The organism is Ruminococcus sp. 8Y-12 (assembly GCF_058119865.1).
The window spans coordinates 2,095,172-2,210,514 of the sequence record NZ_CM176623.1; the positions used below are offsets into that span (position 1 = coordinate 2,095,172).

Annotated in this window: 87 protein-coding genes, 3 pseudogenes and 1 other annotated feature (2 of these 91 running past the window's edge); of the genes and pseudogenes, 74 read left to right on the top strand and 16 right to left on the bottom strand. The window is 47.4% G+C overall.

The window, feature by feature from the left end:
- From ltrA to AC0THY_RS07710, 7 genes are all read left to right on the top strand, one after another.
- Positions 1 to 1,346, top strand: the 3' portion of a protein-coding gene (ltrA, locus tag AC0THY_RS07680) for a group II intron reverse transcriptase/maturase (RefSeq protein WP_489993838.1). 133 nt of this gene lie to the left of the window's left edge; 1,346 of the gene's 1,479 nt are visible here — the last part of the coding sequence; its start codon lies beyond the left edge, outside the window; it ends in the stop codon at positions 1,344 to 1,346.
- Between the two features lie 136 nt (positions 1,347 to 1,482).
- On the top strand, positions 1,483 to 1,713 hold the full coding sequence (locus tag AC0THY_RS07685) for an IS3 family transposase (protein WP_489993839.1): 231 nt from the start codon (positions 1,483 to 1,485) through the stop codon (positions 1,711 to 1,713).
- 409 nt (positions 1,714 to 2,122) lie between these two features.
- On the top strand, positions 2,123 to 2,311 hold the full coding sequence (locus AC0THY_RS07690) for a helix-turn-helix domain-containing protein (RefSeq protein ID WP_489993840.1): 189 nt from the start codon (positions 2,123 to 2,125) through the stop codon (positions 2,309 to 2,311).
- A gap of 45 nt (positions 2,312 to 2,356) precedes the next feature.
- Complete coding sequence (locus tag AC0THY_RS07695) at positions 2,357 to 5,104, top strand: PHP domain-containing protein (RefSeq protein WP_489993841.1); 2,748 nt, start codon at positions 2,357 to 2,359, stop codon at positions 5,102 to 5,104.
- Entirely contained in the window at positions 5,095 to 6,108 is a 1,014-nt protein-coding gene (locus AC0THY_RS07700) for an adenylosuccinate synthetase (protein WP_489993842.1), read from the top strand. The genes AC0THY_RS07695 and AC0THY_RS07700 overlap by 10 nt, the downstream gene beginning before the upstream one ends.
- A 1-nt stretch (position 6,109) precedes the next feature.
- Positions 6,110 to 7,345 carry a hypothetical protein gene (locus tag AC0THY_RS07705; RefSeq protein ID WP_489993843.1) on the top strand — a complete coding sequence of 412 codons (1,236 nt, stop codon included), beginning with the start codon at positions 6,110 to 6,112 and terminating at the stop codon, positions 7,343 to 7,345.
- A 12-nt stretch (positions 7,346 to 7,357) separates the two neighbouring features.
- Complete coding sequence (locus AC0THY_RS07710; RefSeq protein ID WP_489993844.1) at positions 7,358 to 7,927, top strand: deoxynucleoside kinase; 570 nt, start codon at positions 7,358 to 7,360, stop codon at positions 7,925 to 7,927.
- 738 nt (positions 7,928 to 8,665) lie between these two features.
- Here AC0THY_RS07710 and AC0THY_RS07715 read toward each other — a convergent pair.
- A pseudogene (locus AC0THY_RS07715) lies at positions 8,666 to 9,442 on the bottom strand (ATP-binding protein).
- A 6-nt stretch (positions 9,443 to 9,448) separates the two neighbouring features.
- A pseudogene (gene istA / locus AC0THY_RS07720) lies at positions 9,449 to 11,007 on the bottom strand (IS21 family transposase).
- A gap of 871 nt (positions 11,008 to 11,878) precedes the next feature.
- On the opposite strand from istA, the gene AC0THY_RS07725 reads away from it, so the two are divergent.
- Complete coding sequence (locus AC0THY_RS07725) at positions 11,879 to 12,091, top strand: hypothetical protein (protein ID WP_489993845.1); 213 nt, start codon at positions 11,879 to 11,881, stop codon at positions 12,089 to 12,091.
- 52 nt (positions 12,092 to 12,143) lie between these two features.
- Here AC0THY_RS07725 and AC0THY_RS07730 read toward each other — a convergent pair whose 3' ends face one another.
- From AC0THY_RS07730 to AC0THY_RS07740, 3 genes are all read right to left on the bottom strand, one after another.
- Positions 12,144 to 13,136, bottom strand: coding sequence for an N-acetylmuramoyl-L-alanine amidase (locus AC0THY_RS07730; RefSeq protein ID WP_489993846.1), 993 nt, complete (start codon positions 13,134 to 13,136; stop codon positions 12,144 to 12,146).
- 5 nt (positions 13,137 to 13,141) lie between these two features.
- Positions 13,142 to 13,435 (bottom strand): phage holin family protein, encoded by a 294-nt coding sequence (locus AC0THY_RS07735; protein WP_489993847.1) that lies wholly within the window; start codon positions 13,433 to 13,435, stop codon positions 13,142 to 13,144.
- 139 nt (positions 13,436 to 13,574) lie between these two features.
- On the bottom strand, positions 13,575 to 13,805 hold the full coding sequence (locus AC0THY_RS07740) for a hypothetical protein (protein ID WP_489993848.1): 231 nt from the start codon (positions 13,803 to 13,805) through the stop codon (positions 13,575 to 13,577).
- An 83-nt stretch (positions 13,806 to 13,888) separates the two neighbouring features.
- Here AC0THY_RS07740 and truA point away from each other — a divergent pair, with 83 nt between their 5' ends.
- The gene (gene truA, locus AC0THY_RS07745) at positions 13,889 to 14,620 is read left to right on the top strand and encodes a tRNA pseudouridine(38-40) synthase TruA (protein ID WP_489993849.1); all 732 of its coding nucleotides are present in this window, start codon (positions 13,889 to 13,891) and stop codon (positions 14,618 to 14,620) included.
- On the opposite strand, the gene AC0THY_RS07750 is transcribed toward truA, so the two are convergent.
- Positions 14,617 to 15,252, bottom strand: coding sequence for a lactate utilization protein (locus AC0THY_RS07750; protein WP_489993850.1), 636 nt, complete (start codon positions 15,250 to 15,252; stop codon positions 14,617 to 14,619). The genes truA and AC0THY_RS07750 overlap by 4 nt on opposite strands.
- 196 nt (positions 15,253 to 15,448) lie before the next feature.
- Here AC0THY_RS07750 and argS point away from each other — a divergent pair, with 196 nt between their 5' ends.
- From argS to AC0THY_RS07785, 7 genes are all read left to right on the top strand, one after another.
- Complete coding sequence (argS, locus tag AC0THY_RS07755) at positions 15,449 to 17,215, top strand: arginine--tRNA ligase (protein WP_489993851.1); 1,767 nt, start codon at positions 15,449 to 15,451, stop codon at positions 17,213 to 17,215.
- Between the two features lie 203 nt (positions 17,216 to 17,418).
- Complete coding sequence (locus AC0THY_RS07760) at positions 17,419 to 18,045, top strand: hypothetical protein (RefSeq protein WP_489993852.1); 627 nt, start codon at positions 17,419 to 17,421, stop codon at positions 18,043 to 18,045.
- Positions 18,046 to 18,143: 98 nt separating this feature from the next.
- Entirely contained in the window at positions 18,144 to 19,730 is a 1,587-nt protein-coding gene (locus AC0THY_RS07765; protein ID WP_489993853.1) for a serine/threonine protein kinase, read from the top strand.
- Positions 19,727 to 22,531, top strand: coding sequence for an Ig-like domain-containing protein (locus AC0THY_RS07770; protein ID WP_489993854.1), 2,805 nt, complete (start codon positions 19,727 to 19,729; stop codon positions 22,529 to 22,531). Before AC0THY_RS07765 ends, AC0THY_RS07770 begins: the two co-directional genes overlap by 4 nt.
- A gap of 95 nt (positions 22,532 to 22,626) precedes the next feature.
- On the top strand, positions 22,627 to 23,262 hold the full coding sequence (locus AC0THY_RS07775; protein ID WP_489993855.1) for a CPBP family intramembrane glutamic endopeptidase: 636 nt from the start codon (positions 22,627 to 22,629) through the stop codon (positions 23,260 to 23,262).
- Positions 23,263 to 23,466: 204 nt separating this feature from the next.
- Positions 23,467 to 28,020 carry a glutamate synthase large subunit gene (gene gltB / locus AC0THY_RS07780; RefSeq protein ID WP_489993856.1) on the top strand — a complete coding sequence of 1,518 codons (4,554 nt, stop codon included), beginning with the start codon at positions 23,467 to 23,469 and terminating at the stop codon, positions 28,018 to 28,020.
- A gap of 12 nt (positions 28,021 to 28,032) precedes the next feature.
- A complete protein-coding gene (locus AC0THY_RS07785; protein WP_489993857.1) occupies positions 28,033 to 29,517 on the top strand; it encodes a glutamate synthase subunit beta in 1,485 nt (494 codons plus the stop codon).
- 149 nt (positions 29,518 to 29,666) lie between these two features.
- Here the strand turns inward: AC0THY_RS07785 and AC0THY_RS07790 are convergent, their stop codons facing one another.
- Positions 29,667 to 30,029, bottom strand: a complete 363-nt coding sequence (locus AC0THY_RS07790; protein ID WP_489993858.1) for an ArsR/SmtB family transcription factor — start codon at positions 30,027 to 30,029, stop codon at positions 29,667 to 29,669.
- Positions 30,030 to 30,372: 343 nt separating this feature from the next.
- Between AC0THY_RS07790 and AC0THY_RS07795 the strand changes: the two genes are divergently transcribed.
- The 4 genes from AC0THY_RS07795 to AC0THY_RS07810 are packed head-to-tail and all read left to right on the top strand — an operon-like array spanning position 30,373 to position 33,090.
- On the top strand, positions 30,373 to 30,834 hold the full coding sequence (locus AC0THY_RS07795; RefSeq protein ID WP_489993859.1) for a hypothetical protein: 462 nt from the start codon (positions 30,373 to 30,375) through the stop codon (positions 30,832 to 30,834).
- A gap of 50 nt (positions 30,835 to 30,884) precedes the next feature.
- The gene (locus AC0THY_RS07800; RefSeq protein WP_489993860.1) at positions 30,885 to 31,883 is read left to right on the top strand and encodes a dipeptidase; all 999 of its coding nucleotides are present in this window, start codon (positions 30,885 to 30,887) and stop codon (positions 31,881 to 31,883) included.
- A gap of 41 nt (positions 31,884 to 31,924) precedes the next feature.
- Positions 31,925 to 32,764 (top strand): DNA-3-methyladenine glycosylase family protein, encoded by an 840-nt coding sequence (locus tag AC0THY_RS07805; protein ID WP_489993861.1) that lies wholly within the window; start codon positions 31,925 to 31,927, stop codon positions 32,762 to 32,764.
- The gene (locus tag AC0THY_RS07810; RefSeq protein ID WP_489993862.1) at positions 32,764 to 33,090 is read left to right on the top strand and encodes a DUF1622 domain-containing protein; all 327 of its coding nucleotides are present in this window, start codon (positions 32,764 to 32,766) and stop codon (positions 33,088 to 33,090) included. Before AC0THY_RS07805 ends, AC0THY_RS07810 begins: the two co-directional genes overlap by 1 nt.
- A gap of 20 nt (positions 33,091 to 33,110) precedes the next feature.
- On the opposite strand, the gene AC0THY_RS07815 is transcribed toward AC0THY_RS07810, so the two are convergent.
- Positions 33,111 to 35,702 carry a cation-translocating P-type ATPase gene (locus AC0THY_RS07815; RefSeq protein WP_489993863.1) on the bottom strand — a complete coding sequence of 864 codons (2,592 nt, stop codon included), beginning with the start codon at positions 35,700 to 35,702 and terminating at the stop codon, positions 33,111 to 33,113.
- 123 nt (positions 35,703 to 35,825) lie between these two features.
- Here AC0THY_RS07815 and AC0THY_RS07820 point away from each other — a divergent pair, with 123 nt between their 5' ends.
- Positions 35,826 to 36,359: a dihydrofolate reductase family protein gene (locus AC0THY_RS07820; protein WP_489993864.1), complete on the top strand. Its 534-nt coding sequence runs from the start codon at positions 35,826 to 35,828 to the stop codon at positions 36,357 to 36,359.
- 174 nt (positions 36,360 to 36,533) lie between these two features.
- On the opposite strand, the gene AC0THY_RS07825 is transcribed toward AC0THY_RS07820, so the two are convergent.
- The 4 genes from AC0THY_RS07825 to AC0THY_RS07840 all read right to left on the bottom strand — a co-directional run bounded on the left by AC0THY_RS07825 (position 36,534) and on the right by AC0THY_RS07840 (position 39,072).
- Positions 36,534 to 37,499: an aldo/keto reductase gene (locus tag AC0THY_RS07825; protein WP_489993865.1), complete on the bottom strand. Its 966-nt coding sequence runs from the start codon at positions 37,497 to 37,499 to the stop codon at positions 36,534 to 36,536.
- A gap of 149 nt (positions 37,500 to 37,648) precedes the next feature.
- Positions 37,649 to 37,882 carry a helix-turn-helix domain-containing protein gene (locus AC0THY_RS07830; protein WP_489993866.1) on the bottom strand — a complete coding sequence of 78 codons (234 nt, stop codon included), beginning with the start codon at positions 37,880 to 37,882 and terminating at the stop codon, positions 37,649 to 37,651.
- A 135-nt stretch (positions 37,883 to 38,017) separates the two neighbouring features.
- Positions 38,018 to 38,377: a helix-turn-helix domain-containing protein gene (locus AC0THY_RS07835; RefSeq protein ID WP_489993867.1), complete on the bottom strand. Its 360-nt coding sequence runs from the start codon at positions 38,375 to 38,377 to the stop codon at positions 38,018 to 38,020.
- Positions 38,378 to 38,622: 245 nt separating this feature from the next.
- On the bottom strand, positions 38,623 to 39,072 hold the full coding sequence (locus AC0THY_RS07840) for a CYTH domain-containing protein (protein WP_489993868.1): 450 nt from the start codon (positions 39,070 to 39,072) through the stop codon (positions 38,623 to 38,625).
- Positions 39,073 to 39,271: 199 nt separating this feature from the next.
- Between AC0THY_RS07840 and AC0THY_RS07845 the strand changes: the two genes are divergently transcribed.
- The 36 genes and pseudogenes from AC0THY_RS07845 to AC0THY_RS08020 all read left to right on the top strand — a co-directional run bounded on the left by AC0THY_RS07845 (position 39,272) and on the right by AC0THY_RS08020 (position 91,408).
- Positions 39,272 to 39,838 carry a DJ-1 family glyoxalase III gene (locus AC0THY_RS07845; protein ID WP_489993869.1) on the top strand — a complete coding sequence of 189 codons (567 nt, stop codon included), beginning with the start codon at positions 39,272 to 39,274 and terminating at the stop codon, positions 39,836 to 39,838.
- Positions 39,838 to 40,647: a DUF975 family protein gene (locus AC0THY_RS07850; RefSeq protein ID WP_489993870.1), complete on the top strand. Its 810-nt coding sequence runs from the start codon at positions 39,838 to 39,840 to the stop codon at positions 40,645 to 40,647. The genes AC0THY_RS07845 and AC0THY_RS07850 overlap by 1 nt, the downstream gene beginning before the upstream one ends.
- A gap of 126 nt (positions 40,648 to 40,773) precedes the next feature.
- Positions 40,774 to 42,060 carry a trigger factor gene (gene tig / locus AC0THY_RS07855; RefSeq protein ID WP_489993871.1) on the top strand — a complete coding sequence of 429 codons (1,287 nt, stop codon included), beginning with the start codon at positions 40,774 to 40,776 and terminating at the stop codon, positions 42,058 to 42,060.
- A gap of 75 nt (positions 42,061 to 42,135) precedes the next feature.
- Entirely contained in the window at positions 42,136 to 42,717 is a 582-nt protein-coding gene (gene clpP / locus AC0THY_RS07860) for an ATP-dependent Clp endopeptidase proteolytic subunit ClpP (RefSeq protein WP_489993872.1), read from the top strand.
- Between the two features lie 145 nt (positions 42,718 to 42,862).
- A complete protein-coding gene (gene clpX / locus AC0THY_RS07865; RefSeq protein ID WP_489993873.1) occupies positions 42,863 to 44,158 on the top strand; it encodes an ATP-dependent Clp protease ATP-binding subunit ClpX in 1,296 nt (431 codons plus the stop codon).
- A 15-nt stretch (positions 44,159 to 44,173) separates the two neighbouring features.
- Positions 44,174 to 46,501, top strand: a complete 2,328-nt coding sequence (lon, locus tag AC0THY_RS07870) for an endopeptidase La (RefSeq protein WP_489993874.1) — start codon at positions 44,174 to 44,176, stop codon at positions 46,499 to 46,501.
- Positions 46,498 to 47,106: a ribosome biogenesis GTP-binding protein YihA/YsxC gene (yihA, locus tag AC0THY_RS07875; RefSeq protein ID WP_489993875.1), complete on the top strand. Its 609-nt coding sequence runs from the start codon at positions 46,498 to 46,500 to the stop codon at positions 47,104 to 47,106. Before lon ends, yihA begins: the two co-directional genes overlap by 4 nt.
- A gap of 196 nt (positions 47,107 to 47,302) precedes the next feature.
- Positions 47,303 to 51,364, top strand: a complete 4,062-nt coding sequence (locus tag AC0THY_RS07880) for an efflux RND transporter permease subunit (protein WP_489993876.1) — start codon at positions 47,303 to 47,305, stop codon at positions 51,362 to 51,364.
- The gene (locus AC0THY_RS07885; RefSeq protein ID WP_489993877.1) at positions 51,364 to 52,011 is read left to right on the top strand and encodes a TetR/AcrR family transcriptional regulator; all 648 of its coding nucleotides are present in this window, start codon (positions 51,364 to 51,366) and stop codon (positions 52,009 to 52,011) included. The genes AC0THY_RS07880 and AC0THY_RS07885 overlap by 1 nt, the downstream gene beginning before the upstream one ends.
- Positions 52,012 to 52,219: 208 nt before the next feature.
- Positions 52,220 to 52,435: a binding site (T-box leader), on the top strand.
- Positions 52,436 to 52,532: 97 nt separating this feature from the next.
- Complete coding sequence (locus AC0THY_RS07890; protein ID WP_489993878.1) at positions 52,533 to 55,178, top strand: valine--tRNA ligase; 2,646 nt, start codon at positions 52,533 to 52,535, stop codon at positions 55,176 to 55,178.
- Between the two features lie 496 nt (positions 55,179 to 55,674).
- A complete protein-coding gene (locus AC0THY_RS07895; protein WP_489993879.1) occupies positions 55,675 to 57,048 on the top strand; it encodes an FAD-dependent oxidoreductase in 1,374 nt (457 codons plus the stop codon).
- 102 nt (positions 57,049 to 57,150) lie between these two features.
- Positions 57,151 to 58,509 carry a redoxin domain-containing protein gene (locus AC0THY_RS07900; RefSeq protein WP_489993880.1) on the top strand — a complete coding sequence of 453 codons (1,359 nt, stop codon included), beginning with the start codon at positions 57,151 to 57,153 and terminating at the stop codon, positions 58,507 to 58,509.
- A gap of 148 nt (positions 58,510 to 58,657) precedes the next feature.
- Positions 58,658 to 58,969 (top strand): thioredoxin, encoded by a 312-nt coding sequence (trxA, locus tag AC0THY_RS07905; protein WP_489993881.1) that lies wholly within the window; start codon positions 58,658 to 58,660, stop codon positions 58,967 to 58,969.
- A 119-nt stretch (positions 58,970 to 59,088) separates the two neighbouring features.
- On the top strand, positions 59,089 to 62,508 hold the full coding sequence (addB, locus tag AC0THY_RS07910; protein ID WP_489993882.1) for a helicase-exonuclease AddAB subunit AddB: 3,420 nt from the start codon (positions 59,089 to 59,091) through the stop codon (positions 62,506 to 62,508).
- Positions 62,499 to 66,134, top strand: a complete 3,636-nt coding sequence (gene addA, locus AC0THY_RS07915; protein ID WP_489993883.1) for a helicase-exonuclease AddAB subunit AddA — start codon at positions 62,499 to 62,501, stop codon at positions 66,132 to 66,134. Before addB ends, addA begins: the two co-directional genes overlap by 10 nt.
- An 84-nt stretch (positions 66,135 to 66,218) precedes the next feature.
- On the top strand, positions 66,219 to 69,371 hold the full coding sequence (locus AC0THY_RS07920) for a YfhO family protein (protein ID WP_489993884.1): 3,153 nt from the start codon (positions 66,219 to 66,221) through the stop codon (positions 69,369 to 69,371).
- 25 nt (positions 69,372 to 69,396) lie between these two features.
- Positions 69,397 to 70,605: an aminotransferase class I/II-fold pyridoxal phosphate-dependent enzyme gene (locus AC0THY_RS07925; protein WP_489993885.1), complete on the top strand. Its 1,209-nt coding sequence runs from the start codon at positions 69,397 to 69,399 to the stop codon at positions 70,603 to 70,605.
- Positions 70,606 to 70,724: 119 nt separating this feature from the next.
- The gene (gene murB, locus AC0THY_RS07930) at positions 70,725 to 71,636 is read left to right on the top strand and encodes a UDP-N-acetylmuramate dehydrogenase (RefSeq protein ID WP_489993886.1); all 912 of its coding nucleotides are present in this window, start codon (positions 70,725 to 70,727) and stop codon (positions 71,634 to 71,636) included.
- Entirely contained in the window at positions 71,637 to 72,494 is an 858-nt protein-coding gene (gene rapZ, locus AC0THY_RS07935) for an RNase adapter RapZ (protein ID WP_489993887.1), read from the top strand. It abuts the gene before it with no gap.
- Positions 72,495 to 72,503: 9 nt separating this feature from the next.
- Complete coding sequence (whiA, locus tag AC0THY_RS07940; protein WP_489993888.1) at positions 72,504 to 73,472, top strand: DNA-binding protein WhiA; 969 nt, start codon at positions 72,504 to 72,506, stop codon at positions 73,470 to 73,472.
- Positions 73,465 to 73,719 carry an HPr family phosphocarrier protein gene (locus AC0THY_RS07945; protein ID WP_489993889.1) on the top strand — a complete coding sequence of 85 codons (255 nt, stop codon included), beginning with the start codon at positions 73,465 to 73,467 and terminating at the stop codon, positions 73,717 to 73,719. The genes whiA and AC0THY_RS07945 overlap by 8 nt, the downstream gene beginning before the upstream one ends.
- Positions 73,720 to 73,897: 178 nt before the next feature.
- Positions 73,898 to 75,922 (top strand): methyl-accepting chemotaxis protein, encoded by a 2,025-nt coding sequence (locus AC0THY_RS07950; protein WP_489993890.1) that lies wholly within the window; start codon positions 73,898 to 73,900, stop codon positions 75,920 to 75,922.
- Positions 75,923 to 76,328: 406 nt separating this feature from the next.
- Positions 76,329 to 76,541, top strand: coding sequence for a hypothetical protein (locus tag AC0THY_RS07955; RefSeq protein WP_489993891.1), 213 nt, complete (start codon positions 76,329 to 76,331; stop codon positions 76,539 to 76,541).
- 23 nt (positions 76,542 to 76,564) lie between these two features.
- A complete protein-coding gene (locus AC0THY_RS07960; RefSeq protein WP_489993892.1) occupies positions 76,565 to 76,771 on the top strand; it encodes a hypothetical protein in 207 nt (68 codons plus the stop codon).
- A gap of 12 nt (positions 76,772 to 76,783) precedes the next feature.
- Positions 76,784 to 77,148, top strand: a pseudogene (locus AC0THY_RS07965) (PDDEXK nuclease domain-containing protein).
- A 357-nt stretch (positions 77,149 to 77,505) separates the two neighbouring features.
- Positions 77,506 to 79,503, top strand: coding sequence for an excinuclease ABC subunit UvrB (uvrB, locus tag AC0THY_RS07970; protein WP_489993893.1), 1,998 nt, complete (start codon positions 77,506 to 77,508; stop codon positions 79,501 to 79,503).
- On the top strand, positions 79,500 to 82,340 hold the full coding sequence (uvrA, locus tag AC0THY_RS07975) for an excinuclease ABC subunit UvrA (RefSeq protein ID WP_489993894.1): 2,841 nt from the start codon (positions 79,500 to 79,502) through the stop codon (positions 82,338 to 82,340). Before uvrB ends, uvrA begins: the two co-directional genes overlap by 4 nt.
- Before the next feature lie 560 nt (positions 82,341 to 82,900).
- Entirely contained in the window at positions 82,901 to 83,899 is a 999-nt protein-coding gene (locus AC0THY_RS07980) for a rod shape-determining protein (protein ID WP_489993895.1), read from the top strand.
- A 198-nt stretch (positions 83,900 to 84,097) separates the two neighbouring features.
- A complete protein-coding gene (gene recD2 / locus AC0THY_RS07985) occupies positions 84,098 to 86,356 on the top strand; it encodes an SF1B family DNA helicase RecD2 (protein ID WP_489993896.1) in 2,259 nt (752 codons plus the stop codon).
- 159 nt (positions 86,357 to 86,515) lie between these two features.
- The gene (locus AC0THY_RS07990; protein WP_489993897.1) at positions 86,516 to 87,238 is read left to right on the top strand and encodes a ComF family protein; all 723 of its coding nucleotides are present in this window, start codon (positions 86,516 to 86,518) and stop codon (positions 87,236 to 87,238) included.
- Positions 87,239 to 87,357: 119 nt separating this feature from the next.
- Complete coding sequence (locus tag AC0THY_RS07995) at positions 87,358 to 87,822, top strand: hypothetical protein (protein WP_489993898.1); 465 nt, start codon at positions 87,358 to 87,360, stop codon at positions 87,820 to 87,822.
- Positions 87,800 to 88,717 carry a hypothetical protein gene (locus tag AC0THY_RS08000; RefSeq protein WP_489993899.1) on the top strand — a complete coding sequence of 306 codons (918 nt, stop codon included), beginning with the start codon at positions 87,800 to 87,802 and terminating at the stop codon, positions 88,715 to 88,717. Before AC0THY_RS07995 ends, AC0THY_RS08000 begins: the two co-directional genes overlap by 23 nt.
- Positions 88,704 to 89,576 carry a diadenylate cyclase CdaA gene (gene cdaA, locus AC0THY_RS08005; protein WP_489993900.1) on the top strand — a complete coding sequence of 291 codons (873 nt, stop codon included), beginning with the start codon at positions 88,704 to 88,706 and terminating at the stop codon, positions 89,574 to 89,576. The genes AC0THY_RS08000 and cdaA overlap by 14 nt, the downstream gene beginning before the upstream one ends.
- Before the next feature lie 8 nt (positions 89,577 to 89,584).
- Positions 89,585 to 90,931 (top strand): CdaR family protein, encoded by a 1,347-nt coding sequence (locus AC0THY_RS08010; RefSeq protein WP_489993901.1) that lies wholly within the window; start codon positions 89,585 to 89,587, stop codon positions 90,929 to 90,931.
- Positions 90,931 to 91,203 (top strand): HPr family phosphocarrier protein, encoded by a 273-nt coding sequence (locus AC0THY_RS08015; protein WP_489993902.1) that lies wholly within the window; start codon positions 90,931 to 90,933, stop codon positions 91,201 to 91,203. The genes AC0THY_RS08010 and AC0THY_RS08015 overlap by 1 nt, the downstream gene beginning before the upstream one ends.
- Before the next feature lie 10 nt (positions 91,204 to 91,213).
- Complete coding sequence (locus AC0THY_RS08020) at positions 91,214 to 91,408, top strand: hypothetical protein (RefSeq protein WP_489993903.1); 195 nt, start codon at positions 91,214 to 91,216, stop codon at positions 91,406 to 91,408.
- Positions 91,409 to 91,439: 31 nt separating this feature from the next.
- Here AC0THY_RS08020 and AC0THY_RS08025 read toward each other — a convergent pair whose 3' ends face one another.
- The 3 genes from AC0THY_RS08025 to AC0THY_RS08035 form a co-directional block, all read right to left on the bottom strand.
- A complete protein-coding gene (locus AC0THY_RS08025) occupies positions 91,440 to 92,120 on the bottom strand; it encodes a DUF2461 domain-containing protein (protein WP_489993904.1) in 681 nt (226 codons plus the stop codon).
- Positions 92,117 to 92,974, bottom strand: a complete 858-nt coding sequence (locus tag AC0THY_RS08030; protein ID WP_489993905.1) for an RNA polymerase sigma factor — start codon at positions 92,972 to 92,974, stop codon at positions 92,117 to 92,119. The genes AC0THY_RS08025 and AC0THY_RS08030 overlap by 4 nt, the downstream gene beginning before the upstream one ends.
- Before the next feature lie 148 nt (positions 92,975 to 93,122).
- Complete coding sequence (locus AC0THY_RS08035) at positions 93,123 to 94,805, bottom strand: L,D-transpeptidase family protein (protein ID WP_489993906.1); 1,683 nt, start codon at positions 94,803 to 94,805, stop codon at positions 93,123 to 93,125.
- 251 nt (positions 94,806 to 95,056) lie between these two features.
- Between AC0THY_RS08035 and AC0THY_RS08040 the strand changes: the two genes are divergently transcribed.
- The 7 genes from AC0THY_RS08040 (at position 95,057) to AC0THY_RS08070 (ending at position 103,203) form a co-directional block, all read left to right on the top strand.
- Positions 95,057 to 96,973, top strand: coding sequence for an N-acetylmuramoyl-L-alanine amidase (locus AC0THY_RS08040; RefSeq protein ID WP_489993907.1), 1,917 nt, complete (start codon positions 95,057 to 95,059; stop codon positions 96,971 to 96,973).
- A 12-nt stretch (positions 96,974 to 96,985) separates the two neighbouring features.
- Positions 96,986 to 97,852, top strand: coding sequence for a dTDP-4-dehydrorhamnose reductase (gene rfbD, locus AC0THY_RS08045; RefSeq protein WP_489993908.1), 867 nt, complete (start codon positions 96,986 to 96,988; stop codon positions 97,850 to 97,852).
- Between the two features lie 16 nt (positions 97,853 to 97,868).
- The gene (locus tag AC0THY_RS08050; RefSeq protein ID WP_489993909.1) at positions 97,869 to 98,906 is read left to right on the top strand and encodes a DUF6077 domain-containing protein; all 1,038 of its coding nucleotides are present in this window, start codon (positions 97,869 to 97,871) and stop codon (positions 98,904 to 98,906) included.
- A 13-nt stretch (positions 98,907 to 98,919) separates the two neighbouring features.
- The gene (locus tag AC0THY_RS08055) at positions 98,920 to 99,690 is read left to right on the top strand and encodes a hypothetical protein (protein ID WP_489993910.1); all 771 of its coding nucleotides are present in this window, start codon (positions 98,920 to 98,922) and stop codon (positions 99,688 to 99,690) included.
- Between the two features lie 142 nt (positions 99,691 to 99,832).
- Positions 99,833 to 101,239 carry an exopolysaccharide biosynthesis polyprenyl glycosylphosphotransferase gene (locus AC0THY_RS08060; RefSeq protein WP_489993911.1) on the top strand — a complete coding sequence of 469 codons (1,407 nt, stop codon included), beginning with the start codon at positions 99,833 to 99,835 and terminating at the stop codon, positions 101,237 to 101,239.
- Positions 101,173 to 102,012, top strand: coding sequence for a glycosyltransferase family 2 protein (locus AC0THY_RS08065; RefSeq protein WP_489993912.1), 840 nt, complete (start codon positions 101,173 to 101,175; stop codon positions 102,010 to 102,012). Before AC0THY_RS08060 ends, AC0THY_RS08065 begins: the two co-directional genes overlap by 67 nt.
- Positions 102,013 to 103,203, top strand: a complete 1,191-nt coding sequence (locus tag AC0THY_RS08070) for a glycosyltransferase family 2 protein (protein WP_489993913.1) — start codon at positions 102,013 to 102,015, stop codon at positions 103,201 to 103,203.
- 70 nt (positions 103,204 to 103,273) lie between these two features.
- On the opposite strand, the gene AC0THY_RS08075 is transcribed toward AC0THY_RS08070, so the two are convergent.
- Positions 103,274 to 104,575, bottom strand: coding sequence for a UDP-glucose dehydrogenase family protein (locus tag AC0THY_RS08075; protein WP_489993914.1), 1,302 nt, complete (start codon positions 104,573 to 104,575; stop codon positions 103,274 to 103,276).
- Positions 104,576 to 104,768: 193 nt separating this feature from the next.
- Here AC0THY_RS08075 and AC0THY_RS08080 point away from each other — a divergent pair, with 193 nt between their 5' ends.
- From AC0THY_RS08080 to AC0THY_RS08125, 10 genes are all read left to right on the top strand, one after another.
- Entirely contained in the window at positions 104,769 to 105,914 is a 1,146-nt protein-coding gene (locus AC0THY_RS08080) for a glycosyltransferase family 2 protein (protein WP_489993915.1), read from the top strand.
- The gene (locus AC0THY_RS08085) at positions 105,907 to 107,034 is read left to right on the top strand and encodes a glycosyltransferase (protein ID WP_489993916.1); all 1,128 of its coding nucleotides are present in this window, start codon (positions 105,907 to 105,909) and stop codon (positions 107,032 to 107,034) included. Before AC0THY_RS08080 ends, AC0THY_RS08085 begins: the two co-directional genes overlap by 8 nt.
- A complete protein-coding gene (locus AC0THY_RS08090; protein ID WP_489993917.1) occupies positions 107,031 to 108,038 on the top strand; it encodes a glycosyltransferase family 2 protein in 1,008 nt (335 codons plus the stop codon). The genes AC0THY_RS08085 and AC0THY_RS08090 overlap by 4 nt, the downstream gene beginning before the upstream one ends.
- Positions 108,035 to 108,823 carry an ABC transporter permease gene (locus tag AC0THY_RS08095; protein ID WP_489993918.1) on the top strand — a complete coding sequence of 263 codons (789 nt, stop codon included), beginning with the start codon at positions 108,035 to 108,037 and terminating at the stop codon, positions 108,821 to 108,823. The genes AC0THY_RS08090 and AC0THY_RS08095 overlap by 4 nt, the downstream gene beginning before the upstream one ends.
- Positions 108,824 to 108,836: 13 nt before the next feature.
- Positions 108,837 to 109,598, top strand: coding sequence for an ABC transporter ATP-binding protein (locus AC0THY_RS08100; protein WP_489993919.1), 762 nt, complete (start codon positions 108,837 to 108,839; stop codon positions 109,596 to 109,598).
- 24 nt (positions 109,599 to 109,622) lie between these two features.
- On the top strand, positions 109,623 to 111,434 hold the full coding sequence (locus AC0THY_RS08105; RefSeq protein ID WP_489993920.1) for a glycosyltransferase family protein: 1,812 nt from the start codon (positions 109,623 to 109,625) through the stop codon (positions 111,432 to 111,434).
- A gap of 75 nt (positions 111,435 to 111,509) precedes the next feature.
- A complete protein-coding gene (locus AC0THY_RS08110; protein ID WP_489993921.1) occupies positions 111,510 to 112,682 on the top strand; it encodes a polysaccharide pyruvyl transferase family protein in 1,173 nt (390 codons plus the stop codon).
- Positions 112,683 to 112,710: 28 nt separating this feature from the next.
- Entirely contained in the window at positions 112,711 to 113,811 is a 1,101-nt protein-coding gene (gene glf, locus AC0THY_RS08115; RefSeq protein ID WP_489993922.1) for a UDP-galactopyranose mutase, read from the top strand.
- 61 nt (positions 113,812 to 113,872) lie between these two features.
- On the top strand, positions 113,873 to 115,054 hold the full coding sequence (locus tag AC0THY_RS08120) for a Coenzyme F420 hydrogenase/dehydrogenase, beta subunit C-terminal domain (RefSeq protein ID WP_489993923.1): 1,182 nt from the start codon (positions 113,873 to 113,875) through the stop codon (positions 115,052 to 115,054).
- A gap of 10 nt (positions 115,055 to 115,064) precedes the next feature.
- Positions 115,065 to 115,343, top strand: the 5' end (the start) of a protein-coding gene (locus AC0THY_RS08125; RefSeq protein ID WP_489993924.1) for a polysaccharide pyruvyl transferase family protein. Its footprint extends 912 nt past the window's final position; the window shows 279 of its 1,191 coding nt (coding positions 1-279); it begins with the start codon at positions 115,065 to 115,067; its stop codon lies beyond the right edge, outside the window.

Sequence of the window (115,343 nt, forward strand, 5' to 3'; positions counted from 1 at the left end):
AGGCAACAATAGAAGGCAAAAGAAATAAAGCCAGAAGATTACAGTATTTATTAACCCATTCGTTCTCAGCAAAGGCATATGCAGTAAGGAAAGTTACAACAAATCAAGGAAAGAAAACATCAGGTGTAGACAAAAAACTATGGTCAACGAATGCATCAAAAATGAAAGCGGCACTACAACTCTCCAACAGCGTCTATCGTGCCAAACCGCTCCGAAGAGTCTATATCAAAAAGAAAAACGGTAAGAAAAGACCACTTGGAATACCGACCATGTATGACCGGGCAATGCAAACACTGCATGCCCTTGCACTGGAACCAATCGCAGAGACCACTGCCGATACGGTTTCCTTTGGTTTCCGTAAAGGAAGGAGCGCAAAAGACGCTTGTGAACAAATATTTAATGTTCTTGCAAGGAAATGCTCTCCGAAATGGATTCTAGAAGGTGATATCAAGGGGTGTTTTGACAACATTAACCACGAGTGGCTGATGGCAAACATTCCGATGGATAAACGAATCATGCGGCAGTTCCTCAAATCTGGTTTTATTTATCAAGGAAGTCTGTTTCCAACGGAAACCGGCTCACCCCAGGGAGGTGCCATATCAAGCATCTATGCAAACATGACATTGGACGGTCTGGAAAAACTAATACAAGACCAATATCACAGGAATTCCAGAGGAAATATAGAAAATCACTATCGTGCAAAAACGAAAGTAAATCTGGTACGTTATGCAGATGATTTTATTATCACCGCTGACTCAAAAGAGATTGCAGAAGAATTAAAATATCTCGTGAGTGACTTCTTACAATCACGAGGCCTACAACTATCAGCGGAAAAGACTGCAATCACTTACATCGGCAACGGATTTGATTTCCTCGGCTGGAATTTTCGAAAGTTTAAAGGAAAACTTATTGTAAAGCCTTCGAAAGACTCTGTAAAACGAGTGGTAAGGAAACTATCTGAAATTATATTAAGTGAAAGCAAGGCAAGCACCCAAGCGGATTTGATCCGCCGTTTAAATCTTGTAATACGAGGATGGAGTAATTACCATAAGCACACGGTTGCGAGCAAAACGTTTTCAAATGTGAATAATTCATTATACCTACTGCTACAAAGATGGGCAAAGCACCGCCACCCAAGCAAAAACAGTTGGTGGAGACTTAATAAATACTGGCATAGATGTGGAGACAAACCTTGGCTATTCTCTACCACTGAAAATGCGTTAATAAATCTAAGGACAATTCATATCGCCCGACATCCGAATCTTCAACTTGCAAAAAATCCCTTCTTAGACCAAGGATATTTTAAAGACCGAAGAACAAGGATTCAACGTATTAATGCCGCCTGAAAGGGTGAAAAACTGCTTGAGCCGTATGAGCGGGAAACTCTCATGTACGGTTCTTAGACGAGGGGAAGGGAGTAATCCCTTTTCTTTAGTCGATTATACCAGCAACGACTTTCGGCAGCGAATCATCAAGGCTGGAATGACGCAAAGTATGTCACGTGTGGCACGATGTATAGACAATGGCCCAATGGAAGGATTTTGTGGCCTGATGAAGAGAGAAATGTATTATACGAGAAAATATCAAACCAAGAACGAGCTGGTGAAAGCAATACATAGCTACATGGATTACTATACAAATGGGCGTGTCCAGAGGAAACTGGGCGTAAAAACACCAATGGAATACCATGAGCAAATGTTGCTGGTAGCATAAAAATACCGCCCACAGATGTGGGCGGCAAAGCCGAAAACCTTTTAATATTTCAAATGTCCACTTGACGGGTAGCACACCAAAATCAAGGGTTTGAGCGATTTGTCTTTATTCTTTTTCCATTAATGTTAGCCTGAAAACAGCTTATATAGGAGGGCAGAAAATTATCTTGTCATATTAGTGACAAAAACGAACTTGATCAAGAAAACGTATGACATTGTAGGCGCAGTGCTATCCAAAGCAATAGGATTTAAGCAGAACTTGATGTTTATTTAGGGCTTTAACTTATCCTTGTCTCTGTATGTCCACTGATGGCTTCTATTGATACAAAATTGCCCTTGAACTTCTTCTCATAATATACTATACTACTAAAGTGTGATTGATTAAAATGTAAAGAGAGGATGATATGCGAATGGATGGCGAAATATTCACTGTGGCTCAAACAGCAGAGTACCTACAGTTGTCAATCAAAACAATTCGACGGCTCATTTCCAATAATAAAATTCGTGCTTCTAAATTAAGCAATCGTTCTTGGCGAATAAGAAAGATCGATATTGATGCTTACATGCAAGAAAATTCAAATCTTCCAAACGAAAGATAATGATTGAGCGCAATCAATTGAGAAATAATGGAAGGAGGTTTCTAGATGTACGATTTTGAGATAGCGTTTTATCTTTATAAAATATCGCGAATATTAGAAATATTTAAAGAAAACAAATATAAAGCAAAGGCATATTTCAGGGCTGCTATGGCAGTTGATTCATATAGCACATTTATTACCGAAATTTATAAAACTGATAGTTTGAATAATATTGAGGGCATTGGTAATAGCAGCGGTCGAATAATTAAAGAGGTTATCGAAACCGGAAAATGCACAGAGTTGGAAAAACTGGAATTGGAATACAACATAAAAGATTATTCTCTTATTCTCTCTCATGGGTTAAGTACAAAAATAATAAGAAAGCTCTTTAATAATAGCATAAAAACTGTTGTGCAATTACATGATAGCTTTGGTTTAAATATAGAAACCATAGGTTTTGGAAAATCAGAAAAAGAGAAAATATACCAGTTTTTAAAAAAATCTAAAGAAAATAGCGGATATTATATGTACTCTTACGCTTATTGTTTGCAAAACGAACTTCTTGAATTGCTGAATAAAGACAAAGCGGCTAAAATTGCCGCTGCTAAAGTGAGTGAATGGAAAGAGAAAGTTAATTGTATTTGTATAGTTTGTAAAGTAGATTGTTTCAATTTCGTGAAAGAACAACTTTTAAATTCCAACAGATACAATAACATTTCATTCATCAACAATGAAGAGATTAAGGGTGTAACGGCTTTTGGCATTCCGGTTGTAATAAGTTTTAATGATTCCATTATTGTAGATTCAGATACAAAGCCAATTTTACGTGGCGATTTGCATATGCATACAAAGTGGAGCGATGGCAAACACAGTATAGAAGAAATGGCAGATTATGCAACTAGGCTCGGACGAAATTATATTGGGATTTCAGACCACACATATACATTGAAAGTTGCGCGCGGGATATCCGAGGTTGATGCTTTACAACAAATCGAAGAGATTCACGCACTAAAGCTAAAGGGAATTAAGGTGCTTTCAAGTATTGAAGTTGAAGTATTGAAAGATGGTACACTGGATTTTTCGGATGCAACACTTGCAAAATTTGATTATGTAATTGCTGGCATACACACCTATCTGCAGCAAAACCAAAGTGAAATGCAAGCAAGAATAGAAAAGGCCGTAAGCAATCCGTACGTCAATATTTTGGCTCACCCAACAGGAAAATTGCTGGGTAGGCCGGGTGTGATGTTTTCAGACAGAGAACCTTATTCTTTGCCATTTGAAACCATTCTTCAAATTTGTGTAAAAAACAATGTTGTTTTAGAATTAAACTGTTTTCCTGAACGCTTTGATCTTGGTGTTGAACATTTTGATGAAATAATAAAAAGCGGGGCATTTATATCTGTAGGAACGGATTCGCATTCTGCGGCTCATTTGAACTGTTTGGAATATGCCGAGATAATGCTGGCTAAATATCCCAAATTAAAAAATAAAGTCATTAATACATTTTCATATAATAAACTGATAAAATTTTTTTCTGAGCAACGACAGACTTTCACATCAGAAACCGAACTGTTTCAGCATGTTTCTGAACGTCGCGATTTTAACTATTATTTTGGCAATCATGCAGGAATAATTACTGGCAGTGAGGTTGTCATTGGAATTGACTTAACCGGTAACGAAACAAAGCCAAGCGGATGGGCCGTTTTAAATGGGTGTTGCGCAATTACAAAGCAGATTTGTAGCGACGAAGAACTAATTCAGGAAAGCTTAAAATACAATCCCAAGGTGGTTTCAATTGATTCGCCACTCTCATACCCTGAAGGCAGGGATTGCACAGATCCAGACTGTGAATGCCACAAATATGGTATTACACGTTATTGTGAGAGATTGCTTTCGAGTTTTGGGATAGGTGTATACCCTTGCTTAATTCCATCAATGGAAAAACTAACAAACCGAGGAATTACAATTGCTAAGAAATTCCGAGATTTGGGTGTTGAAGTAATTGAAAGTTATCCTGGGGTAGCTCAGGATATACTAAGTATTCGCCGTAAACAAAATGGTTTGGAACATCTAAAAAATAGCTATAAGAATTTTGGTATCACGGGTGATTATCTCACTGAACAAAAAATATCACACGATGAATTAGATGCTATTTCTTCGGCGCTGGTAGGACTATTCTATTTGAATGATCAATATGTGGCATTAGGAAACGATAAAGAAAATTTTCTCATTGTTCCGAGTGTCGCTTCCATTCCCAAAACTCGGGTTGTTATTGGATTAACTGGGGAGATTGCTACTGGTAAAACTACATTAGCAGAATATCTTTGCTTTAAACATGGGTTTAAATCGTTAAAATATAGCCAGGTGATACGGAGACTGTATTCATGTGATGATAGTAGATTGACACTTCAAAATTTAGGAAGTGACATAGCTAGAAGCGCGGAGAAGCAAAGGCAGTTATCTTTGGAAATAATAAAAGAGATAGAAGCTCATCCCAATACAAATTACGTCGTTGATGGACTAAGGCACAAAATCGATTATGATACGCTTTCAGAACATTTTGGAGAGCGGTTTACCTTACTTCAAATTCAATCAACGTTTACTAATAAGTTCCATAGATATAATAAGAGAAGCTTTGAACCAATTAACAAAGAACAGTTTCAGACTATTCTGTATAATGAAGCCGAACAGGATATTTTGTCGCTAGCCATGCTTTGCTACACCTATAACAACATTATCACTAACAATAAAACATTCAAGGACTTTTTTGAATCTGTTGAATTAAAGCTTAAGGAGATATTATGCCAGTAACTATTATTTTTGGAGGTCAATTTGGTTCTGAAGGAAAAGGGAAAGTTGCGCACTATTTTACAAAAAAAGAGAAAGCAGACTACTGCATAAGGGTAGGTGGCACTAACTCCGGGCATACTGTTTATCGAAACGGAGAAAAAATAATTTTTAGAATTTTACCAACTGGAGTTATTGAAAGTCATGTGATGGCAGTTTTACCCGCGGGTTCTTATATTAACCTAAACATTTTGAAAGAAGAAATGAAAATTGCCGGATTGTCTGATGATAGATTGCTTATTGATGAAAATGCTGTGATTATTTCTGATTACTTTATTGCGGCAGAGAAGCAGTCTAATCTGCGTCAAAGCATCGGTTCTACTGAAAGCGGAACTGGTGCTGCTGTCATTGCAAGGATTGAACGCAACAAAAATATAAAACTATTAGCTAGAGATTTTCCTGAGTTGAAAACGTGTGATACTAAGAAAATCCTGCGTGATGCTTGCAATGCTGGCAAAAAGATTATTGCTGAAGGAACACAGGGATTCGGACTGTCGTTGCTTCATGCAAAAGAATATCCATATGTGACGAGTCGTGACACTTCTGCTGCTGCTATTCTTTCCGAATGCGGTCTAAGCCCGTTTGATGTCGAAAATATAGTAATGGTGATAAGAGCTTTCCCAATAAGGGTTTCTGGAGACTCAGGAGAGTTGCCGAATGAAATTAATTGGGATATCCTGCGCGACGAGTTAGGAACAATAAACAATATGACTGAGTATACTTCGTGTACAAATCGTGTCAGGAGGGTAGCCCGTTTTGATGCTAATGTTGTAATACGAAGTATTATTTGCAATAAACCGAATATTATTGTTTTAAATCATGTGGACTATTTAGATGACTCTTGCAGAAATGGACTTATTTCTGAAAAAGTCAAACTATTCATTGATAAAGTTAGCGCAGAAGTAAGTGTGAAAGTAAATTATGCCGGAATTAACGAGGTTGATCTTGTTTTACTGGAGGATAAATAATATGACTTTTACTGAGGCCGACAAGAATACTCTCCTGAATATCTGCGGTAGTGTTGAAGGATATTCTGAAAAAAAAGATGCCAACTTTCCTATACAAAATCTTATTGATATTTTGAATACAACAAATAACAGCTATTTAAAAGATAAAACTGTTGAAGAAAAATATAATGATTTTAGAGATAAAGATCCTTATCCAAAGATAAGTAGCTCATTGTTAAATTCAGAAGACATTATTAAATATATCCTAACAACTGGTATGATTTTTCCATTTGAGCCGAGGAACATAAAGGGGGCTACATATACTTGCACTTTTTCAGGAACATATCTGAGGCGAAACGATGAAAAAAAAGAACTAGAGTCATACAGTATTTTAAATGATGATGAGTTAATAATTAAGCCTAATTCTATAACATATTTAGAAATTTCAACTGACTTTAGAATTCCATCGTATATGGTATTAAGATTTAATCTTCAAGTTTCAAATGTTTATAAAGGTTTGTTGCTTGGTACAGGTCCAATTGTCGACCCTGATTTCGTTGGAAAAATAAATATACCTCTTCACAATTTTACAACAAATGAGTATGTAATAAAAAAGGGGGCAGAACTTATCAGCATAGAGTTTACTAAACTTAGTATTAATGGAACTTGGAAGCTTCCGACATCATCGAATCTGTACCGAACTGTCAACGCTTTTGATTACACATCGCTACCTACGAATATTCAGAAAAATATTCCTCCTAATAGAAGTCTGTTTGATTATCTTAAGAAGGCTCTGCAAGGAAACGATAAATTTTATAAAAATCAAAAAGAAGAAATTCGTGTCAGCAGTTCTATGCATGAAACAAGAGAAGATGTTCAAAAACTAAAAGATGATTTCGCCAAAAATGAAAAAAATGTTAACAAAACACTTGATGAAGCCAAAAAGAGAGATAGATTTCTTACTCAGCTATCCGTTATAAGCATTATTGCTTTGCTACTAACAACTATTTCATTAGGATGGACTTCTTATAATTACTTTATCAATAACAACAAACTCTCGTCTGCGACACAACAAATTGAAAATATTAACATAGAAGTATTGCGACTTAAAATTGATAAGAATGAATTGCAGATAAAATTACTTACAGCAGACTATAATTCTTATGCGGATAAATCTGTGACAGAAGCAGTTGATACTGCTGAGCAGATAACCAAACTAAATAAAGAAATATTGGAGTTGCAAAAGCAATTGCCTTAGTGGGAGGGTATTATGAATGGTAGAATTGAAATTTGTGGAGCTATAGCTTCAGGAAAAACGACATTGACAAATGCTTTTTCAAAATCCGGTCAGGACACTGAGTTCGAAGATTTTTCAAGGATTTCGATGCTGGATGATTTTTATTCTGATCCGCTTTCTGTGTCGTTTGAAACTGAAGTATCTTTTACTTTACAACATTATTATCAGATAAAAAAGGCGTTACGAAGTGGTTCATACACTGTTTGTGATTTTTCATCAGTTGACGACTATGCTTTTGCATTGGCAATACTAAATGAAAAAGAAATGGAAATATATAATCAGATTTTTGCTTATATACTTGAACAAATAGGCAGACCTCATAAACTAATTCGGCTTTATGCTTCTGTAGATGAATTGATTTTAAGGATTAAGAAGCGCGGTCGAGAGAATGAGCAAAGCATTAATAAGTCTTCATTATTAAAATTTGAAGAAAGTCTTAGCTTCGCAATTGATCGTTTTTATTATGATGTGCCATTAGTAAAGATTAATACCGAACAATATTCACAATCAGACTACTGCAAAAGATTTTTAGAAAACATATAAGCATCAATAGATGGTATAAAATATTATGATGTCTTAATTATTAAAGCGCCAAATATGGCGGTATTTTTATAATGCAAAAATTTGCTAAGAAGCTGTGTCTATAGCTTCTTAAAGCTAATGATATTAACGTAAAATGTCATGGTTGTTTATGAAAAACACAGTATATTGACTCTTGGTGATTTTGCAAAATTCAACATAAAAATGATGTTGAGTTTTGCAAAGATTGTCGAAAAATATCGCACAGGTGTGACGACATAATTCAACGTTAGATATTAAAATATATTAACCGAATAATTAAAATAATGGTATATTAAAACTCATAACTAAAATATTACAATACACGGTAAGAGGATGATACATATGAATAATAACAAGCAAAATCCATTGGGAAAAATGCTATTTTCGCTTCTTTAGCAGAAGTGTTAGGCACAGCAGTGTTAAAATTTCTTCCAAATAATATTCAGCTTATATTTGTGTGGTTTGTCATATGTTTTCCTGTGTTGATTGTTGCACTGTTCTTCTATGTATTATACAAAAAACCAGAGAATTTTTATTCACCTGATTACTATAAAAGTGATAATAATTTTTTATATGCTATTAGAAAAGAATTAAGTGATTTATGTATATTACGGTGAAAATGTACCCCTGTTCCGGAGGAACGGATACCGTAAGTCCGGGACTAAGATACTGCGAGTCCGGAACAGGGATACCTCACTTAAGTGATTGCTACTTGCGAGTTTACTCGCTTAATGCAGGATCTAATCCATATACTTCCCGCATGGATCTGTAATTCGCAGGATCAGTCGGGATGATGTTGATCTTGTATGCATCATGCTTGATGCGGTCCAGGATTGCTTCTGAGAGGGGACTATTATCACCACCAAGCTGATCATACCAGCCATTGGAATCATACTGGGAGCAGAAGATGGTAGATGACTTCCTGCGTCTCCTATGGAGAAGCTCCAGAATGTCATGCTGTTCGGATTCGGTGGGCTTTAACAGAAGCCATTCATCGATGATCAGCAGGACTGGATTGGCATATTTCCCTTGGACTTTCTTATATGTACCGTCATTACGTGCCATCTCCAGTTCAAGGAGCAGATCCGGAAGCCGGACATATTTTGTCTTGTAACGCTGCTTACATGCTTCCATCCCGAACGCACAGGCCAGATAAGTCTTTCCACTTCCGGTAGCCCCGGTGATAAAGAGATTCCTGTGCTCTGTGATATATTCACAGGTTGCAAGCCGCTAAATCAAAGAACGGTTCAGCTTGCGCCCTGAAGTATAATTAATATCTCCAATGTATGCATCCGGCTGGTCGAACCCGGCATTGCGGATCAGGCGTTTCAGACTGTTGCTTTTACGATTGCTGTATTCGATGTCCACCAGCATCCCAAAACGGTCCTCAAAAGGAATCCCCTTCATCTTGGGATCCTCCATCTGGGTGCGGAATGCATCTGACATGGAAGTCAGGCGCATTTCAATGAGTTTATCTATAATGCTTTGTGTACTCATAGTTCCTTACCTCCTGTAGTAATCTGCGCCTCTTGTAAGCGCATGGCTGCTCTTTTCTGATTCTGTATGGCTGCCTGTTGTCGGACCTTGGTCTGGCATCTCCATCTGGTCGCTTCTGGTATCAAGGATGTTCTTGATACTCTTATAGCTGGGAGTGGCCGTAAAGGAGAGTGCTTTCCGGCAGGCAGCTTCCAACCGACGGGCGGAATACTTGTCGGCCAGCTTCAAAAGCCCCATACAGCTGCGGTAAGACTGTTGTTCTACACGTTTGGAGGTAAGGATTGCATCAACTACCTGGTAGGTACTGGAGCCGATCCGCTCCGCCCATTTGCGGAAACGGCCGCCGTTCCATTCCAGGTACTGCTGATGGGAAGCCGGCATGTGCTCTGTAACTGTACTGTATTGTCCCTTACGGCCATAAAGACGGCGGTGGAACGCAATCCGGTTGTGGTTGTAAAAATCTCAATGGTTTTATCTGTAACCCTCACATCAACTTTTCGTTTTATATATTCATAAGGAACTGAGTATAGCATTCCGGCAAAGGATATGTGATAATTGAACTGAACGGTGGCTTGTTTCCATTCCGCCAGTTCATATGGGGTGGCAGGCAAAGGCGCCAGCAATGGCAGTTCTTCGTTGCGGAAGATCTCGTACCGGCTGCCCTCTTTCTTTTGGAAAGGGCGACGACTGAAATCTTCCAGTTTCTGTCGGATTGCCTGGTTTAACTCACTAAGGGAGAAGAACTGCTCATTACGCAGGGCTGCGGTGATCCATGTGGAAATATTACCTACACTGCCCTCGGCATTGGGTTTGTCCTTTGGAGCCCGGACGCGGGCTGGGATAATCGCAGTGCCATAGTGCTCTGCCATCTCCTGATAGACGGCATTGATGCGCTGATCTTTCCATCCCTTATTGTGATCTACAGCAGTACGGCAGTTGTCCGGCACGAGAATCCTGGCGACACCGCCAAAGTACTCGTACATATGAACATGAGCAGTGATCCATGACGGCTGCTTTTCATCCATGAATGCCTCTACATATGGATACTGGCTGTAGGTCATGACTCCTACGAAAATGTAAGCATCCAGGGTTTCGCCGGTGTCCGGATCTATGATGTGTGCCGGATCTCCGGCCCAATCTACTTCAACCTGTTCCGCAGGTTTTCGATGGATATGCATAGTGGCACGGCGCTTCTGCTCATCCTGCTGGATGTAATAGCAGAACTGAGAATACATAAGCGGCTCATCTCCGGAGAGGCGGCATTCCTCAAGGTACTCTGTCCAGAGAAGCTTTTTATTTACTCCATTGCGGAGAAGTTCCTTGCGGATATGCTCGTAATCAGGCATCCGCTTTGATGTGGCAGGTTTTGCTTTCGAATCAGGAAAAAGCAACTTACCAAGGACGGGATCTGTTAGCTTAGGATCCAGCGGCCATGAAAGCTTCTGCTCCCTTGCTGCCTTGAGCACCTTGTTAACTGTTGTTTTGGATGCATTGCAGCTGAGGGCAATGTTAGTTTGACTAAGACCTAATCCGGATAGCCGGATGATCTGGCGATACTTGGTCATAAACGATGACCTCCTTTGTAATGTATTTACGCTTCAAAGCGTATGGATACATTATAAAGAAAATCGGTATCATTTGACCGGAATCACAGTATTCAATGCCCAGAATTGCGGTATCCATCAAAGCGGATTCACGGTACTGTGCTTCCGGAATGACGGTTCAGAATCGCCCGGAATACTCATGATTTAGGAAATGAGGTAGCAAATGATAGTTCAGTTCCTCATGAGATTAGAGAAAAAGTACAGCTAAAAATTGATTTAACAGAAGAACAGCTAAGTGAGCTTGAAAGCGTAGTAAATGAAGATAAGATAAGTATAATAATTGATGGGACCAAGATAGAGGCGAATACAGTCAAATCATTTTATCGAAGCATTTTTAATTACCTTACTGAAAACGATATTGAGTTTAAACAACTACTTCCATTTAAAACAGGAAGTAAACGATATTTAATAAGTAAAGAAGGTAAACATATCAATGGAAAAGCATTTTTTGCTCCTATAATTTTTGACGGATACTATATTGAAACTCATAAAAGTAAAAATGGAGCTAAGTCTGATATAATTAAATTTCTTAAAGAATTAAACTTAAAAGTAGAATCTTGTTGAGCATTTTTTCTCGTGGGTTTGACATAAGGGCGTCGGAGATTGTTATAAAATGTTTTGACTAAAATATGGTCAAGAATTGAGTGACTCATTAAGATAAGTTAAGATTCTTCCGCCTCTATAAGCGTAGAAGAATTATCCCAAATAAGATGAACGGTAGAAGTGGAACAGAGAAAACGGTATTTACCACTGACCTATAAAATTAGTTATGTACAAAGCCTCATATTTCCCAGTTCTCTGCGCATACTAAGAAAAACGAGGAGGTACAGATATGGCTAAGATTACCAGCAGTGTTACAGAACTTCCAAAGTCCTGCAAATCCGTTATGGAGAATATGGAGCGTGAATTGGAGAGAGAGGACAGATCCTGTGAATTTGCAGACATTGACAGGGAGGCAAACCTGAAAATAAAGAATCTGGAAAAAGAACTTTCACGTGAGACCAAGCAGGATGTGGTCCTGGTTGCCTATCAGACAGGAAAGTAAACAAAACCCGCAAAGTGTTTGAGGCTTTGCGGGATATTTTTGAGTAGTGCATTCAGCTGGTCTTCTCTGTATATTCCAGGGCAATCCAGCCTGCTCCGGACAGCAGTTTCCCCCAGAGATGCCCGCCGGAACGTTTCTCTTGCACGATTGTATAAACGCCCTGGTCAGAAATTGTTCCAGTGACCGGCTTACCGGAGCCTGGACCCTGGCGAATGTTTAACGCATCCGGGATAACCTTAACGGAATAGGGGAGATCACCCGGTGTGCTTTCCTTTACATACACCTTGTTTCCTGTCCAGTCATAAACACTGTATCCGGCAGGACAGGCCCGTTCGGCATTTTGTAAGGTTGCATAGGCACCCTTTTGCGAAGCCGCATTTTCCCAGGTTATCCGGATTCGATAGTATTTTTCAGGGGCAGATGTGTCTGCACCGGAGGAAGAATCTTCATCAGGGGTGGAAGGAACTCCATTTTTCATAACTGCAGCAACATCACTGCGGAACTGGTCCATATCTAACCCCAGAGGTTTCCAGATTTGAGTTGGATCAATATGGCCGGAGGATAGGCCGGCCAGATATCCCTCCTGATGAGAGGAAACCAGGTGAAGACCGCTTGCCAGTTTTGTCTTGGGATTCCAACCCCTATCCTGGCAGATTGAGGCGGTCAGTTCAACACATCCCTGGTAGGAGCATTTAATATTTTGCTGAAATTTTGTCTGGTTGGTAACCGTGTAATTGGCACCCCCAGTGTATTTCATATAGTCAGACTCCATCATCTCAATGGATATGAGGTTATTGTTTCCATATCCGGCGTCAGCCCAGGAACGAAAGTTCTCCGGCAGAAACTGAAGTACCTTACCCACTGTGTCAGCATCCACCGCGAAGTGGACGCAGGCATCTATGCCTGGCTGGTTCCAGTACTGCCCAAGGGCCTTAGCTGAACTCTGCGCAGTTCCAATGCTGTGTATCTGGACACCAATGGGGGTTATTCTGCGGCCACTGTTGTAGCAGTCGCTCTTGGTAAGGTAATACTTTATTTTATTCACTCTGCTCACTCCTCCTTACCGGACTGCTTGATCAGCTGATGGACATAATTGCTGAGTCCTGCCACCAGGATACCCTGGGTGACAGCAGTAAAGACAGCCATAGCTGCGCTTCGCTGTGTGTTTAGGGGACAGTTTCCCAGCACATACACCATACAGAGTACAATGCTCACAGCCCCAAGGATGAGGGGAATATATTTATCTTTGATCACAGCTGCCTTTTTCAGGGCCATGCCCAGAAAATAAAGCGCGATTGCAACTACAATCAATTCCGGCTTTACATAAGCCATTATATCTTCCATAAATTGTGAACCTCCTTTATTTGGTTCTATTTTGTATATACCCGGCAGGCATTTCATTTGCTGGACAGATACTTAGTTTATTTATATGCAGATATGGCTTATTTGTCAGGAGAGAGCGGACGTGTTCCGGAGGAACAGGTCAGGTCTTGGATTTTGGTGAGGCAGACGCGGCCCTGTCCTCTTTGGCATCAGGGGCAGTCAGGTTCATTTTAGGCGGTTCGAAGTGATAGACCGCCTCATAGGAGTCCAGCTCCGCTTCACTTTGTGGGGCGGAGGGGATAAGCCCTGTGCAGTCCGTGGAAGAGCAGGCATTGCCCAGGTAATCGTAGTCATTGATGATTTTTTCGTTGTCTTTGGATGGATTGGTCATAGAAAGCCTCCTTATCATTTTGAATATAGTATGTCCGGCCTGTTTGTGTTATACTCATAGAAGAATGTGCGAAGGAGAACGCGATGAATTACCGACTTTTGATTCAATATGATGGAACCAGGTATGATGGATGGCAGAGGCAGAAGACCACAGGCAGCACCATACAGGGAAAAATAGAGGACGTACTTGGACGGATGACGGGGGAGCGGGTGGAAATCAAGGGAGCCAGCAGGACAGACGCAGGCGTTCATGCCAGAGGGCAGGTGGCGAATGTTCAGCTTCCGGACGAGTTTACAGCAGAGGAGATAAGGGATTACCTAAACCGCTACCTGCCGGAGGATATAGGTGTGTTGGAGGTAAAAGAGGTCTCCGACCGGTTTCACAGCAGGCTGAATGCGGGGGAGAAGACATATCTCTACCGGATTTCCACAAATACCATTAAAAATGTTTTTGAGCGAAAGTATATTTATGATTTAGATCATCCCCTGGATGTGGAGCGGATGGAGGAGGCGGCGCAGTATCTGACCGGAGAACATGATTTTCAGAGCTTCTGCGGAAAGAAAATGAAAAAGACTGCTGTGCGCAGGCTGTACGCTGTAGAGTTTAAGCAGCTTAGGGGTGAACTTCAGATTTACTACAGGGGAAGCGGATTCCTCTACAATATGGTGAGGATTCTCACAGGGACCCTGATTGAGGTGGGGCTGTATGAACGGGAACCGGAATCTGTAAAGGAAATTTTGAGGGCAAGAGAGAGGGCACAGGCAGGCCACACAGCCCCTGCAAAAGGGCTGTGCCTGCTGAAAATTCAATTTTAATAACCCAGAACCTCGCCGATCAAAATCACCTTGATACGGCCTGGAGTTCTGCTGAAACGGGTGATCACTGTCTGGCAGCAGATGCAGTCCGGGGAAAGACAGTTTTGACATACCCCCGTAGCCTGGCAGGGAGTTTTTGTGCTTAGGCGCATAGCATTGGGCGGTGCGGCGGCCGTATGTACACGGCTGACTGCTTCCTCGGGGCTGCTTACCACCTTGTTCATACCAACCAGCATGAGGATGTAATCCGGCCCGTAGGCGAGAGCAGCCACACGGTTGCCGTTGCCATCGATATTGACCAGCTGTCCGTCCAGGGTGATGGCATTGCACCCCATCAGATAGTAGTCTGCGCTAAAGGCCTGCCGGTATGCTGCCTTTTTTTCTTCGGGAGTTCTGGCTTTTTCCCTGCTAAAGAGGGTCAGGTCTGAATCACTCAGGGCGTCCATGAGCCCGCACTGAGAGAGGGTCATGGAACCGCCCCAGGATACGGTGGAACCCTTTGGTATAAGGGACATAGCCTTTTGAACGGCTGACTGGCAGTCCGGGCAGTAATAGCCCTCCATATTGCGTTTTTCCAGGTGGCGGATAATGTGTTCTGCCTGCTTTTCATAAAACTCTTTTACTGGTGTCATAGTTACAATCCCTCCTAACATAAAAATCTTTTACCAGTATATCACAATAAGCATTGAAAATCACCAAAACTCCAAGTATAATGTTACGTATCGAAAAAGAGCGTTGCTGTTCACTCAGGTCTGAGCATTTACTGCGCAGACCGTGAGAAAATGATTCAGGGGTGCATAAAATAAACAAGAGAAAGAGGAATGGTTTATGAAAAAAATTCTGGATTTAATTGCCGAAGAGATGACGAAGGCTTTTGAGGAGGCGGGATATGACGCTTCCTACGCTAAAGTAACACTCTCAAATCGGCCCGATCTGTGCGAATATCAGTGCAACGGAGCCATGGCGGGAGCCAAGGTATACAAGAAAGCGCCTATCATGATTGCTGGCGATGTGGTAAAAAAGCTGCAGGGAAGCAGTGTGTTCTCAGAGATGTCAGCAGTGAACCCTGGGTTCATAAACCTGAAGCTGAACAAGGAGTTTTTGGCAGAGTATTTGCGTAATATGCAGGAGGATGAGAATCTTTCCGTGGAAAAGACGGAACATCCCAGAAAGATTATGATTGACTACGGCGGACCCAATGTGGCAAAGCCTTTGCATGTGGGGCATTTGCGTTCCGCGATCATTGGGGAGAGCATTAAGCGCATGGGCCGGCTGTTAGGGCATGAGGTGATTGGAGATGTCCATCTCGGGGACTGGGGCCTTCAGATGGGGCTCATCATTACTGAGCTGAAGAGACGCAAGCCGGAGCTGGTGTATTTTGATGAAGCTTTCGAGGGGGAATACCCTGAAGAGGCTCCCTTTACAATCAGCCAACTGGAGGAGATTTATCCCACAGCCAGTGCGCGCTCCAAAGAGGATGAGCAGTATAAAGAGGAGGCAATGCAGGCAACCTTTATGCTGCAGCATGGACATAAGGGATATCAGGCAATCTTAAGGCACATACTGAATGTGTCTGTGACGGATTTAAAGAAAAACTATGAAAAGCTAAACGTGACCTTTGACCTTTGGAAGGGGGAGTCAGATGCCCAGCCCTATATCCCGGAGATGGTGGAATCTATGAAGCGGGAGGGATATGCCCGTTTGGATGAGGGAGCCTGGGTAGTGGATGTGAAGGAAGATACCGATACAAAGGAGATTCCACCCTGCATTCTCTTAAAGTCCGACGGGGCTTCCCTTTATACTACCACAGATTTGGCTACAATCATTGACCGGATGAAGCATTACCAGCCTGATGAGATAATCTATGTGGTGGACAAGCGTCAGGAGATGCATTTCACCCAGGTGTTCCGCTGTGCCAGGAAGACAAAGCTGGTTAATGAGGATACCCGGCTTCGCTTTTTAGGCTTTGGAACCATGAACGGCAAGGACGGAAAGCCGTTTAAGACCAGAGAGGGTGGTGTCATGCGTCTGGAGAACCTGATCAGTGACATCAATGAGGAGATGTTTAAAAAGATCACGGACAACCATGAGATTGACCCAGGGGAGGCAAGAGAGACGTCCAAGATCGTTGGCCTGTCTGCCATTAAGTACGGAGATCTCTCCAACCAGGCGTCTAAGGACTATGTCTTTGATGTGGACAGGTTTACTTCCTTTGAGGGGAACACCGGGCCTTATATTCTTTACACAATTGTGCGGATCAAGTCCATTCTGAACAAATACCAGGCAGGTGGAGGAAAGATAGGAGCTCATCAAATCCGCAAACCCTCAGGGGACAGCGAGAAAGCATTGATGCTGGAGCTGTCCAGGTATAACGGAGTGATGGAAAATGCGTTTGAAGAGATAGCACCCCACAAGATTTGCTCTTATATATATGATTTGGCAAACGCTTTTAACCGGTTCTACCACGAGACAAAAATACTCTCGGAAGAGTGTGAGGAGCAAAAGGGGAGCTGGATTTCTCTGCTGCTTTTGTCAAAAGATGTCTTGGAAACAAGTATTGATGTTCTGGGATTCGGCGCTCCTGAGAGAATGTAGGAAATACCCGTAAAATTTCAGAGGAATTGTGGAATAATCCGAAATTCCGGTGCATATATTTAAAGAAATGATTTGAATAAAATCATTTCTTTTTTCTTTTTGTTTCATAGAAAAATACGTCCTATGAAACAAAAAACGCTCCGCTAGGAGGATTCTCTTTTTACAGAAAAAGAGCTTTGAAATTGTATTCGGAGGAATGAAGGATGAAAAGACAAAAGGCGCTGAAATTGGCGGGACTTGCAATTGTTTTATTGGTATTGGCTGCAGAGGGGATTTTGGTCTACCATATAAACAGTCATGCCATGCAGAATGTGGTCACTGTGGGAAATGTGAATATCCGTCTGACAGAACCGGAATACGAAAGACAAAGAGATGAGGAAGAAAGCGAGAGTGAAACAGGACAAGCTATTGTAGTGGAAAATGTAAAACCTGGAGAAAAAATCCTCAGAGATCCCACTATTGTGGTGGAAGAGGGATCACAAACAGCGTACTTAAGGACAAGAATTGTGGTGAAAGGACTTACCGAGTATCAAAAAAACGATCTCTTAGAACACATTGAGCTGGCCTCAGGGTGGAACTACAACACCCAGGATGGATATTACTACTTTAAAAATCCTGTGACAGGTGGAGACAGCGTAAACTTTTTTTCAGGGGTAACCATCCCAGGAGCGTGGAAGGGGATGCCGGAGGGACTGAGGTTTCAGATCAGTGTGCTGGCGGAGGCGGTTCAGGCATCTTATCTGACACCCAATATCAATTCAGACTGTCAAATGATTGGATGGATTCCCACAGAGATATTACTACAAACAAAAAGAGATTTAATATTTTGATAAAAATTTGTACATAGTGTCAATGGTAAAAGCTGGAAAAATCGGTTATGCTAATACTACCAGAGAGAGTGGAGGTGGCATAACTGGAGAAAGGGTCTTTGCTGAACGAAACATACCGCCTGGTGCAAAAGCTTGGAAGCGGAGGCGGAGGGAGCGTGTACTTGGCAATCCATGAGCGCACCTGCCGGCTTTGGGCAGTGAAACGCATTGCGGAAAATGAACTGCGCATCGGGGAAGGGGAGGCAGCTTTCTGGATGGGACTTGCCCATCCGGGACTTCCTGAACTGGCGGATCTGTTCAGAGAGGGGGAGTACTGGTATTTAGTTATAGAATATATCCCTGGTAAAACGCTGGAGACGATCCGGCGAGAGGAGGGTGGACAGTCCCCCGCCCGGGTGGCTGACTGGATGCGGCAGTTGTGTGAGACTCTGAACTATCTGCACAGCAGGACTCCCCCGGTGATACACGGGGATATCAAGCCCTCGAACCTGATCTGCGAATCAGGAGGAAGACTTATACTTACGGATCTGGGGTCTTCCAGAAAGACTGGCTCCCTCAACCCCGTGGTCCATGGAACAAGATTTTACGCCGCCCCTGAGCAGTTCCATGGACAGGCGGAGGTCTGTTCTGACATTTACAGCATGGGAAAGACAATGGAATATATGTTGGAGGAAACAGGGGCGGGAGGCAGAGGGCGACAAAAAACAGGAGCCAGAGGGCCCAAAAGATCGGGAAACAAAGGATACGGGAGGAAGCGCGGACGAAAAGACATCAATAGAATTTTAGACAAGTGCACGGAACCGGACCCACAGAAGAGGTACCGTTCTGCGCAGGAGGTGGAGGATGCCCTTTTGAGATCCGGTAAAAAGGCCGGACAAAAGTGGCTGGCTGTGCTGGCAGGGGTTTGCAGCATGGCGGCCGCAGCCGTGACAGCAGTGGAACGAAGTCAGACAAAGATTCAGAGTGAGCAATATCAAATCTACTGTCAAAGCAGTGACATTTCAGAAATTAAATCAGCAATTTTCTTAGATCCCTATCGGGATGAAGCATACCAAAAATTAATTGAACAAATTTTAAAGGATTATAGGATGACAGCGGAGGAGGAGACAGAGCTACGGGAAATCCTGCAGGAAAACGAAAAATATTTGAGACAAGAACCAAAGGCGTATGGGGAGGTTGCATACCAGGTGGGGATTGCCTATTGGTTCTACGATGAGGAGCAGGACAACAAAAAAAGAGGGGCTGCATGGTTTGAAAAAGCAGAAAAAACCAAATGTCTTACTGAGGAACAACAGGAGAAGTGCCAAGCTTTTACAAAGCTAGGGAAGGCATACAGGTTCTTGGACCAGAAAGCAGCGCTGGAGGCCGGAGGGTTTTCCTACCTGGAACTATGGAGCACATGCAGGGAATTGAGCGTTCGGGAGAAAAGAAGAGGGGTCCTGGAGCTACAGATTTGGAGAGAATTACTGGGATTTGTGAACACTTGTATGAGTGGGTTTTACCGGGAGGGAGTGCCAAGGGAGGAGATAGAGGATTTGCTTAGGCGAGCTGAGGCAGAGACAGGCAGCAGGACAGAGAGGGAGGAGAGCTTAAAGGAGACTCAAGAGATTAAAAGGCAGGTTTTTCTGGCCAAGAAGGGGCTGGAGGCTGTTTACAGAGAGACAGGAAAGGAAGAGAACAGATGAAGAGGATTTTCATTCTTCTGCTTTTGGTTTTTCTGCTGTCCGCAGCGGACCGCAGGGAGATGAGCGGATGTGAAGGAAAGGTGAGATTTGAGGACGTGGCGTCAGAAAAGAGAGAAGACAGTGCCGAGCAGCGGGTTAAGCATGTGGCAGGGCATGAACGCAGCACTGAGAGCAAAATAGAAAGTAAGATAAAAAAACAGAGTGAAACAGAGCGTGAGATAGAGAGTAAATCAATGCGAAGGGGAGATAGCAGGGGAGAGAGTGGGACAGAGATTGGGATAAAGAGTAAGAGAGAAAGTGAGATGGAAAGCGGAATGGAAAGCGGGACAGAAAGCGGAATGGAAAGCGGGACAGAAAGTGAGACGGAAAGAGGTACAGAAAGTGAAACGGAGAGTGAGTCCGAAGATGAGTCGGAAACCCAGTCTGAGACCCCGATTCGAAAAGTAATCAAGGTGAAAGACGTATGGGTAGATTATCCCAAGGCTTCCCGTGAGTACGATGATACACAGCGTGTAAAGCTGCAGGTAAAGACAGAGCAGGTCGGAGAGGGGGATGTGTCCGTATATGCGGAGGGCATGGCTGAAAAGAAGAATGTGGGGAAGTGGTGGGTCAAGCCCAGCTATACTCTAAGGGGAGAGGACAGGGAAGAATTTGAGCTGGAGATTTTGGAACCTGATGACCTGTATGTGTCTATTCGTCCAAAAGTATTGGATGTTAAAATCGCAGATGCAAAAAAGGAATACTTTGCCGAGGCAGAGCTCTCAAACCTGGTATTTCAAATATACCCCTTTGTAAATGTTTCGGGATTTGTAAAAAACGGTGAGGCAGTGGAGGAGCCGCCGGAGGGATTTAAGGCCCCTGAGATCGTTTTGAACACTAAGGTGATAACAAAGGAGAGCCCGATGTATGACAAGGATGGGAACAGGATGGCCTATGAGGGGGCGCTGAGAGTAAGGGTTAGGGAAAATGGGAGGACAATCCCAGCGCCGCCGGATAATTACTGCTATGACTTGAGCCGTGGCTCCAAACATTACAGAATGGGGAGTGTCACAGTGGTGAAGAGCAAGGGAGCCGTTGCATTTCAGATGGAAGCAGTTGATGGAGGTTTTTGTAAGCGGGGCGAGATACTTTGGGTGAGCAGGAGGAGCGTACTGGCTTTTCAGCCTGAGAAGGGCAGTGGATTTAACAAGACGGTAGTGTACGGTCCGTTACAGGAAAGCACAACCTGTACTTTTGCATTTCAAAGGGTGGATCAAAACGGTACGGTACGCGCAGAATCTGAGCCGCAGAAATGTAAAGTGCAGGTGGACGGGGAGGGGCCTAAGGGAAATATTTTTATGAGGGGGAAGGAGAACTTTCCTCAATATAGCAGGGAAAAGGAGGTACTGGAAACACAGTTTTCGGACCAGGAGTCCGGAGTAAAGTCTCTGGCCTACTGTTTCTATGCAGCGCCCAAAACTCTGGAACAGATTATCGAAAATGGGGATCATGCGCCATGGATAAAGCTTGACGGTCCGGTTACCATCCAACAGGAGGGGGCATGGCAGATGGCCGTTCGGGCTGAGGACTGGGTGGGAAATGTATCCTATTCTTTAAGTCCCGATTTTGTCCTGGATTTTACAGAACCCCGGATTATGGTCAATGGGACAAAGGATGGAGCAGCCACCCGGCAAAAGGCAGAGCTGGAGATACTGTTTACGGACCAATACTTAAAGGAGGAGAGCTTGAGGGTGGAACTGTCACATGAGGGGACGGGGCGCGTTACACTTATCCCGCAGAAAACAAGAACCAGGGAGGGGGTGAGATGGAGATTCCGGGATATCCCTAGAAAAAAAGAGCGTGACGGGCATTATAAGTTGACCGTATCCGCAGAGGACCTTGCAGGAAACATGGCAAGGAAAGAGATGAATTTTTCGGTCAACAGGTATGGATCCGTTTATTATCCGGACCTGAACACGCAGGAACGCATCCAGGCATACTATCTGGCTGAGGAATTTCCAGTTGTGATCAGAGAAATAAATGTGAACAGACTGGTGCAGACTCAGATTACATGCAGCAGAAACGGCGAGACATCCATTTTAAAAGAGGGGAGGGATTATACGGTCAATGGGAAGGAACAGGGGAACAAAAGCTATGGTTATACGTATGAGATTAAGGCAGAGTGCTTTGCGAAGGAGGGCAGATATTCCGTGATGGTGTCCTCACTGGATCAGGCGGGGAATCGGTCTGATAGTCGGGCTGCGCAGACAATGGCGGAATTTGTCATAGACAAAACCCCACCCAGATGTGTGGTGACGGGAATAGAACCGGGAGCTGTGTACAGGGAGAGAGAACGGGAAGTGCGTATTGATGCAGGGGAGAATTACTGCCTGGATCAGCTGCAGGTATTTCAGAATGGTGAGTTGGTGGCAGAGACGGACCAGGAACAGCTGACTTGGATTTTTTCTGGTAGTAGCCAATGGCAGACCCTGCGGGTGTATGCCAGGGATAAGGCGGGGAATGAGTACAAGGGCGACGAGATAACGGTATGGGTATCAGATAAAGGAATAATGCCGCAAAAGGAAAAGATGCCTACAGCAGAGAAAACAGGTGATGGGACAAAGGAGGACAACACAGAGAGATTTACAGAGAGATCAGAAGCGGAACCGGAACGGAGGGCACATGGCCAGGAGGCAGGCGGCACACATGAAACAACCCGGGGAAGCGGCGCTGGATTTGGCGGTACATGGGGCATTTCTGTGGGGATGGTGATGGGGGCTGCAGCTGGTGTGCTGATTTGGAGAAGACGTACCAAGCGGTGAAAGTGGTTGCAGTTATCATGGAAAAATTATATAATGTGTGTTATGGATAGCCTGTTTTCACAGACGTATCTGTTAGTAAATTCTTGGAGAAAATCATGATATATAAAATTGGAAATGTATTTGTTCCCCTTCTTATCCATTATTTGATTGCTGCATTTGTGCTGCTTTTTGGGGCGAATTTCATGGATGACGCACTTTTAACCTCTCTCACAGCACTGGTTGCGCTTCCTGTGATGTGGTATCTATACAGGCGGGACCGCCGAAATGGAGCTGTAGAGACAACTGCCCTAAGGGGGACAGTGCCCTGGTGGGCGTTTCTGGTTACTATACTCTTGGGAATTGTATCCAATCAGATGATTACGGGGGTTATGAATTATTTCCGTGTCACCCAGCAGTTCTCCAATGAAGTGCAGGAGGGCCTCCTTCGGGGAGATATCTGGGCGCAGGTTCTTGGACTTGGAATTTTGGTACCTGTGATGGAAGAGATTTTGTTTCGGGGGCTGATTTACAACCGTTTGAAAAAATATGTTTCTCTTTGGACAGCAATTCTGGGGGGAGCCGTGATTTTCGCCCTTTATCATGGAAATATGGTGCAGTTTCTGTTTGCGCTTCCTATGGGTCTGCTGATTATTCTGCTCTATGAGAGATGGCATTCTCTGTCAATCCCCATTGTTTTCCATATAGCAGCCAATTTAAGTACTGTGCTATTGAACTGCCTGGTACTGAAGTGATGTGTATTGTGCGTATGTTAACGAGAATGACATGAAAAAAGGCAGAAGAGAAAGATAAAAATGAATATAAGTTAAAATAGACGAATAATCTGACAACTTATGTGAATTTTTTTCTTTACAGATTTTAAAAATAGGTGTATAGTATGCATACGATGACAGAAAACAATAAGATCGTTTAGATCACATAGAGAAAGGGTTGGACGTATGGATACCATGAACAGAACATTCTCTGTTCAATATCCGGGATTGTACAGGCCGGAGTTTGAACACGACAACTGTGGTATTGGTGCTGTTGTCAATATCAAGGGAGTCAAAACCCATGAAACGGTTGAGAACGCACTTAGAATTGTAGAAAATTTAGAACATAGAGCTGGCAAAGATGCCGAAGGAAAAACAGGTGACGGAGTAGGAATCCTATTACAGATTTCTCACAGATTCTTCTCCAAAACCTGCAGATCCCTCGGCATCTTTTTAGGTTCTGAGAGAGAATACGGAATCGGTATGTTTTTCTTTCCACAGGATGAACTAAAAAGAAACCAGGCTAAAAAGATGTTTGAAATCATTGTGGAGAAGGAAGGCTTGGAATTTCTGGGATGGAGAGAAGTGCCAACCGTGCAGGAGGTGCTGGGACACAAAGCGAAGGAGTGTATGCCGTGCATTGCCCAGGGGTTTGTGAAGAAACCCAGGGATGTTGAGAAAGGGCTGGATTTTGACCGGAAGCTCTATGTGGTGCGCAGAGTATTTGAGCAGAGCAGTGATGATACCTATGTGGTATCCCTGTCCAGCAGAACGATTGTGTATAAGGGAATGTTTCTGGTGGGACAGCTTCGCACCTTTTTTAAAGATCTCCAGAGTCCGGATTACGAGTCTGCGATTGCCACGGTGCATTCCAGATTCAGCACGAATACAAACCCCAGCTGGGAGAGGGCGCATCCCAACCGTATTATTGTACACAATGGGGAGATTAACACCATCCGTGGAAATGCGGATAAGATGCTGGCCCGTGAGGAGACTATGTCCTCCGAATATTTTAACAGGGAGCTGCACAAGGTGCTGCCGGTAGTCAACACGGCGGGTTCCGACTCAGCCATGATGGACAATACGCTGGAGTTCCTGGTGATGAGCGGTATAGAACTACCTCTGGCTGTCATGATCATGATACCTGAGCCCTGGTCCAACAATGGGACCATGACGCAGAATAAAAAGGACTTTTACCAGTATTATGCCACAATGATGGAGCCCTGGGACGGTCCTGCGTCCATTGTGTTCAGCGACGGTGATCTGATCGGCGCTGTGCTGGACCGGAATGGACTGAGACCTTCCAGATACTATATCACAGAGGATGGGTACCTGATCCTCTCTTCAGAGGTGGGCGTACTGGACATTGATCCCACCAGAATTGTCCAGAAGGAGAGATTGCATCCTGGAAAGATGCTGTTGGTGGACACTATTTTAGGCAGGGTGATAGACGATGATGAACTGAAAGAAAAATACGCCAGAAAACAGCCTTACGGGGAATGGCTGGACCAGTATCTGGTGAATCTAAAGGATTTGCGGATTCCCAATATCCGTGTGCCCCAATACGACGACGAGGAGCTGGATAAACTGCAGAAGGCCTTTGGATACACTTATGAGGAATACCAGACTTCCATCCGAAATATGGCCTTAAACGGAGCGGAGGGAATCAGCGCCATGGGAGTGGATACCCCTCTGGCTGTGCTGTCAGACCAGTATCAGCCACTGTTTAACTACTTTAAACAGCTGTTTGCCCAGGTTACCAATCCTCCCATTGACGCGATCCGGGAGGAGGTCATTACCTCCACCACCGTCTATGTGGGGAAAGACGGAAATTTATTGAATGAACAGCCAATCAACTGCCAAGTTTTGAAGGTGGATAACCCCATTCTCACAAATACCGATATCCTGAAAATTAAGCACATGAAGGTAGACGGCTTTAAGGTGGAGGAGGTTCCCATCACCTACTATAAAAACACAAATCTGGAGAGGGCCATTGAGCATCTCTTTGTGGAGGTGGACAGAGCTCACCGGGACGGGGCCGATATTCTGATCCTCACGGACCGGGGAGTGGATGAGAACCATGTTCCCATTCCGTCACTCTTAGCTGTGTCCGCAGTGCATCAGCATCTGGTAAAGACAAAGAAAAGGACGTCCCTGGCAATTGTACTGGAGTCCGGAGAGCCCCGGGAGGTACACCACTTTGCCACACTTTTGGGATATGGAGCCTGTGCGATCAATCCATATTTGGCACAGGAGACCATACGTCAGTTGATTGACTGCGGCATGCTGGAAAAGGATTATTACGCGGCAGTGAATGACTACAACCAGGCTGTGCTTCATGGCATTGTAAAGATTGCTTCTAAGATGGGAATTTCCACGATCCAGTCCTATCAGGGATCACAGATTTTTGAGGCTATTGGAATTGACCAGATGGTGATTGACAAGTATTTTACCAATACCGTGAGCAGGATCGGAGGTATTACTCTGGAGGATATCGCGAGGGATGTGGATTCTCTTCACACGGAAGCCTTTGATCCGTTGGGCTTGAAGTCGGATCTGACCCTGAACAGCGTGGGGCGTCACAAGATGAGAAGCGCTGGGGAGGAGCACAGATACAATCCTCAGACCATCCATCTGCTCCAGCAGTCCGCCCAGAGAGGGGACTATAAGCTATTTAAGGAATATACGCAGCTGGTGGATAAAGAGGATTCCGGTTATTTGAGAAGTCTGATGGACTTTAAATACCCGGAAAAGGGAATTCCTTTGAGCGAGGTGGAGAGCGTAGAATCCATTGTCACCAGGTTTAAGACCGGCGCCATGTCCTACGGCTCTATTTCACAGGAAGCCCATGAGACTCTGGCCATTGCCATGAACCGTCTGCACGGCAAGTCCAACAGCGGCGAGGGTGGTGAGAGTCTGGACAGAATGATACCTGGCAGTGACGGTTTGGATCGCTGTTCCGCTATCAAACAGGTGGCATCCGGTCGTTTTGGGGTTACCTCCAGATACTTGGTGAGCGCCCGGGAGATACAGATCAAGATGGCACAGGGCGCAAAACCGGGCGAGGGAGGACACCTTCCGGGCGGAAAGGTATATCCGTGGGTTGCTAAGACAAGGCACTCCACCCCGGGGGTAGGCTTGATCTCACCGCCTCCCCATCACGATATCTATTCTATCGAAGACTTGGCCCAGCTGATCTATGACCTGAAAAATGCGAACAAAAAGGCGCGGATTTCCGTGAAGCTGGTATCCGAGGCAGGGGTGGGAACTGTTGCGGCAGGTGTAGCCAAGGCAGGAGCCCAGGTTATCCTGATCTCCGGATATGACGGAGGGACGGGAGCAGCTCCCAGAAGTTCCATTCACAATGCAGGGCTTCCCTGGGAATTGGGATTGGCTGAAACACACCAGACTTTAATAATGAACGGACTGAGAAACAAAGTGCGTATCGAAACGGATGGAAAACTTATGAGCGGTCGAGATGTTGCCATAGCGGCCATACTGGGAGCTGAGGAGTTTGGATTTGCCACTGCACCTCTGGTGACCATGGGATGTGTGATGATGCGTGTCTGCAATCTGGATACCTGTCCGGTGGGGATCGCAACACAAAATCCCGAGCTGCGCAGACGCTTCCGGGGGAAACCGGAATATGTCATGAATTTTATGCGCTTTATAGCAGAAGAATTGAGAGAATATATGGCAAAGCTGGGCGTACGTACAGTGGATGAACTGGTGGGACGCACGGATCTTTTGTTGAGAAAAGAGCATACGGAGAAAGTCCATGCGGGCAGGGTAGATCTTAGCGCTATTTTACAAAACCCCTATGAAGGATCAGAGCGCAAGGTGACCTTTGATCCAACACAGATTTATGATTTCCATCTGGAAAAGACCGCTGATGAGAGGATATTGCTGAGAAAACTGCGGCCTGCCTTGGAAAAGGGGCAGAAGCGCAGCATAGAGGTGGATGTGACCAATACAGATAGGGCCTTTGGTACCATTTTTGGATCAGAGATAACCAGTATGTATGGTGACACCCTGGAGGAAGATACCTACACAATAAAATGCAACGGAGCCGGGGGACAGAGCTTTGGAGCCTTTATTCCCAAGGGACTTACCCTGGAGCTGGTGGGAGACAGCAATGACTATTTCGGAAAGGGGCTTTCCGGCGGAAAACTCATTGTCTATCCGCCGAAAGGCGTCCTGTTTAAAGAGGATGAGAATATTATTGTGGGAAACGTGGCTCTTTACGGGGCAACCAGTGGAAAAGCCTATATAAACGGTGTTGCAGGAGAACGGTTCTGTGTCAGAAATTCCGGTGCCATTGCTGTGGTGGAAGGAGTGGGTGACCACGGATGCGAGTATATGACAGGTGGCCGTGTGGTGGTGCTTGGAAAGACAGGCAAGAACTTTGCGGCGGGCATGAGCGGGGGGATCGCTTATGTGATAGATGAGGACAGCGATTTATACACCAAGGTAAATAAATCGATGGTCTCGATTGAAAAGCTTTCAAATAAATACGATGTACTGGAGCTGAAAGAGATGATCAAAGATCATGTGGCTTACACCAACTCCACGAAGGGGAAAGAGATCCTGGAGAAGTTCGGAGAATACCTGCCTAAGTTTAAGAAGATTATTCCTCATGACTACAACCGCATGCTGATGGCTATTGTACAGATGGAGGAAAAGGGTTTGAGCAGTGAACAGGCACAGATTGAAGCATTCTATGCGAATAAGAGAGGATAGGAGGGCAGAAGAATGGGAAAACCGACAGGGTTTTTAGAATATGAGAGACAGACAAGTGAAGAGACAGAGCCAAAGGCCAGAATCAAGAATTTTAAAGAATTCCACTCCCCTCTGCCCCGGGAAAAACAGAGAATTCAGGGGGCCAGGTGTATGGCCTGCGGAGTGCCGTTCTGCCAGTACGGCAAAATGATCGGAGGTATGGCTTCCGGCTGTCCGCTCAACAACCTGATTCCGGAGTGGAATGATCTGGTGTACACAGGAAACTGGGAGATGGCCTATAAGCGCCTGATGAAGACCAACTGTTTTCCGGAATTCACGGCAAGGGTATGCCCTGCGCTGTGTGAGGCGGCCTGCACCTGCAATTTAAACGGTGATCCCGTATCTACAAAGGAGAATGAGCGGGCAATCATTGAAAACGCGTTTGACGCAGGCCTGGTGACGCCCGAACCCCCCAAGGTGCGCACCGGCAAAAGAGTGGCTGTGGTGGGCAGCGGTCCTGCGGGTCTTGCGGCCGCTATGCAGCTTAACTCACGAGGACATCACGTTACGGTCTTTGAGCGCAGTGACCGGATCGGAGGCCTGCTGCGGTATGGCATTCCGAATATGAAACTGGAAAAAGAGGTGATCGACCGCCGGATAGCCATTATGGAGGCGGAAGGAGTGGAATTTGTCACCAATGTGAATGTGGGGGAGGATGTAAAGGCGGCAAAGCTGCTAAAGGATTATGACCGGGTTATTCTGGCCTGCGGTGCATCCAACCCCAGGGATATCAAAGTTCCCGGCAGGGATGCAAAGGGAATCCACTTTGCGGTTGATTTTCTGACTGCCACGACCAAGAGCTTGCTGGATAGCAGCTTTGCGGATAACAAGTTTATTCCGGCTAAGGGGAAAAAGGTGATGGTTATCGGGGGTGGAGATACGGGAAATGACTGTGTCGGTACTGCCATCCGTCTGGGCGCAGCTAGCGTGCTCCAACTGGAGATGATGCCCAAGGCGCCGGATACCAGGGCAGACAACAATCCCTGGCCTGAGTGGCCCAGAGTCTGCAAGACCGACTATGGACAGGAGGAGGCCATAGCTGTATTTGGTCATGATCCCAGGGTGTATCAGACCACAGTATCTGAATTTGTCAAAAACAAGAAGGGAGAAGTCTGCCAGGCAAAGCTGGTAAAGCTGAAGAGCAGGAAGGACGAGAAGACCGGACGTATGATGATGGTTCCCGTGGAGGGAAGCGAGTATGTGGTAGATGTGGACCTAGTACTGATTGCCGCTGGCTTTCTGGGGTCACAAAAATATGTGACGGATGCCTTTAAAGTGGAGCTCGACGGGCGGACGAATGTAAAGACAGAGCCTGAACCGTACCAGACCTCCGTGTCAAACGTGTTTGCGGCGGGGGATATGCGAAGAGGACAGTCGCTGGTGGTGTGGGCTATACAAGAGGGAAGAGAGGCAGCCAAAGCGGTAGACCGGTCCCTGATGGGATACACAAATTTATAAAACAACAGCCGGGAACAAAGCTTTAACAGGTTCCCGGCTGTCATACTGTCAAGAATTACCTGGTCATTTCCGAAACTTACCTGGTCATTTCCGGAAATTACCTGGTCATTTCTGAAAAATTACCTGGTCATTTTTGACGTTTCAGGGATTTACTCCGCAAGATGGTCCATTCCTTGACTCAGTATGCTGTATACATGATCATCCTCCAGGGAGTAAAAGATGGTTTTTCCCTCCCTGCGGAACTTGACGAGACGGCTTTGCTTCAGGATTCTCAGCTGGTGGGATATGGCACTCTGAGTCATATTCAGGAGCTGCGCTATATCACACACACACATCTCACTCTCAAGGAGTACATAAAGAATTTTAATCCTGGTAGAATCTCCAAAAATTTTGAAAAGTTCGGCCAAATCATAGAGTCTCTCCTCATCAGGCATCTGCTTCTGAACAGATTCAATAATATCTGGATGGGCATGTATATAATCACATTTTGGTGCATCGTCATTCTGTTGCATAATAAGAACTCCTTTCTTGTGTGCTGTTGTATGTGTGTTTCCCAATTAATCAACAGGCCTGTGCAATACCGCACAGTTCCGTTTCTTAGTATAACACTAATTGACATAAGAAGCAAAGGTCAGTCCAGGGAGTTCTTCCTGGGCAGCAAAGCAACGACTCCCAGCATCAGGATAGGAAAAAGCAGGGCAAAGAGCACAGCCGCCCAGAGCCAGTAGGGGGCTTGAGGACAGGGCAGCGGTCAGGTAGCTGGCCACGCACAGTACACTGCTTATCACAATGAATTTTTTTAGATTTATCCGGGCTCCGTATTTTTCAAAAAAAGTCCGCGACAGGCCCATCAGGATGGCAAAAGCACACGGGCCCAACAGATCCCCTGCGGTCTTGGATACCTGGAGGGCTGATTCTGCGAAAAAAGATGCCCATTGGGAAATGGCCTGTTCCGACGCTCCTGAACAGATCATCAATAGAAGAAACATCCAGAAAAGCTTCATGGAAAAAAGCTGGCTAACGGCAATGGGTTTATGTCCTTCCCCGATGGTGTTAAGGGGTACTTTGGCGAAGAGCAGAGCGTTGCACAGCGGAATGATGGCCCAAAGTGAAGCCAGAATGCGCCAGCCGGAGATTCCAACTGTAACAAAAAAGAGGAGTGGAGCATATATGCGCGCCTACCACACAGATACGGTAGCCGATTTTGTCCAGAGAAATGGCAAACTCTGTCTGGAAGGTCAGAAAAAGCAGCGGAGCCAGATTGTTGATGCACTTGTTTCAAATTGCACTTTTGTAGTACATGTGGTAAGATTATAGCATTCACACGTCAAATTGCATACGGTAAATTGGGGATTGGGGGAAGAAGAATGAAGGTTTTGGATCTGCACTGCGATACCATTTCAAGGCTGCATCGCTCGGAGGGGTGCCAAAGAGGTGACAGTCTAAGAAAAAATGCCATTCACGTTGACTTGGAAAAGATGGCCCGGGGGGACTATCTGCTTCAGAATTTTGCACTGTTTGTGTGCATGGAGGAGGTTGAGAACCCCTTTGAGAGCGCAATGGAGATGACTGACCGGTACTATGAAGAACTGAAAAAGAATCAGGATCTGATTGCACCGGCGTTTCGCTTTCAGGATATTGTGGACCACCAGGCTGAAGGGAGGATGAGCAGTCTTCTGACACTGGAGGAAGGGGGAATCCTGAAGGGAAAGATTGAGTTTCTGCGGATTTTTTACCGGCTTGGGGTGCGCATGATCACCCTGACCTGGAATTATGAGAATGGGATTGGTGCCCCCAATATTGTCTTTGACGAGAACAAGATTCCTCAGTTTTCCAGGAGAAATGAGAAGGGCCTGACCGATTTCGGCATTGATCTGGTGCAAGCAATGGAGGGCCTTGGAATGATTGTGGATGTATCCCACCTCTCAGACGGGGGCTTCTGGGATGTGGTAAAGTACACTGAAAAACCTTTTGTGGCCAGCCACTCTAATGCAGCGGCTGTATGCAATGTGTGCAGGAATCTGACGGATGACATGATCCGAGCTTTGGCTGACAGGGGTGGAGTGATGGGATTGAATTTCTGCGGAAGCTTTCTTGTACCCGGAGCTGAGAAAAATCCCATGGAGAACCGTATAGGTTCCATCGCACATATGGTACGCCATCTAAAGCACATCCGAAATGTGGGCGGTATTGAGGTCTGTGCCCTTGGCACGGACTTTGACGGAATTCCGGGGAACCCTCAGATAGAGAATGCCTCGATGATGCCCCGGTTGGCTGAAGCCCTGGAACAGGAGGGATTCACTGCCGGGGAGATTGAAAAGATTTTCTATAAAAATGCACTCCGGGTTTATCAGGAGCTCTTATAGAATAACCAGAGGATGAATGGCAAGAATAGGAACAGGAGACTATGATAAAAAAGGAAATACCATATTTTGATCTGGAGAAAATAAGCAATTCAGGGCAGTGTTTTCGCCTTGCGAGGCGGGGAGAGGAAAGATTTGCACTGACTGCCATGGGCAGATACCTGGAGATGGAGCAAAGAGGGGCAGAGGTCTGCTTTTACTGTGACAGAAAAGAGTTTGAAGATATATGGGAGACCTATTTTGATTTGAGGGCTGACTATAAGAAAATAGAGAACTGCGTAGACCCGGATGATGCATATTTAAGCCGGGCAGTGCAGTGTGCCAGCGGCGTGAGAATTCTGCGCCAGGAACTGTGGGAAACAGTGGTCAGTTTTATCATTTCACAGCAAAACCATATTCCAAGGATAAGAAAGTGCGTGGAAACCCTCTGCCGCAGTTATGGGGAACCGAGGGTAAACCTTTGGGGAGAGACGTACTTCGCCTTTCCGGGCCCTGAGAGACTGGCCGCAGTGTCTGAGGAGGAGCTTCGCAGGTGTAACCTGGGTTACCGGGCAAAATACATACGCAAAAGTGCAGAGATGGCTGTGACAGGGGTAGTGGACCTTAAGCGGATCGCAGGCTTAGAGTACAGCGCAGCAAAGGCAGAGCTGATGAAACTTTGCGGGGTGGGGATCAAAGTGGCAGAGTGTATCTGCTTGTTTGCACTTCACCATATTGAAGCGTTTCCGGTGGATACCCATATTCAGGATATGTTGCGGGAGAACTATCCGGATGGTTTTCCTTTTGAGCGATACCAGGGAATTGCCGGTGTGATGCAGCAGTACGCTTTTTACTATGAGCTGTGGGGAGAAAAAGAGATCCTACAGGAGAGGAGGACATCGTAGTGGAATTTATAGAGATGGCGCTGGAACAGATTGTCAGCATAGCTATTCTGATATTTGAGTTCATCGGAGTGGGAATCATCATTTATTCCGGACTAGTGGGTGTCTATAAATACGTGAGACGCCATCCGGATACCAAGATTACCCTGGCGAAAGGTCTGGCAATGGGCCTGGAGTTTAAACTGGGCAGTGAAATTCTGCGAACAGTAGTGGTCAGAGAGTGGAAAGAGATCAGCATTGTGGCAGGAATCATTGCCCTGCGTGCAGCGCTCACCTTTCTGATCCATTGGGAGATCAAGGAGGAAGAGAAGGGAATTGAGATGGAATAGTATAAAAGATCTGCCGCTGGTTAGCCAGCGGCAGATTTTGTTTTAGGTTTTGGATGGAGAGAGATACTGCGTCCGAGTATCAGAATCTCATGGGCAATCAATGGCATAGCAGCCAAGAAAATCAATCTTCCCCACTCCATCCAGGAGAGATGGCAGGTGCCGAATGCCTGTATAAAATATGGAACCTCAGTCACCAGAAGCTGAAGCATAAGTCCAATGGCAAAGGCTGCGATCATCAGCTTGTTGGAGAGATGATTCATGCGGAAGAAAGAGGTTTCTACATCCCGCATGCCAATAGCGTGAAATAGCTGGGAGATGCCCAGCACCGTAAATGCATAGGTCTGGGAACGGGCCAGCAGCTCAGGCTGTGTCAAGAGGGTCTTCAGTGCAGTCAGTGAAACAGGCACCTGCTCTGCGTGCAGAATACTCACTGGCAGCATCAGAAAGGCGGAGGTACTTATAAAAGCAATGAGAAATCCATAAAGCAGCGTGCATTCCAATCCACCGCCTGCAAAAAGGCTTTCATTTTTTGGGCGGGGAGGACGGTTCATAAAATGCTGTGAGTTGCAGATATCCACACCCAGAGCCAGAGCCGGAAGAGAGTCGGTAATCAGGTTGATCCACAGGATATGGCTGGGTTTTAAGGGGGAGGAGAGGCCCAGGATGATGGCTGCCAGCATGGTGATAATCTCCCCGAAATTGGAGGAGAGCAGGAAGAGAACAGATTTTTTGATATTCTCATAAATGCTGCGTCCTTCCGCAATGGCCTTTCCTATGGTGGCAAAGTTGTCATCGGTCAGGATAATATCAGCGGCATTCTTTGCTACATCTGTTCCAGTGATTCCCATGGCGATTCCCACGTCCGCCGTCTTTAGAGAAGGTGCGTCATTGACACCATCCCCGGTCATTGCCACAATCTGACCCGAAGACTTCAGAGCTGTTACAATCCGGACCTTGTGTTCCGGAGATACGTGAGCATACACATTTGTTACGGCTGCTGCCTGGGGCAGCTGGGAATCTGACAAGGTCTCCAGCTCATCTCCTGTCATGCAGTCCGAGCGCCTGGTTGCGATTCCGAGTTCCCTTGCTATGGCAAAAGCGGTATCTATACGGTCTCCAGTGATCATAACAGTGCGCACACCTGCGTTTTTAAAGTCCTGAACTGCTTTCAGGGCCTCGGGACGGATGGGGTCTTTCATGCCGGCCAGCCCCACAAAGACCAGATTTTCCTCTGAGGGAGTCTTGTCCCCCAGTTTCATCCCCAGAGCCAAGACACGCAAAGCTTTGGAGGAGAGGGTATCCAGCATTTGCTGCACTTTCTTTCTGTGTACATCCGTCATAGGGATGGGTGAGCCCCCTGATAGAATATATTTGGAGCGTTTGAGGATGTCATCCGGGGACCCCTTAGTGTAGGATACATAGGATGCCCCCCGGCGATGCAGTGTGGTCATCATCTTGCGGTCCGAGCTGAAGGCAATCTCACTCTTTCTGGGCTGGGTGCGTTCCAGCTCCTGCCGGAATAGCCGATAGCCGGCAGCCAGGTCTAGAAGAGCCAGCTCCGTGGGATCTCCCACCCGGGTATCATCTGAAAGAACCGCGTCGTTGCAAAGGGCAAAGCCCTCCAGAAAATACCGGTTTTTATCGGGATTTAAGGAGTCAGCGTCATAGAGACTTCCCTCCGTATAGCAGAGGGTGACAGACATTTTATTCTGTGTAAGGGTTCCGGTCTTGTCCGAGCAGACCACACTGACGGACCCCAGGGTTTCCACACTGGGAAGGCGTTTTACAATGGTATGGACCTTTACCATACGGGATACACTGAGGGCCAGCACCATAGTTACCACAGCGGGAAGTCCCTCAGGCACAGCGGCTACAGCCAGGGAGATGGCGGTGATCAGCATTTCCAGTATGTCTCTCTTCTGAAGGACTGCAATCAGAAAGAGCAGCAGACAAAGTACGATGGAAACAATGCTTAAAAGTTTTCCCAAGTCCCCCAGCCTTTTCTGAAGCGGCGTAGTTTCCGCAGTGCTGTTGTTGATCATGCGTGCAATCTTACCGATCTCCGTGTCCATACCTATGGCGGTCACCACGCCCTCTCCGCGGCCATAGGTGACATTGGTGGTCATGTAGGCTTTATTCTGGTGGTGTACATCCTTTTCCACAGGAAGGGATTCTCCTGTAAGGGCAGACTCCTCTATCTTTAGGCTGTTTACAGATGTAAGCTTCAGGTCAGCAGGTACCTGACGTCCCGCATCCAGGCATACTACATCCCCCACAATCAGGTCTTTTGCAGGAATTTCCACGGGTACGCCGTTCCTCATGACCAGGGCAGTGGGGCTTGTCAGCTGTTTGAGCGCTTCCAGTGCCTTTTGAGCCTTGCCCTCCTGAATCACCCCGACTATGGCATTGACCATAATAACTGCAAGGATAATCGCGGTGTCGCTGAATTCACCCAGCAGCATGGAGATGGCTGCAGCCACAAAGAGCACAAAGATCAGGGGATCATTGAGTTGTTCCAAGAAAGACTGCACAGGCGTCTTTGGTTTTGCTTCCTCCAGGACATTGCGGCCCCGAGGCTTCTCGTTGGGCGGGGTATTTGCTTCTTTTATCATACTTGTCCCTCCTTCGGTTAAGAAAATATATGCTGCAGTGAGAAAAATATGAACAAATCTCATCTTGAGAAAATTTCCAAAATGTAGTAGACTGGGAAGGATGAAAAAATAGGGGAGGCTTGTATGAGCAGAAAAGTTATTTTGTACATTGCGGTAAGCCTGGATGGGTATATTGCAGACAGTGAAGGTAACATCGACTGGCTGGGGGGCCAGGATGAGGGGTACGAGACAGATTATGGCTATGAGGAATTTATCACAGGGGTTGATACCATTCTCATGGGGAAAAATACTTACCGGCAGGTGTCAACAGAGCTGTCGCCGCAGGTCTGGCCTTATTCGGGAAGAAAGACCTATGTATTTACACACCAGCAGGAACAGGACAGACCAGACATACAATTTACCGGGGAGGACCCTCAGGAATTGGTTTGGCGCCTGAAAGCAGGGAGCGGAAAGAATATATGGGTGTGCGGGGGATCGGATCTTGCGAATCAGCTGATGGCAGCCGATGTCATTGATGAGTTTCACCTCACAATCATGCCGGTTATATTAGGCGGAGGTCTTCCGCTATTTGCCCGGAACCATCCGAGGCTAAAGCTGAAGGTGGAGCAGGTACAGGAGATAAACGGAGTAATCGATATTGTGTACTCAAAATACTGATATGAATGTATACAGCCGGGAATGCGTTTGCATATCCCGGCTGTTGTGCAATTGCCGCAAATATCGGATGGAAATTCAGGCAATTATTTTGTGGTTTTACTTACTTAGTTTGCAGGAAATGTATGCGGCAGGCTGGAGCAAAAATCCGCGCATAGGCGGTCAAAGGCGCAAACTTTATAGACCAGCGTAATCCTCCGCTGCAAAGGGAATCTCAAAGGTTTTTACAGCCTCCTCTAAGTTCCGGATATCCCTGGGACCGTACAGAGGAAGGCAGGCAAAAGCCTGCTGTGTGAAAAAGCCCAGAACTACCTGAGTGACTGTGGCAGAGTATTTTTCCATCAGATTTTTCAAATGTTCTGCGGTGCGAAGATTGCCTTCTGTATAGTAGGGCGAGCCTTTAACAGATTCCGGACCCTTTGCAATATAGTTGTGGAAGAACCCATTGCATATGCCCATGTATGGCATTGCCAGATTTTGTGGGCGGCTGCAGTGGTATTCCTGCATGGGTACGTCCAGATATCCCATGGTGTCATCCTCCAGGGGATTCATGTAGCGGTAGCCCACATTGTAGAGCACTTGATTTGCGGCAAATCCACGGTACCCCATGCGTTTGCAGTATGTATCTGCCCTCAAAACCCTGTCCAGACTCCAGTTGGAACAGCCATAGTAGCGGATTTTTCCGGCCTTTACAAAGGTTTCCATGGTTTCAATGAGCTCCTCTGCGGGGATATTCTCATCATCCCTGTGATAAAAATACAGGTCTATATAGTCTGTCCTCAGAGTTTTCAGAGACAGATCCAGATCGTGTGTCATATCCTCATGAGATACCCTGTTTTTATGCAGGTCCGGAGCTGGAACGCACATATCTGGATGGCCGCCTTTTGTAATGAGGATGGCTTGGCTGCGTTTTTTACTTCGGGACAGCCAGTCCCCGATGACGCGTTCACTGCGCCCCACTTCAGGCGGAACCCAGTCTGAGTACACTCTGGCTGTGTCAAACACATTGCCGCCCATATCTAAAAAGGCGTCAAACAGGCGGTCCGCGTCAGGGCCATCCCATTTCAGGCCAGCACTAGCGCAGCCCAATCCCAGGGGAGAAAGGGAGAGATCGGTTTCTTTTATGAGTATATTTCTGGTCATTTTTAATCTCCTTTTATGTTATTGATCCTATTCTAGCATATGTGGGAAAATCCGTAAATCTGGAATCAAAAATATGAGGAAAACTGCGAAAAAAGAACAGGAGCAGTGGCAGCATTATTATGCGGCGGCTGTTCCTGTATAAAAATCAGCTATTCCCGAAATTCAAAAAAGTATTTTATGGGTACATCCAGAGCATCCGCGATATCCATGAGCTTATCCAGTGAAATGGACGTGGGCATGTTTGGCGCTTCCAGCGTACTTATGTGTGTACGGCTTAAATTGACGGATTCTGCTAATTGTAGTTGAGTTATTCCACGCAGCTTTCTGTAGTAAGCGATGGTCAAACCCAGCTGTCTGTATTGATTAATTCGCTTGTTATTCACGGCATCCCCTCCTTCTTTTGAATAGTGTAGCCTTTTGCAATGCAAAACGAAACAATGTACAGCTTAACATTTGCCAAGTTTCATGTTGCAAATGACATGAAGATGTGTTATAATACAAAATGAAAATTGGCAGAATTACAGATGGAATCTATACTTTTTAAATCTGGCATACTCCAGAAACTCTTTCTGCTCAGAATCAGGGAGTGTGCGGTATATGGAGAGCAACTCCTGTTCTCTTCCCACGGAATGTGCCAATTCATTTTCTGCTTTGGAGGCAGAAGGAGTGAAGTCCGGATTGATAAGCAGGTCGTCCAGCGTCACATTATAAAAGTCAGCAAAAGCAACGATCAGTTCTAAGGTTGGAGTTCGCTTTCCTAGCTCATAGTTTGAGTAAGTGGGACGTTCTATATTCAATTTGCTGCTGACATATTCCTGGGTATAGTTGTGGAAATCGCGCAACGCTTTTAAGTGTTGCGCTAAAAGTAATATTGCCATAGACACCTCCCGCGAATTGCAAATATTATAGCAATCTCACGAATAAATATCTTTAAATGCAACAAAATGAAACATAAAAATAGATTTTATGGGAAAATATCAGCGAAACGTTATCGGAGTGAAACGGTGGTTAGTACTCCGGGTATAGACGATGTGCTGGATAGAAGTTTTGAGCAGATCAGAGAATTAGAAAGCGGGAACGCTGTAGAACAGTGTTCCCACTTTTGCAATATAGATGTTCTGAATCAGAGCTCCATTTGACTTAAGTAACTGTTGTGATACCTGCCGGAAAAGGTGACATCCTCTCCAAACCAGCTGGGAGGAGTAAAGGCATTTGCCTGTTCCTCTGTGTCAAACTCCACTTCAGCGAGTACGAGGGGAGCAAACGGCGGCAGAAAGACATCCAGTTCTATTTTAAGATTACTTTCTAAAGGAATGAGATAACGCTTTTTTGCGATCAGATTTCCGTCTGCTTTTTCTTTTAAGTGCTGATAGGCATTGGCAGTGAGCGGAAGATTGTATTCCTCTCTGACCATCATTCCCGCTGATTTATAGGTGAGTATATAGGAGTCGTCCTGTCTGCGGATGCGTACTACCGGTTCTGTGCACAGGTATCCCTGTTCAATGAGGACAAAGGGATAGCTCTCCAGGTCTGCCGGTAGAGTGGGAACCAGGTATTTTCGTTCAATTTCCATAAGAATCTCCTTTGTAAATGATATTGTAACGCAAATGTTTTTGCAACTATTCAACAATCTGCGCATTTACTGAACAGTAACATTATGCATTTAATTGTACAACATATTACTGAGAAAGGGGTAGAAAGTTTTGGATATCTCTGCTAGAATGGGTAAAAGGAAATAGCAGAGTAACAAGAAGAGAGTAGGAGGAATATTTATGGCGGCTGTGTATGTGTTTCTGGCAGAAGGATTTGAGGAAATTGAGGGTCTTACCGTGGTGGATTTGCTGCGCAGAGCAGGGATTGAAGTGAAAATGATCGGTATTGACAACAGAGAATATGTAACTGGTTCCCACGGCATATGCGTAAAGACAGACGGGAAAATAACAGATTTTGATTTCAAGAGCGCAGAGGCTCTGGTACTTCCGGGCGGGATGCCTGGGACAAAGCATCTGGGAGAGTGTGAGGCTCTGAAAAGGATATTACTGATGGCGGACGCGGCCCAAAGCCGTATCGGGGCAATCTGTGCAGCGCCCAGCGTACTGGGGGAACTGGGTATTTTGGAGGGAAGGCATGCAGTGTGCTATCCTGGATTTGAGGAGAAACTAAAGGGCGCCTCCGTGGGAATGGAACCGGTGGCCGTGGATGGACATATTACTACCAGCAGAGGAATGGGGACTGCCATAGATTTTGGACTGGCTCTGATCGCTCAGATATCAGGGGAGAGCGAGGCCAGGCGTGTTGGAAAAGGGATTATGTACCTTGAAGAGGAGCAGGTGATATAATGTGGCAGAGATATGAATTGAAAAACCGGGCAAAGGACATGATCAGAAAATGTTATTTGTCTGCTGTGATCGTCTGCCTGATATCCAGCATTTTTTCAGGAGAATTTTCGGGAAGTGTGGGACGCGGGGAAGACAGATCTATAAAGAGTACCTATGAGTCCTCTATTGATACAGCCAAGGAGGCCATTCACGGAGAGATAGAGGCCAGGGATGTGGTAGAACAGATTAAAAACTCTCTGCTGGTCGGATTTCTTCCTATTATGATAGGGGTTGGTATTTTTCTGGCTCTTTTGGGGATTGTCGTCTCCATTTTTATCGGCGGCCCCATACTTGTGGGCTCCAAACGTTTCTTTATGTGTAATCGGGAGACAAGAGGAAGCTTGTGGATGATACTCTTTGCTTTTCGAAGCAGCCATATATGGAACGTAATTTTGGTCATGTTTTTGAGAGGGCTGAAGACCTTCCTCTGGGGATTGCTGCTTGTGATTCCAGGAATTATCAAGAGCTATGAGTACCGGATGATTCCCTATATTCTATCGGAGAATCCTGGAATGGATACAAAGAGAGCCTTTCAGCTCAGCGCAGAGATGATGTACGGGCAGAAGTGGAATGCTTTTGTACTGGATTTGTCCTTTATACTCTGGCTTATCCTGGGCGCGATCACCTGCGGACTGGTGAATGTGTTTTTTGTGCACCCCTACATGGCTGCCACAAATGCGGAACTCTATGGAGTGCTCCGCGAGGACGGACTGCGCAGGGGTATCTCCAATACCTATGAACTGCCAGGATTTGAAACAGAAAGCAAATAATCAAGCTTAAACCCGCAAAAAAGGGGTGGCTTTTTAGAAAAGCTTGTGCTATACTATTAAAATGACTGCAAGTATGGATAAGTTTAAGCACTTTCTATATAAGAATCAAGGAGGAAATGTAGAACAATGAGTTTACAGGTAGAAAAACTGGAAAAGAACATGGCGAAGCTGACGATAGAAGCTTCTGCTGAAGAGTTAGAGGCAGCAATTCAGAAAGCTTATTTAAAAAACAGAAATAAAATCACACTTCCGGGATTCCGTAAAGGAAAAGCACCCCGAAAAATGATTGAAAAAATGTACGGAGAAGGCGTATTTTACGAGGATGCAGCCAATGCTCTGATTCCCGAGGCCTATGCCAAGGAGGTTGAGGACTGTGATCTGGAGATTGTTTCACAGCCGGATATTGATGTGGTTCAGATTGAGTCAGGCAAACCGTTTATCTTTACCGCTGAGGTGGCTCTGAAACCGGAGGTTACACTGGGTGAGTACAAGGGCGTTGAGGTAGAAAAACAGAGCGTGGAAGTGACGGAAGAAGAGATCCAGGCTGAGGTGGACAAAGAGCGAGAGAACAACGCCAGAGTGATTGATGTGGATGACAGGGCAGTTGAGAGCGGCGACATGATCAAACTGGATTTCGAGGGATTTGTGGACGGTGAGGCGTTTGAGGGCGGCAAGGCTGAGAACTATGACCTGACCATCGGTTCCGGAAGCTTTATTCCGGGATTTGAAGATCAGCTGGTGGGAGCTCAGCTTGGCGCAGATATGGAAGTGAATGTTACCTTCCCTGAGGATTACAACGCAAAAGAGCTGGCCGGGAAAGCTGCTGTATTTAAATGCAAGGTCAATGAGATCAAGGTAAAGGAGCTTCCTGAGGCAGATGATGATTTTGCAAAGGATGTATCTGAATTTGACACATTGGATGAATACAAAGAGGACATCAGGAAGAATTTGACAGAGAGCAAGGAAAAGGAAGCAAAGACTGCAAAAGAGAATGCAGTGGTAGATAAGATCGTGGAGAATGCTTCAATGGAAATTCCAGATCCTATGATCGACAACCAGGTGAGAAATATGGGGGAGGACTTTGCCAGAAGAATGCAGTCCCAGGGCTTATCCATGGAGCAGTATTTCCAGTTTACCGGAATGACAGCAGATAAACTCTTTGAGCAGATGAAGCCGGAAGCGGTAAAACGCATTCAGAACAGCCTTGTACTGGAGGCAATCGCAGAGGCTGAGGATATCCAGATCAGCGATGAGCGCCTGGAAGAGGAGCTGACCAAAATGGCAGAGGCCTATAAGATGGAGCTGGACAAGCTGAAAGAACTTATGGGAGATTATGAGAAAGGCCAGATGAAGAAAGACCTTGCGATTCAGGAAGCTGTAAAGCTGGTGACTGAGGCAGCAAAGGAAGTATAATTACAAAACGGACTTTTTGAATGAAATAAATATCTGAAAATTGTATTGTATCGCAGAACAGAGAGGAGAGTCGTCATGAGCTTAGTACCTTACGTCATTGAGCAGACCAGCCGCGGTGAGAGATCCTACGACATATACTCAAGATTATTGAAGGACAGAATCATCTTTTTGGGTGAGGAGGTAAACGATGTCACTGCCAACTTGATTATTGCGCAGATGCTGTTTCTGGAATCGGAAGATCCCGGAAAGGATATTCATCTGTACATTAACAGTCCCGGAGGGTCTGTATCGGCAGGATGGGCCATCTATGACACCATGCATTATATTAAGTGTGATGTGTCCACCATCTGCATGGGTATGGCAGCCAGCATGGGGGCTTTTCTGCTGGCAGGCGGCACAAAAGGAAAACGTTTTGCCCTGCCGAATGCAGAGATTATGATTCACCAGCCCTCAGGAGGGGCCAAGGGACAGGCCACAGAGATTAAGATTGTGGCGGACATGATCTTAAAGTCCAGAAAGAAACTGAACGAGCACCTGGCTGCAAACACGGGACAGCCTCTTGAGGTGATTGAGAGAGATACAGAGAGAGATAATTACATGAGCGCGGAGGAGGCAAAAGAGTACGGCCTCATCGACAGTATATTATCCCAACATTAAGAAACCTAAGATAAGACTCCTGCTCCTAGAGTGGGAGTCTTAATGTGGTTTACACGGGTAGCAGCTGCAGGAAAGCAGCGTAGCGGATGGCGTAAAATCCGCATAACACGGAGATAATCGTAATTTATGTTGTGAGGTGGAAGAAATGGCAGGGAAAAGTGGAGAACAGAAAGTAAGATGTTCTTTTTGTAATAAATCAGAGGATCAGGTCCGCAAACTGATTGCAGGTCCTGATGGGGTCTATATCTGCGATGAGTGTATTGAGATATGCTCAGAGATCGTGGAGGAGGAACTGGAAGACGAGTATGGCATGGACACGGAGGATACCATAAACCTCCTCAAGCCAGAGGAGATCAAGACGTTTCTGGATGAGTATGTAATCGGACAGGATGAGGCGAAAAAGGCACTGTCTGTGGCGGTTTACAATCACTACAAGCGTATCACCGCCGGCAGGAATCTGGGCGTGGAGCTTCAGAAGAGCAATATTCTGATGCTGGGCCCCACAGGAAGTGGAAAGACCCTGCTGGCGCAGACATTGGCGCGGCTTCTGAACGTGCCATTTGCCATTGCGGATGCCACTGCGCTCACGGAAGCAGGCTATGTGGGGGAGGATGTGGAAAATATTCTTCTGAAGATTATCCAGGCCGCTGACTATGACATCAAGCGTGCAGAGTATGGCATCATCTATATTGATGAGATTGATAAGATTACCAGAAAGTCTGAGAACGCATCCATCACCAGGGATGTATCCGGTGAGGGTGTACAGCAGGCGCTTCTGAAAATTCTGGAGGGTACAGTGGCTTCCGTGCCGCCTCAGGGAGGCAGAAAGCATCCCCACCAGGAGCTGCTGCAGATCGATACCACAAATATCCTGTTTATCTGTGGGGGAGCCTTTGAGGGCATGGATAAGATTATTGAGACACGTATGGACACCAAGGCTATTGGCTTTAATGCCAATATTGAGGAGAAGAAGGAGCACAATGTGGGAGAGATACTGAAACATGTGCTTCCCCAGGACTTCGTTAAATTTGGTATGATTCCGGAAATCATCGGACGTGTTCCGGTGGTAGTATCCCTGGATGCTCTGGATAAGGAGACGCTTATGCGTATCCTTCAGGAACCGAAAAACTCTATAATCAAGCAGTACAAGAAGCTGTTTGAGCTGGATGGAGTGGATCTGGAGTTTGACAAGGAAGCCATTGAGGCTGTGGCAGAAAAATCCTTGGCGCGAAAGACAGGAGCCAGGGGACTTCGTGCCATTTTGGAGAAATCCATGATGGATTTGATGTACACCATACCCTCAGATGAGACTATTGAAAGCTGTGTTGTGACTAGGGAGACCATTGAAGGAAAAGGTGCGCCAAAGCTGTCACGAAGGGAGAGTCTTCCGGTACGCACAAGAGGAAAAAAAACGTTGAGAGCAGTGGAAGAAACTGCATAAGAGGTACGGATATATATGAGTGAAATAACAAAAGACATGCCTGCGGTTGCCCTTAGAGGTATGACCATTCTTCCTTCCATGATTGTCCATTTTGACATCAGCAGGGAGAGATCCATTAAAGCTGTGGAGCAGGCTATGCTGCAGGATCAACAGATTTTTGTGGTTACCCAGAGGGACCCTGATACCCAGGAACCGAAACAGAGGGATCTGTACCGGGTGGGAACCATTGCGATGATTAAGCAGGTGATCCGGCTGCCTAAAAATATTTTTCGGGTTCTGGTGGAGGGAATCGGCCGCGCAGAGCTTTTGGAGCTGAATGCGGATCAGGAATTTCTCCAGGCTGAGGTGGCTTTGCTGGAGGATCACAGTGCAGAACACCTGGATGAGAGAAGCAGAGAAGCAATGCTGCGTACCATCAAGGAGATCTTCGGTGAGTACGCTGCAGCAAATACCAAGATGAGCAAAGAGCTCACAGCCCAGATGATGGAGCTTGTCGAGCTGGATAGGCTGGTGGACCAGATTGCCATCAATATCCCTCTCTACTACGAGGAAAAACAAAAGATTCTGGAGGCTGCCCAGCTCTACGACCGGTATGAGCTGCTCTGTGTGATGCTCAGCAATGAGGTGGAGATCATGCACATTAAGGCAGAGCTCCAAACCAAGGTAAAAGAGCGGGTGGATAAAAACCAGAGGGAATATTTGCTTCGCGAACAGCTGAAGCTGATCCGGGAAGAGTTGGGGGAGGATAACACCTTCACCGATGCAGATCATTTTATGGAAGAGCTGAACAAGCTGGAGGCCTCCCCTGAGGTGAAGGAAAAGATCGAGAAGGAGATCAGCCGTTTTAAGAGCGTGGGAGGTAATTCCTCTGAAAGCTCTGTGATCCGGGGATACCTTGAGACTCTGCTGGAGCTTCCGTGGGATAAGATGTCCAGGGATAATACAGACCTGAAAAATGCCAGAGAGATCCTGGAGGCGGACCACTACGGACTGCAGAAGGTAAAGGAGAGGGTGCTGGAGTTTTTGGCTGTGCGCACTCTGACAAAGAAGGGTGAGAGTCCGATCCTCTGCCTGGTGGGACCGCCCGGAACAGGAAAAACCTCCATAGCGAAATCTATAGCCAGGGCCATGAACAAGAAATATGTGCGCATCTGTCTGGGGGGAGTCCGGGATGAGGCAGAGATCAGGGGCCATAGAAGGACCTATGTGGGAGCCATGCCGGGACGGCTTGCCAATGGAATGAAGATGGCAGGGGTGAAAAATCCCCTGATGCTCCTGGATGAGATCGACAAGGTGAGCAGCGATTACAAAGGAGATACCTCATCGGCCCTTCTAGAGGTGCTGGATTCGGAACAGAACAATAAGTTTCGGGATCACTATGTGGAGATTCCTCTGGATCTGTCAGAGGTTATGTTTATCGCCACGGCCAATGATCTGCAGACCATTCCAAGGCCTCTCCTGGACCGCATGGAGCTCATTGAAATCTCCAGCTACACAGAAAATGAAAAACTGCACATTGCCAGGGAGCATCTGCTTCAGAAGCAGATCAGGAAGCATGGGCTGGATCAATATAAGTTTACAGTGAGTGATGGGGCGCTTAAAAAGATCATTACCTGCTACACAAAAGAGGCTGGAGTGAGAAACCTGGAGAGAAAACTAGGAGAGATCTGCCGGAAGGCTGCCAGGGAGATTCTGGAGGGGGATAAGAAATCCCTGAAGGTGACGGAAAGCAATCTGTGCAGATATCTGGGCAATGAGCGCTACAGTGTAAACCGGCTGAATGAGAAAAACGAGATCGGTATCGTCCGTGGTCTGGCCTGGACCAGCGTGGGAGGAGAGACACTCCAGATTGAGGTTAATATCATGCCAGGCAAGGGAGAGATTCAGCTCACCGGACAACTGGGGGATGTGATGAAAGAGTCCGCCCAGGCAGGCATCAGCTATATCCGGTCTGTCAGCAGGGAGTATCAGATTCCGGAGGATTTCTTTGGAACACATGATATCCACATACATATACCCGAGGGAGCGGTACCAAAGGATGGACCCTCAGCGGGTATTACCATGGCGACAGCCATGATATCAGCCATAACAAAAACTCCCGTTAGGGCAGATATTGCCATGACCGGAGAGATTACACTCAGAGGGCGGGTGCTGCCCATCGGCGGGCTGAAGGAGAAACTTCTGGCAGCCAAAACAGCTGGGATGAGTACAGTCCTGGTACCGAAAAAGAACAAAGTGGATGTGGAGGAAATTTCTCCGGAGATCAAGCGGGGACTGGAGATTCTCTTTGTGGACAGCATGGAGGATGTGCTACCCCGGTCATTAGTAAAGGAAAGCGTATGATCATAAAAAATGTGGCACTGGAGACCGTGTGCGGGATTACCAGCGTACTGCCGAATAATCAAAGCCCGGAGGTGGCCTTTGCCGGGAAGTCCAATGTGGGGAAATCCTCCCTGATCAATGGTCTGATGAACCGGAAATCTTTGGCAAGGACCAGTGCCCAGCCGGGAAAGACCCAGACAATCAATTTTTATAATATAAACAATGCTCTTTACCTGGTGGATCTGCCTGGCTATGGGTACGCAAAGGTTTCACAGGCTGAGAAGGAGCAGTGGGGAAAACTGATAGAGCGATATCTGCACGGTTCCTCCCAGCTAAAGGCAGTGTTTCTTCTCATTGATATCCGCCATGTGCCTTCAGACAATGACAGGACTATGTATGAGTGGATACTGGGAAACGGTTTTGAACCCATCATCATAGCCACAAAGCTGGATAAGCTGAAGCGCAGCCAGGTGGCAAAGCATGTCAAGCAAGTAAAGACAGGTCTTAATGTGAGACCGGGCACCCGGATTATTCCCTTCTCAGCAGAGACAAAGCAGGGCAGGGAAGAAATCTGGGAGGTGATCGAATCCTTCCTGGCAGAGGAGCCGATGGATGCCGATGGATGAGAAAGGCGCGCTTCGCCCAAATACGCTGTGGTGTATTTGCGGTGAAGCAAACTTTCATTTATGGGGATGTCCACAGCAGTGGAATTTTTTTTGATATAAACTGACCGACTGGTCGGACGGAGTCAACAACCCTGCTGCTTGGCTCATTGCTCGCAGGAATAGAGGCCGAAGAGGTAATAAATAACGGAGGGTAACTATGATATCTCGTTTCAGTGTAAAAAGACCGTATACGGTTGTGGTAGGTGTAATTTTAGTTTTAATCCTGGGAGTCGTGTCCTTTACGAAGATGAAGACAGACCTGCTTCCGGAGATGAATCTACCCTATGCCATTGTGTATACTACCTACGCCGGGGCCAGCCCTGAGGAAGTGGAGACAACGGTGACCAGGCCTGTGGAGCAGGCTATGGCCACCATCAGCAATATAGAAAATGTGACATCAGTGTCCAGTGAAAATGTATCCACAGTAGTTCTGGAATTTTCCCAGTCTGCCAACATGGATGCAGTCACGATTGAGATGCGGGAGAGCCTGGATCAGATTGAGGGATACTGGGACGACAGCGTGGGAAGCCCCATTATCATGAAGCTCAACCCTGACATGATGCCGGTAATGGTCGCGGCCGTGGAGGCGGGGGAGATGACCAGCGCCCAGCTTACTGACTATGTGGAGGAAAAGGTTCTCCCGGAGTTTGAGAGCATTGAGGGTGTAGCCTCCGTAAGCACCACAGGCAGTGTGGAGGAAAAGGTAGAAGTAGTATTGCGGCAGGACAAATTGGATGCCGTGAACAAAAAGATCTCCAAATCTCTGGACGGTAAGTTCGCAGACGCGGAGAACGAGATGAAGGATGCCAGGGAAGAGCTGGAGTCCGGGAAGAAGGAGCTGGAAAATGGGGAGAGCGCACTGGCTGAACAGACCTCTATGGCAGAGAGCCAGATCTCCCAGGGACAGAGCCAGCTGATAACGAATGAAGCGCAGTTGAATCAGAAGCTGGATGAAATCAATACCAAGCTGGCGGATATTGAAAAATCAGAGAAAGAGCTCTCACAGAAGGAAAAGGAGATCAAGGCAGGGGAGGAGCAGCTAAACGCCCTGCCAGGACAGCTCACAAAGGCGAAAGAGGGCCTGAAAGAAATCACCTTAGGTGTCAGCACTCTGGAAGAGGCAGCCGTAAAGCTGGAGCCCGCGAAAGCGCTGTTTGAGGCCATAGACCAGCTGAAGGCCCAGATTGCCCAGATGGAGTCAGATCCCCAGTCTAATGCACAGGCACTGGAGGCAATGAAGGCACAGCTTAAGCAGCTTACGGATCAGCTGAAAACCGCCCTGGCCCCTCTGGCAGCAGCCGGATTGAATACGGAGGGGAGCTACAGCCAGATCCAGGAGAGACTGAACAGCAAAAAAGCAGAGCTGATTGCGCAGAAGACCCAGCTGGAGAGTCAGATTACCCAGCTCCAGGCCGCTGTGGACGACATTCCCAATCAAAAGAAGACCATCGCCAGTGGCAAAAAACAGCTGGAGGCGGGGAAAAAGCAGATTAAGACAGGCAAGGAGCAGCTTAACACTGCGAAAACACAGCTGGAGAGTGCAAAAAGTCAGATTGCCTCCGGAAAAACTTCCCTGGATGCGGCTCTTGCAGAACTAAACGCTAAGAAAATCAGTGCGACCATTGAAATTGCGGCAGGGAAGGCGCAGCTGAGCACTGGGGAATCCCAGCTGGACGAGGCAAAAAAACAGCTGGATGAACAGAAAGATGCGGCCTATGACCAGGCGGACATCACGGGTGTGATCACTCCGGATATGGTCAAGCAGATCCTGGCAGCCCAGAACTTTACCATGCCCGCCGGATATGTGACGGAGGAGGGGATTGACTACCTGGTGCGCGTAGGGGATAAGCTGGAGGATACAGGAGCACTTGGAGAGCTGGTGCTGGCGGACATGCACATGGATGGCGTGGAGCCTGTCACCCTCTCAGATGTGGCGGATATCACTGTGACGGACAACAGCAATGAGACCTATGCCAGGATCAACGGAAATCCGGGGCTTATGGTGACCATGCAGAAACAGTCAGGATACTCCACAGGCGAGGTTTCGGAGCGTATTGGGGAAAAATTCCGGGAAATTCAAGAGAACAACGAGAGTACACATATCATCACTCTGATGGACCAGGGGATCTACATTGACATGGTGGTAAGCTCTGTGCTTGAAAACATGCTTTTTGGCGCAGTGCTGGCGATTCTGATCCTGTTCCTCTTTTTAAAGAGCGTGCGCCCAACCATCGTCATTGCGTTTTCCATCCCAATCAGTATTATGGCAGCAGTGGTGCTCATGTACTTTTCGGGCATCAACCTGAATATTATCTCTCTGTCCGGCTTGGCGCTGGGAATTGGTATGCTGGTGGACAACTCCATCGTGGTAATTGAAAATATTTACCGCCTGCGCAGCCAGGGCGTATCCTCCAGGAAGGCAGCGGTGGAAGGGGCAAAGCAGGTGGCGGGAGCCATTGCGGCCTCCACATTGACTACCATCTGTGTCTTTCTACCTATTGTATTTACAGAGGGAATCACCAGACAGCTGTTTGTGGATATGGGCCTTACCATCGCCTACTCTCTGCTGGCCAGCCTGGCGGTGGCTCTCACACTGGTTCCTATGATGGGGGCAGGCTTGCTGAAAAATATTACGGAGAAACCCAGCCCTCTGTTTGAAAAGATTCAGAATGGATATGTCAATGTATTGAAACTGGCGCTGAAGCACCGGGCTGTAGTGGTAGGGGTTGCTGTAGTTCTGCTGGCAGTGAGTATGGTACTTGCCGTATCAAGGGGCACGGAATTTATGCCGGAGATGGAGAGCACCCAGGTGTCCGTGACAATGGAAATGCCGGGAAAGGACGTTACCCTGGAGGATACGGGGAAAATGGCGGACCAGGTGATGGACCGACTCCTGACCATACCGGATGTGGAGGATATCGGTGCTATGGCTGGCGGGTCCGGCATGAACCTTATGGGAGGCGGACAGAGCAGGGACAAAGTCTCTATGTATCTGATCTTAAAGGAAGATAAGGAACTCAGCAATGAAGAGATGGCAAAGGCCATAGAGGAGAAGACGAAGGATTTGGAGTGCATACTGGATGTTCAGACTTCCAGCATGGATATGTCAGCCCTGGGGGGCAGCGGCATCTCCGTAAAAGTGAAGGGAAGGGAACTGGATAAGCTGAAGGATATTTCCGCAGATGTGGCAGGGCTTCTCTCTGAGGTGGAGGGTACCCAGGATGTATCAGACGGCATTGACGAGAAAGCTCTGGAAATGCGCCTGGTGGTGGATAAGAAAAAGGCTATGGAACACCAACTGACCACAGCACAGATTTTTCAATACCTGCAGTCCAAGTTGGCCCAGGCCAAAAGCGCCACCACCCTCAGCACAGATACAAAGGACTATCCGGTTATGGTGATCAGTGACAGTGATGAGGAGCTGACCAGGGAGCTGATCAAAAAACTGTCCATTGAGGGAACAGACAAGGATGGAAAAAAGGAAGACGTACCTCTGAAGGATATAGTTAAATTTGAAAATGCAGAGGGCTTTACCGCAATCAACCGGGAGGCCCAGACCAGATATGTGACCGTCTCCGCCCAGGTGGACAGTGACCACAACATTGGGCTGGTGGCATCCCAGGTGGATAAAAAGCTGGCCACCTACAAACTGCCCCAGGGCTACACACTGGAGATGTCGGGGGAGAATGAGACCATCAACGAATCTATGGTGGAGGTGTTTAAGATGCTGGCTTTGGCTGTGGTGTTCATCTATCTGATAATGGTGGCCCAGTTCCAGTCCCTGCTCTCACCTTTTATCATTATGTTCACGATACCTCTGGCTTTTACAGGAGGTCTGTTTGGATTGTGGCTTACGGGCAGCTATGTAAGTGTCATCGCCATGATCGGATTTGTTATGCTGTCAGGTATCATTGTAAACAACGGAATTGTGCTTGTGGACTATATCAACCAGCAGCGAAAGCAGGGGGTGGAAAAGTACGAAGCCATTGTGGAGGCGGGACGCACGCGTCTTCGCCCCATCGTGATGACAGCCCTGACCACGATCCTGGGACTTCTGACTATGGCAATCGGTCTGGGAATGGGGGCAGAGATGACTCAGCCTATGGCTATTGTGACTATCGGAGGACTCATTTACGGCACGCTTTTGACCCTGCTGGTAGTACCCTGCATTTATGATTTGCTGAACCGGAAGAAGGATATGAGGGAGGAGGAGATCTGATGGAAGGCAGAACCATTTATGAGATGCTGAAGCTGTCCTCTCCGAAAGTGATTGCAATGTACGAGGCTGTGGGATTCCTTATGGAGGAGGGGAGAGATCTCTACACCTTAAAGGTATCCGATATCACAGAAAAAGCCGGTATCGGCAAGGGGACTGCCTATGAATATTTTGAGACAAAGGATGAGCTAATCAGCAAAGCGATCTTTTACCAGATCCAGAGCAGTGTGAGGAGGATGGCGAAGGCAGTAGAGAAGGAGGAGAGTTTTCGGGAGAAGATATATGCGCTTATGAATTATATGGACAAAAACCACTCCAGATATCAGATGCTGACCAAATCCCTGTGTTATTATATCCAGGGGCTCTTTCGGGAGAAGAAGTGTATGAATCAGCTGGAATGTTCCGTGAGGGAAGATGAGGAGATGAGAGACTTTTTTAAGGGGCTTCTTGTGCAGGCGTCGCGGGAGGGGCTGGCCAGGGAAGATCTGCCAGGCTACTTTATGCAGAGTGCTGTAGTTACTCAGATTTTGGCTTACAGCATGCACATCGGCGGAGGCTTCGGCGCGGAGGAGATCAGCCCGGAGACTATGAAGGAGTATACTTACAAAAGTATTTTGTCTGCCCTGCAGACTGCGGGGGAACTGGTTTAATGTTGCTATATTGTATGGAACCGTAATGGTTTGACGTAACAGGTAAGACAGGTCAGGGGCGTTTAGGCTGAGGAAGCTGTTTCCCATAGGCGGGAGATGGTGCCGCTCAGGCAATTTCCTAACAAGCCTTTTGATAGAATAGCTTGACAAACTTTGTGTTTGAGATTATGATAAAAACAAATTTATCCGGCGCTTATTGCTGCTGTAGATAATGGTAGTGAGAAAGAGGAGTACATGCAGGGCCCCGCCAGAGAGGTGATTCCAAAGGCTGAAAGGATTGCCAGGGAAGGCTGTATGGAAGGTAGCTTTTGAACCGGAGAGCTGAAAAAAGTAGGCTTTCCCGGCCAGTCCCCGTTAAAGGACCTGGAGATGTATGCATGATTGCATATGAACAAAGGTGGTACCGCGGTCATTCGCCCTTTGCAGGAAACTGCAGGGGGCGTTTTTAATCCATCAAAAATACCGCGAGCTTTACCACAAATACGCCAAGGTGTATTTGAATACAAAAACAGGAGGAAACAATGGGCAGAGAATTAGCGAAGACCTATGACCCAAAGGGCATAGAAGAAAGATTATATGAAAAATGGATGAATAAGAAGTATTTTCACGCAGAGGTGGACAGGAGCAAAAAACCTTTCACTATTGTGATGCCGCCCCCCAATGTTACGGGACAGCTGCACATGGGGCATGCACTGGATAATACCATGCAGGATATTTTGATCCGTTATAAGAGGATGCAGGGGTACAATGCCCTCTGGCAGCCGGGAACAGACCACGCGGCCATTGCCACTGAGGTAAAGGTGATTGAGAAACTTAAGGAGCAGGGCATTGACAAGGATGAGATCGGAAGGGACGCTTTCCTTGAGCACGCCTGGAAGTGGAAGGAAGAGTACGGCGGCAAGATCATCAATCAGCTGAAAAAGCTGGGTTCCTCCGCTGACTGGGACAGGGAACGGTTTACCATGGATGAGGGCTGCTCAAAGGCAGTGGAGGAAGTCTTTGTCAAGTTATATGAAAAGGGCTATATCTATAAGGGATCACGCATTATCAACTGGTGTCCCATTTGTCAGACCTCCATTTCTGACGCTGAGGTGGAGCATGTAGATCAGGATGGATTTTTCTGGCATATCAACTATCCTATTGTGGGCGAGGAGGGGAGATATGTGGAGATCGCTACCACCAGGCCGGAGACCCTTCTGGGGGATACTGCAGTGGCAGTAAATCCGGAGGACGAGCGGTACATGGAGTTGATCGGAAAGACGCTGAAGCTTCCTCTGACGAACCGGGAAATTCCGGTTATCGCGGACGAGTATGTGGATAAAGAATTTGGAACCGGATGCGTGAAGATCACACCAGCCCACGACCCCAATGATTTTGAGGTGGGCAGACGCCACAATCTGCCGGAGATCAATATCATGAATGACGATGCCACCATCAATGAGCTGGGCGGTAAGTACGCCGGTATGGACCGCTATGAGGCCCGTAAGGCAATGGTAAAGGATCTGGAGGAACAGGGACTGCTGGTGAAGGTAGTGCCCCACTCACACAATGTTGGAACTCATGACCGCTGCAAGACTACAGTAGAACCCATGATTAAGCAGCAGTGGTTTGTAAAGATGGAGGAGATGGCCAAGCCTGCCATTGAGGCTCTGAAAAACCACACGCTGAACTTTGTGCCAGAGCGCTTTGATAAGATCTATCTGCACTGGCTGGAGAATATCCGCGACTGGTGTATTTCCAGACAGCTCTGGTGGGGCCACCGGATTCCCGCTTATTACTGCGATGAATGCGGCGAGATCGTGGTTACCAAAGAGAGACCGGGTAAATGTCCCAAGTGCGGCTGTACCCATCTGACACAGGATGAGGATACTCTGGATACGTGGTTTTCCTCCGCGCTGTGGCCTTTTTCGACCCTGGGATGGCCGGGGAAGACAGAAGATCTGGACTATTTCTTCCCCACAGATGTGCTGGTGACGGGATATGACATTATTTTCTTCTGGGTTATACGTATGGTATTTTCAGCCCTGGAGCAGACCGGAGAAGTGCCCTTCCACCATGTTCTGATCCACGGGCTGGTGCGAGACGCTCAGGGGCGCAAGATGAGCAAATCCCTGGGAAATGGAATCGACCCTCTGGAAGTGATTGATAAATACGGGGCGGATGCACTGCGCCTGACTTTGATTACCGGAAACGCACCTGGAAACGATATGCGTTTTTACTGGGAGCGTGTGGAATCCAGCCGGAACTTCGCAAACAAGGTGTGGAATGCCTCCAGATTTATCATGATGAACCTGGAAAAAGCGCAGGTGCCTGAGAAGATGGATCTGGCCGGCTTGACCCAGGCAGATAAGTGGATACTCTCAAAAGTCAATACCCTGGCAAAAGATGTGACAGAAAACATGGATAAATATGAGCTGGGAATCGCGGTACAGAAGGTGTATGATTTTATCTGGGAGGAATTCTGCGATTGGTATATTGAGATGGTGAAACCCAGACTCTACAGCGATGGGGATACCACCAAGGCAGCGGCCCTCTGGACATTGAAAACCGTTCTCTCCAATGCCCTTAAACTGCTGCATCCCTACATGCCGTTTATCACAGAGGAGATCTTCTGTACTCTCCAGGAGGAGGAGTCCATAATGATCTCCGCATGGCCTGAGTATCAGAAGGAGTGGGATTTTGCCCAGGATGAGCGTGCGGTGGAGATGATGAAGGAGGCAGTGCGTTCCATCCGCAATATCCGCTCTGAGATGAATGTTCCCCCCAGCAAGAAGGCAAAGGTGTTCGTGGTTTCAGAGCGTGAGGATGTGAGAGAAATATTTGAAAACGGAAGGGTATTCTTTGGGACATTGGGATATGCCAGCCAGGTGTTTGTGCAGGCAGATAAGGAGGGAATCGAGGACGACGCTGTCTCAGCAGTGATTCCGGAGGCTGTGATCTATATGCCGTTTGCGGAGCTGGTGGATATTGAAAAAGAGATACAGCGGCTCAGGAAAGAGGAGGAGCGCCTGAACAAAGAGCTGGCCCGGGTAAACGGGATGCTGAACAATGAAAAGTTTGTGAGCAAAGCCCCGGCTGCAAAGATTGAAGAGGAGAAGGCAAAGCAGAAAAAATATGGTGAGATGATGGAACAGGTAAAAGCAAGACTGGCCCATTTTGAAAAATAGCAGAATAGAATGAGAAAGAAAGCGGATTCTCCGTAATAAGCGCTGCTTACGGAGATCCGCTTTTGTGTAACAGTCCAGACGGCTCAGATTGTTACTACCCGCACCTCACCCGGGCGTTGGCAGCTCACGCGCATACACGTACAACGCTCTGGGAAATTGAACGTTAACTGCATCCTGGAACCGAAAACTTCCCCAAAGCTTGTTAAAAAATAACCTGGCAGGTACACCTCTCGCCTAAGAGAAACAGCCTTCTCCGGCGCAGGGCTATGCTGCACGCGTCCGCGAAGCATAGCCCTGCGCCGGAGGAAGCGTCCCTTATCATCTGCAACAAACCCGCCATCAAAACTATCAATACTTTTTTCTGGAATTCTGAAATAAAATGAAAAATCTGCTTGACAGTTATAACTGTACATGGTATAGTTACAGTATAAAATGTAATTAAAAAGATTACAGTTAAACAAGCAGACCGTACCCCCAGGGGGAAAGGAGAATTTCTATGAAAAGCTATAATCATGTAATTATTGGATTCGGCAAAGGGGGGAAAACGTTGGCGGGAGCATTGGCAGCCAGCGGTCAGAAGGTGGCATTGATTGAAAAGTCAGACCAGATGTACGGAGGAACCTGCATCAATGTAGCCTGCATCCCTTCAAAATATTTAGAGAATCAGGCCAGGATTTCTAAGCAGGCGGGAGGAAGCTTTGAGGAGAAGGCAGACCGCTACCAAAAAGCGGTTCAGGGAAAGAGGGCACTCACTGCAAAGCTGCGTGCAAAAAACTACCACAAGGTAGCGGATGTCCCGGGAGCGGAGGTTCTGACAGGAACGGCATCGTTTGAGGACCAGCACCATATTCTGGTAAAGTATCCGGATGGGACTTCTGAGACAATAGAGGCGGGAAATGTCTATATCAATACTGGAGCAAGTCCCTTTATTCCGTCCATTCCTGGTTTAAAGGAGAGCAGGTTTATGTACACCAGTGAGACCATGATGGAGCTGGAGAGCCTGCCCAAACGCCTTGTCATTATCGGAGGAGGCTATATTGGAGTAGAGTTTGCTTCCTATTACGCAAATTTTGGTTCCCAGGTGACTGTGATACAAAACGGGGCCGATTTTCTGCCAAGGGAGGATCAGGAGACAGCGGGGTATGCCCTGGAAAGTATGATTAGCAGAGGGATACGTGTTCTGTTTCAGACAGATATTGAGAAGGTGGAGGATTTGGAACAGGAGGCTGTGCTGACGGTCTCAAGGGATGGACAGAGTAGTAAACTGAAAGCGGATGCCATCCTGGCAGCCACAGGACGCCGTCCGAATATCGGGGGGCTGCACCCCGAAAAAGCAGGCGTGGAGCTGACCGCGCGGGGAGCCATCCAAGTGGATGACAGACTTCGCACAACTGCCCCCAATATCTGGGCAATGGGAGATGTGACAGGGGGACTGCAGTTTACCTACATGTCCTTGGATGATTTCCGCATTGTGAAGTCTCAGGTTTTGGGAGATGGCAGCAGGACGGCGCAAAACCGTGGAAGCATTCCTTACAGCATCTTTATAGACCCTCCCTTCTCCAGAGTGGGATTAACAGAGAAGGAGGCCAGGGAACAGGGATTTGAGGTCAAGACAGCAAAGCTGCCGGCAGCAGCCATACCCAAAGCTATGGTGCTGGAAAATACAGATGGTTTTTTAAAGGCAGTGATTGATGCTAAGACGGGCAAAATTCTGGGGGTGCATCTCTTCTGCGCGGAGTCCCATGAGATGGTCAACACCGTCAAGATCGTGATGGATGCAGGTCTTCCCTATACGGTGCTAAAAGACGGGATCTTTACGCATCCCACCATGAGCGAAGCTATGAATGATTTGTTTGCAGCGTTGACATAATAATATCGTTAAATGAAAGTCGGTTGCTCCGTTCTGACGCGCTCCCGCAGCTGCAGCCAGTATTTGCAAGCCTGGACTTTCACAGTAAAATTGGAGGTATGTATGAATTTATCAATAGAAACGGGAGTTCCGGTTCTCACCGTATTCCTGCAGGGGCTTTTAAGCTTTTTCTCACCGTGTATTTTTCCGCTGGTTCCCCTGTACATCGGATATCTGGCGGGCGGCGCCCAGACAGTGGATGCAGATGGAAGCATCCGCTATCCAAGAAAAAAAGTGCTTCTAAACACTCTGTTTTTTATACTGGGTATTGGGTTTGCCTTTGTACTTCTGGGGTTTGGATTTACCGCATTGGGGAAATTTTTCTCAGGCAACCGGATCTGGTTTGTGCGCATCGGCGGTATCATAATGGTTCTCTTTGGCCTTTATCAGCTGGGCGTTTTTGGTAGGGCAAATGTAATCGAGAGAGAGCACAAGCTGCCGTTTCGCCTGGATAAATGGGCCATGAGCCCGCTGGTTGCTTTGGTGCTGGGATTCACCTTCAGCTTTGCGTGGACTCCCTGCGTGGGACCGGTATTGGCCAGTGTACTGTTGATGGCATCGTCAGCCAGTTCCTCAGCATCAGGTTTTCTGCTGATCGGAGTCTATATGCTGGGGTTTGTACTACCCTTTCTGGCGGTGGGATTCTTTACCAGCGCGGTGTTAGGATTCTTTCGGCGTCACCAAAAGGTGATCCGCTATACGGTTAAGATTGGCGGTGTACTGCTGATTCTAATGGGTGTAATGACCTTTACAGGGTGGATGAACGGTCTGACCGGATACCTCTCTTCTTTCGGGGGAGGCAGCGGTTCGGCTCAGCCAGAGTCTGTGACTTCGGTGGAGACGGAGAAAAGTTCTGAGGAGACTCAGGAGGACAGCGAAACAGCCCGTTTAACGGAGACAGAGGAGGTCAGCACAGAGCAGACAGACGAGAGTGGAACGCAGCAGACAGAGAAGAGCGAGCTGCCCCCCGCGCCCGATTTTACTCTGACGGATCAGAACGGAGTGGAACACACGCTTTCAGATTATAAAGGCAAAACCGTATTCCTGAACTTCTGGGCCACCTGGTGCGGGCCCTGCCAGCAGGAGATGCCGGACATCCAGAAAATGTATGAGGAATACGGGGAAAACAGCGAAGATCTGATTGTTTTGGGGGTTACCAATCCAAAGACATCTGAGCGCCCCCAGAACAGCGATGTGAGTGCGGAGGAGATCACGCAGTTTCTGGAAGAGAGGGGGTACACGTATCCGTCTGTAATGGATACCACTGGTGAAATCTTTACAGAATACAGCATCAGTGCCTTCCCCACAACTTTTATGATTGATAAGGACGGCAATGTATTCGGCTATGTATCCGGCACCTTGACTGCGGATATGATGGAAAGCATTGTGAAGCAGACCATGGAGGGAAAACGAAGCGATTAAAAATGCGCAGACCTGTTGAATAGTTACAAAAAATATTTCTTTTTGCGAAAAAAAGGATTATAATACAAAGTGCAGAATGATTGTCAAAAAAAAGTAAAAGATAGTAAACAGATAGACAGTGAGCAAATTTGGAAAGGAGATTATCACTATGGCAGCAATTCATTTGACAGAAGAAAATTTCAACAAAGAGGTATTGGAGGCAGAGGAGACCGTTCTGGTGGACTTTTGGGCGCCCTGGTGCGGACCGTGCAGAATGGTACTGCCCATTATTGAAGAGCTGGCAGACTCTCTCACAGACGTTAAGATTGGAAAGATCAATGTGGACGAGGAGATGGAACTGGCAGGCAGGTACAGGGTTATGACTATCCCAACACTCATGGTATTCAAAAACGGACAACCGGTAGAAACCTCAATCGGCGCCAAATCCAAAGCGGAGATTCTCAGAATGATTGGAAAATAACGCACTGACTTGAAAAGCTTTTGGATCAATAGGAAGGACTTAAACTTTCCGTATTGATTCAAAAGCTTTTTTATTTTACAATAGAATATAGTGCGTTAATAAAGAAAATGGAGCAGACTATGTCTTTAAAGTTTATTTTTGGAAATTCAGGAAGCGGAAAATCTTATCAGGCATACCAGGAAATCATCCGGGAATCCATGGAACATCCGGAAAGAAATTTTCTGGTAATTGTGCCCGAGCAGTTTACCATGCAGACACAGAAGGAACTGGTGACCATGCACCCCAGAAAAGGAATTCTGAATATCGACGTGCTCAGCTTTCAGCGGCTGGCTTACCGGGTGTTTGAGGAAGTGGGGGCGGATAAGAGAAGTGTGCTGGAGGAAACGGGAAAGAGCCTTTTGCTGAGAAAAGCCGCAATGGAGCACAGGGAGGAACTGAAGGTGCTGGGCAGCAATCTGGAGAAACCGGGATACATTGCCCGGGTAAAATCCATGATCTCAGAGCTGACACAGTATGATGTCTCTCAGGAACAGATGGAGGAAATGCTTTCTTTTTCAGAGGACAAGCCGCAGCTGTACTATAAACTGCGGGATGTGCAGGTGCTCTACCGGGCCTTTCGGGAAAAGCTGAGGGAAAAGTATATCACTGCTGAGGAGGTGCTGAGCGTGCTCTGTCAGGTGGTGGACCAATCAGAGCTTTTAAAGGACAGTGTACTGCTTTTGGATGAGTTTACCGGTTTTACACCCATTCAGCAGCGCCTCGTTTTTGAGCTTTTAAAGTGCTGCCGCAGGGTGAGCATTGCACTCACTATTGATGCAGGGGAGGACCCTTTTCAGGTGAGGGGGATACACCAGCTGTTTTACCTGACCAAAAAGACAGTGCACACTCTGACCAGGATTGCCCGGGAGACAGGGACAGAGATCGAGGAACCGATGGTCCTTGGGAGAGGAGGGGCGCGCCGTTTTCAGGAGTCGTCCGCCCTGGGCTTTTTGGAGCAGTATTTCCTGCGCCCGAAAGCGGCTGTTTATTCTAAAAAGCAGGATTCTATCTCCGTGCACACGGCAAAGAATCCTGTGGCAGAAGCACGTTATGCAGCCAGAACTATACAGGAGCTTATTCGAGAAAATGGGTACCGGTATCAGGATATCGCGGTAATCACAGGGGACATGGCATCCTACGGCAGCTATGTGGCAAAGGCTTTTGAGGAGCAGGGAATTCCCGTGTTCATTGATGAGACAAAAAAGCTTTTGTTAAATCCGTTTATTGAGTTTGTGCGGTCCGCCCTGGAGGCAGCGGCAAGGGACTTCAGCTATGAAAGCATGTTCCGCTATCTGAGAACCGGGCTGTGCGGGCTGACGGAGCAGGAGACGGACCGAATGGAAAACTATGTGCTGGCAGCTGGAATCCGCGGAGCGAAAGCCTGGCGGGAGCCCTGGGAGAGAAAGACGAGAACCCTGGATGAGGAGGAGACCGCCTACTGTGAGGAACTGAGAAAAAGAGTGGCAGAGCCTCTCATTCCTTTTGCGAAGGTGGTACGGAGCAGAAAAACAACGGTGATGGAAAAGACGCAAGCGCTCTACCGCCTGATCGAAGTGCATGCAATCCAGCAGAAGCTGGCAGGGTACGAGGAGGCGTTTCAGGCAGAGGGGAAGCTGGACGCTGCAAAAGAGTACAGTCAGATTTATCGGATTGTCATCCACCTGCTGGAGCAGGTGGCAGGGCTTTTAGGGGAGGAGAGACTTTTACTCAGGGAGTATACGCAGATCCTGGAGGCAGGATTTGAGGAGGCGAAGGTGGGCATCATTCCCCCTACCGCGGACCGTGTGGTGGTGGGAGACATTGAGAGAACCAGACTGAAGAGCATAAAGGCTTTGATTTTTCTGGGCCTGAATGACGGATGGGTGCCTCAGTCAGCTGACAAAGCCGGAATCCTCTCTGAGCTGGACCGGGAAGCACTGGCAGGCTCCGGTGTGGAGCTTGCGCCTGGCTGCAGAGAAAATGGATATATCCAGAGGTTTTATCTGTATCTGATCATGACAAAGCCCAGCAGGATGCTGTATTTGTCCTACAGCAAGTCCAGGACAGACGGAGGGGCTATGAGGCCCTCCTATCTGGTGAGCCGGATTATGAAAATGTTTCCGGATATATCGGTGGAGGATGAGGACTGCAGGGAGAATGACCCTGCTTGTATCACATCAGCGGGGGCAGGAATCCCTTATCTGCTGGAGGGACTTAAGAAGCTGCCCCTATCGGAACCCGGAGCAGCCTGGAAGGAGCTGTACTCCTGGTATTTTGGGCAGGAGGCGTGGAGACAGGAGATTATAAGGCTGGTGGAGGCCGCCTTTTCCAGCAGAGATGAGGAAGGGCTTGGCAGGGAGATCTCCAGGGCCCTGTATGGGAGTGTGCTGGAAAACAGTGTAAGCCGCCTGGAGCAGTTTGCAGCATGTGCCTTTTCTCATTTTGTAATGTATGGACTTGCCCTAGCGCCCAGGGAAGAATATGTATTTCAGCCTGTGGATATGGGAAATATATTTCACAGAGTGATAGAAGTGTTTTCCAGGAGAGTGGAGCGCAGCCCGTACACCTGGTTCGACCTTCCCGAGGACATCAGGGATCAGTGGGCTGAGGAGTGTGTCCAGGAGACTGCCAGGGAGTACGGAGGGGATATTTTAAACAGCAGCGCCCGCAATGCCTATATGGTCCAGAGGATGAAGCGGATTATGAAGAGGACGGTGTGGGCTCTTTGCGAGCAGGTGAAGGCGGGGCAGTTTGTGCCCAGTAATTATGAGGTATCTTTCTCCAGAGTGGAAGGACTGGATGCAGTGAATATTGCGCTCACAGCAGAGGACCGGATGAAGCTTACGGGACGGATTGACCGGGTGGACACCTGCGTAGACGGGGAAAAAGTCTATGTGAAGGTCATTGACTATAAATCCGGAAACACAAGTTTTGATATGGTGGCCCTTTATTATGGTCTGCAGCTGCAGCTGGTGGTTTACTTAAATGCAGCCATGGAGATGGAAAAGCGCGTACACCCTGATAAGGAGGCAGTGCCTGCGGGCATTTTCTATTACCGAATGCAGGACCCAGTGTTAGATGGGGGAAAGGAGAGGACCCCGGAGGAGATTAACCGTGAGATCTTAAAGGAACTGCGCCTGAACGGTTTGGTTAATGAAGACCCTGAGATCGTGAAAAAAATGGATAAAGATGCTGTAAAGGATTCCAATGTGATACCGGTTTCCTACAACAAGGACGGAAGCCCCTCACGGTATGCCAGCGTGGCAGACGATGCGAAGTTTTCCAAACTCTCTGCCTACGTCAATGGGAAGATGAGAGATATTGGAAGCCGTATTCTGGCGGGCGAGACAGGGGCTGTACCTTATGAGCGAAAGGGGCGTACAGCTTGCGACTACTGCCAGTACCGGGAGGTCTGTGGATTTGATCCCAAGATTCCGGGAACACGGTATCAGAGGCTGAAGGAGTACAAGGCGGAGGAGGTTTGGAACAGAATCGGGGAGGAGGTCACAGAATGGGAGTGAAATGGACGCCACAGCAACAGCAGGTAATTGAACTGAGAAACAGAAACATTCTCGTCTCCGCAGCCGCGGGTTCCGGAAAGACAGCCGTATTGGTGGAGCGAATCCTCTCCATGATTATGGATGGGAAAAATCCGGTGGATATTGACCATCTGCTGATTGTAACCTTCACCAATGCAGCCGCAGGGGAAATGAGGGAGCGAATCCGGGACGCCATTGAGAAGAAACTGGAGGAGGGAGAAAATGAACATCTGGAACGCCAGCTGACTCTGGTACACCACGCTCAGATCACCACCATTCACAGCTTCTGCCAGTATGTGATCAGAAATTACTTCCACCTGATTGATCTGGACCCTGCCTTTCGCATTGGGGATGAGGGGGAAATCCGTCTGCTGAAAAATGATGTGATGGAGGAGCTCATTGAGGAGCGTTATGCCTCCGAAGAAGAGAAATACCATCATTTTGTGGAGTGCTATGCACAGGGCAAGTCTGACCGGGAACTGGGCAGCCTGATACTTCAGATTTATGAGTTTTCCATGAGCTATCCCTGGCCGGAAAAATGGCTGATGGGCTGCAGGGAGGCCTACGCAGTGCAGGATGAAAAGGACCTGGTGCAGGCCCGGTGGATGCCCTGCCTGCTTTCCCATGTGAGGCTGTTGATTGAGGACAATCTGGAGAAGACACGTCAGGCAATCGATGTGACATCCATGCCGGACGGCCCCTATATGTATGAGGAGGCTCTGCGCTCAGATGAAAAGATACTCAAGACCCTTTTGGGGGCGGAAAGCTATCCGGAGTATTCAGAAAGCTTTTCGCATTTGGGGAAATTCGCAGTGCTCTCCAGAAAAAAGGATGAAGCTGTCTCAGAGGAGAAGCGGGAGTTGGTCAAAGAGATCAGGGATCAGGTGAAAAAGTCCATTAAGGGGATTCAGGAACAGTACTTTTACGCGCCTGTGCAGAGGATTGCCAGTGATTTGGCAAAAACCCGGGAGCAAGCCGAGGAGCTGCTGGATCTGGCCTGTGAGTTTTCCAGGCAGTATGCTGCCAAAAAGCGGGAGAAGAATCTTTTGGACTTTAATGACCTGGAACACATGGCGCTGGACATCCTGGTGGAGGAGAAAGAGGGCAGGGCGGTTCCAACGGAGGCAGCACGGCAGTTTTCCTCTCAGTTTGAGGAAGTGATGATTGATGAGTATCAGGACAGCAACCTGGTGCAGGAGTATATTCTGACCAGCGTATCCAGACAGCATGAGGGCAGAAACAATGTTTTTATGGTCGGGGACGTAAAGCAGAGTATTTACCGGTTCCGTCTGGCCAGGCCGGAGCTGTTTATGGAAAAGTATGCCACCTACACAGAACAGGACGGACCCAGGCAGAAGATTGAACTGCACAGAAACTTCCGCAGCCGAAGCCAGGTTCTGGAACCAGTAAACTTCTTGTTCCGTCGGATTATGAGAAATGAGCTGGGTAATGTGAATTACGATGATGCGGCCGCGCTTTATCCGGGAGCCGTGTTTCCGGAGGGAAAGCCGGAGGAAGAGATGCAGGCTGAGATACTCCTTTTAGACTTAGAGGCAGAGGAGGAGGCGGTGGAGGAGGCAGGAGAAACCGCTGTGGAACTGGAGGCCAGGATGGCCGGAAAACGTATCCGCGCCCTGGTGGGTAAGGAACAAGTGTTGGACAAAGAAACCGGGCAATACCGTCCGGCCGAGTATAAAGATGTGGTGGTGCTGCTGCGCACGGTCTCGGGATGGGCAGACACATTTTCCAGAATATTGGGTGAGATGGGGATTCCCGCCTACACAGGCTCCAGGACCGGGTACTTTTCAGCTCTGGAGGTACAGACGGTACTGTCATTGCTGAAGATTGTAGACAATCCCATACAGGATATCCCCATGGCTGCAGTGCTTCGGTCTCCTATTGTGGGAATCACAGACGAGGAACTGGCCATGATCCGAAGCTCTATCCCTGGGAAGAGGTTTGCACAGGCATGCTTCTCCTATCCCCAGTGTGCTGTTGAGGGGGGAAAGGCAGAATGCCTGAGGCGGAAGCTGGCAACGTTTTTTTCGATGCTGACAGAGTTCAGGCGCCAGGCGCCTTACACCACCATGCACGAACTGCTCTGGAAGATCTATGACCGGACCGGATACCGCAATTACGCATCTGCCATGCCGGGCGGCGAACAGAGGGCGGCGAACCTGGATATGCTGGTGGAGAAGGCAATGGCTTATGAGAGCACCAGCTACCGGGGGCTGTTTAACTTTATACGGTATATCAACCAGCTTCAGAAATACGATGTGGACTTTGGGGAGGCCAGTACCCTGGGCGAAGAGGAGAATACGGTGCGGATCATGAGCATCCACAAGAGCAAGGGGCTGGAATTTCCGGTCGTTATTGCAGCAGGTATGGGTAAGCGGTTTAACCAGCAGGACAGCCGCAGCAGGCTGGCTCTGCATCCGGATTTAGGGCTGGGCTGTGACTGCATTGATCCTGAGCTTCGCCTAAAGACTCCAACGCTATTGAAGAAACTGATTCAAAAGCAAACCACATATGAAAATCTGGGGGAGGAGCTGAGAGTCCTCTATGTGGCCCTGACCAGAGCCAAGGAGAAGCTTATCTTGACCGGAAGCGTGACAAAGAGAGAATCCAGAATGAAGAGATGGAAGCAGGCAGGCGTGGGACAGGAGGACAGGCTGTCTTTTGGGAGTCTCGCTGTGGCTGGCAGCTATCTGGATTGGATCATTCCTCCGCTTTTACGTGCAGGCATGGTTGAGAATGGAAGTACAGGGGGCTTTCGGCTGGAAATCTGTAATATGTGTGATCTGGGTGTGGAGGAGGCAGCGCACCAGCTGACAAAGATGTGGACAAAGGAGCAGCTTTTGGAGTGGGATGTGGATAAAGTGTATGACCAGGAGGAGAGAGAAAGCCTTCAGAGCAGGATGCGGTTTTCCTATTCCTATCAGGCGGGTATTGGAGTCTATGGTAAGATGACAGTATCTGAGTTGAAGAGCCTGAGGCAGACAGCAGATGAGGGGGAAGAGTATGCATTGTATCCGGAACCGGAGGTGGTTCCGCTGATCCCGGATTTTATTGAGCCAAAGGAGGCGACTGGAGCTGCCCTTGGAACCATTTACCACAAGTTTTTGGAGTGCCTGGATTTTGCAGGGGAGAGTACCGAAAAAGCTCTCAGCTCTCAGCTGGAGACGCTGTGCCTGAAGGGGAAACTGACCAGGGAGGAGGCAAGGCAGATACATCTGCCTAAGATAGCCGGTCTTTTGGAATCTGAGCTGGGAAGGCGGATGGAGCGCGCCCAAATAGAGGGAACGCTCTTTCGGGAGCGGCAGTTTGTCCTGGGCCTGCCCGCAAGGGAGGTGCGCCCTGAGTGGGAAACGGATGACACCGTGCTGGTACAGGGCATTATCGATGCGTATTTCTACGAGGAGGGGGAGATTGTCCTCGTGGACTATAAGACAGACTATGTGCCCCCAGCAGGAGAAAGGTTACTAGTGCAAAAGTACGCGGCGCAGCTGAAATACTATGCCAGAGCTCTGGAGCAGATGACAGGAATGTGTGTGAAAGAGCAGTATATTTATTCATTCTGGCTTCAGAAAGAGTTAAGGAATATGTAATTGCATTTAAATAGTAAGAACGTTATACTTAAAGGCGATTGTAGCAACAGCACACTGGGATATTGTGAAAAAGGATGAATAACGATGATAGAAATGATTAAAAAACTCTTTAAAAATGAGACCGTACGCTATATCTTTTTTGGCGGATGCACTACGCTGGTAAACTTGGTGTCCTACGCCATACTCCGCACACTGCTCGGTATTGACATTACTATAGCCAATTTTATCTCCATAGGACTTGCCATCCTATTTGCCTATGTGGTGAATAAACTCTATGTGTTTGAGAGCAGGACAGAGGGGATCAAAGCCCTGTTGTCGGAGGCGGCGCAGTTTGTCGGGATGCGTCTGAGTACCCTGTTTATTGAGGTCTTCGGTGTAATTTTGCTCAGCTGTGTGTGGGGGATGAATGACATGATAGGGAAACTGCTCATCCAGGTGGTGGTGCTGGTTCTCAACTATGTGTTCAGTAAGCTCTATGTGTTTAACGACAAAAAGAAAGTCCCGGACTATTCTGAGAAAGAGCTGTCCTTTCGCCGGGTAAAAAAGAGATGCTGTATCTGGGGATTTGCAATACCGGCTGTGACGGTTGCTGTGGGATTCGCTGTCAACGGGGTCTTCCCCTTCGGAGACCACGGGGTGCTGATCATTGACTCCCTGCACCAGTATCTGCCATTTTTTACAGAATTTCATGAGAAGCTGGTAAACAGTGAGTCCCTGCTCTACTCTTTTGGAGGCGGTTTGGGATTTAACTTCTGGGCCACCTTTGCCTACTATCTGGCCAGCCCCATGAACTTTTTGGTGACTCTGTTCCCCAAAGCCAATATGATGGATGCAATGGCTCTTTTCATTATTCTGAAAATCGGATTGTGCGGACTGACTATGGCTTATTACCTGGTACACCGAAACAAAGGGAAGAACTACTATCCAATCGTGTTTTCGGCTATGTTTGCCTTGAGCAGCTTTATCATTGGATACTATTTTAATCTCATGTGGCTGGACAGTATTGCCATGCTTCCGCTGATTATGATGGGGATTGAGCGGATTGTGAATGGAAAGAGCGGAAAATTGTTCTGCCTCTCGTTGTTTTACGGACTTTTCTGTAACTATTACATCGGGTTCATGCTCTGTCTGTTTTCCTGCCTGTATTTTCTGGTACTGTGGATTTCTGCAAAGAAGATTACTTTTAAAAAGATTGCGGTATCCTGCGGAAAATTTGCCTGGTACGCCCTCATTGCAGGAGGTATGGCTGCAATTGTGCTGGTACCTGCCTATCTGGGTCTGGGAACTACGGAATCTGCGGAAAATGCCTTTCCGGAGACCATCAAGCTGTTTGTCCAGAACATGTCCCAGTTGACCAGCCAGTTTGCTTTTGTGGAACCCATCAACATAGCGGATGACCAGATTGGAGTCAATGCGTTCTGCGGCACGGCCACTCTGATTTTGGCCTGTTTATATCTTCTGGACCATAAAAGAAGCAAGCGGGAGAGGGCTGCAAAGCTGGTTTTTATCGGCTTGCTCTATGCCAGCTTTAATGTGAATGTGCTGAACTTTATATGGCATGGATTCCATGTCCAGAACGGTCTGCCTAACCGCTTTGCGTTTATCTATATTGCCATGCTGCTGCTCATGAGTTTTGATGTGGTGATGGACCTAAAATATCTGTCAAGATTTCGGATCACCCTGGCCTGTGTGCCTGGATTAGCATTTACGGTCTATGCAGCAATCACGGGACTGGGGGAGAGGGAGTTCTACACCTATGCGTCCACCATCGCGCTTCTGTGCCTGTATGGAGTGCTTCTGCTGACCTTAAAGCCGTTAAAGACGGGTAAGAAACAGAAGCTTTCATTCCAAACCGTATTTATTACCATGGGGCTGATTGAGATGATCGCCACAGGAATCGTGGGCGTGTGTATGAACGGGACCATCGGAAGAAGCACTTATCTGGACGAGCAGACTGCCTTTGAGGTGCTTATGGAGCGCAGAGGGGATGAGGATTTCTATAGAAGCGACATTGACAGCACCAGAATGCGCAATGAGAACATGTTTCTGGGCGCGGATGGAGTTGTGCTGTTTTCCTCAACCATGCCGGCAGCCACAGTGGATCTGTGCAAGAGTCTGGGGATCGAGGCCAGGACAAACAAGAATGGCTATAATGGCTTTACAAAGCTGGTAAATGATATTTTTTCACTGCGCTATATTGTATCCAAGACAGACTCACCTTCCCTCTACCAGATGACAAAGGTAGATTATGAGGACCCCCTGAATCTGTATCAAAATGATGGGGCTTTATCTATTGGGTTTGTGGTGAACCGGGAGATACGCGGCTGGGACATCAGCCAGTCGGATCATCTGGAGGTTCAGAACCAGTTTGTGGAGCTGGCGACAGGTCATTATCCCATCTATTTTTTAAATCAAAACATCGATATGGAGGATGGGGAGACGTACACCATTGTACTGCCAGCTGGAAAACAGGTATATCTGGATGTGACGGAGGCTGTGGAGGAGATTGAGGTTACCACACCCGAGTATTCTAAAACTTATGACAAATACAATGACCACCTCTATGATCTGGGGTGCTTTGAGGAGGACACAGTGGCTACTGTGACCGCCACCTTTAAAGAGAACCAGGGGGGAATCATCCGGGCAAACGCCTATGTCTGTGACCAGGACACCTACGATGAGGTACATGAGATCCTGGCGGCAAGGCAGATGCAGACTACTGAGGTGAGAGACGGCAGAGTCAGAGGAACCGTCCAGGCGGGATCTGGCGGGACTTTGCTGCTATCCATACCATATGACCGTGGCTGGAAAGTGAAAGTGGACGGACAGCAAACAGAGACCTACCCGGTGGGACAGGCGCTTATGGGGATCGACCTGGAGAGCGGAGAGCACGAGATTAGCATGGATTATACACCGCCCGGACTGTGGAGCGGGAGCCTGCTGACCTTCCTGTGTATTGCCCTTTATCTGATGACAGGTTTTTTGGAGGGAATGAACAGGGCAAATGCAGAGGCTGCAACCACAGAGGAGCCGGATGAGTTTGATTGGGAAGAGATTCAGATGGAGCCGGAGACAAGGGATGGCACGGAGGATGTTATCTTGGATGAGGAATATGTCACACTTGATGAGGCTGTGATTCCCGGAAAGGAATACGGTGGCCTTAAAGAGGATGTACTTCCGGAAGGGAATGGAAGTCTCAAGGAGCCTGCAGTGCCCTGGGATGAGATAGATAGCTAAGGATCACAGGAAAGAGGAGAGGATTATGCAGTTTACATGTTCAGAGAAAGCCGATATGTTTCAGGAGGGAATCTTTTCTATTCTCAATGAAAGGAAAGAGGAGCTGCAGAAAAGAGGGCGGAAAATTTACAATCTGTCCGTGGGAACGCCGGATTTTGAACCGGCTCCCCATGTGATGGAGGCTGTGTCCCGGGCAGCCAGAAAGCCCGAAAACTACAGGTATGCGCTGAAGGATCTGCCGGAACTGGTCAAAGCTGTCCAGGACTTTTATCGGGGACGCTTCGGGGTGGAATTAAAGCCGGAGGAGATCATGTCCGTCAACGGTTCCCAGGAGGGTATGGCCCACATTGCCTGGGCACTGTGCAATCCCGGGGATGTGGTGCTGGTGCCAAACCCCGGATACCCCATATTCAGCATTGGACCGGCGCTATGCGGTGCGAGCCTGGTGGAATACCCGCTCTGCCCACAGAATGGATTTCTTCCAAGGCTTTCGGAGATCCCGGAGGAGACAGCAAGGGCGGCCAGGTTTATGATTGTGTCCTATCCTTTAAATCCTGTGTGTGCAGTGGCCACAGATGACTTTTACAGGGAACTGGTGGCTTTTGCCCAGAAGTACCAGATCGTGATTCTGCACGACAATGCTTACTCTGACATTATCTATGGGGGAAGAGTGGGCGGTTCCTTTTTATCTTTTGAGGGGGCAAAAGATGTGGGAGTGGAATTTTATTCCCTCTCCAAGTCATATAATCTGACAGGCGCCCGCATCTCCTTTGTCATCGGAAAAAAGGAGATTGTGGAAAAGTTCAGAGCTGTGCGCACCCAGATTGATTATGGTGTATTTCTGCCAGTCCAGTATGGGGCAATTGCAGCGCTGACAGGGCCTATGGAAGGGGTGAGGGAGCAGTGCAGGGAATATGAGCGGAGAATGAAGGCTCTCTGTGGTGGTCTGCGCAGCATTGGATGGGACGTACCGGATAGCCAGGGAACCATGTTTGTGTGGGCTCCCATTCCCGGGGGATTTACCAGTTCTGAGAAATTCTGTATGGAGCTTATGGAGCGCACAGGGGTGATCTGTGTGCCTGGAAGCAGCTTCGGATCTCTGGGGGAGGGATTTGTACGCTTTGCCCTGGTGGAGCCTGTGCCTGTGATGGAGGAGATTGTAAAAGCAGTCCGGGAGAGCAAAATATGTAACAGTTCAGCTTGGCTGAACTGTTACCAAAATACTGGAAGATAAAGAAATGACACTTGAATAAAACAGCGTTCTATTGTATGATGTAGAGGCTGGTATCCCTGTCAACGGGATGTCAGGATCTGTCAAGACAGATGCAAAAAACAGAGAATAGGGGAAAAAAAGTGAATCAGGATTTTTTCAATCAGCTGTGTAGTATTGCAGGCAGTGATAATACCTATACGGATGAACCTATGAAAAAGCACACCACCTTCCGGATCGGAGGTCCTGCGGACTACTTTGTGACACCTCACAGCAAGGAGGAGATTGTCCAACTGATCCAGACCTGCAGAAGGGAACACAAGCCTTTTTACATTCTGGGAAATGGCAGCAATCTTCTGGTGGGAGACCGGGGATACCGGGGGGTTATTATACAGATATTTAAAAATTTTAACGATATTGTGACAGAGGAGACTCTGATCACCGCCAAGGCAGGGGCTCTGCTCTCAAAGATTGCCAAGAAAGCCATGGAGCGGGGACTCACAGGATTTGAGTTTGCTTCTGGAATTCCGGGAACCCTGGGCGGGGCGGCTGTGATGAATGCAGGCGCTTATGGCGGGGAGATGAAGGATGTAATGGAGGAAGTGACGGCCTTGGACAGTGAGGGAAATATTCTCATTCTCCAAAAAGAGGAGCTGAAGATGGGATACCGAACCAGTGCGGTTGCCCAGAAAGGGTACATTGTACTGGAGGCAAAGCTGAGGCTTCGAAACGGAAGCAGAGAGCAGGTCAGCCAGAGGATGGAGGAACTGAAAAAGCAGAGAACTACAAAGCAGCCTCTAGAATTTCCCAGCGCGGGGAGCACCTTTAAAAGGCCCCAGGGCCATTTCGCCGGAAAGCTGATCATGGATGCGGGACTGCAGGGATTCCGGGTCGGCGGGGCTCAGGTATCGGAGAAGCACTGTGGATTTGTGATCAATACCGGGGACGCAACGGCTCAGGACGTGAGAACCCTGATGCAGAATGTGACAGAACGGGTAGAGGAAAAGTTCGGCGTGGTTTTAGAGCCGGAAGTGAAGATGTTAGGAGAATTCTAAATGAGATTTGTGATTGTAACCGGAATGTCCGGCGCGGGAAAAAGTACGGCATTGAAGATGCTGGAGGACGTCGGGTATTTCTGCGTAGACAATCTTCCGATTGCGCTTGTCACCAAGTTTGCTGAGCTGGCGTTTGGTCAGGCCAGCGATATCTCCAGGGTGGCTCTGGGTGTGGATATCCGCAGCGGGGAAGCCCTGGGGGAATTGGAAAAGGTGCTGGAGCGGATGACCATGGAGGGATTTGAGTATGAGATCCTGTTTTTGGACGCCTCCGATGGGGTTCTGGTAAAGCGGTACAAGGAGACGAGAAGGACCCATCCTCTTGCCAAGGGAGGCAGGGTGGACAAGGGGATTGAGGAAGAGCGTCTCAAACTCGAATTTTTGAAAAGAAATGCAGATTACATTATTGACACCAGCCAGCTTCTGACCAGGGAGCTGAATGTGGAGCTGGACAAGATTTTTGTTCAGAATCAAGAATTTAAAAATCTGGTAATCACCATACTTTCTTTTGGCTTCAAGTACGGAATACCCAGTGACTCGGATCTGGTATTTGACGTCCGATTTCTCCCAAATCCCTTTTATGTGGAGGGACTAAAGTACAAGACAGGGGAAGATGAGGAGGTACAGGAATATGTGATGGGGTTTGATCTGGCCCATGAATTCCTTGATAAGCTGGTTGAAATGGTAAGGTTTTTGATACCCAACTATATTTTGGAGGGGAAAAACCAGTTGGTTATCAGTATCGGATGTACCGGAGGAAAACATCGCTCAGTGACTCTGGCCAATAAGCTGTACGAGCAGTTAAACAACCAGAGTGAATACGGAGTGAAGATTGAGCATAGGGATATCCTAAAGTAAGGAGTTATTATGTCTTTTTCCAGCGATGTGAAAGAGGAGCTGTCCAGGCAGTTTCCCAGTGCCAGGCACTGTCAGATAGCGGAGATTGCTGCCATTATCAGCATGTGTGGCGGTGTTTCCATTTCCTGCAGAGACCGCTTTTCTCTGAAGATTCAGACAGAAAATCTGGCTGTGGCAAGAAAATACTTTACATTATTGAGAAAAACATTTAATATAGGTACTGAGGTTTTAATTAAACAGCACGCTCATTTAAATAGAAGTCGTACATATTGTGTTCTGGTAAAGAATCATGAGGATTCTCTGAAAATTCTGAGGGCAGTGAAGCTGATGAACAGCCGTATGGAGATACAGGAAAATCTTTCTCTGACAGACAATCTGGTGATTCAAAAGTCCTGCTGTAAGAGGGCTTTTATCAGAGGAGCTTTTTTGGCAGCTGGTTCCATCAGTGACCCCAGAAAGTCTTATCATTTTGAGATCGTTTGCATGAACGAGCATAAGGCCCTGCAGTTAAAGGAGATGATTAACACCTTTGATATGGATGCCAAGATCGTACAGAGGAAGAAGTACTATGTGGTGTACATCAAAGAAGGTGCGCAGATTGTTGATATTTTAAATGTGATGGAAGCCCATGTGGCGCTTATGGATTTGGAAAATGTGCGCATACTGAAAGAGATGCGCAACAGTGTCAATCGAAAGGTCAATTGTGAGACAGCAAATATTCATAAGACGGTCAGTGCAGCAGTAAAGCAGATAGAAGATATTGTGTATATACAGTCTACGATTGGTTTTGAGAGCCTTTCAGAGGGGCTGGAGGAGATCGCAAGACTGCGTCTCGAGCAGCCTGAGGCAACTCTGAAAGAGTTGGGAATGATGCTGACTCCGCCGGTCGGTAAATCAGGTGTAAATCATAGATTGAGAAAACTAAGCACTCTGGCAGAGGAGCTGAGAGAAAGTAAGGAGGAGAATTATTATGATTAAGAAACCTATCACAGTACAGCTTGCAAATGGTCTTGAGGCGAGACCCGTTGCCCTGCTGGTCCAGGTGGCCAGCCAGTACGAGAGCGAAATCTACGTGGAGAGCGCAGATAAGCGTGTCAATGCAAAGAGCATCATGGGAATGATGACTTTGGGAATGGATTCCGGTGAGGAGATTGTGGTGTCCGCAAACGGGGCTGACGAAGAGGAGGCAATTGCGGATATTGAGAAGTATTTAAGCGGCAGATAGTCAACAGCCTACTGTAAGCATGCAAAGGGTCATTGTCCAAGAGCAGAGAAAGCTCTGAAGGGATAATGGCCTTTTTTGAACCATTTTTCTTTGCCTTTTTGAATAGGCGTGATATAATGAAAGACAGCAAAGAACATGATGACTATAAGCGTGTTCGGAAAAACAGAGAGGTTGCTCAATGACACAGAAAAAGAAAAGGGAAAGCAGGAGAGGAAGGTCTATTTCATATAAAATCAGTCGAAGTCTGCTGGCTGTTTTGGTTCCTTCTTTAATCATAATCATTGCAATCTCCTGTGTAATGTCTGCAGACACTGTCACGGACTTAAATGGTAAAGTGTTAGAGGCTCAGACAGATTATGCGGTTTCACTTGTGGATGATTTTTTCAGCAGTAAGGTGGCTGCAGCTAAAATGTTTGAGGAGAGTCATGAACTGCAGGAATATTTTAATGCCGTTTCCAAACCACGGGATATTAATGAGTATGAGGCAAGGGAAACCATTCTGAAAAAGCTAACCAGTGCTCTGGAGCGTATGGAGGAGGAGGGGGTACTTCAGGTTTGGGTGGCAGATGAAAGGACAGACAGCTATCTGCTTTCCAGCGGTGAGGTAGTTGCGGCAGGTCTCGCTGATACAGAATGGTACCTTCAGGTGTGTTCTGAGAAGAAGAATGTGATTTCAGAGCCATATCAGGACCCGGCTACCGATAAGATGGTCATTTCTATCGTATCCCCGGTTTTCCGTCACGGAAGTGATGGTATAGCGGGATTTTTTGGATTCGATGTGGATATGGACAGCCTTTCCCAACTTCTCGCTGCCATCAAGGTGGGGGAGGAGGGGTATATGGAGATGATATCCAACAGCTCGGAATATATATACAGTGATGACCCCACAGCCACGGGAAAAAATGTGGTGGATTTGGATATCACAGATGACTATAAAGAGAAAGTATTTAATGGGTACAATGGGAAATTGAATTTTGATTATAAAGGAAGTTCTTACACATCCATGTTTCAGAACTGTAAGACAACGGGATGGCTTGCAGTTGCTACCCTACCGCTGTCTGAGATAAATGCCACCCGGGACCATTTAATTGTAATTTTGGTGGTGGTTTCCATTGTCATTTTGTTGGTTTTGACTTCCCTATGTATTTTTATGATTCACAGAATGTTAAACCCTTTGACCAAGATAAGCAGTGCAATGGAGGAGTTTTCAAAAGGAAACCTGGAGGTGGACATACCGATCCGGGGAGAGGATGAAGTAGGTCGGATGGCTGCAAGTGTCCGCTCCTCTATTCAGCTTCTCAAGGAGGTTATTGAAGAGATTTCCGGCGTGCTGGGGGAGATTTCCAGGGGAAATTTAAATATAGAGGTGAGAGGTAGTTATATCGGAGACTTTCACTTTATAAAAGACGCCCTGGAACAGATCGTTTCCTCTCTCAATGATACCCTGAGGCAGATTAACATCTCCGCGGAGCAGGTGTCAGGCGGTTCGGAACAGGTGTCGGAGGGGGCCCAGTCCCTTGCACAGGGAGCCTCGGTTCAGGCTGGCACTGCGGAGGAGCTGTCGGTCAATATTATGGAAATTTCTCGTCAGATCAGTTCCAATGCCATGCATGCGGAGGATGTGGACAAGAGAGTATCGGCACTGGGAAAGGAAGCAGCCAGAAGCAACCATCGTATGAAAGAGCTTTTGGCAGCAATGCAGGACATCAGTGACAGTTCGCACGAGATTGTAAAAATAATTAAGACGATAGAAGACATTGCATTTCAGACCAATATTCTATCGCTGAACGCCTCTGTGGAGGCAGCCAGAGCCGGGGAGGATGGTAGAGGCTTTGCAGTGGTGGCAGGTGAGATACGAAATCTGGCTGTCAAGAGCGCCCAGGCATCGAAGAATACCGCGCAGCTGATTGGAAATTCCCTGGACGCGGTAAATAACGGAATACAGATAGCACAGGAGACAGCAGATACACTGGAGACAGCCACAGTGGGGGTAAGAGAGGTTGTGGGAGCAGTCAAAGAGATTTCGACTGCATCCAATGAGCAGGCGGAATCCGTGAAGCAGATTATGGAGGGAATGGAGCAGATAGCGAATGTGGTACAGGTGAATTCAGCTACGGCACAGGAGAGTGCGGCAGCCAGCGAGGAGCTTTCAGCCCAGGCTATGCTGCTGAAAGAGCTGATTGGTAAGTTTCAGTTTAGGTGAGCAGAGAAATTTGCGAATAAACCTCTTAAAAAGCCACCACAAATGATTGAAAAACTGGTCATAGGAAAGGTGCAGCGATGGCAGACTGCTTTATGTAAATACATTAAAAGCACGAGTTTCTGTAATTTAGTAAATTGGAGGATAGAACGTAGATATAAAGACCGGTAATCAGCCATAGGTGTAGGAAATTAAAAAAATAATAGTTTTTATAGATGGACTGTGACAGATTTGAACAGTCAAGAGCATACGAAAACCGCAACATCGATCGATATTTTTCGAAGAGAAGTAGAGAAAAATAATTGAGTTATTTTTTTAATAGAGTGATAGAATTATTTCAGAATGCTAAGAAAATTTATCTGTTGCAGTGAATATGACAATGGTATATTCATATTATGAAGCGGGAAGAATGATTATTGAAGAAGAGCAAGGCTTAAAAGAGCGTGCTGCATATGGAAAGTATATTTTAAAAGAACTATCGGAAAGATTAACACAAAAATTTGGAAGAGGGTATTTATACGATAATTTTATTTGGTTTATTCTAAGAACTCAATTGGGGAAACGGCGTTTCCCCAATCTGAAAAATTGCCAATTACGCAAGAAGGAAGAAAGTTTTATTTAAGTTGGTCCCATTAGCTTATTTTGATGAGAAAAAATAAGATTGAAAAACGTCATTTTTATGAAATAGAAACATGCAGAAATAAAGAAGATGTAATGTGTCTTGCGGCAGAAGGGCAGATGCTTGAAAAACCGGAGGATATATTCAAAGATCTATACATTTTAGAGTTCACAGAACTTGTTACTTATTCTGAAACAGAATTGGAAAATAAAATCATTGATCATTTACAGTGATTTTTGCTAGAATTGGGAAGAGGATTTACTTATGTTGGGAGACAGGTTAGATTTACGTTTGAAGAAGAACATTTTCGAGTGGATTTAGTATTTTATAATCGTCTATTGTGTTGTTTTGTGCTATTAGATTTGAAATTTGGTCAGTTAAACACCAAGATATAGAACAGATGCAAAGGTATGTCAATTATTATGATCGAAATGTTAAATTAGAAGACGAGAATTCATCGATTGGTATTATTATTTGTAAAGATAAGAAAGATGCTATTGCAGAGATGACATTTCCCAAAGATAATAATGAGATATTTGCCGGTAAATATGAGACAGTACTTCCTGGTAAAAAAGAACTGCAAACACTACTGGAAGATAAAAATTTATAGGGAATCTGCGTAAATAAGCGACATTATGTTTGGATATTTATGAGTAAGCATACAAGAAATTTTAGTAAAGTATAATAGAGTTTTCTTGAAACAGGCGATGATTTGTCGCCTGTTTTCGTACAGTAAAACCCGGACAAGACAGCACAAGAAAATTCTAAAAAGAAAAGTTGACACTAAGCAGCACATAAGATAAAATGAAAGAAGAACGTTTGTTCTCGGGAGCGGCGATAGAAATACTATGATTCAACAGAATATGTGTTTTGTGATTTATACAATAAAATGGATACCCTAATTACACGACATAATTCGTGTAATTACCACCCAAAAGATTCAAAAATAGCAGAGGGAGAAGCGTATATGAGTGAAGAAAAAATCTTTAAATTAGAATCTCCATATAAGCCTACCGGCGATCAGCCGCAAGCAATTGAACAGCTTGTGAAAGGCTTTCGGGAAGGCAATCAATGCCAGACTTTACTAGGGGTTACAGGCTCTGGAAAGACTTTCACTATGGCAAATGTAATCGCAGAATTAAACAAGCCAACGCTTATCATAGCACATAATAAAACCCTTGCTGCACAGCTTTACAGCGAGTTTAAAGAGTTCTTTCCATCAAATTCAGTTGAATATTTCGTCTCCTACTACGATTACTACCAACCGGAAGCCTACGTCCCCTCCTCTGACACCTACATTGCCAAGGACTCCTCCATAAATGACGAGATAGACAAGCTCCGCCTGTCGGCAACCATGGCGTTGGCGGAGCGCAGGGATGTCATTATTATCTCAAGCGTGTCCTGCATCTATGGTTTGGGGGACCCGGTGGATTACAAAGAGATGGTGATCTCACTGCGGCCTGGTATGGAAAAGGACCGGGATGAGGTCATGCGCAAGCTGATTGATATACAGTATGACCGGAACGACATGGATTTTCGCCGTGGTACCTTTCGGGTGCGGGGGGATGTGCTTGAAATTTTCCCCGCTATGAATACAGACACGGCGATTAGGGTGGAATTTTTTGGGGACGAAGTGGAAAGGATTACAGAGATTGATGTACTCACGGGTGAGAGCCGGAGTTCCCTGGAACATGCAGCGATTTTTCCGGCCTCCCACTATGTGGTGCCCATGGAAAAGATTTTGGATGCTGCCAAGAACATTGAAGCGGAGCTGGAAGAGCGGGTTCGCTATTTTAAAAGCGAGGACAAGCTTCTGGAGGCCCAGAGGATTGCAGAGCGTACCAATTTTGACATAGAGATGATGAAAGAGACGGGATTTTGCTCAGGTATTGAGAATTATTCCAGGCATCTGGCGGGACTTAAACCAGGGGCAACACCTCACACACTGATTGACTATTTCCCGGATGATTTTCTGATAATCATTGATGAGTCCCATAAGACCGTACCGCAGATCAGGGGCATGTACGCCGGAGATCAGTCCAGAAAGACCACTTTGGTTGATTACGGGTTCCGTCTGCCCTCTGCTAAGGACAACAGGCCTCTGAACTTTGATGAGTTCGAGAGCAAGATTGACCAAATGATGTTTGTGTCAGCCACACCCGGGGATTATGAGAAAGAGCATGAGCTGCTTCGGGCAGAGCAAATTATACGCCCCACGGGCTTGCTGGACCCCATGGTTGAAGTACGGCCTGTAGAAGGCCAGATTGATGACCTGGTGGGCGAGGTCAATAAGGAAGTGGAGAAACACAATAAGATACTGATTACTACACTCACAAAACGGATGGCCGAGGATCTGACGGATTACATGAGAGAGATCGGTATCCGGGTGAAATATCTGCACTCGGACATAGACACACTGGAGCGGACGGAGATTATCCGGGATATGCGCTTGGATGTATTTGATGTGCTGGTGGGAATCAACCTTTTGAGAGAGGGCCTGGATATACCGGAGATCACTCTGGTGGCCATCCTGGATGCGGATAAGGAAGGATTTCTTCGCTCCGAGACTTCCCTGGTTCAGACTATTGGCCGCGCGGCCAGAAATGCACAGGGGCATGTAATTATGTACGCGGATACCATCACTGATTCCATGCGTATGGCCATTGACGAAACCATGCGCAGACGCAAGATACAGGAGGAGTACAACGAGGCTCACGGTATCACTCCGCAGACAATCAAAAAGGCGGTGAGGGATCTGATCAGTATTTCCAGGGAGGTGGAGAAGGACGAGGAGGAATTCTTAAAAGATCCGGAGTCCATGAGCAGGCAGGAACTGGAAAAACTTGCGGCAGAGGTTCAGAAAAAGATGAAACAGGCGGCTGCGGAGCTCAATTTCGAGGAGGCGGCCAAGCTGCGTGATAAGATGATTATACTGAAGAAACAGTTACAGGAGATAGAAGAATGACATTCAAAAAAAATGATAAGCCCATGATTCGTATCAGAGGTGCCAATGAGAACAATCTGAAAAACGTCAGTCTGGAGATTCCCAGAAACCAATTTGTGGTGCTCACGGGGCTGAGCGGTTCCGGAAAGTCCTCCCTGGCCTTTGACACCATCTATGCGGAGGGACAGAGGCGTTATATGGAGTCCCTGTCCTCCTACGCAAGACAGTTTTTAGGCCAGATGGAAAAACCGGACGTGGAGAGCATTGAGGGGCTTCCGCCCGCAATATCCATTGACCAGAAGTCCACAAACAGAAACCCCAGATCCACCGTGGGAACGGTGACGGAGATCTATGATTATTTCCGTCTTCTCTACGCCAGGATCGGTATCCCCCACTGCCCCAAATGCGGGAAGGAGATTAAAAAGCAGACTGTGGATCAGATGGTGGATCATATACTGTCCCTGCCGGAGCGGACCAGAATCCAGCTCCTTGCTCCTGTGGTGAGAGGGCGAAAGGGCACCCACGCCAAGCTCCTGGAGCAGGCCAAGAGGAGTGGATATGTGAGAGTCCAGATTGACGGAAATCTGTATGAGCTGTCCGAGGAGATCAAGCTGGAGAAAAATATTAAGCATAATATAGAGATTGTGGTGGACCGGCTTATTGTCAAGCCGGGAATTGAGAAACGTCTTTCGGATTCACTGGAGACAGTGCTGAAGCTGGCTGAGGGGCTGGCAATTGTGGATGTGAATGGAAGCGAGTCTTTGCGCTTCAGCCAGAGCTTTTCCTGTCCGGATTGCGGCATCAGCATCGATGAGATTGAGCCCAGGAGTTTTTCTTTCAATAACCCCTTCGGCGCCTGCCCGGACTGCTTTGGCTTGGGATACAAGATGGAGTTTGATGTGGATCTGATGATTCCGGATAAGTCTCTGAGCATTTTGGATGGAGCCATCACTGTGATGGGATGGCAGTCCTGTACGGATAAAGGCAGCTATACCAGAGCGATCCTGGATGCCCTGTCCAAGGAGTATGATTTTGACCTAAATACGCCATTTCAGGAACTTCCGGAAGAAATCCGCCGCATGTTGATCTATGGCACGGACGGCAAGGAGGTCAAGGTTTATTACCGGGGACAGAGGGGAGAGGGGATTTACGATGTGGCCTTTGAAGGACTGGTCCGGAATGTGGAGAGGCGCTACCGGGAAACCGGCTCAGAGTCCATCAAGCAGGAGTACGAGACTTTTATGCGTGTCACCCCCTGCCGAACCTGCCGTGGACAGAGATTGAAGAAAGAGGCCCTTGCAGTCACCATTGCGGACAAAAATATATTTGAGGTTACGTCCATGTCCATCCGAAACCTTCAGAAATTTATGCAGGAGCTGGTGCTCACAGAACACCAGCAGATGATCGGAAAGCAGATTTTAAAAGAGATTCGGGCGAGGGTCGGATTTTTGATGGATGTGGGTCTGGATTATCTGACGCTGGCAAGGGCGACTGGCACCCTCTCCGGTGGGGAGGCCCAGAGAATCCGTCTGGCCACACAGATTGGGTCAGGGCTGGTAGGTGTGGCCTATATTCTGGATGAGCCCAGTATCGGGCTGCATCAGAGGGACAATGACAAGCTGCTGCATACACTGAACAATTTGAAGGAGCTTGGCAATACCTTGATTGTGGTGGAACACGATGAGGATACCATGTTGGCTGCGGATTACATTGTGGATATCGGACCAGGTGCCGGGGAGCACGGCGGAGAAGTGGTGGCTGTGGGGAATGCCGCACAGATTATGAAGTGCAGGGATTCCATCACCGGCGCGTACTTGAGCGGAAGAATGAAGATCCCGGTGCCCAAGATCAGAAAGCAGCCCACAGGTTTTCTGAAGGTGGTGGGAGCCTCGGAAAATAACCTGAAGAATATTGATGTCCAGATTCCGCTGGGAGTCATGACCTGCGTAACAGGTGTATCCGGTTCGGGAAAGAGCTCCCTGGTAAATGAAATTTTGTACAAACACCTGGCAAAGGCTCTGAACAGAGCCAGAACCATTCCGGGAAAACATAAGAGAATAGAGGGGGTTGAGCTTCTGGACAAGGTCATTGACATCGATCAATCGCCCATTGGAAGGACGCCCAGATCCAATCCTGCCACCTACACAGGAGTGTTTGACCAGATCCGCGATCTGTTTGCCAGCACAGCGGATGCCAAGGCGAAGGGATATAAAAAGGGAAGATTCAGCTTCAATGTAAAAGGAGGGCGCTGCGAGGCATGTGGTGGGGATGGTATTTTGAAGATTGAAATGCATTTCCTTCCCGATGTGTATGTGCCCTGTGAGGTGTGTGGGGGGAAACGCTACAACAGGGAAACCCTGGAAGTGAAATACAAAGGGAAGAGCATCTACGATGTGTTGAATATGACGGTGGAGGAAGCAATGAAGTTTTTTGAGCACATTCCCACGATCAAAAGAAAGATTGAGACACTCTACGATGTGGGACTCTCTTATATTCGGCTGGGACAGCCCTCCACGGAACTGTCAGGAGGAGAAGCACAGCGCATCAAGCTGGCCACAGAGCTCTCTAAGCGCAGCACCGGAAAGACCATCTATATTTTGGATGAGCCCACCACAGGTCTTCACTTTGCGGATGTGCACAAACTGATTGAGATACTGCATCGTTTGGCAGAGGGTGGCAATACGGTGGTAGTCATAGAACACAACCTGGATGTGATCAAGACAGCGGACTATATTATCGACATCGGTCCTGAGGGAGGCGACAAGGGAGGAACCATTGTGGCTGTGGGGACACCGGAGGAAGTGTCTCAAAATCCCAAGTCCTACACCGGACAGTACGTGGCAAAATATTTACTGTGAAAGTCCCGGACAGCGGCTGTACAGATGGGTAAGCTAGCTTGCCCATCTGTACAGACATTGGACGGGCAAGCAAGTATGAGCAAGTAGGGCGATAGCCCGGATTGCGAATACTTGCGGCAGTTGCGTGAGTGCGACAGCACGGAGCAACGGACTTTCACTTACAAAAGTCCCGGACAGCGGCTGTGCAGACGGGCAAGCAAGGCCATATCCGTTTGTAAACAGTAAAACAGGAGCCCTTCGGCTCCTGTTTTAAAGGAAAGAGAAAAAATTAAAATATTTTGAGGGAGTACTTCGCAGCGTGTGGGAGCTGCGAAGTGTGAGTTATGAAATATATTAGCTGTTTGCTAATATGGTTATAGTATAGAATATAAATGTGTTCAAAATATGTTCTATCTCTAAAGAAAATGTGAATTTAAAAAAGAAAATCTTAGAAAAATAAGAAAAGAGACATCTTGTCGAAAGAAAAAGGCAAAAAGCCCTTTTCAATTAAGGATGAGTTGTATATAATAAAAACCACATGAACAACTGTTGTGTCAGTTGATTCAGAAAGGAGTAATTGCATGACGTCTACAGATATAGGGATTGATTTGGGAACCGCAAGTATATTGGTTTACGTCAGAGGAAAAGGTGTAGTGTTAAAAGAACCCTCTGTTGTAGCTTTTGATAGAGATACCAACAAAATCAAGGCCATTGGGGAGGAGGCCAGGCTGATGCTGGGGAGAACCCCGGGCAATGTGGTTGCAATTCGTCCCCTGAGGAAAGGTGTTATCTCTGATTATACAGTCACGGAACAGATGCTGAAGTATTTTATCCAGAAGGCCATTGGCAGGATGTCATTCCGGAAGCCGCGCATCAGTGTGTGCGTGCCCAGCAGTGTGACAGAGGTGGAGAAAAAAGCAGTGGAGGACGCCACATACCAGGCGGGCGCCAGGGAAGTGTCCATCATTGAGGAGCCTATCGCCGCTGCCATTGGAGCAGGTATTGATATCTCACGGCCCTGCGGAAATATGATAGTGGACATCGGCGGAGGTACCTGTGATGTAGCTGTGATTTCTCTGGACGGCATTGTGGTGAGCACATCCATAAAAGTGGCGGGGGATGACTTCGACGAAGCTATCATTCGATATGTGAGAAAGAAACACAATCTCCTGATTGGGGAGCGGACAGCTGAGGACATTAAGATCAATATAGGAACTGCTGTTGAGAAACCGGAGCAGAAGGTGATGGAAGTAAGAGGACGGGACCTTGTGACAGGGCTTCCAAAGACCGTAAAGGTAACCTCCGAGGAAACCAGAGATGCTCTCAAGGAGGCCACTACACAGATTGTGGAGGCGGTGCACAGCGTGCTGGAGCGGACTCCACCGGAACTGGCCGCAGATGTGGTGGACAGGGGCATTGTGCTTACCGGAGGAGGCTCCCTGCTAAATGGGCTGGAGGAACTGATTGAGTCCAAAACAGGGATCAACACCATGACAGCGGAGGACCCCATGACAGCAGTTGCCATCGGCACCGGTAAATTTGTGGAGCTTACTGCAGGAAACGGAAAATTGGAAGGATAGATGCGGAGGGAGAAAGGGCTGGAGACAGCTCTTTTCTTTCTTATATCATAGGAAAGTCCTTCGGAATTCCCTATGATATAAAAAGCCCTCCGGGCGGGATCGCACTGCGGCGGAGTGGAAGATGGCTGCCGGGGCAGCCCCGCCGCAGGCGGAAAATCCTGCGCGCAGGATTCTTTTTTATAACACGGAGTGATTATTATGGATAAAATACAGGGATATGTGGACCACATCATCTACCGGAACAGCGATAACGGATATACGGTGATGGTGATGGTCTGCGGGGGGAAAGAGATTACCTGTGTGGGAAGCCTCCAGTATATCGGAGATGGAGAGCTGGTGGAGGCGGAAGGAAGCTACACAGAGCACAGTACTTATGGAAAACAGTTTCAGATCAATACCTATGAGATCAAGGCGCCTGAGGATGCGGTCTCCATAGAGCGCTATCTGGGCTCAGGGGCCATTAAAGGAATAGGGGTTGCTCTGGCGGCCAGGATTGTCAGGCGTTTTGGGGAGGACACCTTCCGCATCATTGAGGAGGAGCCGGAACGTCTGGTGGAAATCAAGGGAATCAGTGAGCGCAAGGCCAGGGAGATCGCAGAGCAGGTTGAGGGAAAGAGGGATATGCGAAAGGCAATGATCTTTCTTCAGCAGTATGGAATTACGGGAACCCTGGGCGCTAAGATCTATGAGCAGTACAGGGAAAATATCTACCAGGTTATCAAGGAGAATCCCTACCGCATGGCGGATGACATCAATGGAATTGGGTTTCGTATTGCGGATGAAATTGCATCCAGGGCGGGAATACATACGGATTCAGACTTTCGGGTGCGCAGCGGTATCCAGTATGTGCTTCAGCAGGCATCTATGGAAGGTCATGTATATCTCCCCGGGAATCTCCTTACAGAGCGCACGGTGGAGCTTCTGGGGGTGAGCAGAGAATGTGTGGAAAAGCATCTGATGGATTTGGCAGTAGACCGGAAACTAATATTGAAGGAGGCGGAAACGGAAGTGTTGTGTGTGTACAGCACACAGGCCTACTATCTGGAATTGAATGCAGCCAAGATGCTCCATGATTTAAATGTCTCCTGCGAGGTTTCGGAATCTGCGATACTAACCCGCCTGGCCAAAATAGAACAGGATACGGATACTGAGTTGGATGAGCTTCAAAAGCAGGCTGTAATAGAGGCAGCAGGACATGGAGTTTTGGTAATCACCGGAGGGCCTGGTACTGGAAAGACAACCACAATCAATGCGCTGATCGACTATTTTGAGTCCGATGGGCTCAATATACGCCTGGCTGCGCCCACAGGTAGGGCAGCTAAACGGATGACAGAAGCCACCGGATACGAGGCACAGACCATACACAGGCTGCTGGAGGTCAGCGGAGGGCCGGATGACAGGGAGGCAAAAGGGCAGTTCGATAGGAATGAGGAGAATCCCCTTGAGGCAGATGTGGTGATTGTGGATGAGATGTCCATGGTGGATATTTATCTGATGCACGCTCTGCTGCGAGCAGTCGTGGTGGGCACCAGGCTGATTATGGTGGGGGATATCAACCAGCTTCCTTCAGTCGGCCCCGGAAGTGTGCTCAAGGATATCATTGAGTCCAAATGCTTCCCTGTGGTCAGACTTACAAAAATTTTCCGCCAGGCTACAGAGAGTGACATTATAGTAAATGCCCATAAGATCAACCGTGGGGAACATGTGGAACTTAATAACAAGAGCAGGGATTTCTTTTTTCTCAAGAGACAGGACGCCAATGTGATTATTAGTGTGGTCATCACGCTGATCCAGAAGAAACTTCCCAAATATGTAGATGCCAATCCCTGGGATATTCAGGTTCTGACGCCTATGAGAAAGGGGCTGCTGGGGGTGGAGCGCCTGAACCGGATTCTGCAGGAGTATCTAAACCCTCCGGACAAGAACAAGAGGGAAAAAGAGTATGGCGGCGGCCTTTTTCGGGAAGGCGATAAAGTTATGCAGATTAAAAATAACTACAATATTGCATGGGAAATACGCGGGATGTACGGGCTTGCTCTGGAGAAGGGGGAAGGGATTTTTAACGGTGACCTGGGGATTATCCGGGAGATCAATACTTTTGCCGAATTGATGACCATTGAATTTGACGAGGGGCGTTATGTGGAGTACTCCTTTAAGCAGTTAGAGGAGTTGGAGCTGGCCTATGCGGTAACCATACACAAATCCCAGGGAAGTGAGTACCCGGCAGTGGTGATTCCCCTCCTGCCCGGGCCCAGAATGCTCATGAACAGGAACCTGATCTACACAGCCGTTACCAGAGCCCGGTCCTGTGTGACTCTGGTGGGGGATGAGCAGACCTTTTACCAGATGATAGACAATACCTTTGAGCAGAAAAGATATACCTCTTTGAGAGAACGCATTCAGGAGTTTATGGGTAATTGTTCTCTCAGGTCTGAGCATTTACTGCTCAGGCCGTGAGAAAATGATTCATGGGTGCATAAATCCCATCACCGCAGGCGATTTTGCATGGATTTATGCATGTTACTGTGAACGTGTGAACAGTAACGTTTATTTCCTGATTAATTAATGGGAGAAAAAGCAGTACAGCCGGAGGACTTTGGGAGAGAGCCGGTTTTTATGATGAGACAGATATTGGAAATGATATTGGACATCTTGTATCCCAGGCATTGTCCTGTATGCAGGGAGATAGTGGCTTATCCGGGAAAATGGGTCTGCCCCCAGTGCAGAGAAAAGGTACATCCCATCCGGGAGCCAAAGTGCAAAAAGTGTGGCAAGCCTCTGGAGCAGGAGGAGCGGGAGTACTGTCATGACTGCCAAAAAAGAGGCCACCCCTATGAGAGGGGACTTGCGCTGTTGGCCTATGAGGGGTGGGCAAAGGAGGCAATCTATCAGATAAAGTTTCACAATAAAAGGGAATACCTGGACTTTTTTGCGAGGGAGATGGCAAGAGAGCTAGGGAGGGAGGTACAGACATGGGAGGCGCAGGCTATTGTGCCGGTACCTCTTCACAAGAAAAAACGCCGCAAAAGGGGTTTTAACCAGGCAGACCTTTTGGCAGATAAACTTGGAAGGCTTCTTGAGATCCCTATTAGGAAGGATTTGGCAGAGCGTATTCGGTATACGGAGGCCCAAAAAGAGCTGGGTTTCAGGGAAAGGCGCAAAAATATCAGAGGGGCTTTTCGGGTCAACGCAGCAGACCTGGATATAGAAAAAATAATTCTGGTGGATGACATCTATACCACAGGAAGTACAGTGGATGAGATGACAGAAGAGTTCCTGAAAAAGGGTGCGAGGCAGGTTTATTTTCTGACCATCTGCATTGGCAGGGCAGATTACTGAAATCTGGAACTTTTCACAGGAAGGTTTCTGTGCTATACTGATAGAAGAAATCCTGTAACTGCGTAAGCAATAAACAGTTGTGAAGTTCTGAAATAGCAGAAGGGGTTGGAGGATGGAGTATGATGAATGAGAAAAGAATCCGGCTGATGACAAAGCTGGCTGATTTTGAGCAGCATAATGGTGAGATGCTTTATAAGGCCGGAACCTATTACTGCAGCGATTATGTGAGTGCACAGATGATGAAGAATCTGTTTCGAATCACCGCGGCATATTTGATTGGACTGGGCTTGTGGGCCTGCTATCGACTGGATTGGCTGCTGGAGCGTTTAAACACCATGGATATTTTAGGGATCGGAATGGGTATTCTGATCACATATGGTGTGATATTGGCCGTGTCTCTGGGATTGACATACCTGATCTTTTCGGTGAAATATTTTCAGGCGGAGAGTCAGATGCAGACTTACCGGAACATGCTGGACCGTCTGATCGCAGAGTATGACAATGAACGCGGGGGCAGAAGGAGAAGGCGGGAGAGAAGAAGAGAGGTTGGAGGTAGTGGAGATGGCGGCATTGACTGGATTTAGGGAAGCGGCACAGGAATTATACGCGAAATACGATACATATCTGGTCTCACTGTGCAAATTTGTGCTGGCTTTTGCAGCATTTTTGTCCATCAATATTGGACTGGGATACATGGACAGGCTGAACAGTATTTTTGTGGTGCTTATTTTGGCTCTGCTGTGCTCTTTTCTTCCCACCAACGCCATAGTACTTTTGGGAACAGCTCTTATTTTGGCACATTTGTATGCCCTCTCACTGCCGGCACTGATCGTGGGTGGAGGCATTATTCTGATCTTAGTTCTTCTCTACTTCAGTACAGGTCCCAGGGAGAGCTATCCTCTGATATTGACTATGGTTGCCCTTGGAATAAATGTGCCATGCGCAGTGCCGTTGGTGCTGGGACTGGTATCCAACCCGTTTGCGGCATTTCCTCTGTGCTTTGGAACCATCGCCTACTATACGCTCCATGCCATAACAGTCAGTGGACAGGTGGTTTCCCAGGCTGCAGAATCGGAACTTGCCATTTTGGATGAGATCAGAAGACTTCTGGATGCTGTGGCTGGTGAGAAGCAGATGGTACTGATGACCATTGCTCTGCTCGCAGTGCTGCTCATCGTGTATCTGGTGCGCAGAATGGCGGTGAAATATGCATGGACTCTGGCCGTTACAGCTGGAACGCTTACATTTTTTGTGATATATGCAGTAGGCAGTTTGATCCTTGGCGTAGGCGAGGGATTTTTGTGGATCATTATAGGCACAGTGGTTTCCGCTCTGGCGGGCTATCTGGTTCAGGTTTTTCTGTTTCACGTGGACTATACCAGAACGCAAAGTGTACAGTTTGAGGATGGAGAATACTATTACTATGTAAAAGCAATTCCTAAAATAAAGAAAGGGCGTGACAAGAGTGGAGAGTATTAAGACATTTTTCTCAAATTATTTGTCCTGGCTTTCCGTACCTACCCTCACCATCACAGTTACAGATGTGATGGAGATTATTATTTTGTCCTTTCTGGTTTACAAAGTAATGTCGTGGATCAGGGAGACCAGGGCCTGGACGCTTCTGAAGGGAATACTGGTGCTGGGGATTTTTGTCTGTGTGGCATATATTTTGCAGATGGATACTATAAAGTTCATTGTGAGCAAGGGGACGGATTTGGCTTTGATGGCTGCGGTGATCATTTTTCAGCCCGAACTGCGCAGGGCAATGGAACAGTTGGGTGAGAAAAAGATTTTCTCATCCATTGTACCCTTTGACACCACCAGGAGCACAGATGAGCGGTTCAGCGACAGGACCATCAATGAGTTGGTAAAAGGCACGGTGGAGATGGCGAAGGTCAAGACGGGAGCTCTGATTGTGATTGAGCAGAAGGAAACCCTGGCTGAGTATGAGAGAACAGGAATCGCGCTGGATTCCATTCTCACCAGCCAGCTTTTGATCAATATCTTTGAGCACAATACCCCGCTGCACGATGGAGCTATTATTGTCAGGGGAAACCGGATCGTGGCTGCTACCTGTTATCTTCCCCTGTCAGACAACACGGTGCTCAGCAAGGAATTGGGCACAAGGCACCGCGCTGGTGTGGGGATTAGCGAGGTCACGGATTCTCTGACTGTGATCGTCTCTGAGGAGACCGGACATATCTCCTACGCCTACAGGGGTAAACTCACAAGGAATGTGGATGCGCAACAGCTCAGAGAGAGACTGGTGATTCTTCAGAACAAGACAACGGACACAAAGAAGAAATTTCGGTTGTGGAAAGGTAAGGCGAAGTCATGAGGAAAAACTTGTTTAAGAATTGGGGACTAAAAATACTCTCCGTATTCATTGCCTTTCTGATCTGGCTGATGGTAGTAAACGGCGATGACCCGGAAAAGACAAAAGCATTTAAGAATGTGCCTGTCAAAGTGGTAAATGAGGAGAGTCTGGTTCAGGCCGGAAAGGTGTACAGTCCAAGAGATGGTACCGATACCGTTACAGTCTGGGTTACGGCAAGGCGTTCGGTTTTGGATAAACTGAGCAGCGCGGATTTTGAGGTGATTGCGGATTTTGAGAATATTGTTTCTCTGGAGATGACAACCATACCTCTGCAGATAAAGTGTAAGACGAATAGGACTTTGACAAGGGAAAATATGGACTGTGATCCCCCATCTCTGAAGGTGGATATTGAGGATGCAAAGGAGAAAGATTTCATTGTATCTGTAATTACAGACGGAACGCCGGCCAGCGGATATGAGGTGGGCAATATGCAGGTTGTGAAGGGGGAATCCATCAAAATAACCGGGCCGGAATCTAGCATTGATATTATTGACAAGGTGATTGCCACAGTGTCTGTGGTAGGAAAGACAGCAGACGAGACGGTTCCAGCTTCTCTTCAGATCATTGACCGGAACGGGAAACCATTCTCGGAAAGCCAGATGAACAATCTGGAAATCAAGACTTCCGGAGGCGCACTGATCAGCGATCAGCAGATGGATGTCCGGGTTACCATGTGGAAGGTGAAAAGTGACATCAAACTCAAGGTGGAGACTACAGGAGCGCCGGCTCAGGGATATAGGGTGGGTAAGATTACCACCACGCCGGCAACGGTTGGCCTTACCGGAAGTGACGAGATTTTGAAATCGCTGGAAGGGGAACTGGTTATCTCCGATGCGGTTTCCCTGGATGGGGTGACGGAGAGTTTTGAGAAAACTCTGGACCTGTCCGATTATCTCCTGGAGAAGTATCAGAAGACGCTGCGCCAGGAGGCAAACGCCTCCAGCACCATCTCCATAAATATCCAGATCGAAAAGGTGGGAACAACCACACTGGAATTGCCTGTGACAGGGATTGAGATAAAGAATAAGCCCGAAGGACTGAACATGACGCTCACCCCTGCGGATAAAGTCTCCATAGAGGTTCAGGAAGATACGGAAGCGTCACAGGAAAATACAGTAAAGTCTCCCATCACAGCCAAGGATATAAAAGCAACCCTGGATTTGTCGCTGTATAAGACAGCGGGAAATTATAAAGTACCTTTGACCATAGTGGTTCCGAACGGATATGTATTGGTGTCGGAAGTAACCATGGTAGTAAACCTGGAAAAGATTGAAACGGAAGCAGAAACATTATCAGCAGTGGGAGGGGAAACCTAATGGTTAGACAGAAAGTAGTTGTAAAGAATCCAACGGGGCTTCATTTGAGGCCCGCCGGTCTTCTGTGCAAGGAGGCAATGCAGTTCAAATGTTCCGTACATTTTATCTTTCACGAGGTAAATGCCAATGCCAAGAGCGTTTTAAGCGTTCTGAGTGCCTGTGTGAAATGCGGGGATGAGGTTGAGTTTGTGTGTGACGGGGAGGATGAGGAGACAGCCTTAAAATCCATCATAGGGGCCATTGAGGCCGGTCTTGGCGAGGATATAGAATGAGGCCTGCAAAATGATTTTGGTCTATGTTTGCCCCAATTGCAGATCCCTGCAGATTGCATCCAGAAGAAAGGATGTGATCTGTCTGGAGTGCAAAGGGGAGATGGAACTGTGTGATCTGACTTTCCTGGAGTGGTCAGAGATGAGCGCTTCTGAGAGGGAGATCTATGGGGGAAGCTGGCAAAAAGAGAGCGGGACAGAGGCATAAAGCTTTTTGTCCCGCTCTCTTTTGCCGGAAACTAACGCGTCGGCATTTTAAAATCTGCAAGCGCTCTGTTGAGATAGTTGTGAAAGGCTTCCATCTTCGAAAAGATTTCCGCCGCATAGTTTACAAAATGCTTATCGGCAATCAGCGCATCAGAGACCGGAAATTCTATAAACCAACTCTTATATTTCAAAAATTCCGCCTGGGGATGATCTGGATCATATCCCTGGGGGACTCTTTTTAGAGCTGTTCCCTGCACGGTAAAGCATTCTTTAAATTGTGGGGCTGTTATGATCTGGTCCCATTCATCCCCATTGGCTGAGATAAAATCGCGCACCATCGAGGTGGCATCCTTAAACATATCTGCAAACAGACCGCCACCCAAAAAGGAACGCCCGCCCGGGCGGATCATGAGATAGCAGCCCACCGGTATGGGGAGTTTTCCGTGCTCTCCAATATGGGCGCGGAATGCCGGATTGTATGGGGATTTATCATGGCTGAAGCGGGTATCACGCTGCAGCTTGAAGGTGAGCTCTTTGGGGTTTACAAGAGGAAGTTTAGGGTTTGTTTTGCGAAGCTCCATAACCAGATTCCCCACCAGCAGCTCAAATTCGCCAAAAGCCTCCTGATACTCCTGTTTGTTAGCATGAAACCACTCCCGAGTATTATTCTGCTCTAACGAAGCCAGATAATTTAACACGCTGCTCATACTCATAGGGACACCTCCTGTCCCTTTACGGCTGTGCGGAAACTTTCTGATTTTAGGATATCCTTAAGCCATCCCACAATATTTCCGGGCGACTTATATGCGGGAAAATTGGAAAAGATCTGAGACAGTTCATCCAGTTCATCCATAGCCTTTGTGCAGGCAGTGATATCCTCATACCCGCATTTCTCCATGGTATGGTATGCAAGATGGGAAGGGGTAAGCCTGTGGGTCGCAATGGCGTAGTTGACCCTTCGCTTGCAGGAACACATACCGGTTCCGGAAAGACCGCAGTATTCACTAAGAAAGCTGCCCATTTTTTTCCGGATGCGGGATAGTCTCTGACGGTAGGCTTGCGGGGTGATTTCAAAAATCTCAGCAGCCGCGCGGCTGTCCAGCTGGAACATGGTGCCCAGTATGTAGATTGCACGGCTGTCTGCATCCAGGCACTGCAGCATAACATTAGAGCAGGACATCTTCAACTCTTGTTCTAAAAGAGCTTTGTCCACACCTCCGCTCATATCCGGCACATCAGCCTCCCTGCCAGAGGCGATATCTTCCCCATAGATCTCAAAGCTCAAAGGACGTTGTGAAAACATTCCCTTTCGAAAATTCTTCAAGTGGTTCACTGCAATGCGGAACACCCAGGTGGAAAATCTGCTCTCCCTCCGAAACGAATCCAGCCGGGTCATCACCTTAATGAGGATTTCCTGGGTGGCATCCTCCGCATCCGGAATCATCCCCAACATTCTCAGAGAAAGGTTAAATACCATGTCCTGTACACTGCACAGGATGGTCTCCAGCGCTGCCTTGTCCCCGGCGGCAGCCTGATTAACGAGTTTTAATTCTTCTTCAATATTCATAGTTTACACCTCCTGATAAATTAGACAAGAAAATGGCTGGTGTGTGACAAATTAAATATAAAAAATCTGCTGATATTGGTTTTTGATGGATGAGGGGGAAGAAAAAAGCAGCCACGCTGACGGTGACTGCTTTTAGATTGTTCTTTGATTACTTGGGTGAACGGCGGCTTGTTCTGTCCGGATCTGTGGGATCATAGGCATAAGTGGGATTCGTGGCCATCTTCAATGCCGTAGGCTTTCCTAAAGGTCCTGGATTTCTTGCGTCGTCATAGACAACTACTGTTGTTCCAATAGGGCAAGTGGTGTACAGCCAGTATGCATCACCCATTGCCAGACGAATACATCCCTCAGAGGCCTGCTGTCCCAACATGTTAAACTTATAGGACGGAACACCGGAACGAGCGGTGGTGGGTGCAGGTATAGAATGGAACAGAATATCACTGGTAATATGGCTGCAGTAGTATCCGTAGGTAGGTCCGTTTAAGGTGTGGGTATACAGTTTATCCATAATACGGAAAGTCCCCAGAGGTGTTGCGTTGTTCAAACCAGTTGAGCATAGGAAGGCCTTTACCGGTGTAGTTCCCTTATAGACCGTCACCACATTGGCGGCCCTGTTTACCTTGATCGTCCAGGAACCGCTCAGGCTGCCGTTGGTGTAGGTCCCATTTGAGTTGAACTTATAAGAGTTTCCGTCAATCTTCTTTTTGCCGGTGACCATAGCGCCGGTCTTGGGATCCAGATAGTAGAATTGGCCGTTGTGCACCAGCCAGCCTGTCTGCATAGCCCCAGAATTCTGGAAGAAATACCACTTACCTTTGATTTTCATCCAGCCGGTAGATACCACACCCTTGGAGCTGACGTAGTACTTATTGCCGCTTCTGGTAACCCAGCCCTTCATCAATACGCCCCTGGTGTTAAACAGGTAACGCTTGCCGCTGATCCACTGGAATCCAGTCACACGTGCACCCTTACCGCTTCCCGACTTGGGTGCGTAATAGGTCTTGTCCTTTACGGTAAACCACCCGGTCTTCATCTTTCCCTTGGTAGTATAATAATAGTATTTGCTGCCTGACTTCATCCAACCACTCTGCATAGCGCCAGTTTTGGGGTTGAAGTAGTATCTTTTACCTTTATATTTCTGCCAACCTGTCTTTAAACGGCCTTTGGAATTGGCATAATAGGTCTTTCCGCCTACTTTAAACCAGCCTGTACGCGAGGCACCAGTCTTGGGGTCTGCGTAATAGAGGTAGTTTTTGGAACCAGATTTGTACTTTATCAGACCTGTGCGCATCGTTCCGTTGGCACTAAAAAAGTATTGTTTTCCGTTGTATCGTCTGGCGTTTGTGTATGCCCGGCCCTGTGAGTCTACCAGGTATGTATTGTTGCCTATGGTCTTCAGGCCGTTGGTCATCACTGCGCCGTTTTCATCAAAACAGAAGATCCCCTGGCTTCCGATTCTGGCTGCGGTGTACACATATAGCTTTGCGGAATCCGTGGCGTAGTATTTCTTATTGTTTGCCACACCCCAGCCGTTTCTGAGGAGGGTTCCGTTTGTCTGAACAAAATAGAGTGTCTTTCCAATATTGACAGGTCCCTGCTGTCCCTTCACCAGCGTACCATTGCTGTCAAAATAGTAATATGTCCCGTCAATGATGCAGATGCCGGTGGCCTTTGTCCCATCTTCCTTCACAAAATAGGTGTTGTCCTGGGACCATCCGGTGGTTGCCTGCTGCGTGTTTTCCGTACTCCCTGTTGCGCCGGCAGTCATGGGCACTGTCAGAGTCAGCCCAAGGGCCAGGCAGAATACGGGAATCAATTTTTTGATCTTCATATGCTTCCCCTCACTTATTCTATTAACAATGTTTACCTCTATAATTTACTACAAATCAATTCCTATTTCAATCGTAAGAATTCTATTTCAGGAAAATTTAAGAAAGCATGTTGCAGATCATGAAGGGAACAGTAAACAATGCATGCCTCGTTGACACCGGAATATATTCCTTATATAATAGAAAATGGAGTATTTTGTAACGCGATGTTTACTATTGAAAAAAAGAGAAAGGAATAAGGGGAAACAGGTAAATGAAGGGTATAAAAAAGGGATTTACGGCAATCATGCTGTGTTTTTTGGCATTTACGTGGCTGATGTCTGCGGTCAGAGCGGAGGCTGCTTCTGCTCCGGCTCTGGAATTTATTTATGCGGACACTTCGTCGGAAGCGGGGATTGAGAGAGGGAAACTGATTATTGCCTCCTTTCAGACAGGAGGACAGTCGATCACAGGTGCGGAGCTGACTTATGAAGACAGGACAGGCGATACAGGGAGAATGGCCGCCACGGAGATACTGGAAGGGTATGTGGCTTTCCTGGCACAGGACAGAGACCTGTCCGGGGAGAGATTAAAGGAGCTGCGGATCGGATACGGGGGCAGGACTTATACGTTTGATATTCAAAATTTCAGAAACGCCGGAAGTACCCAGGTGGAGCAGGTGACTGCACAGGAGAGCGCGGACCAGGTTGTGGAGAATGTGGTGGCTGAAAATGCCGGGAATATTAAAAGCGCGCTGCGTTTTGCCGAGCAGGAGGCGGCTGAGGTAACTGTGAAGAGAGGGGCCGGGAGCGTATATCCGGGGACAGTCACTGCAGGGAGTTTGAACAGGGCCAGTGGAGATATTGTGGTGGTTCTGGACCCCGGGCACGGGGGAGATGAAAGCGGAGCTGTTCGCTCATGGGATGGTGTGGATTACATTGAAAAAGATATTACATTAAAGATATCCAGGTACACCAAAAAAGAATTGGAAAAATACATGGGTGTGAAGGTTTATCTCACACGGACAGGAGATTCCACCCTATCCCTGGAGGAGCGGGTGAATTATGCAGCCGGCAAGGGAGCCACTGTGTTGATCAGCCAGCACATCAACTCCACCCCGCAGCATGAGTCCACGGCAACCGGAGCTGAGGTGATGGTCTCCTCCGGAAATTACGATGCATCCCAGGCAGCCGAGACAGCTAATATTGCCAGAGTAATTTTAAATGAGCTGGAGAAAGCTGGGTTTCAAAATCGGGGACTCGTTTATAAATTATCGGAAACAGGTAATACTTATCCCAATGGGAATCTTGCGGACTACTATGGAATTGTCCGACGAAGTGTTTTGGCCGGTTTCCCGGGGATGATCGTAGAGCACGGGTTTGTGAGCAATCCGGAGGATTGTAAGAGATACTATGGAAGCAATTCGAAGATCAAAGCCCTGGGTGTGGCAGATGCCAAAGCCATTGCCAGTTACTATGGTCTGAAAAAGAAAAACCTGTCCGGTTGGAATAAAGAGGGCAAGAGATGGTATTATTTGAATGCCAACGGAGACCGGGTGGGCACCGGCTGGCTGACCCTGGGAAGTTCAAAGTATTATATTGACAAAAGCGGCTATCGGATGACCGGATGGCACAAGATCGGGGGCAAGCAGTACTTCTTTGGAAGCGACGGCGTGATGCAGAAGGGACTCCTTACAAGAGGGAGACAGAAATACTGGTTTACCTCAAAGGGAGTACTGAAAAAAGGATTTTTCCTGGGTTCCGACGGGGGATACCGCTACGCCAACAGCAAGGGTGTGCTGTACACAGGATTTAAGACCTACAGGGGCAGTAAGTATTATTTCCACCGGGTGACCGGAGCGGCCCTGATCGGGTGGAGGAAAATCGGAAAGGCTTACTATTACTTCAGTGTCACAGGCAAGATGCAGACAGGTATCGTCAAGGTGGGCAGAGAAAAGTATTACCTGCGCGGAGATGGTAAACGCGCAGTGGGGTGGGTCAATTATAATAAAAAAAAGTACTACTTTGACCGCAATACAGGGGCCATGGTGAAGGGCCGGTGGATGAAGTATAAAAATAAGTGGTTCTATCTGAGCAAGGTGGGTTACGCTTATAAGAACACGACCAAGAAGATCAATGGGAAAAAATACAAATTTAATGAAAAGGGTGTCTGCACAAACCGCAGAAGCTAAAAGGAGTAGAAGATGAAGAAAAAGCTATTGATTACAGGATGCAATGGACAGTTGGGGAGGGCCTTAAATGAGCTCTATGCAGGAAACACAGAAGTGGAACTGGTGAACACGGATGTTTTTCAGTCTGGCGTACGGGAGATGGACATCACCGATATTGACAAGGTGCTGGAAACAGTGAGGGAGGTAAAGCCCTATGCGATCATCAATTGCGCGGCTCACACCGCAGTGGATGCCTGTGAGACCCAGGGGGACAGTGCCTACCGGATCAACGCTGTCGGTCCCAGAAATTTGAGCATTGCAGCCGCTGAGACAGGGGCTAAGATGGTTCAGGTCTCCACGGATTATGTGTTTGCCGGGGATGCCAAGAGCCCCTATACAGAGTTTGACAAGGTGAATCCCCAGGGAATGTACGGAGCCACCAAGCTGGCGGGAGAACAGTTTGTGCAGCAGTTTGCAAAGGACTGGTTTATTGTCCGGACCGCCTGGCTGTATGGAGACGGAAAGAATTTTGTGAAGACCATGCTGCGTCTCTCTGAGACGAATGATACCGTAAAGGTGGTGGGAGACCAGTACGGAACGCCTACCAGTGCAAAAGAGCTGGCCAAGTCGATTGCTTACCTGGTGCCTACGGAGAATTATGGGCTGTTTCACGGTACCTGTGAGGGAATGTGCAGTTGGGCCGACTTTGCCAGAGAGATATTCCGGTTGGCAGGAAAAGGCACCAAGGTGCAGGCAATCACCACAGAGGAGTACGCCGCCCCGGCTCCGCGTCCTGCCTACTCAGTGTTGGAGAATTATATGTTTAAACTCACTTCTGATTTCCGGTTTGCACCATGGGAAGAGGCGATCGCAGAGTACATGAAAACATTGGATAAATAGCAAAGCGAGGTACGTTGTGTATTTTTTAAAAGCAGTTTTAATTCTTCTTTGGTTTGCAGTAGTCCCCTACTTTGTGGGGCTGCTGTTTACCGGAAGGATGAAAAAGAATAGAGATAGTTTCCTGCTGGCCCTGCTTTGCGGCTATGGAGGTATGTTTGCATTGTTTGAAATCATGGCTCTGCCCATGATTTTTGCGCGTTTCCCCTTTCATATTTTAAAGTATGCCTATGGGATGGTTATGCTGGCAGTTGCAATATTCTCCCTGGCAGTAAACAGAAAGCGTTTGAGACAGACTACGATTGACAGGCTTCGCAGGGCAAAGCATCTGCCCTGGCCATGTATTTTAGCCCTGGTGCTGATTGGCATACAGGTGGGGATATATGTGGTGGGGATGGCCACGGATTTGGATGACGCCTTCTATGTGGCCACAGCCGGAACCACGATTGAGACGGATACCATGTTCCGATACAATGCCTATACGGGCAATCTGCTAAAGGAAATGCCCTCCAGGTACGTATTGTCCCCATTTCCGATTATGCTGGCCTTTTATGGGGAAGCGGTGCAGATGCACCCCACCATCGTTGCACACACCATTATGCCGGTATTTTTTGTGGCGCTGGCCTATGCGGTCTATGCACTGCTGGGGCAGAAGCTGTTTCGGGGGGATACCAGGTCTACAGGGATGTTCCTGTGCTTTTTGTCCCTGATCCATGTGTTCTCTTACTATTCGGTTTACACACAGGGAACCTTTATGCTGATTCGCATCTGGCAGGGAAAGGCTGTGCTGGCGGCCCTTCTCCTTCCGCTTTTGTTTTATTTGAACCTCCAGGTGCTGACAGAGGAAGCCTCATTAGCCGAGTGGCTGGCTCTCTTAACTGTGATGACAGCTTGCTGCCTGGTCTCTTCAATGGGAATCATGCTGGCACCCATCATGCTGGGCATTATGACCATTGTGCTGGCATTTTCCAAAAAACAGTGGAAAAAGACAGGAATTGCGGCTCTGTGTTGTCTGCCGAATCTGGTCTGCGCCAGTATTTATATTTTTATACGCTGAGGGGAGGGGAACTATGCTGAAAGTAATGGAGTCCGCTGTGGAAAAATATCAATGGTATATAGGAGAGAGCTGGCAGTATCTGCTCTTTTTGCTTGCGCTCCTCTATCTGATTTATTCCAGCCGGGAGAGGGAGTCCAGGCGGCTTTTTGTGGGATACACAGGAGTGTTTTTCATCATTTACCTGTTTCCGGTCACGGCTAAAATTATCATGGATTTCTGCATTGGGGAACTGGTGTACTGGAGGATGCTCTGGCTGCTTCCGATCCCGGTGATACTCGCTTATGTGTGCACCAGGATCTGGGGGAGAATGAAGAGCAGAACGGCTAAGGGTGCCAGCCTGGCTGTAATGGCGCTGCTGTTGATTTTGTCCGGAAAATGTGTTTACGGAGGAGATACCCCTTACCAAAAGGCCGGGAATCTGTTTAAAATCCCTCCTGAGGTGTGCTGGACCTGTGACCTTATCCGGCAAAATGCCCCCCAGGACGGAGAACTGAAGGTGGTGGCGCCGGCGGAGCTGGTGTGCTATATTCGGCAGTACGATGCAGGGATTGAGCTGGCATACGGCAGGACGGAGAGCAGCAGTAAAAAGAGGCGGCAGATCGCAAAACAGATGCTTGCCAAAGAACCGAATTTCAGGCTCATCGCAAAAAATGCCAGAAAGCTGGAGTGCAACTTTTTAATTTATCCCACAGATGAGGGGCAGGATGCGGAAATACGTTCCCTTGGCTATGAGTATGTGGGGACTGTGAACACCTATAATATATACAGGGACACTGTATCATGAGCAGATGCCGCACCTAAGGATATGAACCGTTTTATTTCCTTTGCCTTTGTTTCCCTGAACAGTTGATATTGTCTTTTTTTACAATCTGTTGTAAGATATACTGGACTAAGAACCACAAAAATGAAAATTTGAGGTAGATGAGATGGAGCGTAGAGAGAAATACAAGAGGATAATCATGTTTTGTGCTTCCGCTTTTATTTTGGCAGCGCAGACAGGCGTGTTTGCTTATATCTGGTTTTCCTATTACGCGGATGCAGGGGTGATCGGCAAAGCGTTCTGGAGAAGGGGAAACTATGTGGTGATCGGACAGTATGCCCTGATGCTCTTCTTCTTTTATAAATTGTACGGGGGATTTAAGGTTGGCTATTTGCGGGTATTTGATGTGCTGTACTCCCAGATTCTGTCTGTGATCTGTGTAAATGGGATCACCTACCTTCAGCTGGCGCTGATCGGACATTGGAAGTTTGGCAGACACGTGGTTCCTATCCTGCGGATGACGCTCTTTAACCTGGTACTCGTGGTTTTTTGGGTAGTGTTTATGCGCTGGATTTACACAAAGATCTATCCGCCCAGGCGAATGCTCATGGTCTACGGGGATTACAGCCCTGCGGACCTGATCCGTAAGATCTCCACAAGGGAAGATAAATATAATATCTGTGAGACGATTCATCTAAGCAAGGGAGTGGAGGCGATCAAGGCTAAGATTGACCAGTATCCGGCGATCGTGCTTGGGGATATTCCGGCACATGACCGGAACGTGTTTCTAAAATACTGTTTTGAGCGGGATATCCGCTGCTACAGTATTCCCAAAATTTCAGATGTGATGATCCAAAGCGCGGAGAATATTCACCTGTTTGACACCACCTTGCTTTTGTTCCGAAACAGAGGCCTCACTGCAGAGCAGCGGATTGCAAAGCGTCTGTTTGACATCGCGGCCTCACTCCTGGGTGTGATCATAGCATCTCCTTTTATGATTATAATTGCTATTTTGATCAAGGCTTATGACAGAGGACCTGTGTTTTACAAGCAGGAGAGGCTTACGGAGAATAACCGCATATTTTACGTGCTGAAGTTCCGAAGTATGCGGGTGGATTCAGAGGTTCAGGGAGCAAGGCTGGCCATGAAAAAGGACAGCAGGGTAACCCCTATAGGGAAGGTGCTGAGAAACATCCACTTTGACGAACTGCCCCAGCTTTTTAATATTTTGAAGGGGGATATGTCGCTTGTGGGACCCAGACCGGAGCGGCCGGAGATTGCAGAGGAATACAAGAGAGAAATACCGGAGTTTGATTACAGACTGAAGGTAAAGGCAGGACTGACCGGGTTTGCCCAGGTCTATGGAAAATACAACACCACTCCATATGATAAGCTTAAGCTGGATCTGACTTATATAGAGAACTACAGCTTTTGGCTGGATTTAAAGCTTTTATTTTTAACCTTTAAGATTCTTTTCCAGAAAGAAAATACAGAAGGAGTAGAACATTGGCAGGTTACGGCAGCGACAAAGGAGAAAGAAAAAAGAGAGAAAAAAGCCAGGAAGGACCGCTGATCTCTGTCATCATCCCAGCCTACAACTGTGCGGACACCATTGAAAAAGCGTTGGATTCCGCGCTTGCACAGAAGGTGCCGCTGGAGGTGATTGTGGTGGACGACGGTTCCGGGGACGGGCTGGATAGAGTAATGGCGGGATATGCGGATCATCCCGCCATTCGCTACCTCAAAAATGAGAAAAATATGGGTGCTGCTGCATCCAGAAACAGAGGGGTCGCAGAGGCAAAAGGTGTCTATACGGCTTTTTTGGACGCGGATGACTGGTGGGAGGAGGGCAAACTGGAAAAGCAGCTTGCCCTGTTGGAAAGGACAGGGACAGTACTCTGTTCCACAGCCAGAGAGCTGGTGACACCTGAGGGGGAACGGACGGGCAGGGTGATTCCGGTGAGAGAAGAGATTACCTACCGTCAACTGCTGGGAGGCAATGTGATCAACTGTTCCTCCGTGCTGCTAAAGACAGAGGTGGCAAGGGAATTTCCCATGTGCCATGAGGACAGCCATGAGGACTATATTACGTGGCTGAGGATCTTGAAAAAATACGGCCGGGCCTGCGCCATAAAGGAACCTTTGCTGAAATACCGACTTACGGACAAGGGAAAGTCCGGAAGTAAAATCCACTCTGCGGGTATGACCTATAAGGTATACCGGTATGTGGGATTTGGGAGAATCCGCTCCCTATGGTATTTCTGCCGATATGCAGTGAACGGAGTGCAAAAATACAGGGCGGCGTTAAAGCCTGGGAAAACATCGGACGGGAGCGTTAGTGAGTAAATGAATATGAAAGAAACAGCAGTATCCGTGATTGTTCCGGTTTACAATACGGAACCATATTTGGAAGAGTGTCTTGGCAGTATTTTGAATCAGAGTTTAACGGAGATAGAGGTCATCTGTGTGGATGACGGTTCCACGGATGGATCAGCAGCCCTTGTGGAGAAGATGGCCAGGGAGGATGGGAGAGTCCGCCTGCTCACACAAGAAAATAAGGGAGGCGGAGCCGCCAGAAATCTGGGGATGTCTCAGGCTTCGGGTAAGTATCTCACTTTTTTGGATTCGGACGATTTTTTTGAGCCTGACATGCTGGAGCAGATGTACTTGAGATGTGAGGAGACAAAAGCAGATCTGTGCGTCTGTAAAGCCCGGTGTTACCATCAGGATCTGGGATTTTACACAGAGGAGCCGGCAGCATTGAGAGAAGAAATGCTCCCACAGGCTGAGGTGTTTTCCTGGGAGGATATGGCGTCCTATATTTTCAACGCATTCCACAACTGGCCCTGGAATAAGATGTTTCTCCGCGGGTTTGTGGAGGAGAGGGGGCTCCGTTTCCAGGAAATCAAACGGACCAACGACCTGCTTTTTACCTGTACGGCGCTGATGGAAGCGCGGCGGATTGCGGTAGTGAAAAAGGCACTGGTAAATTACCGTGTGGGCGTCACCGGAACCTGCCAGACCACAAATGTGGAGACACCGCTGGATTTTTACCACGCCTTCCTGGCTCTCCAGCGCTATCTGAAGAAAAAAGGGGTTTTTGATCAGGTGAGGCAGAGCTTTGTGAATCATGCGCTGGACGGGTGTATAGCCAACCTAAACTCCCAGGAGAACAATGAACAGCAGGAAGGCCTTTACGACAGGCTGAAATCAGAGATCTTCCGGGAACTGTCTGTCAAGGGGCAGGGGGAGGAATACTTCTATCCCCACAACCGGAGAATGTTTGAGACCTACCAGGTTATTGTCCAGGGGGACTATCCGGCGTATCTGCGTGAGAGGATACGCCAGCTTAAGCAGGAGAGGGATGGCTGTCTAATACAGGACCACAGGGAAAAGGAAGATCTTTACTGGTCCAGAGAGTATCAGACAGGTATTCAGGCATTGGAACTCATTGCGAAAGTTCCCAAGTTTCCCAAAAAGGTATACAAGTTAATAAGAAATTTGAAAAATAGAACGACAAAGGCGGAACAGCTATGAGGCTGTTCCGCCTTTGTCGTTCGCTAAATGCCTGTCCAATCCTGGTATTTGCAGCAGCAGACATGTCCGTTTACTCTGTCACTTCCATACGCCCGATGGAGTTGTACACAACCCCTGACTTCTCGAAAGTATGGGGATCGTAGCAGTTACGTCCATCCAGGACAATTGCTTTTTTCATGAGTTCCTTAAAGGTATCAGGTTTTAAGGCTTTCACCTCCGGCCATTCGGTAAAGATAAAGCAGATATGCGCATCCCGGAGTGTTTCCTCAATCGTGTCACAGTACTGCAGCTCGGAGGGGAAGTGTCGCTTATAGTTTTCCACTCCCACCGGGTCCCAGGCCTTAACCGTGGCTCCGTCATCCAAGAACAGCGGTATATTGACAAGGGAAGGCGCCTCCCTCAGATCATCGGTGTTTGGCTTAAAGGTCAGCCCCAGTACAGCCACAGTCAATCCTTCCAGACTTTCATAATATTTCTTAGACTTTTTGAAGAGTTTTGTCTTCTGGGTGTCATTGACCTCAATGGCGGCCTTTACGGTCTTGAGCTCTCTCTCATAGTAGTTGGAGATCCAGTGCAGAGCCTTGGTATCCTTGGGGAAGCAGGAGCCGCCGTAGCCGATTCCGGCGTGCAGGAATTTGTTTCCTATGCGGGGGTCCATACCCATGCCTGTGGCCACATCCTCAATATTGGCCCCCACAAGCTCACATAGGTTGGCAATTTCATTTATATAGGATATTTTGAGTGCAAGGAAATCATTGGAGGCATACTTAATCATCTCAGCGCTCCTGCGGTTGGTCAGGACAAAGGGCTGGTGGAAGTTGGCGTAAACCTCCTTCATGATCATCTTAGCCCGATCCGACTCCGCACCGATGACAATGCGCGCCGCGTGCAGGGTATCGGGAACGGCTGTGCCCTGGGAGAGAAACTCCGGATTGGAGACCACCTCCACCCACACTTTATGCTTGAGATTTTCCTGGATCAGCTTCTCCACTTTATCGTTGGTACCGATGGGAACCGTAGACTTCACCACAACCACGCAGTCATGCTCCACATTCCCGGCGATCTGCTGCGCAACCTGGAAAACGTAGGAGAGGTTTGCAGAGCCGTCTTTTTTTTCCGGGGTACCAACACCGATGAAGATCACGTCCGCGCTTTGATATGCGGATGCGTAGTCTGTGGTAAAGGTAAGCCGTTCCATATTTTTTACCATAAGCTCGTCCAGACCTGGTTCATATATGGGAGAAATCCCCTGATTCATAACATCTACTTTTGACTGGTCAATATCCACACATGTCACAGCATGTCCCGCGTTGGCCAGCGCCACACCGGTGACCAGGCCCACGTAACCAGTTCCCGCTACTACAATATTCATACCTTACACCTCAATCTGTTTTTATATAGAATCTGTAAGATTATAGCACAGTATTCGGGGAATTTCAAGCAGAGGCCAGGGCGATTCTTGACATAGTATTTGGCTTTATGTTAGAATATTTGGAAGACTGTTTAGCGGTAGGTAGAAACCGCGAAACCAGTATGTCTATAAATGGAAGAGTCAGGAGAGGCAAATGGCAAAAAGGATTAAGGTTTCCGTAGTGCTTCCGGTGTACAACGGTGAGCGGTATCTGAGAAAGTGCCTGGATGATATTCTGGGCCAGAGCCTTCGGGAGATCGAGGTTATCTGCGTAGATGACGGCTCCACAGACGGCACCTTGGCGATACTAAAGGAATATGAAAAGGCAGACCCCCGCGTCCGGGCGGTTTATCAGGACAATGCCGGGGCTGCTGTGGCAAGGAACTATGGTATGACCCTGGCTGGGGGAAAGTACCTTTCATTTTTGGATGCAGATGATTTTTTTGAGAGAGATATGCTGCGCCTTGCCTTTGAAAATGCGGAGCGCGAGCAGGCGGATATTGTGATTTTCCGGGGAGACCGCTATGATGACACTCTGGAGAAGTATATACAGATGAATTATTCCATTAAGAGCGCACAATTGCCGGGGAAGAATCCTTTTTCATTTCACGATATCCCAGACCGGATTTTTACCTTTGCAGTGGGTTGGGCCTGGGACAAACTGTATCTGAGAGCATTTGTAGAACAGGAGAGACTGCGGTTCCAGAATCTTCGCACCTCAAATGACTTGCTCTTTGTGTTTTCCTCTTTTGTAAAAGCAAAAAAAATATATGCCATGGAAGAACTTCTGGTCCATCACCGTATCCATGTGAAGGGATCCTTGTCTGTAACCAGACAGAAATCCTGGGGGTGTTTTCTGGAAGCGTCCAATGCTCTGAGGGAAGAATTGCTCCGTATGGGGATTTATGAAGAGACGGAAAAAGGTTTTTTAGACTGGGCACTGCATTTTTGTTTCTGGAATTTGGACACAATAGATGGTGAAGCCTATGAAAAGGTTTATGACCTGATAGTGGGAGAGTGTGACCAAAGATTTGGATTTACGAAGCATGCGCGTGAATGGTACGCCCAGCCAGAACTCTATGACCGGCTGCTGCAGATGAAAGACAATTCCTGTGCAGTGTTGCTGCTCAGGGAAAAGCGAAGACTGGAACAGTCTGTCAGGGAGCTGGAGAAAAAGTTGAGAATGACGGAGGAAGAGTTGAGGGAAGTCAGGGAGTCCACCATTTTCCGGGCAGGGCGTCTTGTTACCGCTGTGCCGAGAGGAGTAAAAAAGATTATCAAAGGAGATAGACATGCCTAAAGTATCGGTGATAGTCCCCACCTACAATGTATCACAGTATCTGGATGAATGTATGACCAGTCTGATCAATCAGACGCTGGAAGATATGGAATTCATCTGCGTGAATGACGGGTCCACGGATCATTCTCTGGAGATTCTGCAGACGTATGCTGCCGCGGATCAGAGAGTAAAAATTATAGACAAACCTAACGGCGGTTATGGAAAGGCGATGAATGTGGGCCTGGACAACTGCACAGGGGAATATATAGGAATATTGGAGCCGGATGATTATGTAAAGCTGGATATGTATGAAAAGCTGTACGATCTGGCGGTAAAAAACAATCTGGACATTATCAAAGCGGATTTTTACCGCTTTGTGCACGATGAAGATGGTAAGCTGGTGAAGAACTACAATTGTCTGACTGGAGATACCTCACTGTACAGCAGAGTAATAGACCCGGCCGAGGAGCCAAATGTGTTCAAAGCCATCATGAATACATGGAGCGGAATCTATAAGAGAAGCTTCCTGGAGGAACATCACATTCGGCACCATGAAACGCCGGGTGCTTCCTTTCAGGACAACGGCTTCTGGTTTAAAACCTTCTGCTATGCAAAGAGGCTGTACTTTGTGGAACGGCCATTTTACATGAACCGCCGGGACAATCCCAACTCCTCTGTACACAATAAAGAGAAGGTCTTCTGCATGAATGATGAGTATGCATACATTATGGACTTTCTCAATGAGCATCCGGAGTTTAAAAAGCGTTATATAGGGGTGTACAGTTTTAAGCGCTATCACAATTATGTGGCTTCTTTTTACCGGGTGGGGGAAGAGTATAAGGACATCTATATGGAGCGGTTCCAGAAAGAATTTATTCAGGCTGACAAGCAGGGAGAATTGTATGAGGAGGTCTTTACCCCGGATGAGTGGAGGCTGATTCAAATTCTGTTAAAGGACTGGAAAGCTTATGTCTACGAGGAGCGAATTTACAGGCTGACGCTGGAAAAGGACGGGGAGATAGACAGGCTGAACATGGAACTGGAAAATATTGAAAATTCCACCTCTTTTAAGGTGGGGCGTGCAGTTATGTACCTTCCCTGCGCCTTGAAGGATCTGATATTAAAGGCGAAAAGAAAATGAAAAAAATACTGACCGTGGTTGTGCCAACCTATAATGTAGAAAAGTATATTGATCAGTGCCTCTCATCCTTTGTGATTCCGGAAATTATGGAGGATTTGGAGGTGCTGGCCGTAAATGACGGGTCAAAGGACGGATCAGTCCGGATCGCGCAGAGGTATGAGGAACAGTACCCGGATACCTTCCGTATCATCCACAAGGAAAACGGGGGACATGGATCTACCATAAACAGGGGGATTCAGGAAGCGTCCGGAGATTATTTTAAGGTAGTGGACGGGGATGACTGGGTTGACAGACAGGCATTTGTGAAGCTGATGGAGACCCTGCGAACCTCCAATTCAGATGTGGTTCTCTCTAATTATTATTGGGTGAAGGATGGGGATGGGACCAAAAAGCCGGAATTTAAGGAGCCCTTTGCAGGGGTGGTCTATGGCAGGGAATACAGGTTTGAGGACATCAGCACAGACACATTTATGAAAATGCACGCCATGACCATACGAACTTCTGTCTTAAAACAGAAGATTCCTGCGATTGATGAGCACTGTTTCTATGTAGATATGGAGTATGTACTTTTTCCGATCCCTTTTATCAATACCGTTACCTGCATTGATGAGTTTGTATATATGTACCGGATTGGACTTCCGGGACAGAGTATGAATATGAAGAGTATGCAGAAAAATGCGGCAAACTATGACAAAGTGCTGGGGCGGCTTCTGGACTATTATCAGGAGCAGAAAAAGCAAGGGATAGAAACCTATCGTTTGGTCTACCTGGAGAACAGTATTGGAAGAATGGTGGCCTCGCGGTTTAAAATTTTTCTCAGCTTCCCGTACAGTTCGGCGATTGCAAAAGAGATGAGGCATTTTGACAGGAATCTGCATGCAAATTTTCCGAATGTGTATCAGGCAGTCCGCAATCGTGCCGTATGGCTGCTGCGAAAAACAGATTATAAAACATATTATCTGGCGCACAAGGCGTTTCGGATAAAGGAAGGGTTAAGACAATGAATATCTGGAAAGAAAGATTACATGTATTTAAGCAGTATCAAGATTTGCTCAAACAGCTTGTACTCAGAGATCTGAAACTAAAATACCGGCGCAGCTTTCTGGGCTATATCTGGAGTATCCTAAATCCGCTGCTTATTATGATTGTCATGACGCTGGTGTTTTCTACAATGTTTGACCGCAAAATAGAAAACTTTCCGGTCTACCTGCTGACGGGCCGGACGATCTTTGAATTTGCCACCAGTTCAACGAATGCGGCTATGAGGTCTATTTTAGGAAATGCACCTCTTATTAAAAAATGCTATGTGCCCAAATATATCTTTACTTTGGCTAAGGTCACAAGCTCCATGATGGATTTTGTATTCTCTCTGGGCGCTCTTGTAATCGTTATGGTATTCACCAAGGCGCCGGTAACTCCTTATATACTGTGTGTACCGCTGGTTATTATTCAGGTCTATATTTTCTGCTGCGGACTTGGCTTTTTCCTGGCGCAGCTCAATGTCTTTTTCCGGGACATGCAGCATATATGGAGGGCATTTACTACAGCATGGATGTATGCGACACCGCTGTTCTATCCGATCGAGTCATTGCCGGATAAAATAGAGTTTGTAATCAAAGCGTTTAACCCCCTCTACTATTATGTAGCGCAGTTTCGGGATATGGTTTATATCGGACAATTTCCGGGGCCGCGTATTTTCTGGGGCGGCTGGATCATTGCGATCGTAACCTTTACAGTTGGCGTTCTGCTCTTTAAAAAGAATCAGGATAAATTTATTCTATATATTTAATAATGGTGAAAAAATGGATGATAGAAAAGAAAACGATTATATAATTGATGTGGATCATGTGACAATCCGCTTTAATAAGGCATCGGAGCAAGTGGATAATCTGAAAGAGTATTTTGTCCGTCTTATAAAGCGTGAATTAATGTTTCAGGAGTTTTTAGCGTTAAAGGATGTATCCCTCAAAGTGAAGAAGGGGGAGGCGTGGGGACTCATCGGAACAAATGGCTCCGGGAAATCCACTTTGCTGAAGGCTATCAGCGGCATTATGAAGCCTTATAAGGGAACGATAACTGTAAAAGGCGGAATCGCCCCTTTGATCGAGCTGGGTGCCGGGTTTGATGTAAACCTCACAGCCAGAGAAAATATCTTTCTGAACGGCGCCGTCCTGGGCCATTCGACAAAGTTTATGGAAGAGCATTTTGAGGAGATTGTGGAGTTTGCTGGCATCAGGGAATTTCTGGATTCTCCTATAAAGAACTATTCCTCGGGCATGAAGGCCAGGCTGGGATTTTCTGTTGCAACTATGGTAAGGCCGGAGATTTTGATTGTGGATGAAGTGCTGGCTGTGGGGGATTTCCTTTTCCGTAAAAAATGTAACAGAAGGATGGAGGAGATGCTGTCTGGAGGAACCACCCTGCTGTTTGTGTCACACAACATTGAACAGGTGCGTGATCTGTGCACAAATGCCCTTTGGCTGGACAAAGGCAATGTGATGATGAGCGGGGATGTGAAGGAAGTCTGTGATGCATATGCGCAGTTGGAGAATGCAGCTCTGTAGAGAAAAGAGAAAACAGGAGAAGATATGGACTTAAAGCGATTGTTAATGCCGTCTGTGCTGCAGGCGGATGAGAAATTGTATTACCGCAGGGATGATAAGACGCAAATTCAGCCGGATGGAAGCATCAGGTTTGGGCTGGATGGGAGAGTGGATTTTGATACGTATTTTAACAGCTTTTCCACCGGAAAATGGGCAAAGTATACACATGTTGAGAGGGTGCAGGCAGCGCTTGTGACAGAGGGGACTTTCAGCATTGAATTGGTGTACCAGTATTTGGAACAAGATAAGATTAAAACAGAGGTAATCAGCAGCACGGAAGTGACCAGCCAGGAACCAGAGACCTTTATCTTTGATTTCGGGAAAAACAGGGAACAGGGGATGTTCTTTTTCCGATGCCAGGCTTTGGCGGAGGACAGCGTACTTCACGGGGGCAAATATCTGTCGGAAAATTTAATGCCAACGAATATGAAGATTAATTTTATGGTGGATATCTGTACCTTCCGAAGAGAGGAGTATGTGTACCGGAATCTGGAGCTTCTGCAGAGGGATATTTTGGAAAATCCGGAATCGCCCCTCTGCCATCATCTCTATGTCCATATCTCGGATAACGCAAAGACGCTGGATTCTTCCGCAGCGGATGGTGATTTTGTGAAGATCACTCCAAATCGGAATGTGGGAGGTGTCGGCGGCTTTACCAGGGGGATTATAGAAGCGCTGAACCGGTCAAAGCAGCAGGACATCAGCCATGTGCTGCTGATGGATGATGATGCCATGATTGAACCGGCCTGCCTGGAAACCAATTACACCTTTCTCACGGTTTTGAAAGAAGAGTACAAGGATTACACCTTTGCGGGAGCCATCATGCAGTTGGACAAGACCTGGAGCCAGTATGAGCGCGGCGCTCAGTGGAACGAGGGTTATATCAATGCGCTGAGGCACAAGGTGGACATGCGTGAGCCTATCAATCTCCTTCTGAACGAGGAGGAGCAGGAGAGAGTGGACTATGCCGGATGGTGGTATGCATGTATCCCCCTCTCCGTGATCGGAAGAGACAATCTGCCCCTGCCCATCTTCATCCACAGGGATGATGTTGAGTACGGGCTGCGCACGGGAAAAGGGTTTATCTATCTGAATGGCGTTTGTGTGTGGCATGAGGCATTTGAGAATAAGGTTTCCGGCCCACTGGAGTACTATGATATACGAAATCTGGCAATTGTCAATTCCATTCATTATCCGGATTACAGCGCTAAGGATTTCAAGCGTATCCTGTTTAAATGGGCCAGCAGCAGCATTGCGCGCTATCGCTATAAATATACGGAAATGAACCTGAGAGGTGCAGAGGATTTCTGCAAAGGGATTGACTGGTTTTTGAACCAAGAGGCAGAATCCCTGCATAAAGAGATCTGCGCCATGAATTATAAAGCGCAGCCTAAAAAAAAATACATTGGATATAAGGGCATCACAGAGAAAGATTTTGACTGGGAGGATCTGATCACACCTGACAAGTCAGATATTATTCCAAAGTGGAAAAAGGTACTTCACATGATGACCTTGAACGGGCATATCTTTCCGGTCAAGAAGAGCAAGGTGATGGTCACCTCCCCTTATAACAATATCTATAAGATGTACCGCTGTTCAGAGGCGATTTTTGTGGATGCAGGCGGAAACTGTGTCTCAAACAAGAGAAGCATCAGACAGATGATTGCTTGTTACAAAAAAGTATTTAAGACAATGAAAGTCATTGATAAGAACTATGAGAAGGCAAAACAATCCTACCGGGACAGATACAGAGAGATGACCAATATGGAATTCTGGAGGAAGTATCTGGAGATGTAGGATGGGAGGAAATGAGCGTTTGCATGTAACTGTGAAGGCACGAAACAGTTGCCGATTTAGAGCTGGGAGGAAGAGATGGACGAAAAAAGAGACGTAGCCATATTTGGCCTGTGGTGGAGCTGTAATTACGGCAGCCTCATGACGTATTATTCTCTGTACCGGGCAATCAAGGACATGGGCTATTCGGTGATTATGATTGACCGGCCGGGGTTTCCGCCGGACCATCCGGTTTACCACACCCATGGAAGAAGGTTTGCGAAGGAGAACTTTGAAGCCATCAGTCCGGTTTTTGGGTTTCAGGAGATGCGCAAGTTAAACGACTATGCGGACTGCTTTGTGATGGGGTCTGATCAGGTATGGAACTTTGGGATCTGCAAGCCGTATCAGGGAGCGTTCTTTTTAAATTTTGTGGCGGATGGTAAGAAGCGCATGTCCTATGCCGCCTCCTTTGGCCATGACGGCTTTTTTGCGCCCGAGAATGAGACGGAGATTGCAAAAGGCCATCTGAAAAAGTTTGATTATATCTCCGTCCGGGAGGAGGATGGGGTGGGTATAGTAAACCACACCTTCGGCCTTTTGGCTACCAGAGTCCTGGACCCTGTATTTATTGCCAATCCAAACATTTACGATGAGCTGATCGATAAATCCTCTGCAAAACAAAGCCCTCTGGAGGAGGGGGAGTTTATCGCATCCTATCTGCTGGATATCACACCGGAGAAGAAAGAGGCGCTGCTTTATATTTCCGAAAAACTGGAAATGCCCATCATAAACCTGATGGACGGATATCTGCAGCATTTTGAAGAGAATAAACAGAAGCTGGGACTTCCCAACGCGGCAGAGAATCTTCAGGTGGAAGATTGGTTATATTATGTAAAGAACTGCAGTTATTTCTTTACGGATTCCTGTCACGGAGCCAGCTTTGCGATTCTATTTCAAAAGCCCTTCACCTGCATACCTAATGAGAAGCGCGGAATGTCCAGATTCCGCTCCCTGGCGGAGGTTTTTGGTCTTCAAAAGAGATTTATCACAGACCCTCTGGAGATTAAGAAGAGACAGTACCTGCTGGAAACCATGGACTACACCAGGGTAAACGCCATACTGGAGATGGAACGGAAGCGCTCCAGGGAGTGGCTGGAGGAAGCCCTGGAGGCTCCGGTCCAGGAAGAAAAAAACAATGAGTATGTGGAAGAAAAGAGGCCTTTGCACGATTTCGCGGCGGGGATATACCATAAACTATTTAAAAAATGAAAGGCGTTGCCTGAAAATGGAGGTTGGCATGAAATACGATTATTTGGTAGTGGGAGCAGGGTTGTTTGGAGCAGTATTTGCTCATGAGGCAAAAAAGGCAGGGAAAACCTGCCTGGTGATTGACAGAAGAAATCACATAGCCGGAAATATCTATACGGAGAACGTGAATGGCATCAACGTACATAAGTACGGCGCCCATATTTTCCACACCAGCAACAAAGAAATCTGGGAGTATGTAAACCAGTTCGCAGAATTCAACAATTATATAAATTCACCGGTAGCGGTTTATAAGGATGAACTCTACAACCTGCCCTTTAACATGAACACCTTCAGTAAGCTATGGGGGATCAGGACGCCCGATGAGGCAAAGGCAAAGATTCAGGAGCAGATCGCCCAGCTGGATATTCAGGAGCCGAAAAACCTGGAGGAACAGGCGCTTTCCCTGGCTGGCAGGGATGTATACGAGAAGCTGGTAAAGGGCTATACGGAAAAGCAGTGGGGAAGGCCCTGCACGGAGCTCCCGGCTTTTATTATCAAAAGACTTCCGCTGCGTTTTATCTATGACAACAACTATTTCAATGACCGGTTCCAGGGAATTCCTATGGGCGGCTATACCCAGATTGTTGAGAAAATGCTGGACGGCATAGAAGTGAGGCTGAATACAGATTACTTTGACGTGGTGAAGGAAAACCCGGATATCGCAGAAAAGACCTTGTTTACAGGCATGATTGACGAGTTTTACCAGTATCAGCTGGGAACCCTCCAGTACCGCACCGTCCGGTTTGAGACAGAGGAGCTGGACTGTGAGAACTACCAGGGAAATGCGGTGGTGAACTATACGGAGCGGGAAGTACCGTACACCAGAATCATTGAGCATAAGCACTTTGAGTTTGGCAAACAGCCGAACACCATCATTTCCAGGGAGTACTCCTCTGAGTGGAGACCGGGAATTGAGCCTTACTATCCCATTAATGATGAAAAGAATAACACACTGTTTACCAAATACCGCCAGCTAGCAGACAGAGAAGATAAGGTGATTTTTGGCGGCAGACTGGGCAACTATAAGTACTATGATATGGATAAGGTAATCGGAGCAGCTCTGTATCTGACAAAGAGAGAACTTGCTTAGGACAGTGGCGGCTGATATAATTACAGGAATGATACAGTAGTCTGGAAGAGGAGAGGGACATATGGCTAAAGAAGGGAAGAATATTTGCATATTGCCGAGAGGTGAGTGCTGCGGCTGTGGGGCATGTCAAAGCTGCTGTCCTGTAAAGGCCATCTCTCTGGCAGAGGAACAGGACGGGTTTTCCTACCCGGTTGTGGATGAGGACTTATGCATTCACTGCCAGAAGTGTGTGAAAGTCTGTCCGGAACTAAATCCCCGCTTTGAAAATGACAGTCAGCCTCAGTGCTATGCCGCGTACGCCCCGGATGAAATCCGGATGGAGAGCTCTTCCGGGGGGATATTTACACTGCTGGCAGAGGACGTGTTCTCCAGAGGCGGCTGTGTCTGCGGCGTGGCTCTGAATGAGGAGTTCCAGGTAGAGCACAGAATTGCGGAAACCAAGGAGGAGCTTGCCAGGTTACGGGGTTCAAAATACGTACAGAGCCGAATGGGAGATATTTACCAGAAAGTGAAAAAACTTCTGCAGGAGGAAAGACTGGTCCTGTTTACAGGAGTCCCCTGCCAGGTTGCGGCGCTCAAGGGATACCTGGGGCGTGAGTATGAGAATCTGTTGACTGCTGACGTGATTTGTCACGGGGTTCCCTCACCGGGGCTGTTTCGGAAATATGTTCGGGAAAAGTATGGTAAGAATAAGCTGGCATCCTTCCAGTTTCGCACAAAGGAGTTTGGCCATAATTGCAACCACTGCATTGCAACCCTGAAAAATGGGAAGCGGATGGTGGGGGATCTGTACAATGACCCCTTTGAGAAGGCGTTCCATCGGTCTTTGATGCTGAGAGAAGTGTGCGGGGATTGTAAATTCGCACCAATGCCAAGACAGGGGGATTTGACACTGGGCGATTTCTGGGGCATTGCAAAATACAATCCGGACTATGCAGATCCCAAGGGTGTCTCCCTTGTGCTGGTAAACAGCGGGAAGGGGAAAGCTGCCTGGGAGAGGATACAGGACAGAATGCCATTCCGGGAACCAGTGCCTTTAGACTTTGCACGAAAGCACAACCGCTTCCGCAGCAAGATACGGGTAGATGAGAACAGGGATGCATTCTTCGTATATACTGGGCAGATGAGCTTTCAGAAGGCTGTGCAAAAAGCGTTCGGAGAAAAATTCTCCCTGAAAACGGAAGCTAAGCGGGCGGCCAAAAAGCTGCTGCCTCAGAGCGTGATAGAGAAACTCAGGAAATGAGGTGGAAGATATGGCACATTATGACGTTGGGATTTTGGGCGTGTGGTTTGGATGCAACTACGGGAGCATTGCCACCTACTATGCCCTGGAGAAGACTATAGAGTCCTTTGGCAAAACCGTATTGATGGTGCACAGGCCAAGGCTGCAGGCAGAGGATGGAAGGATGAAAGGGCGCCATTCCATCCGTTTTGCACAGGAGCATTACCAGATCAGTGAATCCTACCATGTTTCAGAGATCAGCAAGCTCAATGAAATGTGTGATGCTTTTGTACTGGGGTCGGACCAGCTG

Excerpts from the sequence above, each read along its gene's own strand:
- AC0THY_RS07685 (WP_489993839.1), top strand. The coding sequence starts at position 1,483 with ATGACGCAAAGTATGTCACGTGTGGCACGATGTATAGACAATGGCCCA.
- AC0THY_RS07690 (WP_489993840.1), top strand. The coding sequence starts at position 2,123 with ATGGATGGCGAAATATTCACTGTGGCTCAAACAGCAGAGTACCTACAG.
- AC0THY_RS07695 (WP_489993841.1), top strand. The coding sequence starts at position 2,357 with ATGTACGATTTTGAGATAGCGTTTTATCTTTATAAAATATCGCGAATA.
- AC0THY_RS07700 (WP_489993842.1), top strand. The coding sequence starts at position 5,095 with ATGCCAGTAACTATTATTTTTGGAGGTCAATTTGGTTCTGAAGGAAAA.
- AC0THY_RS07705 (WP_489993843.1), top strand. The coding sequence starts at position 6,110 with ATGACTTTTACTGAGGCCGACAAGAATACTCTCCTGAATATCTGCGGT.
- AC0THY_RS07710 (WP_489993844.1), top strand. The coding sequence starts at position 7,358 with ATGAATGGTAGAATTGAAATTTGTGGAGCTATAGCTTCAGGAAAAACG.
- AC0THY_RS07725 (WP_489993845.1), top strand. The coding sequence starts at position 11,879 with ATGGCTAAGATTACCAGCAGTGTTACAGAACTTCCAAAGTCCTGCAAA.
- AC0THY_RS07735 (WP_489993847.1), bottom strand. The coding sequence starts at position 13,435 with ATGGAAGATATAATGGCTTATGTAAAGCCGGAATTGATTGTAGTTGCA.
- AC0THY_RS07740 (WP_489993848.1), bottom strand. The coding sequence starts at position 13,805 with ATGACCAATCCATCCAAAGACAACGAAAAAATCATCAATGACTACGAT.
- truA (WP_489993849.1), top strand. The coding sequence starts at position 13,889 with ATGAATTACCGACTTTTGATTCAATATGATGGAACCAGGTATGATGGA.
- AC0THY_RS07750 (WP_489993850.1), bottom strand. The coding sequence starts at position 15,252 with ATGACACCAGTAAAAGAGTTTTATGAAAAGCAGGCAGAACACATTATC.
- argS (WP_489993851.1), top strand. The coding sequence starts at position 15,449 with ATGAAAAAAATTCTGGATTTAATTGCCGAAGAGATGACGAAGGCTTTT.
- AC0THY_RS07760 (WP_489993852.1), top strand. The coding sequence starts at position 17,419 with ATGAAAAGACAAAAGGCGCTGAAATTGGCGGGACTTGCAATTGTTTTA.
- AC0THY_RS07770 (WP_489993854.1), top strand. The coding sequence starts at position 19,727 with ATGAAGAGGATTTTCATTCTTCTGCTTTTGGTTTTTCTGCTGTCCGCA.
- AC0THY_RS07775 (WP_489993855.1), top strand. The coding sequence starts at position 22,627 with ATGATATATAAAATTGGAAATGTATTTGTTCCCCTTCTTATCCATTAT.
- gltB (WP_489993856.1), top strand. The coding sequence starts at position 23,467 with ATGGATACCATGAACAGAACATTCTCTGTTCAATATCCGGGATTGTAC.
- AC0THY_RS07785 (WP_489993857.1), top strand. The coding sequence starts at position 28,033 with ATGGGAAAACCGACAGGGTTTTTAGAATATGAGAGACAGACAAGTGAA.
- AC0THY_RS07790 (WP_489993858.1), bottom strand. The coding sequence starts at position 30,029 with ATGCAACAGAATGACGATGCACCAAAATGTGATTATATACATGCCCAT.
- AC0THY_RS07795 (WP_489993859.1), top strand. The coding sequence starts at position 30,373 with ATGGCAAAAGCACACGGGCCCAACAGATCCCCTGCGGTCTTGGATACC.
- AC0THY_RS07800 (WP_489993860.1), top strand. The coding sequence starts at position 30,885 with ATGAAGGTTTTGGATCTGCACTGCGATACCATTTCAAGGCTGCATCGC.
- AC0THY_RS07805 (WP_489993861.1), top strand. The coding sequence starts at position 31,925 with ATGATAAAAAAGGAAATACCATATTTTGATCTGGAGAAAATAAGCAAT.
- AC0THY_RS07815 (WP_489993863.1), bottom strand. The coding sequence starts at position 35,702 with ATGATAAAAGAAGCAAATACCCCGCCCAACGAGAAGCCTCGGGGCCGC.
- AC0THY_RS07820 (WP_489993864.1), top strand. The coding sequence starts at position 35,826 with ATGAGCAGAAAAGTTATTTTGTACATTGCGGTAAGCCTGGATGGGTAT.
- AC0THY_RS07825 (WP_489993865.1), bottom strand. The coding sequence starts at position 37,499 with ATGACCAGAAATATACTCATAAAAGAAACCGATCTCTCCCTTTCTCCC.
- AC0THY_RS07835 (WP_489993867.1), bottom strand. The coding sequence starts at position 38,377 with ATGGCAATATTACTTTTAGCGCAACACTTAAAAGCGTTGCGCGATTTC.
- AC0THY_RS07840 (WP_489993868.1), bottom strand. The coding sequence starts at position 39,072 with ATGGAAATTGAACGAAAATACCTGGTTCCCACTCTACCGGCAGACCTG.
- AC0THY_RS07845 (WP_489993869.1), top strand. The coding sequence starts at position 39,272 with ATGGCGGCTGTGTATGTGTTTCTGGCAGAAGGATTTGAGGAAATTGAG.
- AC0THY_RS07850 (WP_489993870.1), top strand. The coding sequence starts at position 39,838 with ATGTGGCAGAGATATGAATTGAAAAACCGGGCAAAGGACATGATCAGA.
- tig (WP_489993871.1), top strand. The coding sequence starts at position 40,774 with ATGAGTTTACAGGTAGAAAAACTGGAAAAGAACATGGCGAAGCTGACG.
- clpP (WP_489993872.1), top strand. The coding sequence starts at position 42,136 with ATGAGCTTAGTACCTTACGTCATTGAGCAGACCAGCCGCGGTGAGAGA.
- clpX (WP_489993873.1), top strand. The coding sequence starts at position 42,863 with ATGGCAGGGAAAAGTGGAGAACAGAAAGTAAGATGTTCTTTTTGTAAT.
- lon (WP_489993874.1), top strand. The coding sequence starts at position 44,174 with ATGAGTGAAATAACAAAAGACATGCCTGCGGTTGCCCTTAGAGGTATG.
- yihA (WP_489993875.1), top strand. The coding sequence starts at position 46,498 with ATGATCATAAAAAATGTGGCACTGGAGACCGTGTGCGGGATTACCAGC.
- AC0THY_RS07880 (WP_489993876.1), top strand. The coding sequence starts at position 47,303 with ATGATATCTCGTTTCAGTGTAAAAAGACCGTATACGGTTGTGGTAGGT.
- AC0THY_RS07885 (WP_489993877.1), top strand. The coding sequence starts at position 51,364 with ATGGAAGGCAGAACCATTTATGAGATGCTGAAGCTGTCCTCTCCGAAA.
- AC0THY_RS07890 (WP_489993878.1), top strand. The coding sequence starts at position 52,533 with ATGGGCAGAGAATTAGCGAAGACCTATGACCCAAAGGGCATAGAAGAA.
- AC0THY_RS07895 (WP_489993879.1), top strand. The coding sequence starts at position 55,675 with ATGAAAAGCTATAATCATGTAATTATTGGATTCGGCAAAGGGGGGAAA.
- AC0THY_RS07900 (WP_489993880.1), top strand. The coding sequence starts at position 57,151 with ATGAATTTATCAATAGAAACGGGAGTTCCGGTTCTCACCGTATTCCTG.
- trxA (WP_489993881.1), top strand. The coding sequence starts at position 58,658 with ATGGCAGCAATTCATTTGACAGAAGAAAATTTCAACAAAGAGGTATTG.
- addB (WP_489993882.1), top strand. The coding sequence starts at position 59,089 with ATGTCTTTAAAGTTTATTTTTGGAAATTCAGGAAGCGGAAAATCTTAT.
- addA (WP_489993883.1), top strand. The coding sequence starts at position 62,499 with ATGGGAGTGAAATGGACGCCACAGCAACAGCAGGTAATTGAACTGAGA.
- AC0THY_RS07920 (WP_489993884.1), top strand. The coding sequence starts at position 66,219 with ATGATAGAAATGATTAAAAAACTCTTTAAAAATGAGACCGTACGCTAT.
- AC0THY_RS07925 (WP_489993885.1), top strand. The coding sequence starts at position 69,397 with ATGCAGTTTACATGTTCAGAGAAAGCCGATATGTTTCAGGAGGGAATC.
- rapZ (WP_489993887.1), top strand. The coding sequence starts at position 71,637 with ATGAGATTTGTGATTGTAACCGGAATGTCCGGCGCGGGAAAAAGTACG.
- whiA (WP_489993888.1), top strand. The coding sequence starts at position 72,504 with ATGTCTTTTTCCAGCGATGTGAAAGAGGAGCTGTCCAGGCAGTTTCCC.
- AC0THY_RS07945 (WP_489993889.1), top strand. The coding sequence starts at position 73,465 with ATGATTAAGAAACCTATCACAGTACAGCTTGCAAATGGTCTTGAGGCG.
- AC0THY_RS07950 (WP_489993890.1), top strand. The coding sequence starts at position 73,898 with ATGACACAGAAAAAGAAAAGGGAAAGCAGGAGAGGAAGGTCTATTTCA.
- AC0THY_RS07955 (WP_489993891.1), top strand. The coding sequence starts at position 76,329 with ATGATTATTGAAGAAGAGCAAGGCTTAAAAGAGCGTGCTGCATATGGA.
- AC0THY_RS07960 (WP_489993892.1), top strand. The coding sequence starts at position 76,565 with ATGAGAAAAAATAAGATTGAAAAACGTCATTTTTATGAAATAGAAACA.
- uvrB (WP_489993893.1), top strand. The coding sequence starts at position 77,506 with ATGAGTGAAGAAAAAATCTTTAAATTAGAATCTCCATATAAGCCTACC.
- uvrA (WP_489993894.1), top strand. The coding sequence starts at position 79,500 with ATGACATTCAAAAAAAATGATAAGCCCATGATTCGTATCAGAGGTGCC.
- AC0THY_RS07980 (WP_489993895.1), top strand. The coding sequence starts at position 82,901 with ATGACGTCTACAGATATAGGGATTGATTTGGGAACCGCAAGTATATTG.
- recD2 (WP_489993896.1), top strand. The coding sequence starts at position 84,098 with ATGGATAAAATACAGGGATATGTGGACCACATCATCTACCGGAACAGC.
- AC0THY_RS07990 (WP_489993897.1), top strand. The coding sequence starts at position 86,516 with ATGATGAGACAGATATTGGAAATGATATTGGACATCTTGTATCCCAGG.
- AC0THY_RS07995 (WP_489993898.1), top strand. The coding sequence starts at position 87,358 with ATGATGAATGAGAAAAGAATCCGGCTGATGACAAAGCTGGCTGATTTT.
- AC0THY_RS08000 (WP_489993899.1), top strand. The coding sequence starts at position 87,800 with ATGGCGGCATTGACTGGATTTAGGGAAGCGGCACAGGAATTATACGCG.
- AC0THY_RS08015 (WP_489993902.1), top strand. The coding sequence starts at position 90,931 with ATGGTTAGACAGAAAGTAGTTGTAAAGAATCCAACGGGGCTTCATTTG.
- AC0THY_RS08020 (WP_489993903.1), top strand. The coding sequence starts at position 91,214 with ATGATTTTGGTCTATGTTTGCCCCAATTGCAGATCCCTGCAGATTGCA.
- AC0THY_RS08025 (WP_489993904.1), bottom strand. The coding sequence starts at position 92,120 with ATGAGTATGAGCAGCGTGTTAAATTATCTGGCTTCGTTAGAGCAGAAT.
- AC0THY_RS08030 (WP_489993905.1), bottom strand. The coding sequence starts at position 92,974 with ATGAATATTGAAGAAGAATTAAAACTCGTTAATCAGGCTGCCGCCGGG.
- AC0THY_RS08035 (WP_489993906.1), bottom strand. The coding sequence starts at position 94,805 with ATGAAGATCAAAAAATTGATTCCCGTATTCTGCCTGGCCCTTGGGCTG.
- AC0THY_RS08040 (WP_489993907.1), top strand. The coding sequence starts at position 95,057 with ATGAAGGGTATAAAAAAGGGATTTACGGCAATCATGCTGTGTTTTTTG.
- rfbD (WP_489993908.1), top strand. The coding sequence starts at position 96,986 with ATGAAGAAAAAGCTATTGATTACAGGATGCAATGGACAGTTGGGGAGG.
- AC0THY_RS08055 (WP_489993910.1), top strand. The coding sequence starts at position 98,920 with ATGCTGAAAGTAATGGAGTCCGCTGTGGAAAAATATCAATGGTATATA.
- AC0THY_RS08060 (WP_489993911.1), top strand. The coding sequence starts at position 99,833 with ATGGAGCGTAGAGAGAAATACAAGAGGATAATCATGTTTTGTGCTTCC.
- AC0THY_RS08070 (WP_489993913.1), top strand. The coding sequence starts at position 102,013 with ATGAATATGAAAGAAACAGCAGTATCCGTGATTGTTCCGGTTTACAAT.
- AC0THY_RS08075 (WP_489993914.1), bottom strand. The coding sequence starts at position 104,575 with ATGAATATTGTAGTAGCGGGAACTGGTTACGTGGGCCTGGTCACCGGT.
- AC0THY_RS08080 (WP_489993915.1), top strand. The coding sequence starts at position 104,769 with ATGGCAAAAAGGATTAAGGTTTCCGTAGTGCTTCCGGTGTACAACGGT.
- AC0THY_RS08085 (WP_489993916.1), top strand. The coding sequence starts at position 105,907 with ATGCCTAAAGTATCGGTGATAGTCCCCACCTACAATGTATCACAGTAT.
- AC0THY_RS08090 (WP_489993917.1), top strand. The coding sequence starts at position 107,031 with ATGAAAAAAATACTGACCGTGGTTGTGCCAACCTATAATGTAGAAAAG.
- AC0THY_RS08095 (WP_489993918.1), top strand. The coding sequence starts at position 108,035 with ATGAATATCTGGAAAGAAAGATTACATGTATTTAAGCAGTATCAAGAT.
- AC0THY_RS08100 (WP_489993919.1), top strand. The coding sequence starts at position 108,837 with ATGGATGATAGAAAAGAAAACGATTATATAATTGATGTGGATCATGTG.
- AC0THY_RS08105 (WP_489993920.1), top strand. The coding sequence starts at position 109,623 with ATGGACTTAAAGCGATTGTTAATGCCGTCTGTGCTGCAGGCGGATGAG.
- AC0THY_RS08110 (WP_489993921.1), top strand. The coding sequence starts at position 111,510 with ATGGACGAAAAAAGAGACGTAGCCATATTTGGCCTGTGGTGGAGCTGT.
- glf (WP_489993922.1), top strand. The coding sequence starts at position 112,711 with ATGAAATACGATTATTTGGTAGTGGGAGCAGGGTTGTTTGGAGCAGTA.
- AC0THY_RS08120 (WP_489993923.1), top strand. The coding sequence starts at position 113,873 with ATGGCTAAAGAAGGGAAGAATATTTGCATATTGCCGAGAGGTGAGTGC.